The organism is Arthrobacter sp. 24S4-2 (assembly GCF_005280255.1).
Taxonomy (GTDB): domain Bacteria; phylum Actinomycetota; class Actinomycetes; order Actinomycetales; family Micrococcaceae; genus Arthrobacter.
Map to the genome: position 1 here is coordinate 4,405,936 of NZ_CP040018.1, position 113,572 is coordinate 4,519,507.

Below are 113,572 nucleotides of genomic sequence, written 5' to 3' on the forward strand. Positions count from 1 at the left end.
GTAAAGGCATGGTGGACCGGGTGGACGCCCTGACCCGCTTGAACCGCTCCGTCGGCGTCGGGCAGATCATGATTTCCCACACCATGTCCGACCTGCTGGCGCTGCCGGCGGAAGAGGACCGGATGAAGGCCCGCGGATTCGTTGAACGCTCCGGCATGGTGATCTGCGGTGGCCTCCCGGCTTCGGAAATGCCGTTGCTGACCTCGGCCATTCCGTTGTCCCGGCAGGAGCAGCAGAAGCTGATCTCCTGGCAGGACCCGCCCGCCTGGGACTCCCGCGGGCTCGACGTCGAACCTCCCGGACGGGGGAAGTTCCTGATTAAGGTTGGCGGCCGGCCCGGGATCCCGGTTCTGGTGGGACTGACATCTTTGGAGCAAGGCCCGGATGGAGTCAACGACACCGAGGGGAAGTGGCGTGAAAACAGTGGGAAGTTCGCATGAACTTTCACGCTTTCCGCCGGAACGTGAGTGCCCATCGGGCTGGCAACCGCCATCGATGCTCAGGTTCGCGGAACCTGCTCGGCGTCGAGCGCTGTGTTCGGGCGCTCAGTGCTCGCGAGTTGGGACTGAGCGTTCAGGGCGAGGAGCAGACGCTATGTCTCGCCTTCTTCGGGTTGCATTACATAGACGAGCCCTCCGGTGGGGTCGGTGAACATACCGATCCGACCGACGCCTGGGACGTCGTGGGGCTCCTCCAGGACCTTGCCACCAAGTTCCGGGACCTTGGCGGCGGTGGCGGCGGCATCCGCAACGGCGATGTAGCCGATCCATCGTGGCGGAGGCGATCCAGCATAGTCTCGTGCCGTCGGGTTCATCATCCCGGCGACGTCCTTGCCTCCCTGGCGGAACAGTGTGTAGGTGCCGAGCGGTCCGGCGTCGACCTCGTGCCTCTCCCAGCCGAAGAGCGCGCTGTAAAACGGCCCGACAGCTGCTTGGTCGGGCGTCACCAGTTCGTTCCAGATGAATGTGTTCGGTTCGGTCACTCTCGCCTCCTGCTCGAAGTCCTCGACAGCCTGCACACTCCAGACCGTCGGATCCATGGCGCCGCCACCCGGCGAAGCCACCAGCACCATCAGCCACCGACTTCAGAAGGAGCGAGCATGCGTCGACATTACGCCCAAACCGTCACTCTCGTCGACGATTCGTCGATTCGGGCCCCCAGGGGATCCGAACCGACATCACCTGCTCAAACGCGAATCCCAGCCGCAGATCAGGCCAACGAACCTGAGCGAATAGAGATAACCCCGGAAACCCTCCTCGAGCCAATGACCCCTGACCTACCCCTTCAAGGAGGCACGCTGTGAGCGCACCGAACCGTAAAGGAATGGGACTCGGGGATGCCCTGCTGGTCTGGATGGGCATCGGCTTCATCGTCGTCTTCGGCGGCGGGACCTACGCGGCCGCCCACCTGGGATCCTGGATGGCCGGCATCGACTCACCCCCCAAACATCCGATTGATCTGATCGCCGGGCTGGTCAAGGGCCGCGTGCCGTGGCCCGTTCAGTCCACCGTTGCGGCCGCCCTCATGGCCTGCGTGGTCCTGGTTCTGGCCGTCGTCGTGTTCGTGGCCTGGAGGAAGGGCGCATCCAAGCGTGCCCGCGTCGATAAGGCCGCCCGGTACCTGGGCCGTGGGAAGTCCTTGGCCGCGTTCTCCGAGAAGGGCGCGAAAGCGACGGCGGATCGGCTGGGAGTAACAGGCACGCCGGGCATCGTCGTCGGCAAGGTTGTCTCCACGAGCCAGACGTTCATTCAGTCCTGGGAAGACCTCAGCCTCGATATTTGGGGTCCCCGTACCGGTAAGTCGACCTCACGGGTCATGCCCGCGATCCTGGACGCACCGGGTGCCGTCGTCTCGACCTCGAACAAGCGTGACGTGGTGGACGGCACCCGCGGCGTCCGCGAGGCCACCGCCCCGGTGTGGGTGTTCGATCCGCAGAAGATCGCCCAGGAAGAACCGGACTGGTGGTGGAACCCGCTCTCTTACGTCACCGACGAAGAGAAGGCGTACAAGCTCACCCAGCACTTCTCGGTTGGTTCACGGGTCCCGGGGTCCAAGCCCGATGCCTACTTCGACCCCAAAGCCGAAGACATTCTCTCCTCGTACTTCCTCGCGGCCGCGCTGGGGGAGCTTCCCATCACGCAGGTGTATTTGTGGGTGACGGAGCAGGTCAGCCAGGAACCCATCGAAATCCTGAAAGAGCATGACTACGAGCTGCAGTACAAGGGTCTGGAGTCCACGCTGAAGCTTGCCGACAAGCAGCGTGACGGTATCTTCGGCACCGCCGAGAAGATGATTCAGTGCCTCAAGAGCAGGAATACGCTGCGCTGGGTCGCCCCGACCGGTGGCGCGAGTGTGGCCACGGACTCCCGACGGCAGTTCAACCCGCACGCTTTCGCGGCTTCACAAGAGACGATCTACATCCTCTCCAAGGAAGGGGCCGGCTCAGCTGCCCCGCTCACGACAGCGTTGACGGTGGCAATCGCTGAGGCCATGGAAGAACGGGCCGAGCGCAGCGGCGGCCGCCTGCCGAAACCGGCACTGTTCGCCCTGGATGAGTTGGCCAACGTCGTCCGCTGGGCTGGCCTGCCGGATCAGTTCAGCCACTACGGCTCCAAGGGCCTGATCGTCATGGGCATCCTGCAGTCCTGGTCCCAGGGCGTCGAACTGTGGGGAGAAGCGAACATGCGAAAAATCTGGTCCGCCGCCAACGTCAAGGTCTACGGCGGAGGCGTCGCCGAAGAAGGATTCCTCCGCGCACTCTCGGACCTGATCGGGGACTACAGCTACACCAACGTCTCCGTCTCCTCCGGCAAGTCCGGTTCCAGCCGCTCACGCCAAGAGGGCAAGGAACGCATCTTCGATGTCTCCAACCTCGCCGAACTGGATCGCGGCCGCGCCGTCGTCCTCGCCTCGGGCGCGCCGGCCACACTGGTCCGGACAATGCCCTGGTACACCGGCCCGCACAAGGACGCCGTGGAGGCGTCGATCAAGAAGTACAGCCCGCAGCCCGAAGAACCGGCCGTACCGGCTGAACGGGTGGCAGCTGAGCCGGCGGCCAATCCCTGGTCACGACGTTGGAGGTTCTGAGATGACCACTGACATCGGACTATTCAGCACAGCTTCCGCTCCCGCTCCCGGCGACGCAGAGACACCTATCGAAAGACCGGCGGAAGATCAGAAGCCACCTGAACTGGTCTACGGCTCAGCCGAAGAGTTCCTGCACGAGCAACTGCTGCCGACCTACGTCCGCGACGTCGACGGCCGCGCCGCTAAATGGTGCATCGAGTGGTACTTCCACCCCGAAGCAGTCTCCCGCGTAGAAGCGCTGTGGCGGGCCTGGGAACACCTCAGGCTGGACGGAGCCACGGGAATGAGTGTCTGGTGGAGAGATCACGCAGACCCCCACATGAGCGGGCTCCTGGACCCCCGCGGCCCGTTTTACAAATGCGACATGCAAAAGCACCGGGACCCCGAACACCTTGAACCAAAGAAGGCCCCCAAGGGCTGGTTCCCAGACGTTCGGACTCAAACAACGTAGAGAAAGAACCTCACAGAAAAGTAGGAGAAAGCCCGTGGCGGTCTCCAAGCTCGTGAAGTTTCTCTTTGTAGAGAATTTGGAAGCGGATGGAATTCGGCATCTCGCGGAGGGGCTCCAGGCGTATGTGGAGCTCTCGCGGGACTGGAATGGCAGGATCGACACGGCCTACCCGTTGATCGTGGCCTTCTCCCGGGAGGCAGTCGAAGCCCGGACCGTCGAGGGGTACCAAGCTAAGGGTTGGCACATCCTTCACACTGACCCGGAAGAGGCCACCATGGACGGAACCGACGGATTCGGTGCCGGCTGTCACGTAGTTGGGGCAGGGTGCGGGAGGTGAGTCAGGAGTCGAAGCCCAACCCCACGGCGTCGAGCGCTTTGAGGATGAGGTTCCGCTTCCCCTGGTTGTGATCCGCCCGGTCCATGGACCAGCGCGTCAGGTTGATGCCCAGGGACGCCAGTGGTTCGGGTGGGAAGGGCAGCGGCCGTTTCCTGACCATCTCCACCCTCGTGCGCTCGGTATCAAGGCCCGCCAGCAGGTCCAGGAGCACATCGGCCGCAAACGCCGTGGCGCCAACTCCCAGACCCGTGAAACCCCCGCGTACGCCACCCTGCCCTTGCGCGCAGTGCCGAAGAAGGCGCAGAACTGCGTGCTCGAATCGATGGGTCCGGCCCACTTGTGCGTGAACTTCAACCCTTCCAATTGCGGGAATGTGGTGAAGAAGTGGGAAGCGATCTTCTCCCAGGTGCCGGGCTGGTACTCGTGCCGCTCGTCCACGCGCCGGCCCCAAAAGTAGAGGGCATCGTAGCCGCCGAACAGAATCCTGTGGTCCTTAGTGATCCGGTAGTAATGGAACTGGTTGGCAACATCCCCGATCCCCTGCCGTTTGTCCCACCCGATGGATGCCAACTGTTCCGCGCTGAGAGGTTCGGTCATGAGCGCGTAGTCGTACACGGGCACCGTCATCAGCTGGTTCCGCTTCAGCAATGAGGGAAACACGTTGGTGCCGAGGACAACATGGGCGGCTTCCACGTTGCCCCGTTCCGTAACGATGCTGACGCCGTATTCGTGGTCCTTCAGGTCACGCGCGCGCGTGCCCTCATAAATGTGGACACCCAACTCCGTTGCCACCCGTGCGAGCTCAAGGCCGAGTTTGTACGGGTGGATCATGGCCACGGAGTCCTTATGCCAACGGCCAGCCAAGTACGTGGGCGAATTGACCTCGGCGCGGATGGCATCCTGATCCAGATAGACGCTCCCGAGGCTGTCGTCCTCCTGGAGCCAGGCAACCTGATGTGGTTCGACGGCAACGTCGAGCTGACCGGTGCGCTCCCAGTCGCAGTCCATGGCGTACTTCTCCACGGTCTCCTGCATGCGGCCTAGGTTCTCCATGCCCAACCGGTCCAGGGTCGTCAGCTCCTCAGGCCAGCGGTTCTTGCCGTTCTCATGGCCGTGGGTCAGGCTCGCTTCGCAGAAGCCGCCGTTGCGGCCTGACGCCGCCCAAGCCACCTGCTCGGCTTCAAGCAGGATCACTGTCCGGCCGGGGTCGCGTTCCTTGGCGCGGAGTGCCGTCCAGAGCCCGGTGTAGCCCCCGCCGACAATCACGAGGTCGGCGGCAGCGTCGCCGTCGAGTTGTGGGTATCGAGTGGCGGTGTCCGCGAGGTCATCGATCCAGAAGGGCCGGTGGGCGGCACCTTCCAGCGCATTAGCTACGACGGCGGCCTGCGGGACGTTCCGTTCGAAAACGGTGGTATTCACGGGAAATTCTCCTGTTTCTCGGCGCGTTCGTGTGTGCGTTTTGCCTGCGAACGACGCTTGGGTGATGTTCATGGCCGGGACTGCTCAGGCAGTGACCGGTTCGGCGTCCCACAATGGCCGGGGACGTGAGCCGATGAGGTTCTTGGTGTAGTCGTCGCCGGGGTCTTCCAGGACGCGGGCCGTGGGGCCTTGTTCCACGATCCGTCCCTGATGCATCACAATGAGCTCGGAGCACAGGCGCGAGACGACGGCCAGGTCATGGGTGACGAAGAGAATGGTCAGCCCGAACTGGTCCCGCAGTTCCTCCACGAGTTCCAGAACCTGTGCCTGGACCGAGACGTCCAAGGCACTGGTGGCCTCGTCCAAAACCAGGAGCCGGGGGCGGGCGGCGAGCGCCTTGGCCAACGCAACGCGCTGCCGCTGGCCACCCGAGAGGGCGCGGGGCTTTGCGTCGAGCCGTTCAGACCCGATTCCCACCCTGCCCAGGAGTTCGGCGGCACTGGCTTTGGCTTCCTTGCGCCCTTGCCTCTGGTGAAGGCGGAACACATCCGCCACGGCGTTGCCCACCGGAATCCGCGGATCCAGGGATAGGTAAGGATCCTGGAAAACAATCTGCACGTCCTTGGCCAAGACTTTGCGCTCGGAGGCCTTGAGTGACCGGCGCGGCCTGGGGACTCCGTTCAGGCTGAGTTCGCCTTCCGTGGGAGTTTCCAAAGCCACCACTAGCCGGGCAAGCGTGGATTTCCCTGAGCCCGATTCACCCACCACTCCCAAGGAGCCGCCTTCCGGAAGAGTGAAACCGGCGCCGTCCAAGGCGGTGATGATTTCGCCGCGGGGCAGTTGGTACGTTTTGGATACCCCGGATACCTGGAGCAGAGGTGACGCGGCAGCCTTCGGTCCGGGCACCTCGCCCAACTCGATGACGGGGGTCGCCTCCACCAACTGCCGCGTGTAGTCCTCCTGCGGCCTCTGGAACACCATCTGCGTAGGACCGTGCTCCACCACTTGGCCGCGCCTGAGCACGTAGACGCGTTCACACAGGCTGGCTGCCAGGTTCAGGTCATGGGTAATGAACAGCATGCCCATCCCCCGGGACTGCTGTTCCTCGCGCAGGAGCCGCACGATCCCGGCCTCGGTAGTGACATCGAGTGCCGTGGTGGGCTCGTCGCAGAGCAACAGCTCCGGGGAGTTCAGGAGCGCAGCAGCAATCATTACGCGCTGCAGCATGCCGCCCGAGAGCTGGTGTGGGTGTTGATCCATCAGTTCCTTGGCGCGCCGCAGGCCCACTTGCTCAAGCTGTTTCACGGCGCGTTCGGTGGCCTCGGCGCGGGACAGCCCATCAAACCGCAGCAGTGTCTCCGTCAGAAAGTCCCCCACAGTCCGGACGGGGTTGATACCTGCCCTGGGGTCCTGGAAAACCATGGAGGCGTGTGCACGACGCAGCTCCATCAGGCGCTGTCTGCTGGCCTTCAGTGTATCGAGGCCATTCACGGCCACCGTTCCGGAATACTCCGAGCCGCCCGGAAACAACCCCAGCGCCGCACGGGTGGTCAGGGACTTACCCGAGCCTGACTCCCCCACCAAGGCGACCGCTTCCCCGTCGTTCACATGCAGTGAGACGCTGTCCAACAGCGGCGGCCTGTCCGGAAAGCCGAGGGTAAAGTCTTCAATCTGCAGAAGCTGGCTCATGACAGTTTTCCTCCGATGCGGTCTGAAAGTTCCTCGCCGATGACATTCACGGCCACCACCACCAGCACAACTACCAGGGCGGGCCAGAAGGCGGGGAGAAGATAGCCGCCCAGCAGGGCGCCGCGGGACTCCTCGATCATGGCGCCCCAGTCGCTGGTAGGCGGCTGGACCCCCAGCCCGATGAACGAGAGCGCCGCGAGGTCGGCCAGCACGTAGCCGAAATTCAAAGTCGATTGAGCGCCAACTGTGGGAATGAGGTTGGGAAGGACCCTGCCCAGCACCACCCACGGCGTCCGGAATCCGAGCACCCGGTACGCCTGGACGTAGGGCCGTGCACGCTCAGCCACTACCAGCGACTGCACCAGCCGGGCCACATACGGGACGTAGGCGATGGTCATCGCCAGGATGGGAGCGCAAAGCCCCTTACCGAACAGGGCGATGGCGAGCATGGCCATCAGCAGCGCGGGGAAGGCGAACAGCAGGTCAAAGAGCCTGCCAAGTATTTTGCCCAGCCAGCCTTCCGACCAGCCGGCGACCAGACCCAGCAGTAGGCCCAGAACCGTTGACCCGACCACCACGATGGTGGGTCCCAGCAGCGAGGTCCGTCCACCATGCATGAGCCGGCTGAGGAGGTCGCGTCCCAGCGCGTCTGTTCCCAGCAGGTGTTGGCCGCTTGGGCCGGCAAGCACATTGTTTAGGTCCACATAGTCCGGGTCGTAAGGCGCCAGCGCCGGGGCAAGCAGTGAGAGGAGTACGACGGCGGCGGCAACGGCGAGCGCGCCCCACACCAACGGTGACAGGAGGCTGCCGTAACGGCGAAGGCCTGCCTGCGGCAGTTGGATGGCTAAAGTCATCGGGACTCCGTTCCGGCCGCGATACGCGGATCAATGAGGGGCTGGATGAGGTCAACGACGGTGTTCACCAGGACGAAGGCCGCGACCACCACCATGACGATTGCCTGGACGACGGCGAAGTCCAGCCTGTCGATGGATTGCACCAGGAGCTGCCCTATGCCGGACAGGCCGAACGTCCGCTCGATGATGGCGCTTGAGACCAGGAGGCCCGCCACCAGGACAGCGCTCACGGTGAGGATGGGTCCCAAGGCGTTGCGCAGGACATGGCGTGCCACCACAGATCCGCGGGTAAGGCCGCGGCTGGTTGCCACTTCCACGTGGTCGCGGAGCAGTTGCTCGTTCATAGACGAGCGGGTTACCCTCGCCACCATGGCAATGTAGGTGATGCCCAACGCGAGCCCCGGGAGGGTGAGATGCCAGATGCGGTCCCATCCGCCGTCGCCGCTTCCAAAGGAGGGGAACCACCCCAACCCAACCGAGAAGAGAGCTACCAGGGCGATGGCTGCGACGAATGGCGGCACGGCGCCTGCAGCGGTGAGGGTGATCAGGATGAAGCGGTCGCCGAAACCCGCGTTCAGGCTGGCGACAATCCCGGCGAACAAACCCAGGACGGTGATGAAGACCGCGGCCAGGGCCACGAGCTGGAGGGTGGTGGGCAACCGTCCGAGCAGCACGTCCGACACGTCCTGCCGGTAGGTCAGCGAACGGCCCCAGTCCCCCTGCAGGATGCCGCCGAGCCAGTTCAGATACTGTTCCCAGGCGGGCTTGTCCAGGCCGAACTGCCGGGTGATTTCTTCCAAGGCTTCGGGTTTGGGACTGCGACCCCTGAGCAGGAAGCGTGCCGGGTCCCCGGGGACCAGGAATCGTGAAAAGAACACTGCCAGCGACGCGACGAACAACGTGGCCAACAGGGCAAGTACCTTCTTCGCGATGAACACCGCAGGACGGGCAGCGCGGACCTTCACTTGTTTGCCGACGGGCTTGCCCTGCGGCATCGCGGGCGCCTGCATTTGATCTGTTTCGGTCATGCTAGTGACCTCCAATCTTGGCTGCCCACGGGAAGTACATGTAATTTATGGACGGATCCGCGCCTGTGATGCGCTTGCCCAGCCACATGGTGGTCACGGTCTCGTAGAGTGGACCCCACACCACTTCATCGCTGGCCAGTTTGGCGGCCTCACCTGTGAGCTTGCCGCGGGCGTCAGGGTCCTGCACGCCGTAGGCCGTGTTGACCAGTTCGTCGAATTTAGGGTTGCTCCAGCCCCCGTAGTTGCTGAAGTCGCCGGTCCGCAGCACGCTGTACATTTCCAGGGGTTCAGTGCTGGAGAGGTACCAGGAGGTCACCATGAGGTCCACGTTTTTGCGTGCCTCGGGGTCGGAGAAGAGGGTGGTGTATTTGTCGTTGGACATCGTTTGGATCTCCGGATCCAGGCCTATTTCCTGGGCTGCGGACGCGATGGCCCGTGCCGCGATGTCAAAGGCCGCATTCAGCGAGGCCGTGGCGAAGACGAACTTGCTGCCTTCAGCACCGGCTTCCTTGACGAGCTTTTTGGCTTCCTCCACGTCATACGGTGTAGACAGGAGGCCACCGAAAGCCTCATCTGCCGTTTCTGACGAGGCGTCCTTCCACACACTCCGGGTGGTCAGGGCATCGGTCTTGCCCGCATAGCCCTGCTCCGCAGCCTTGATCAAAGCTTCCCGGTTAATGGCCATCATGAGCGCCTTGCGGACTCGAACGTCCTGGAAGGTGCCGCCAAGGTTGGTGAAGACCATGCTTTGCACCGAGGTGTCTTTGCCGAAGTACAGCGAGCCGGCGTCGTCGTTGGCTTTCAAGATGTCGATAGCGTTGGACGGGATGGCGAAGCCGCCGTCTATTTCGCCTGTTTGAAGTGCATTGATTCGTGAGGTGGCGTCGGGGAGCATCTTGAAGGTGACTTGCTGTGACTTGGCTTTGAGGTCAGGATCCCAATAGTCGTCGTAGCGCGTGAGCGTGATGCTTTCGCCGGCCTCCCATTGTTCGAATTGGAAAGGTCCGGTGCAGTTCACGCCTGTGCTGGAGTTTCCGTAGTCTTTGCCGGCAGATTCCAGCGTCTTGGCCGACTCCACCACGCCCGTAGCTCCCACTAAGGAGGCGTTGAAAATGTAATCCGGCCGGGTGGTGGTGACCGTGACCTCGTAGTCGCCGGTCTTTTCGATCGATTCCACGTTCTGATAGGCGGTCGCCCAGAAGGAGCCAACTTCCGGGTCAACATGGCGGCTCAGGGAGGCGACGACGTCGTCCGCCGTCATCTCGCTGCCGTCATGGAATTTCACGCCCTGGCGGATAGTGTAGACCCAGGTCAAGGGATCCGGGTTCTCCACTCCGGTGGCCAAGCCAGGCGACGTGGAAAGGTCTGCATTCCAGCGGAACAGTGACTCGCAGACGTTGGACAGGACAGTATTGTCCGGGTAGTCGAAGGCGTAGGCGTAGTCCAGGGAGAACGGCTCCGCGTACATGGCCCAGTTGAAGTTGCCGATCTCCTTGGTGGGGGCCGGCGTTGAGTCGGACATCGTGAACTTGGCTCCGCCCGCGGCATCAGTCACGCTGGTGGGCCTCACGGCGCAGCCGCCCAGGACCAAGCCGGCCACGACGGCGGCCACGCCAACCGCTGTGATGCGCGACGGCATCGTCCGCTGTTTGAGGCGCCCGACACCTTGCGCATTGTGCCGCTGCGTTCTGAGGAGTTTCGCTCTGTGCAGCTTCATTGCATCACCTCGGCGCTCCGCGCGGACCGGTTGCCTCGTGTTGAGCGGTCATAGACGCACTCCCCGCCGATCCAGGTCTGCGTGACGACTGCACGGTGGAGTTCCTTATTGGGGAGGTCAAAGAGGTTGGTGTCCAGCACGGCCAGGTCCGCAAGCTTCCCGGGTTCCAGGGTTCCTGTCTGCGCGTTGAGATGGTTGATCCACGCCGAACCCTGCGTGTAGGCGTCGAGGATCTGCTTGAGGCTGAGCTTCTGTAATTGACGGCCGAGCGGCGGCAGGTCCTCCTCCGCGGCTCTGCGGTTGACGGCGACATGGATCGCTGCGATCGGATCCGCGGTTGAAACGGGCCAGTCGCTCCCGGCCACAAGGCGCGCGCCCGCAGCAGCAAGTTCGCCGAAGGGGTAGTGCCGGTCCTCGGCGCCCGGCTCCAGGAAAGGCAATGTCAGAGTGTCCAGTTGCTCTTCATGGCAGGCCCACAGAGCTTGGACATTGGCGGCCGCTCCGAGCTCCGCGAAGCGCGGCACGTCCTCGCGGCGGACCATTTGGAGATGCGCCAAGTGGTGACGTTGATCGTTGGTGCCGTTGACATCGCGGGCAGCTTGGAGGGCATCCAAGGCATCGGTGACTGCGCGGTCGCCGAGGGCATGAAAGTGGAGTTGCATTCCAGCTGCGTCGATCGCGGTGACGAACTCCTTCAGCTCGCTGGGCTCAAAGAACTCGATCCCTCGGTTGTCCGTGTGGTGGCCGTGGTGGTCCAGGTACACGTGATGCATGGCCGCCGTGAAGTTCTCCGCGACTCCATCAACCATCACCTTGACCGTGTTGGCGTTGAGTACGAGGGGGTCGAACGATTCGCTGACAGTGTCGCGGCGTTCCAGGATCGTATCCAGCTGCGACATGCCCGCTGTCCGGTCCCACCACTGGCATGCGGTGACCCGCACTTTGAGGTCGCCAACTCGCGCGGCATCCATGTAGACGGTGAGGTTGTCCGCGTGACCACCCTCCGGGATGGGTACCCAGGCGTCCTGCCAGGCCGTGATGCCTTGCGAGAGCAGCAACTCCTGCGAGGCGAGCAGGCCTTGGTAGGCAAGGTTGTAGGGCAATGCCGGCTTGACCTCGTTGAACAGGTCCATGGCACCTTCGTGGACCGTTCCAGCTGGTGTTCCGTCCGGATCACGTTCAAGGCGTCCACTCTCAGGGTCCGGAGTATCCCGGCTGATCCCCGCGGCCGCGAACGCAGCAGTGTTAGCCCAGGCCCCGTGGTGGTCACGGTTCACCAGATAGACCGGCCGGTCCGGCACCACTGCATCCAGCAGCTCCCGTCCCGGAGTTCCGCTAGGGAAGGAATCCATGGACCAGCCAGCGCCGAGGATCCACGCTTCGTCCGGGTTCCTCTCGGCGTATCCGGCCACGATGCTGACGGCTTCTTCTGCTGTGGTGGCTCCCGTCAGGTCGCATTGGAGCAGCTCGACGCCTGCGAAGATCGGGTGGATGTGGGCGTCCTGAAATCCGGGAACCACCAATTGCCCGTCGAGATCCACCCGGCGAGTGTCCGGTGTGACCGAAGCTTCGAGTTCCTGGGGGCTGCCGACGGCGATGATACGTCCGTCCGTTACTGCAAGGTTTGCCTGGACGGGGCCGGCTTCATTGCCGGTATACACCCATCCGTTCTCAAACAATATCTCTGCGAGCACCTTCGAGTCCTTTCGTGGGAATCAACTCTGCGAGACACACTATGAGCCGGATCACAAAAAGTCAACACTGTTGACATCATTGCTGACAGAGATATTGACTTGTCCTCGAAAGGAGGAAACCATGAATCATGTAGGTTGATATCAATCCGGGATCGCAGGAAGGCGGACAAGAGTTGGTGCAGTCAGCACAATCGATGGACCGCCGCACCCGGCTGGACCCAGCCACCATCGTCGATGCCGTCCTGCGGATTTCCAGCCAAGAGCCCACCGAGCGGTTGACTGTCCGCAGGCTGGGGCAGGAGCTCGAGGTTGACGCCACAGCCGTGTATCGGCATTTCCGCAACCGGGACGCGATTGTCAGGGCAGCGCTGGACCAGTTGTTCATGCTGTCCGTGGATCGCATCCACGCCTCGGAACAACACCAGGACTGGCGCTCCCGGCTCGAGGCCTATCTCGACGAACTCCTCAGGGTCTTCATGCAGCACCCGTCTTTGGGCAGCGAGTCCTTCGCCACCGATACATACGGCCCAGGCGAGCTGAAGGCCATCGATTTCGTCCTGCAATGTCTCACGGACGCAGGGCTGGCTGAAGACCGCGTGGTCCACTATTACGCGGCGCTGGAAAGCTACACCCTGGCTCTCGGCGCCGGGATTGCGGTGGAGATTCAGCGGCTCCCGGACTCTGAAGGCCACGACCCTTGGCTCAATCCACGGGTTTTCACGCGCATCACCGGGTACCCGCTCCTTGAAAAACACCAGGCAGCACTGCAAAACCTCGATTCGCTCAAGGCATTCCAGGCCGGTCTCGCGGCAATTTTGGACAGCGCAGAACGCGAAAGCACGGGGCGGCGGGCCTGAGAGCCTGCTTGCCAGTAACGCAACCCAATACTTCATCGCATGGCGTCACGACCCGACGTCGTCCAGTCACCGCTGCCCGGACAGTGACGTCCGGCAGGGAAAGCACGGCACCCAAATGCACCAGTTCATCAACCAAGATTTGCTGTCCCGGCACTTCTGCAGACAGCCACCATGTCATCAATCCGGCCACGTCCGAAGACGGGGTACGCCGCTTCGTGCTCTGGACTCTACGGGCATGGGATTCGACTAGTGACTCCTAATGCCGGACATGAGTCCTCATCCTGGTGCATCGACGCCCTCTCCTTCCAGCTGACCGACACCGGTAATCTCCCCGCCCTTACCGCCTCGTACGCATTAGAGGATTCCTTTGGCATGGAACTGGGTGTATGGGAAATGAACGAAGGTACAACCGATGACATCGAAGAGGATGAAATCTTTATCGTTCTGGCAGGCACGGCCACTGTGCGCATCCATTTACGCGGAGGCTTCCCAGGCACGGAACTACACCTCGCGCCAGGCATCGTATGTCGTCTTTCACAGGGCATGCAGACCACCTGGACCGTTCACAGGAAGCTCCGCAAGGTTTACCTCGCACCCCGTATTCCCGGGTCAAGGAACAACGTAAGTCCTCCTGCCGGGGCCATTATCAGCCCCGACTCCCACCCAATCATTTGAAAGCAGGATCCGTGAGCCAGTACATCAACGGAAAAACCCTCGAAGGCAGCACCGGGGAAACCTTGAACGTCATAGACCCCTCCAATGGCGAGACTGTTGCGACCATGACGTTGGCCGGAAGCGACGACGTCCAACAAGCTGTGCAGGCTGCCCGGGACGCGTTCCCGGCCTGGTCCGCGGCGACCCCGGCTGAGCGTTCAGCAGTGTTGACCAAGTTCGCTGCGCTGATGGAAGAGCGTGCCGAGGAATTCGCGCAGCTCGAATCCCGCCAGGCCGGCAAGCCGATCCGCCTGACCCGTGAGTTCGACGTCCCGGGCACCATCGACACCATCGCCTTCTTCGCCGGAGCTGCCCGGAACCTTGAGGGCAAAGCCACCGGTGAATACTCCGCGGACCACACGTCCTCCATCCGTCGCGAAGCAATCGGCGTCATCGGCTCCATTTCCCCGTGGAACTACCCGCTGCAGATGGCCGCGTGGAAGATCCTGCCCGCCATCGCCGCCGGCAACACCATCGTGCTCAAGCCCGCCGAGATCACCCCGCTGAGTTCCCTGCTGTTCGCCGAAGTCGCCACCGAAGCCGGCGTCCCGGACGGTGTCATCAACGTCCTCACCGGCCGCGGCTCCACCGTTGGCGCGGAGTTGCTGCGCCACCCCGACGTGGACATGCTCTCCTTCACAGGCTCCACCGTTGTGGGCCGCACCGTCCTCGAGGCAGCGGCGACCACCGCCAAGCGCGTCCACCTGGAACTCGGCGGCAAGGCCCCGTTCGTGGTGTTCGAGGACGCCGACCTCGAAGCCGCGATTCACGGCGCCGTGGCCGGATCCCTGATCAACACCGGACAGGACTGCACCGCCGCCACCCGCGCGATCGTGCACCGCTCCCTCTACGAGGACTTCGTCGAAGGCGTCGCGGGCCTCTACGCCAAGGTCAAACTCGGCCCCACCCAGGACCCCACCACCGACCTGGGACCCCTCGTCTCCGAGGTCCACCGGGACAAGGTAGCTGAGATGGTGGAGCGCGCCCGCGGTTACGCCCGGGTCATCGGCGGCGGCATCCCCAACAAGGAGCAAGACGGCAATCTCGCCAACGGCTCCTACTACCGCCCCACCTTGGTTGCCGACGCCACCCCGGACTCCGAGATCTTCCGCGATGAAGTCTTCGGACCGGTCCTGGCCGTCACCCCCTTCGACACCGACGATGAGGCCATCATCCTCGCCAACGACACCCCCTACGGCCTCGCCGCCTCAGCCTGGACCAAGGACGTCTATCGCGCCCTACGCGCCACCCGTGAAATCCGTGCCGGCGCCGTCTGGGTCAACGACCACATCCCGATCATCAGCGAAATGCCCCACGGCGGCTTCAAACAGTCCGGCTTCGGCAAGGACATGTCCACCTACTCCTTCGACGAATACACCGTGGTCAAGCACGTCATGTTCGACCTCACCGCAGACAAGGCCAAGGACTGGCACCGCATCATATTCACGCTGGATAGCTAGAAAATATGGAATGAAAGGAGAACCCATGCACGACCCCTGTATTAGTGACTGGTGCACGCTCGACGGCGCCGAGGTGGCAATCCGCCAGCAGGGAAACGTCGTGTGCGCCGGGATCGTTGATGGCGTCACGACGGACGGGAGAATTCTCTGGGTTCTGTCCCCCATTGACGGTCGTCGACTCTTTGAAAAGTCTGAATTCTATGAGGCCTCGCCCATCGAAGAACGTGCCAAGGGTCTACAACCTGATCCGGCGATCCGTAAGCACCACATCCGCCAGCCCTGAAATCACCCAGAACGAACCCGCGGTGCGAACCTCTTGACCGCAGAAACCGGTGACAACCAACTAGGAGCGCGGGTCAGTAGTCGGCCGGGTTCTTAAAACGCCGTGTGAATTGCCGGGGTGCGGGAGGAGTGGCTGGAAGAATCGGGAGTATGAATTCCGGTTCCCAGGATGGCCTTTTTGATGAAGCTCTCGTGGAGCGGGTGGAGCGTTTTGATGACGGGATCGTTGAGGCCGGCGCTGGTGTGAAGAAGCGGTTCAAATCCTTTGAGCCGGACGCGGTGATGCTGGTCCCGCCGTCGCTGGATGAGTGGTTGCCGGGCAATCATCTGGCCCGGTTCATCGCTGATCTGGTGTCCCGGGAGCTGAATCTGTCCCGGTTCTACGGCTCGTATGGGAAGACGAAGGGCCAGCCGCCGTATGATCCGCGGTTGATGGTCCGGGTCCTGCTTTACGGTTACTGCGTCGGGGTGCGTTCCTCCCGGGAGTTGGAGCGGGCGTGCGTGGACGTGGTCGCGTTCCGTTGGCTGGCCGGGCAGCAGGCACCGGATTTCCGGTCCATCGGCCGGTTCCGCAAACGCCATCTCGCGGCGTTGGGGAACGTGTTCCTGCAGGCGCTGGAACTCTGCCGGGCCGCGGGCATGGTCTCCTTGGGCCGGGTTGCCCTGGACGGGACGAAGGTCCGGGCCAACGCGTCCCGGCGAAAGGCGATGAGCTACGGACGGCTGACCGAAAAACAGAGGATCCTCGCCGCGGAGGTCTCGGACATGCTCGCCGACGCCGAGGCCGTGGACAGGGAGGAGGATGCCCGGTTCGGGGCGGATACGCGCGGCGATGAGCTCCCGCCGGACCTGGCCGACCGGCAATCGCGGCTGGCGAAGATGGCCGCGGCCCGCAAACAGCTCGAAGAGGACGCGGCAGCCAAAGCACGCAAAGAGGCGGAGCAGAAAGCCCGGGACCGCGGCGATGACGACGGGGCGGCTGCGGCCAAGGGCGAGGAAGCCGCGGCCAAAGCGGAGGTCAGACCGAGGGCCCAGCGCAATTTCACGGACCCCGACTCCCGGATCATGAAGACCGCAGACGGCTCGTACCACTATTGCTACAACGCCCAGGCCGTGGTCGACGCGGACCATCAGGTCATCGTCGCCACCGATCTGAACAACACCGCGGTGGACGTGCAGCAACTGGTCCCGATGACCGAACGCACCGCCGAAACCCTGGGCCGGATGCCCGCCCAATGGACCATTGATGCCGGATATTGTTCAGCAGCCAACCTCGAACACGTGAAGGAAATCGAGGCCGCCGGCGGGACCGAGTTCTTCATCGCGACCGGCCGGCTCAAACACGGCGAAAAGGTTCCCGAGACGCCCCGGGGCAGGATCCCGGCCACCGCCACACTCCGGGAACGGATGGCGAGGAAACTCAAAACCAAGAAGGGCCGGTCCGTTTACGCGCGGCGCAAGGCGATCATCGAACCGGTCTTCGGGCAAATCCACACCCGCCAGGGCAAACACGTACTCCTGCGCGGCCTCGAACAGGCCAAACACGAGTGGGAACTGATGGCAGGCTGTCACAACCTGCTGAAATTGTTCACTTTCAAAGCCAAAGCCGGTCTCAACGCGCCGGCCGGAGCCTAACCCACGGGCCAAGGCGGCCACGGCTGCCCGGCCATCAAGATGGCAACGTGTCACCGGTCAGTAGACAGGACCACCCCTGGATGACGGAAACCACTACCGCCCCACGCTCCTAGACGCCACGGCATTTTGGGGCTCCCTTCGAAGTGGCACCCCCAAAACAAAGTCTCCTCCCGCCCATCACCACGGTCAACGGCCTCAGAAGACTCATCAAAGACGCCGACCTGGCGTATTCGACGAATGCTGCGAAAGCTCAATCCCCGCCGAAGTTCGTCCATACACCCGGTCCCCACCGCGACACTTAGGACCCTTCCGCCGCCAACGAAAATCCCATGCATCTGACCGTTCGCGGGGAAGGGACTATCTCATTAACGGTGTATCCGGCGGTTTTCTTTAGTACCTTTCAGCAGCGGGAATCGGTCGCTGAAAGTGATGGCGAAGGCGTTCAACGCGGGCTCACTAGTCCGCTACTTCCCTCGCCGTTAGGCGCGTTCCACCGGCAGCCACAACTCGGAGGTTGCGGTGCTGAAGTCGGCAGCGCGGTCGAGAATGGCCACGACCGACGGGCCGGGCCTCAGCCGCCAGGGGTTGGAGGGGAACCAGTCAGAGGCCGTCGCCGACCACGTGGACTGGAGGGCCGCCGGGTAGGGTCCGGTGGTGCGGAACACCGCCCAGGCACCGGCTGGGACCTCGATCGCGTCGAGGTCCTCGGGCACCGGCGTTCCTTCGCTAACGGCGACGCCGTGCAGGGAAGTCAGCTCGCTGCCCTCGGTGTAGTCGGGGTCAACGTCGGCGCTCACTTGAAGCAGTCCTGCCGGTTCGGTGTTGCTCAGTGCCTTGAGGCGAAGGTGCTCCGCTTCGGGCAGCGAGGCGATATGCGCTTGGATGTGCGGGTTGGGGCCGTGGTGAATGAGCGGCACGCGAGCCGTGTGGCCCACGAGCCGGAAGGCCGGTTGATCTGCGATACGAGTATCCATCGGGGTATGCCCTTGTATAGTCAGGCGGAACCTGAGCTGTGGTTGTGTGCGAAGGGGGCCACCGTCTCGGCGCGCATCGCCGGGGCTGACGCCATGCACCGCCCGGAAGGCCCGGTTGAATGCTTCGGTGGAGCCATAGCCAAAGCGCACAGCAGTCCCCAACAGGTCGCGATCTCCTATGACATCGGCCGCGGCGACGGTCATGCGCCGTCGCCTGATGTACTCGGACAACGGCATGCCAGCCAGTGACGAGAACATCCGGCGAACGTGATACTCCGTCATGCCGAGGTCGCTCGTCAGGCCTGCGACGTCGATCTCCTCGGTGAGGTGCTCCTCGATGAAACCGACGACTCGGTTCAGAACTGCGATCACGGTTTCCTCCTTCCGCATCAAGTCTGCTCATCGAGACAAACTCACACCCAACTATTGCGGTTCGATTCGATCGCGTTCCGCTTCGCCGCGGAGGACAGCGACCACGACCTTCACGACGTCGACTCTCAGAAGCGCTTCCAGGCTGCGCCCGTTTTCCTCGGTCAGCCGTTCTTGCCTTTGCCTTTACCCCCGCCGCTTTTTCCCTCGTTGCTTTTCCCTTGCCCCGGCGCAGGAACTTGCTCCGGCACAGGTGCCGGCGCAGCCCTTACTTGGGCGGCTTTGGCCGCCGCTTCGGCGTCTGCTTTGGCCTTCTCCGCCGCCGCCGCCGCTTCCGCATCTGCTTTGACCTTCTCGGCCGCCGCCGCTTCCGCCGCGGCTGCGGTTTCGGCGGCTTCAACGGCGGCTTTCAGATCGGCCCGGACTGCGGTAACCATGGCCATGATGCCACGGCGCCGCTCCTCAGAAACGTGTCCACTGTTGGCGGCGGACGCCAGGTCCGCTTCCAGGCCCTCCAGTGCCCGGAGTGCCGCGGCGTGATCGTTGGTGGCCGCCGCCTGGCTCACGCCCAGTACCCGTTCCTGAAGCTGGCGGGCAGCATCGCGCTGCAGGCCGGTCCCGGCCGGACCACAGCCAGCCAGCGACACCGCCAGCGCCAGTACGGTGGCAACCTGGAACAATCCCAGCGCCCGGGAGCGCTTGCCCTTGGATCGAATAGATGTCATGGTTCCACACTCTTCTGAAGCTCCTGGAGGTGCTCGCCCAGCGTGCCGGTGACCGTGGGGTAAGGGACGACGTCGGGGGTGACGTGTGCGGACAGACTCACCGTTAGTGCCGCAGCCCAGCCTGCCAGGGCAAGAAGGATCAGGATGGCCACCAGCCCGAGACGCCGGCGGCGTCGTCTGGCGCCGGATTGACGCGGCGCCCTTCGCGTTTCCGGGGGCCTGCCGGGCGGAGGACCGTCAGGGCTTATCAGCGGAGGACCGTCAGTGCTTATCGGCCGTGACTGGACGGCGTTGTTCCCGGATTCCTTGCCGCCGGGATCTTCGTTGGCGCGCATTGCTGGGGACTGCCCCAGGACCGGCGTCTCTGATGTGGGGGAAGGCAGCCTCAAGGGCATGGCCGGGAGCACTCGCGTGGCTTCCGGTGCGAGTTCGCCCGGAGTGGATGCCGGTGAGACAAGGGCCTGCCGCAGCGCTATCTCAATGTCCGCCGATGCCGGGCGTTCCAGTGGGTCGATGGCCGTCATCGACCGGATCAGGTCCGCCCACTCCGCCGGAAGGTCCTCCGGAATTTCGGGCACGCGGTGCAGCCTGGCCACAGCGGATTCCACCGCACTGCCGGGGTACTCCATGGCCTGCTTGATGCATTCGAGCAGGACCAGCCCCAGTGAATAGACGTCTGTGGCCGGGGTGAGCGGCGAGCCCAAGGCCTGTTCCGGGCTGAGGTACGCTGCGGTGCCCACCATGGCTCCAGTGGCTGTCAGGCGTGTGCCGTCCGCGAGTCTGGCAATTCCGAAGTCTGTGAGCTTGGCCCTTAGCGGCTCCCCGGGGCGCACCTGCACCAGCAGGATATTGGCAGGTTTGACGTCGCGGTGGATGATGCCGAGGCTGTGGACATAGGCCAACGCGTCGGCGATCCCGGCTCCGATCACCGCCAGTTCGTCCAACGGGACTGGGCTGTGCCTGATGCGGCTCCGCAGATCCTGTCCCTCCACCAGTTCCATGGTCAGGAAGGGTCGGGGTTCCTCGCGAATGCGGGTATCGATGCCGGCATCGAAAAGCGTCACGAGGCAGGGATGGTTCAGTGTGGCCAGCAGCTTAATCTCAGCTTCCTGGCGTTTGAGCTCGTCTGCATCGGGAGCCTGGGGTGCCAACAGCTTCAGGGCCACGTCCCGACCCAGATTCCCGTCCCGCGCACAGTAGACGGACGACGTGCCGCCACGACCGATCACCTCACCGAGCCGATAACGTCCGCCAACCACTTCATTCCTGATGATGCTCGGCGATTCCGCCACCATGACCGTTCCTCCCGGTGCGCTGCAGCACTGTAAACACGAAATCAACCAGTCGACGCCCTGGAGCGAAGCAACCGCCCCACCCGACGGTCCTAAGTTCCCGCGTCGTCTGCCGTCGTTAATCATAAGCCTACTTAGCAATAGTATCGACCGGCCGAGACCATTGGAGGTGGTGCACCGTTCCGCGGAACTTGCGTACAGCCTGAACGTCAAGCTGATCTGCGCGTACATGGACATGACCGGCTACCTCGTCGAAGAGCCGGACTACGGGCAGGGGTGTCTCACCTCCTTGGAACCGGGACATCCGCGGTGGGACACGGTGGGCCCTCCACGGAATGGGACGTCACCTACCGTGTCGGGCAACGGGGCCTCGGAGGGTAGGGCCCTCGGGTGCGAGTGTGCCCGGAGCCGGATCCCGAAGATGTGCCGTTCCCGGGTCATCAGTCAGGTGTCTAAAGGGCGGAAAGCTTAACCTCGTGTCAGCGCACCTCGGTGGAAGTATGCCTCAGAAGGCGCGGAGCAGCCAGGCAACCAGCACGCCGCCGATGGACAAGATGCCCACCGCAATGCCGAATAGTAGAGGTGCCTTGACCACCAACGGCATGCGCTCTTTCAATCCCACCTCACGCGCGGCCGATTTGATCAGGCCCCGGCCCTCCTCGGAGCTGAACGTGTAGTCCACCACCTTGGCCGGTTCGCCCGTGCCGTTCAGCGCCCACGTCTTCTGGGCCGAGAACTGGTACTTGCGTCCAACGAACGCCTCGGCCTGCAGCTTCAACCGCGGTACGCCGGCTGACCAGGACACCGAGTAGGTGCGATCGGTGACCGTGTACTGCTTCCCATCGACCTTCACACGGTGCACGAACACGCGTTTGAGACCCTGAGCGGAATAGATCCCGAACCAGCGGGCATTGACGACGTCGGGGCCGACGTCGAAGCCGTCATCGCGGGCCGTCACGGTATATGGCATGCCCTCGGTGTGGCGCATTACCGCGTCGCGGAAAGGCTCCAGTTGATCTATCACGCCCGCGAGTCTACAAGGCGAACGGGGCAGATTCTGGTGGCGCACCCTCGTGCCGCGCTCGGAGTCGAAACCACTTGGCGCCGGTGCGCCGGAAAGCTGGATCGCGGCACATATTAGCTTGCAGCCGGCGCGATCCCGTTGATCCGGACAATCTCCGCATCCAGCATCAGCAGCAGATCGCCGTCGACAATCACAGCATCCCTTGGTTCAACCCCCCGAAGCCATCCGTCCGGGATGGCTCCGGACTCGGCATCAAGTGGGGCCGCTGCCCAACCCGGCCTCGTGCGGCGGCGCTTCCGGAAGAGCGGTTCCAGGACCCGCGGCAGGTCCTCAGCCTCCGAATAGGTGACCTGCCATACTCCCCCAACGAAATCAATCAGCCGGCACAGCGACTGCAACGGCTGGTCCATTTCGGCCTGCGAAGGGGAGTCCGGGACCAGCGCCACAAGCGCATCCGCCATCGGCATCTGGCGGAGGATGGGGCCCGGCCGTCCATGCCCCAAGTCACTAGGCTGTGCCGCGTCCACCCTGTCCAAAAGCACGATGGATCGCAGGAACGGCCTGGGCGGTGCCGGCCGAAGCCCAAGCTGGTCCGGACCCACCTGGCGTTCGGGCGCCCCGGTCCCCTTGTCAAGGGACAGCGGCCCGGGGTAGGGAACCACCGAGCCGTCAGGCTGAATGGCTACGATGCTGTCCGTGATATAGCCAAATGTCCTGGCCAGTACAGATGCTGCGGCGGTTCTGCCAGTTGGCGATTGGGCCACCAGCGCAACGACAGCTCCCGTCTCCGGAGCCGCCACTCCACAGGCGTGAAGCATCATCAGCTCCCCCGCATTCTCCGCGAGGGCCGCACCCGTGAGACGGGAGGCGAGGCTCTCTGCCAGCTCCTGAAAGGAGGCGGCCTGCAGCGGGAACGTCCCGCCGTCGTACCCGTGCGACTGATACGCCACGGAAGCCGAGAACGGCAGGGCAACGGTGGGCACCTTGGGAAGTGGCGGGATCACAGGCGCCCCGCTGCTGGCACATCTCGCCCACGCGGAGCGCATGCTCTGCCCCTGCTCCGCCGTGACCGCCCGCCCCCAGCGGACCGCGAACTGCGTCCCCAGGACATCAATGCACAGCAAATCCCCGGCGTTCAGCAGTTCCTCAAAATGCAGCGATTCCCATCCGCCCTGCGCACCCCCACCGCTCATGGTCCCCCTTTGGTCCGAGTCGGTTGCTCGATTCGGCCCATCTGGACCGCAAGTATGCTTGCCGTTTCATCGGCTTCGCCCACTCTCCCGAACCAGCCCCAAGGTTCCCGCAGGCGGTCTGCAGGATTGGGTCAAGATCTTCACGTTTCGGCGCCGGGCGATTCGACCCCGGGCGGGCGGGGCTCTGCATGTTAAGTTGAATATCCGGGATCGCACCGATCTGCCAGCAACTCCGGAAAGAGCCCTCGCCGTGGAATCGCCAACGCCCGTACGGATCCTGACAGTCTGCACGGGGAACATCTGCCGCTCCCCCGTGGCCGAACGCCTGCTACAGGCCGGCCTGGAGCAGGTGCTGCCCGGCGGCTTCGAAGTGCGCAGCGCCGGGACGCGCGCCATGGTGGGCGAGCCCATCCAGCCGCTCTCCGCCGACATTGTCCGCATGTATGGCGGGACCGGAAACGGATTCGCCGCCCGGCAGCTGACCCCCAAAATCCTCCGCGACACGGACATCGTGCTGACCATGACCTCCAAGCACCGCGGCGAGGTGCTGCAGCTGGACGCCTCCCTGCTCAAGCGCACGTTCACCATCCGGGAGTTCGCCCGCATGCTTGAGGCCCTCGAGGAACGCGACGCCGCCGCCGACCCCGCCGAAAAAGCTTCCGACGCCGGCACCCTGTGGCGCGGGCTGCCCGCCCGCCTCGCCTCCGTCCGGCACCTCGCCCTCGCCGCCGACAGCGCCGACAACGAAGTGATCGACCCCTACAAGCGCGGCCCCGAGGTGTACCGGCAGATGGAGGACGAACTGGCACCGGCCATCCTCACCATCCTCCGCTACGCCCGCCTCAACACGCCCAAATAACCCCGGCAGCCGCCGTCGTTCTTTTCCGTCTCAGCGGTGGTAGCGTCCGGTTATGGACAACCAGTCTGATCCCAAAGGGGCGGCTGCGGACCAACCGCCGCAGGGGAACTTCGCATGGATTCCCGCCTGGCTGCGCAGGCAGCCCACCTGGCTCAAAGCGGTCCTGGCCATGGTCCTGGTGATCGCCCTGGGCAGCACCGCCTACGCGTTCTCGCAGGTGGGACGCGGCGGCTCGCCCTCCCCCACCGCCAGCGGCGTCCCGACGACGGAAGGCGCCACCGCGGCGCCGACGACTGCCGCAGCGGCACCGGCCCCGACACCGACGCCCACGCCCACGCCGGAGCCGCCGCCTGTGGCCATGAACGTCCTCATCATGGGCAGCGACAGCCGCGGGGATCCCCGCGCAGAAGAGGCGCAGGCAGCCGCCGGAACGCCGGCCGACCAACGTTCCGACGTCCTCATGCTGATCCACATCCCCGCTGACCGGCAAAAGATCTACGGCATCTCCATCCTGCGCGACACGTGGGTGGACATCCCCGGCTATGGCGCGTCCAAGATAAACGCCGGCTTGGAACTGGGCGGCATCCCGCTAATGGTCAGGACCGTGGAAACACTGTTCAACACGCACATCGACGAAACCGTGATGCTGGGCTTTGGCGGGCTCTGGGCTGCCACCGACGCCCTGGGCGGGGTGGATGTGAACGTCGCTGTGCCCTTCACCTCAAGCATCGACTCCCGCCACTACTTCCCGGCCGGCATCAACCACCTCACCGGCGGACAGGCCCTGGAATTCGTCCGCGAGCGCTACGCCTTTGCCGACGGCGACTACCAGCGCGTCCGCAACCAGCAGACGTTCCTCAAAGCGGTGATCAGCAAGTTCATGAGCGCCGGCACGCTCACCAACCCGGCCACTGTCATGAACGTGGTCAATGCGGTGCGGCCGCACTGGACAATGAGCGCGGGCCTCACCCCCGAAGCCATGATGCGGCTGGGCTTCAGCCTGCGCGACGTGGGGCCTGAGGACGCCATCTTTTTCCGGCTGCCCGACGGCGGCTTCGGCACCAGCGCCGACGGTCAGTCGATCGTGCTCCAGAACCCCGCCGCGATAGGCGCCGTCTCCGCAGCCCTGGCCAACGGCACCCTTGCGGACTACGTGGCGGCCAACGGATTTGAGGGCGGTAACTGAGCGTTCACAATTGGGTCGCGGTGTTCCGCCCGGGCGTAAGCTAGGGGCAAATTACATGGGGGACTGATGGGGACGCAAGGGCGCTGCGTGGTGATCGAGGAGGACCCGGACATCCGGGGCCTCCTTTGTCTCGCCCTTTCCCGGGCCGGTTTCAATGTGAAAACCGAGTCGACCGGCGCTGCCGGCGTCCACGCCGTGGCTGAAGACGAGCACGTTGAGCTGGTGACCGTGGACGTGGCACTGCCGGACCTCCGCGGCAGCACGGTCCTGCACGCGTTGCGCGAAGTCTCCCGTGTGCCGATCCTGGTCATTTCCGCCCGCGCCGAACCGGTGGACCGGCTCACGGCCCTGGAATCGGGCGCAACCGCCTACCTGACCAAACCCTTCCGGCTGCGGGAACTGCAGGATTTGGTCCACACGCTGGCGCCGGCGAAGTAGGGCGTCTCTCGTAATTCTTCCTGGACCACTTCAGGCTCAAACCGTGGTGCGAACTCTCTAGCGCCAAGGTGTCCACGCGCTGCTGGCTTCCGGCCTTGAACGCCAGGTGATTCAGACCTGCTGAGGTGCGCTGGTGCTCGCGGCTACTCAGGTGGCTCGGAATCAACGTCCACGTCGCGAGTCTCCCACACACGCGCTTCGGCGGAATGGTAGGTCATGGCGCTTTGACTCGAAGCGGGGACCGCTCCGCTTCCTCAGCCGGCGTCCGATCTGTGGAGCGCGGAGAGCGCACGCCCACGATGAGCAGGTACAGGACCATCCAGATCTCTGCGATGGCGGGCACTATACCCAGGTAGCCGTGAATCTGCGCAGCGAGTCCGGGGAGCAGGAATGCCACGACCACGTCAACCAGGTAGCTGACCGTGGCGAGTACCAGCATGACGCCCAGTGTCTTGGGAAACAGCCGCGACCTGTACGCGAGATATCCCAACGGGGCCAGCCACAGGCCGAAGAAGACCTGCGCGGCAAGAACAGCGAAGTGCTGGATTTCCAGCAGGAGCAGCACGAGCGCGCTGGACCCCAAGGGCCCGAAAGCACCCGCATAGGAACTGTCCGTTGCGACCTGCATCGCCACGAACGTGAAGACGGCACTCATGGAGATGATGCCGGCGGCGACTATCACTGCCACCACCATGAGGCGGGCCGCGTGCTTGCCAACGTGCTTCAGCAACAGGTAGAGCGTCACCGCGGTAAGCAGGAAGAACACGGCATCCGTGAGGTGGGCGACGACGCCAAAGCGCATGAGCCCCTCGTTGGCCACCACGTTCGCGGACGTGGTGGCCGCGTCACCGGCGACATACAGGGAGGGATCGACGAAGCCCTCAGAAAAGCCTCCTGTGATGCCCACGACAAGGTAGAAGACACCCGCGATCGCTGCCAGTCGCTTGGGCGAGGCCGGCGCGGCCCCCGGGGGCTGCTCAGTAAATATTCCGTCTGGAGATTGCATGACGTTCCTTTCATGTGGAGAACGTGGACGTCGCCACGCCATGCGTACAATGTATATGCTGGCGCGTACAAAGTACACAGACGCAGTCAAAGGTATCTTTGACTCTCGACAGAACAGAGGAGTGCCAATGTCCACGACGGCGATGAAGCATGAGGATCCCCGCCCGGCCCTTAGCAGGCAGCGTGTGGTGCATGCGGCAATTCAGCATGCAGATTCAGCCGGGCTAGATGCACTGACCATGCGGCAGGTCGCCGGGATGCTGCAGGTCGCTCCCATGGCCTTGTACCGCCACATCTCAAATAGGGACGACCTCATCGATGCGATGATCGATGTTCTGTTCAGCGAAATCCCCCTTCCCCTAGGCAGTGCGCACTGGAAAACAGCAATGCGGGACCGGGCACTGTCGCTTCGCGATGTCCTCGCGCGCCACCGCTGGGCCATCGGCCTGATGGAATCCCGGAGACGTCCCGGGCCGAGCAACCTGCGCCATCACGACGCGGTCATCGGCAAGCTACGCTCAGCAGGCTTCGACATCGCGATGGTGGCCCACGCCTACTCACTCCTCGACGGTTACATCTACGGATACGCCCTGACGAAGATGAACATCCCATTCGAAACCACAGACGAAATGGCTGCGATGGCCCAGGACATGTTCGAGCCGTTCCCCGCCAACGACTATCCGAACCTGGCAGAGTTCGTCACGGACCACGTCATGAAGCCCGGCTACGACTACGGAGAGGAATTCGAGTACGGACTCGACCTGATCCTGAGCGGACTGGAAGAGGCACTCGCCGGCCAGTGACAAGGCCTGCACTCTTGCGGATGGCCCCCTCCGGCGTGGGCCGAGGACACGATATGTCGTTGACTCTGCGCCACCCGGCTGGGTATGCAGAAAGGCTCCTCTGGTCCGACGCGATGAACGTCGCTCACAAGAGGCCTTTGATGCCTACGTTTCCTGGAGGCAGTCACCAGAAGGCGCCACACGACTCGGGCCATCCGCCAGCTGATGGCGGACTAGGGACCCTCGTGCCGCCAGGCGTCAGACGGCACCGCCGATCCCCGGCCCGCCGCCGGAGTACGCTGAGCCCTGAATCGTCGGATCAAGCGCGGAGGCCGGCTACACCATGGATCAAGGCACCAAAGAGAACCCCTGGACCCTGGTGACGGCACCGGGCACCTCCGAGTACTCCATGTGCCGCGACGAAGCCGCGGACCCGCCGGCCCTGGTCTGGCAGGTGGGATCCACCACGCTCAAGTACCACCTGCAGGCGATTGAGGACCTACACAGGTGGCTGATGGAGCAGGGTGACTGGGTGCCGCTTGGCGCCGCTGACGAAGGCAAGCCCGCCGCCGAGGGGACAGTGGAAGCCTGGGGCCGGGATCCGGGGAACCCGGTGGGCGGATGGTACGGACTGCGCAAGGGCTACCGCGGCCGCTTCGGCATGTACCTGCCTCCGCTGCTCGAAGCGCCGGGACTGGCCGAACTGACCCACGGGAAGCGGAACAACAGCGTCCGCGCAGTGTCCGGGCCCGCGGCTTAGGCGGGGCGGGCCTTAGGCGAGCCGGGCCTTGGGCGAGCAGGGCCTTTAGGCGGTCCGACCGCCTAAGCGGGATGGCCGCCGTCGTCCGTCTTGCCCTCTGCCCTGCCGTTAGCCGCCGCCTATGCGGCGAGGCTCATGGCCCGGCTCCTCGCCCCGGTTCCCAGCTCCGCACCGGCCGGTGCGGGCGCCAGGACGCTGATGTTGCATTCCGACTGCAGCGGGTCAATCGACGCCGGGAGGTGGTGCGATTCCGAACATGCCTGCAGCTGCTCCATTGCAGCTGGTTCAACACGTGCGTGGCTGACATCCACCACGAGGTGGAGTCCTTCTTTCAGATGATTGGCCCTCTTCACAACCACATACAGCGCCTGGAGGCTTTGAGCCGTCACATGGCCCTGGGCTGCTACTTCTGCCTGTCCACAATCGAGGTCGAGCCGGACTAATACCTTGAGCTTGTCGTTCAAGTGGTTCCCCTATTCCTGCATGGCCGCGACGCTGCGACCTCGTTCAGCTTATGGAGCGAATGTGACCTACGCAACACTTTGCGTCACATGCGGGCCGGGTGGCGTTATGAACGGCGCGGACTGTTGAACCGGGCTGCGCCGTGGGGTAATGGGCTCGCGGCTCCGGCACTGAGCCGTGGGCCGAGCCGTGGGCTGTGGCAATTCACGTGAGCTAAGGGCCGGCGGCGCCTGGGGAAGCCTCGGTCTCAGAAGGCTTGTCACCGCCGGCCCAGCTCAACGTGATCCGGAACATTGTCCGGGCCAAGTATCGATCTGGCGGGACTTCCCGGGGGACCGGGCCGTCCGCCGACCGACTCCTAAAGACTATTTTGAGGCTGCAGTCTGTGCGTGAGTGGCGGCTACTCGTCTTTAAGTTGCTGAAGTGAGGCCGTGTGCAGGGCGCTACGCAGGTCAAAAGCGGACCACTCTATACCCCGGTAGCGAACGCGTGTGCCCGCGGCGGAATAGCTTTATATATTGAGTCCATGACCCAGACTCCAGCGCAGCACCCAGCCGACAACGCCCCTGCGGCCGCCGCCCCCGTAGCCAGGAAGGTTCCCTTCGGACGGACCCACCACGGCGACACGTTCGTGGACAACTACGAATGGCTGCGCGCCAAGGAATCCGCGGAAGTGGTGGAGCACCTCAGGGCCGAAAACGCCTACCAGGAAGCGGTCACGGCCCACCAGGAACCGCTCCGCGAAGCGATCTTCCAGGAAATCAAGGGGCGCACCCAGGAGACAGATTTGTCTGTCCCGAACCGCAAGGACGGCTGGTGGTACTACACCCGCTCCGTCGAGGGCAAGGAATACGGCATCCAGTGCCGCGTCGAGGCACAGGACACCGGAGACCCGGTGGCGGACTGGACGCCCCCGGCGGTGGAGGCCGGCGTCGAACTTTCCGGTGAAGAAGTCCTGCTGGACTGCAACGTGGAAGCCGAAGGCCAGCCGTTCTTCTCCATCGGCGGCACCGCCGTGACCGTGGACGGCAACCTCTACGCCTACGCCGTGGACAACGCCGGCGACGAGCGCTTCACCCTGCGCTTCAAGGACCTGCGCACCGGGCAGATGCTGCCGGACGTCATCGAGAACATCTTCTACGGCGTCTCCTTCTCCCCCGACGGCACGCGCCTGTTCTACACCGTGGTGGACGACGCCTGGCGCCCCTACCAGGTGAAGTCCCACGTGCTGGGCACGCCGGTCACCGAGGACGAGGTGATTTACCAGGAGGACGACGTCGCCATGTGGCTGGGCTTTGAGCTCGCCTCCGACCGTCGCCACCTGGTGCTGAGCATCGGCTGCTCGGAGTACAGCGAGACGCGGCTGCTCCGCTTTGACGATTACGACGCCGGGCTCTCCACCGTGGTTTCCCGCGACGAACGGGTCCTCTACGAGGCGGAACCGTTCCTGCTGGCTGGTCCGGACGGACAAAAAACAGAGAAGATCCTGGTGACGCACAACCGGAACGCCATCAACTCCATGGTGTCGCTGGTGGACCCGGCCGAGCTCGCCAAGCCGCTGGCCGAGCAGGACTGGACCACCGTCGTCGGACATTCCGACGACGTGCGCGTCAACGGCGCGGGGGTCACCTCCACGCACCTGATTGTGTCCGTCCGCAAGGACACGATCGAGCGCGTCCAGGTGCTGCCGCTGGCCGGCCTGGGCACCCCCGCGCAGGGCGAGCCCGTGGAGCCGGCGTTCGACGAGGAGCTGTACACGGCAGGCGTGGCCGGGTCCGACTACGAGGCGCCCGTGATCCGGATGGGCTACACGTCCTACTTCACGCCGTCGCGCGTGTACGACTTTGTGCTGCCCACTGCTTCGCAGCCGGCCGGTGAGCTGCTGCTCCGCAAGGAAAGCCCGGTGCTGGGCGGCTACTCCCCCGCCGATTACGTGGCCACCCGCGAATGGGCGACGGCGGCCGACGGCACCAAGATCCCGCTCTCCGTGCTGCGGCACGCGTCGGTTTCCCGCGATTCCTCTGCGGCCGGACTTGTGTACGGGTACGGCTCCTACGAGCTGAGCATGGACCCGGGCTTCGGCATCCCGCGGCTGTCGCTGCTGGACCGCGGGATCGTGTTTGTGATTGCGCACATCCGCGGTGGCGGCGAGCTGGGCCGGCACTGGTACGAGGAAGGCAAGAAGCTCCAGAAGAAGAACACCTTCACGGACTTCATCGCGGCCACCGACTGGCTGGCCGGCTCCGGCTGGGTTGATCCGGCGAGGATCGCCGCCATGGGCGGCTCCGCCGGCGGTCTGCTCATGGGCGCCGTGGCCAACCTGGCGCCGGAAAAGTACGCGGCGATCGTGGCAGCCGTGCCGTTCGTGGACGCGCTCACCACCATCCTGGACCCGGAGCTGCCCCTGTCCGCCCTGGAATGGGAGGAATGGGGCAACCCGATCACGGATCCCGAGGTGTATGCATACATGAAGTCCTACACCCCGTACGAGAACGTGCACTCAGTGGCGTACCCGAAGATCGCCGCTGTGACCTCGTTCAACGACACCCGTGTGCTCTACGTGGAGCCGGCCAAGTGGGTGCAGGCGCTGCGTTCGGTGTCCATGGGTGCGGAGCCGATCGTGATGAAGATCGAGATGGACGGCGGCCACGGCGGAGCGTCCGGCCGGTACGTCCAGTGGCGCGAACGTGCCTGGGACTACGCGTTCGTGGCCGATTCCGTGGGCGCGGTGGAGCTGCTTCCGGGGGCGGGGCTGCAGTAGCTTCTTGGCCGCTCCAACCGCGTCGATTGCTCCGCGCCGCGGTTGGTCCGTGCCGCGGTTGGTCCGTGCCGCGGTGGAGCTGCTTCCGGGGGCGGGGCTGAAGTAGGTTCTTGGCCGCTCCAACCGCGTCGATTGCTCCGCGCCGCGATTGCTCCGCGCCGCGGTTGGTCCGTGCCGCGGTTGGTCCGTGCCGCGGGCCGAGTTCCTGGGCTAGTCCGCGGATCCTGTCCCTGAAGGTTCGGATCCGCGGACAAGCTTAGGAATCCAGCCAGACGGCATCGTCGTGGCCTGATCCGGATTCCGCGCGGCGGCTAAATTGTCGGTGCCTGCTGTCATGCTGAGAGTGTGGAAAACAGAGCAGCTGTGGAAGTGTTGGAGGCCATTAGTGCTTCCGCTGCCGCGCTGGCTGCTGTTCTCCGCCGCGGGACCCGAAACCCGGAGACGGCCGGCGCGGGCCTGGCCGGTTCCTACCCGGCGCCGGACGCGGCAGATCCTCCGTTAAGGGACGATGTGGATCCTTGGCGGGATGGGGCGGATCCTTTGCGGGAGCGGGCGGACGCATACCTGGACGGCCTAGTTCAGGCCGCGGAGATGGAGGCCCGGTTCTCTGCCGTGAAAGTGCACCTCGCGGCCGGATATGCCACCACCGCCGAAGCTTTGGCACCGCCGGCCTCGTCGCCCCAGGAACACACCGCACAGGAAATGTCGGTGACCGCCGAGGTCGCGTGTGCCCTGGCCGTCAGCGAACGCAGCGCCGGTGCCTTGATCTCCGAAGCCCTGGCCCTGACCACCGGGCTGCCGCTGACGCTGGCCGCGCTGCAGTCCGGGACGGTGTCCTGGCAGCACGCACGCATTCTGTGTGATGAAACCACGGGACTGGAACCCTCGGCGGCGGCGGCGCTGGAAGCACATTTCCTGGACCCGGATGCCCAGAACCCGGCGCGGGGCTGCCCGGTCGGGAACCTGACATCGGCGAGGTTCCGGGCAAAGGCCCGCTCCTGGCGGGAACGCCACCACCCGGTCAGCATGGAAACCCGCCACCACCGCAGCGCCGCCGACCGGCGGGTGGAGTACGTCCCGGACCGGGACGGCATGGCCTGGCTCTCCGCTTACCTCCCCGCAGACACAGCGGCCGGGATCTGGGACCGCACCACCACAGCGGCACGCATCCTGCAGGGCCCATCCGAACCCCGTACCCTCACCCAGCTCCGCGCTGACGTCGCCGCTGCCTGGCTGCTCACTGCAGGAAGCCGGGTCCACGGGGCTGACGGCGTGCCTGCGGGTTCCTGGCGGGCCGGTGATGTCCCGTCGCCGGCGGCGCAGGTCCTGGTTACTGTTCCGGTGTTCTCGCTGCTCGGCCTGACCGGGGAACCGGCTGTCCTGGACGGGTACGGGCCGATCCCGCCGTCCATGGCCCGGCGGCTCGTCGCGGACGGCGCATCCTCGTTCCTGCGCGTCCTGACCGACCCACGCAGTGGCGCGCCACTGGAGATCGGACGCTCCAGCTACCGGATCCCGAAAGCAATGCGGCAATGGCTGCGGCTCCGCGACGGACGCTGCCCCTTCCCCGGCTGCAATAACCACTCCCTGGACACCGACGCCGATCACCTCCTCGCCTGGTCCGACGGCGGCGGAACCGGAATCAGCAACCTCGGCCAACCCTGTCGCAGGCACCACCGCCTGAAACACACCACCGCATGGAGGCCCGAAGGCGCCACCGCCCACGAACCACCCGGTTGGACCTCACCGACCGGACGCCACTACCCCAGCGAACAACCCGACTGGGAACTGCCACAGTGGCCGTCTTTGGACCTGCAGGAGAGAGCGAACCGGCAGGACTGGGAGGACTGGGAGACGGCGGACTCGCTCCGGTCACCGGACTTTCTGGACGCGCCGGAGCAGCCGGCCGGGGAGGACTGGCAGGACCGGGAGACGCCGGACTGGCACGAGCCGCCTGATTGGCCAGTCGCACCGGAGCCGCCTTGCAGCCTCGACCGCCTCGGTATCCACGATGTCGACGGCATCGAAGGCCTGGGGCCGCCACGTCCCGCGGATCCCTTCCCTGACTGGGCACATTTCATGGCCGCCTAGGATATTCTGCCCCAGGGCCGATGCTGCTGCTATGAATGCCCGCTGTTGGGGTGCCTGACGGCGCCACAGTTTCCGCGCGTCCCAGGAGCCTGCTGAATTCAAGTAGCTGTTGGCTGAATCGTGCCGAAGCTCATGCCGCTCCCTAGGTGCACCCCAGCCCAAGAGGTGCCGGAGAGCCCCAGCCTTGTTATAACAGTGGCGCTTTGAGCAGAAACCGGTGACGACCAAGAATCGTAGCTGTCGCGGCGCCGTCGTGGGTGTTCCCGTTCGACAAGCCGGCCGCCCCTGAGGAGGACGGCAACCAGGCCCTCGCCGTGAACACCGAAGACGGCTCCGTGGTGTACGACGTCGCGTTCGCGCTGGTGTGGGCCGAGGACGGCGAACCCGTGGACACCACCAACGGGGCCTACGCCTTCGCGAACTGCGCCGACTGCGCCGCGGTGGCCGTCGGTTTCCAGGTGGTGCTGATCGTGGGGCAGGCGGACGTGATTGTGCCGGAGAACGTGTCCGCCGCCGCGAACTACAACTGCATCCGCTGCCTCACGTATGCGCTGGCCAGCCAACTGGTGGTCACGCTGGACGGGCCACTGAGTGATGAAAACATGGCCAGGCTGAACGTACTGTGGGCCGAGATCGCAGAGTACGGACGGAACCTGCAGGACGTTCCGCTGTCCGAAATCAAGGGGCGCCTGAACTCGTTCAAGGAGCAGATTATGGAGATCGTCCGGAGCGACCCCAGCGCCACCAAGGGCGCCGGCACGCCTGCGTCCTCCTCGGCAACAACCACGCCGGCGGGCGGATCGGCACCCGCTTCAACCCCGCCCCCTTCGCCCGGAGCCGCCGGGACCACCGGCCCGTCAGCACTGGCGTCCGGAAGCACGACGGCGGAACCGGCTCCCGCGGCCCCCGTCACCGGCGGCGCGGCAACGGACAGCCCCGCTGAACCTCCAGGGTCCACTACGGAGCCGACGCTTGCTCCCACTGAACCAGTCCCGGTCACCCCGAGGCCCACCACGACCGGCGGCTGAGTCGGCCCCGGTGGCCGACTATTGCGAAACCGGAGTCGGCCGGCGGGTTTACCGATCGGCCTAGACTGTGACCGGGGCGTCTTTCTGGCGTTTTTCGGATTTTCCCGCGATCGCTGCCGCGACGCTTCGGCCGGCGATGACCAGGACGAAGGCTGTTGCCAGGGCAAGGACGGTCCAGGAATAGATTTCCCGGCCCGGAAAGTTCGACGCGGCGAACCAGCGGACGGCGTAGTTTGCCGTGGTGGCGACGGGGAAGGTGAAGACCCAAAACAGGGGGCTGAAGGCCAGCTTGCGGTATTCCCCGATGAGCAGAAGCTGCATCAGCAGCATGATGATCAGCACGCCGGTGAGGCCAAGCTGCAGCGCTCCGATGGGCCCGGGGTGGGAAACCAGCCAGGCGACACTCGCTGTGGCCGGCGCGGCAAGATAGGCCGACAGTCCGGTGCGGGCTGCCGGGGGCAGCTCGCCGGCCGTCATCAGCCGCACGGTGACGACGGTTCCCACGACCAACCAGAAGAACGCGCCGATGCCGAACGCGGCCAGCGCCGCATCGTGGGCGTGCACGCTGGAGAACCCGATGCTGGCGACGAAGGACCCGGCCACGACGGGCAGGAAGTAGCCCGGATGAATGGACTGCATTGATACTCCGCCGGTGAGCCAGTGAGCCAAGAGTTGGGTGGCGACGACGGTGAGGGCGGCGATGAAGCCTATGCACACCCACGTGCCTAACACGGGAAGGTATTCGCTGTAGTGGGCTGAGAGCAGGATCCCACGAGCGGAATGAATGACGCAAAAGGGCCGGCAAACTGGTGCGTGAGATCGGCCCGGAAGGCTCCCTTTTGTCGCAGGCCCCGCAGCAGATAGATGGTGGTCAGGACGAGCCAGATGGCACTGGCCGCCCCGTAGAGGACTTCCTCCGGCCAGGACGGCGCCCCGAGCGTGGCCCGTGCAGCGGACCATCCGGCGCCCAGTCCGGCCAGGCCCAGCGGAACACCGAACAGGCTCAATGGCAGCATGCCCGAAGGGGCAGCGGGAGGGGTGGCGGTGGGCGATGGGACGCGCGCTCCGGCCATTGCCGGCTCAGTCCTGAAGTCAATAACAGTCATTCCGTACTCCTCGAAGTTCGCTGTGCGGCGAGCTGCAGTGGTTGATTCGTTCCGGTGTCGGCGCGTAGTATCAAAGTACAAGCTTTCTTAAAGAAAGTAAATAAGCTTGCTTTAAGCAAGTCAAACCGTCCTTTGAAGGGAACCCTGATGCCGCTCCGTACCAGCTGGTCAGAAGACAATTGCCCCATTGCCCGGGCCGCTGACGTCCTGGGTGATCCCTGGTCTCTGCTGGTCCTGCGGGAGGTCTTCATGGGCAACAACCGGTTCGACGGCATGAAGAAGGAGCTCCGGGTCGCTGACAACGTCCTCAGCGAACGCCTCCGGCGTCTGGTTGGGGCGGGGCTTCTGATCGCCGAGCCCTACAGCGCGGGAAAGCGCCCCCGGAACGAGTACCTCCTCACCGCAGCCGGAACCGACGCACTGCCCGTGCTGCACGCATTAACGGTGTGGGCGCAGAAACACACAGGGTCTCCGAGCGGAAAATCCTTGCGCATTATTTGCACGACCTGCGGGACGGAGTCCGCCTCCGGTGCCTGGTGCCAAACATGCGGGGCTGAACTCACGGCGGCAACCACCGCATGGGATCACCCGAAATCCAGCGAAAATCTCATCGAGCTCGCCAAAGCCGGCACCAGCCATAGTCCCGCGACTGACGCCTGACTGCATGATCTGACGCGCGCGGGAGAATCCTAAAGGTCCGCGCGTTGGTGTCCGGCCATGGAACTGTCGCCCTAGCGTTGCTCATTCGCTAAAGCTGTGAAAACCCAAGTACGAGCGAGATCCAGAAGCCTGGCGAGAACCAGCTCCGCTCTAACCTGTGCTCCGCCGGGAAGAACGCGGCTGTCAGCGCCGGTCACGGCTTCCTCAACAAACATGGCCTGTCGGAGCTCACGTTCGGGGACAAGGGCTCGCCAAGCTGGGTTGCATCCGGCTGTCACGAGCCCTCCGCCGAAGACGCGCGCAGGCGCATCCTCGCCTTCTTCCGGGAACACCTGAACCCGGAGCCCGAGGGGGAAGCGCGATGACACACCGTACACCGAGGGGAGCGCTGCTGGCAGCGGGTGAAGTGCAGGGACCCTACCCGGGCGCCGAGCTGGATCCGGACAGCACCCGAAGCGCGACCACGGCCGTGACGATGCGCCCTCTTCCCGGGTGTGGCCCTGGCTGGTGCAGATGGGAACCGATCGCGCCGGCTGGTACAGCTGGGACCGTCTCGATAACTTCCGGCGCCGCAGCGCTGAAAGCGTCCCTTCCGAGTGTCAGGAAATCGCCGTTGGGGGCCATCTGGCGGCGAACCCCGATAGCAGCGAGTGGTGGGAGGTCGAGGCGCTTGCGGCGGCCCCGGTCCAGCTCAGACCCAGTCGCCGCCTTGCGGCCGGCATCTGGGTCTGGGTCCGCTTAGCGAGTAGATTGTTCACATCCGCCGACCTTTGAAAGCCCCGCGGATCAGCGAAACGAGCACGAGGACAAGGATCCGGATGAGCCGGCCGTACCGCATCGACACTCATCAGCACATCGTTCCGCCGGGCTATGCGGGCTGGATGCACGAAAAGGGCATCCGCCCCGGCGGCGTGGGCCTGCCCTCGTGGTCGGAGCGCGCAGCGTTGAAGTTCATGGACAGGCACGACGTGCAGACCGGCATCCTTTCCCTGTCCACTCCCGGTGTGTACTTCGGGGACGCGGTGGAGGCGCGCCGCCGGGCCCGGGAGGTCAACGAGTACAGTGCGGAAGTGGTGGCCGCTCGGCCAGAGCGGTTCGGGTTCTTCGCGACCCTCACGCTGCCGGACGTGGAAGGTGCCCTGGCGGAGGCCCAATACGCCCTGGACACCCTGCTCGCGGACGGGATCGTGCTACTGGCTAATAACGACGGCCGCTACCTCGGAGACCCGGGCTTTGGGCCTCTGCTGGAGTTCCTGCACCACCGCCGGGCCGTCGTGTTCATCCACCCCGGTGAACTGCCCGCTCCGGGGGTGCCGGGCATACCCGCCTTCGCCGCAGATTTCTTGCTCGACACCACCCGCACAGCTCTCAGCCTGATCCTGTCCGGTGCGATGGAGAAGTACTCGGGAATTAAGTTCATCCTGGCCCACGCGGGCGGCTTCGTGCCCTACATCGCCTTCAGGATCCTGCTGACTATGCTCAACGAAAAGGACCTGGCCCTCAGCGCGCTCGCGGCGCTGACAGACAAGAACCAGTCCGTCCTGCGGAGGTTTTACTACGACGTAGCACTGTCCGCCAGCCCGGCGGCGCTGCCCAGCCTGCTCGAGGTAGCTGACCCTGGCCGCATCACATACGGCACTGACTTCCCGTTCGCCCCATCGGCGGCAATCGATTTCCTGAACATGCAGTACGAGAATTACCCTCTGGACCCCTTCCTGCGCGCGGCGATAGACCGCGGCAATTCCGAGGCGCTGTTTCCCCGCCTGAGGCCTGATCAAGGCTAAATCGAGCTCAGCAATAGGCGGTGTATAAATCCCGTCCCGATTCCCAGTACTCAACACGTCGTGGGCCGAGTACACCTGATATGCCGGGAGGGGACCGGAGCCGGATAGGCGCCGAGGGTGCTGCCGGTGAATCGGGTCCCGTCACCGACCTCCACGGCTGGGCAAAGCGGCGTGAGCCTCCGCACCCTGTCCCTGCGATGGGCGCTCATATAGCCACGACAGGCCCGATCACCGGGACCGGGCAGTCCATTCGTCGCGGAGCATGGCGTAGACGACTTCGGTGGCCCATTCGCCCTTGTACCGCCACTTGTCCACGTGCTTCGCCTCGAGCCGCATGCCAAGCCGCTCACAGATGGCCGCCGATGCCGTGTTCAGCGCATCGAGCTTGGCGTCGATCCGGTGATAGTCCAGGCCCTCGAACCCGAGCTTCAGCACAGCTTCCGCAGCCTCGGTGGCGTAGCCGTGGCCCCGTGCACCCGGAGCTAGGCTCCAGCCCACTTCGCCCTGCCCGTGGCCGGGAAGCCACTTGAGCACCACCTCGCCGATCACGCCTGGCGAGTCCGCTGCTTCGATCGCCAGCGCCACCCAGTCGCCTTCGCTCTCGAACACGAAGTTGGCGTATTTGCCTACCCGTTCCATGCACTGCGTGTAGCTCTTGGCATCGCCGGGCAGGAACCGGGCGGTCTCCGGCAGCGAGTGGTAGGCATGGAAGGCATCGAGGTCTGCGGCTTCAAAGCGCCGTAGGATGAGCCGCTCGGTGCGGATGGGCAGGGTGATGTTCGGCATGGTTTGAGGGTACCTCCTGCGATTCGCCGGGCTGGCCGGCTGGATCTCTCCCAGGGCGCAGGGCCGGCCACGCCTTAGTGCATTACTTCTTCACAACGTGGAACCCATTGACGGGCTTAAGGAGCGCCATCATGACGGCCGTCGCTTCCATTGCACTGAACACCGGCAATAGGACAACCTGGACTGCGGTCCACGCGCTTCGAGCGAGCCAGCCCGTGATCCCGTGCTCGTCGAGATTCGCCTTCAACCCCGTGAGGTACAGGGTCACAAAGGAAGCGAAGGAGAAGTTGGCCAGGGCCCGCACCCATGGCTGAATCTCGAAGCCGTAGAAGAAGTGACAGATGGTGTACAACACTGCGAACGGAGCGAGCGTCCAGAGCAAGGTGTTGGCGCCGATGGCCAGGCGCCACCTCAGCTTCACGGGTGCGTGGATCGCAACCTTCATCAGGCCCTGGTACCAGCGCCGCCGCTGCCTGAGGAAGTCACCGACGCTTTGTGTTGACTGCTCTTCAAGGTACCCGTCAACCCACCTCGCCCGCCCGCCTGCTTCCATGAGTTTGAGGGCCCAGAAGGCATCCTCGGTGATGGAACCGTGGGGTCCAAAATCGAATCCGACGGACTTCTCAACATCGTTGCGGACCACTATGTAGCTGCCGTGCAGGCCAAAGACCGTCCGGCCCAGCTTGTGCTGGAAGTGGAAGCGGGCAAAGTCGTCGCCGGTGCGCACATTGTCCGCCAGGGTCAGGAACGGGTGCTTCTTCCAGTCCCGGTGGTAGAGGAGGGCTCCTTGGCCCGCGCGCAGCCGGCCGCTTTCCTCTTCTTCCCGGATCATCTGGGCTATGCCCTTAATGCCGGAGGACGTGGGTTGCGTTTCCTCGTCGAGGTGAACCAGCCAGGCGTCGTCCGGGATGCGGGAATTCTCGAGGGCGAACTGCAGTGCGCGGGCTTTGTAGAGCGAAGTATTTGCTGTTGCGTAGTTTCGGGGGATGACCAGGTACCTGATGTCATCGCCCCGTGGAAGATCACCAACCCCGGGGTTATCCTCGATGACGATTTCAACGAGGTAGCGGAAGAGCGGGGTTCTTTCCATTTCGGTAACGCATCTCCGGATGGTACTGGCCACCGCCTCCCGGTTGGTGCCGCGGGTGACTATGCGGAACACCACCAGCTGACTGATTGGCGCCACCGCATCCAGGTGGGTCGGGTGGCGGAACGACAGTGCCCCCAACAGTCCCAGCAACCCGGGGATGACGGCGCCGAGCCATACAACACTGGCGGAGCCCCACAGGCTGTCTGCGAAGGACACAGGTTTCACCGCCACCGGCCACAGGAAATCCTGGAGCAAGTAGAGGCCAACCATCGCCAGGGTCATGCACAGGACAATCCTGGTGCGGTGCCCGGTGATGAATCCCAGGCTCCAGTCGCGGACAGGCTCAAGGACCTTCCCCGGACGGTCAAAATGGAACTTCGTTCGGAATCCAGGCCCTCCCGCGATCCGCGGGGCTGAAATCCCCTCTTCGAGTGTTGACATGGTTCTTCCTTCAGCTGGCTGGTTTTGGACCGGCGGGGCGCCGGCGGAGTTCTGGTGTTTTGCGCCTGCCAGCCCGTTTTTGGGCAGGACAAATCAGCACGGCGTGATGCCGGGGCATGGCGGTATCACGCCGGGGTAATCGGGAGGTGGCTAATCAGGCCTTGAAGGCGTTTAGCCGCGGAGTATCGGCACGGCCGTCCACCATGGGCGGTACCTGTAGAGGCTTAGCCAGCGCTGCGCCCACGTTGAAGTGAGCCAGGCTCCCGGATGCCTGCCCGGCGGTGCGGGGCGGGGCGGGGACATTCTGATACGCAAAGAGCAAGACACGGTGAGACCCCCTATGGTTCCGCGTCGCCGACCAGCATTGACGGTTAAGAAACGACGGCGGGCCCCCTCAGTTGGGACCGCCGTCGCGTGAACGAAACCGCTTGCTTCGAGCGTAGGGACAGAGGCGGGGCAGGGGCCAGCGTGAGCGCTACCCGACATTTCTTGGCAGGAACACTGTTAAATGGGGCGGGAATACTCGCTTAGATGGGGCGGACTACTTGCTTCGGCCCAGGCTCAACCACCGACGACGGCGGCAGTCGCCTCCGCGATGGCGCGCTCCTCATCGGTGGGCACCACCAGCACAGGGATCAGCGACTCCGGCGTCGAGATCACGCGCGGTTCCTTTGACCGCTGACTGTTCAGCCCGGCGTCGAGCACTATGCCCAGCGCTCCCAGCTTCTCCCCCACCAGCGTGCGGAACTGGTGCGAGTTCTCGCCGATGCCGGCGGTGAACACCAGGGCCTTCGCCCCGCCGACTGCCACGTGGTAGCCGCCGATGTACTTGGCCAGCCGGTAGGACGCGACGGCGAGCGCCGTGGCCGCGCGGGCGTCGCCGGCTTCCGCGGCTTCCACCACGGACCGCATATCGTTGTTGCCGGCCAGGCCTTTGAGCCCGGATTCGCGGTTGAGCAGGGAGTCGATGTCCTCGGTGGACCAGCCGGCCCGGCCCAGGAACACCAGGATGGACGGGTCCAGGTCGCCCGATCGCGTGCCCATCACCAGGCCTTCCAGCGGCGTGAAGCCCATGGATGTGTCCACCGACTTTCCGCCGCGGATGGCCGTGACAGAGGCGCCGTTCCCGAGGTGGGCGATCACGCCGTCGAACTCTTCGAGCGGAAGGTCCAGCAGCGCGGCAGCCTGGTGCGCCACGTACTCGTGCGAGGTGCCGTGGAAACCGTAGCGGCGGATGCCGTGGTTGGTGTAAAGGGAGTCCGGCACCGCATAGCGCCAGGCGTGTTCGGGCAGCGTGCGGTGGAAGGCGGTATCGAACACGGCAACCTGCGGCATGTCCGGCCACTTTTTGGCGATGGCGCGGATGCCCAGCACGTTGGCCGGGTTGTGCAGCGGCGCCAGGGGGTTGAGCCGTTCGATGGCCCGGGTGATCTCGTTATCGATCAGCACGGGCTCGCCGAAGCGTTCGCCGCCGTGCACCACGCGGTGCCCCACGGCGTCCAGCTTCCGGTCCCCCAGCACCTCGTGGATTGCCGCGTCCACCTGCTCCAGCGCCGCCGCGTGGTCACGCGGGCCTTCGATCTCGCCGTCGCCTTCCCCGCCGTTGCCCATGCCGATCTTCTCGATCAGCCCCTCGGTGAGGACACTGTGGGACTCAACGTCGCGCACCTGGAACTTGAGCGAGGATGAACCGGAGTTGATGACGAGCACGAGCATGCGGGGACTCCTAAGCCTTGGCTTCTGCGGTGTTCGGTGGAAGTTCGATCGTAGCGTCATTGCGAAAGGCGGGGCGGGAGCCTAGAGTCGGCGGACCAGTCGGACAACGCACGGAGGATCCATCAATGACGAACGACGCCACCGAACCGGACAGCACCAGCTCCGGCACCAAGGACCCTACAGGGATTGAAGGGGCAAACCCGGCCCTGGACGACACAGGAAAGCCCAAGACCGCCGAGGTAGGCGAACCTGCCGAGCAGCCCGAGGATCCGCAGAACCTGGACCTCACCCCGGAGGGGCTGGCCGACGAGCCCGCCAAGCAGGAGGATGCCGACAGCCCTGCCGAGCCGGAAAACAGCTGACGGGCCATCAGCTGACAAGCTCCGCGCGCCACCGGCTCCGCCAGCGCGCGGGCTGACGGGCCATCACGCTCCGGACTGGGCCTGGACGGCGGTGATGGCCACCGTGTTCACGATGTCCTCCACCGTGCACCCGCGGGAGAGGTCATTGACCGGCTTGCGCAGGCCCTGCAGGACAGGCCCGACGGCTACGGCCCCGGAGGTCTGCTGCACCGCCTTGTAGGTGTTGTTGCCGGTGTTCAGGTCCGGGAAGATGAACACCGTGGCCTGCCCGGCGACGGATGAGCCCGGCATCTTGGAGGCTGCGATCGAGGCGTCCACGGCGGCGTCGTACTGGATGGGGCCTTCCACAGGCAGGTCCGGACGGCGACTCTTGACCAGTTCGGTGGCCTGCCGCACCTTCTCCACCGCCTCGCCCGAACCGGAACCGCCGCTGGAGTAGGACAGCATGGCCACCCGCGGCTCGACGCCGAACTGGACCGATGTGTCCGCCGAGGCCAGTGCGATGTCCGCCAGCTGTTCGGCATTCGGGTCCGGGTTCACGGCGCAGTCGCCATAGACCAGGACCCGGTCCGGCATGAGCATCAGGAACACCGAGGAGACGATCTTCACGCCGTCCCGGGTTTTCACGAACTCCAGCGCCGGCCGGATGGTGTGTGCCGTGGTGTGGGCGGCGCCGGACACCATGCCGTCCACCACGCCCAGCTGCACCATCATGGTGCCGAAGTAGCTGCCGTCCAGCATCAGCTCCAACGCCTTGGGCAGGTCCACGCCCTTGTGCGCGCGGAGTTCAGCGTACTTTTCGGCGAACTGCTGGCGCAGCTCCGAAGTGGCGGGATCCACGATGTTGATGCCGGCCAGGTCGATGCCGCGGCTGGCCGCGAGCTCCCTGACATCCGATTCGCGCCCCAGCAGGGTGAGGTCGCAGACGTCGCGCCGGTGCAGGATCTCGGCCGCCCGGAGAATGCGGACGTCGTTTCCCTCCGGCAGGACGATGTGCCGCCGCTGGGCGCGCGCCCGCTCGATGAGGTCGTGCAGGAAGCGCAGGGGCGTCATGCGTTCGGCACGGGGCAGGTGCAGGCGTTCCAGCATCTCCGCCTCATCCACCCGCCTGGCCCACAGGCCGAGGGCCGATGCCACCTTCCTGCGGTGCCCGCTCCAGATCTCGCTGCGGACCTCGGAAACCCGGCGGGCCGTGGTGTACGTGTCGTCGGTCGTGGCGAACACCGGGAACGGGGCGGACGCCAGCAGCGGGTAGATGTTCGCGTCCGGGGCCAGGCCGCCGGTGAGGATCAGCGCGGACGGCACCGGGAACTCGGGCGAGAACGACGACGCCAGGCAGGCCACCATCACGTCCGCCCGGTCACCCGGCACGATCACCAGCGCGCCGTCGTCGAGCACGTTCAGGAAGTTGCCCACATTCATGGCGGCGACCTTGACGTCCCGGACGTCCCGCTCCATGTCCGCGCGGCCGGCGATCTGGCGGATGCCCAGCGCGGTGGCCACCTCGCCGGTGGTGGGGCGGGCGATGTCCTCCAGCTCCGGGAAAATGTACACCGGCCGGCCGGACGCGCCAAGCTTCACGGCGGCGGCGATCGCGTCCAAATCCTCCGGATCGGCGCGGTTCACCATGATGGCCAGCAGGGAACAATTCTCCGCGGCCAGCTCCTTGCGGGCGACGTCGACGGCGGCGGCCACCTCCGCGACGCTGCGCCCCTTCGCGCCCACCACCGCGACCATGGGGGCGGCCAGGTTGTTGGCGAGGCGGGCGTTGAGGTCGAATTCGACGGCGGCGTCATGGCCGGTGAGGTCCGTGCCCTCAACGATGATCACGTCGCAGTGCCGGCCCATTTCGGCGAAGATCTCCACGCACTGGGAGTAGATTTCCTCGCGCTTTCCTTCAGCGAGCAGGCCGCGGACCTCCGCGAACGTCAGGCCGCCGCGGCAGCGCTGGTCGGCCAGGTCGAAGCGGGACTTCATGAGCGCCACCATCGGGTCAGCCCCGGCGTCGTCCCCGTGGACCACGGGCTTGAAGAAGCCGATCCGGTCCGCGTGCCGGTGCAGCGTGTCCGCCAGGCCCAGCGCTATGAGCGACTTACCGGATCCCGGCGTAGTCGCACTGACGTATATCCCTTTGGCCATGATCCGCCCTTAGGTTGAAACGTGTGGTGCTCCGTTCGACCATCCTTTCACTTGTTGCCCGGCATTCTTCACGCGGGAGGGCGCGATTCCCGGTCGGCGGTGGATGAACAGGGCGGCAGCATCTCCGGTGTGGCCCGAGACCGCGACTTGTCATGAAGCATGCGTTCGTCGTGCCGCCTCTGCGGGCGTGGGTGACGGTCCACGGCTTGGGATTCACTCCTTGGGCGAGCTCCTGGTGCTCACGGGAAGGCCGGCCTTCCTGGTCCTGCTCCACCAGCCGGACCAGTTGGCCGCAATGGCTCCTGCTGGCGCCTCACCAGTGGCGAGCACAATGTGTTGCGCCGCGAAGCCCGTCAGTAAAGCCACAGTGACAGCCATAAGCATCCCTGCCACTACGTAGGAGCCCAACAGCACCGGAAATACCGTCTTCTCATCAATGAACGGCGACGGCGCCAATGTCCAGAGGATGGCGACTGCCCACGCACAAGCGTTGATGGGAATCCACCAAAAGGCACGCCGGATCACACGGCGCAGGACAAGCCATTGCAAGGTCGGAATGGAAGCCAGAAGCAGCACTCCACCGATGAGAATCCACGGAAGGGCGGAGGGAGAGCCGAAATCGAAGCCGACGACCGTGCTGGGCAGCATACCGATGGACCACGCGGCAGCGGCACCGGCGGCGGTAGCCGTGACCCACCAGGAACGCCGCACCGCCGAGGATCCGAAGCCGATCGACTGCCCGACCCCGAGCAGGATCCCTTCGCACGCGCCGGCGGCAATCATCATGGGGTAGACGACGGAGCCGGGCGCGGCGGACAGTGCCAATACCCCACCAACAGCAGCCGGGATCATGAATCCGATAGTCTCGCCGGCGGTAACCGCCAGCACCCACCGACACATGAATGAGCCTCTCATGTGGGTAGCTCTGTCCCGCGCATGGTCCCGATACTACGCATTACCGGGTCAGCAGCAAACGTGCCCGTATTTCCGCCTCATCCGAGCTCGCCGGATAAGCAAGATTTTCGACGCCGCACTGATGAACGCCAGAGTCCTGGGACCGGCGGCGGGGCGTTGTCCACATGAATAGGGGGAACCCGGTGGATCTTTCGCCCCTATGAATCACTTGTGCCCGGGTCTACCGTCAACTCATGAGGATCGTAGGGTTCCTTGTTGCACGGTGGTCATTCTCAGCAGGGCGCCGTACCGGATCGGCTATCGGAAGGTCCTAATCATGACTCGCCTGCTTCCGCGCAGAATGGTTTCAGGCGCACTCGTCTCCCTCCTGTTCTTTGGGGCGGTGTCATCCTTTGGCGGAGCCGTATTGGCCATCGTATTCAACGGAGCGGGAGTGCCGCTGGACCATCTGGCAGGTACATGGTTCTCGTCCGTCCCGGTGCTGGGGCTCGTCCTCGGCGTCATCGTCGGCGGAACGCAGTTGGTCGCCGCCTTTGCGTTGCTGAAGCGACGTCATTGGGCGCTGCTGGCGGCCGCGGTTGCCGGCTTCGGAATGCTCATCTGGATTTTCACCGAGCTTGCAGTCCTCGGATACTCCTGGCTGCAGAGCGTCTACTTCGGGCTGGGCATGTTGGAACTGATCCTCGTCCTTGCTCTGCTGGGGATTGCCCCCGGAGTCGTTTCTCCCGCGCACATGGACCAGGCCAGAAAAGTTGCCGGCCGGGTGAAGACAGCCCCGTTACCCCCCCACCCCCCGAATGAACCCACACCCCCTGCTGCCCGGCAGGCCTAACCGGAACGCTCACTGGTTCAGGCTGCCCCTTGGCGGCTTGAATACCTGGAGGAAAAATGGAACAGCTGATTCCCTGGCTTGTATTCTGCACGGCATTCCTTGCTCTGAGTCTGTGGAAGCCGGGGGCTGCCCGGATCTTCCTTGGCCTCTTCTTTATCCTCATGGCAGTGGCTGTAAACCTTGTGCTGAGCTTTGTGGCTCCGGAGCTGTTCGTGTCGCTCGGCACGGATGATCCGCTGGTGCCCTTCTACATGTGGGTGTTCCAAAATGTCGTGGCCCTTTTGCCGCAGGGTGTCGGTGTGCTGGCAGCGGCGGGGGAGCTTGCCGTGGGCCTGCTCATTCTTAGTCGCGGACGAAGAGTCAACATCGGCCTCGCCTCGGCAATCGCGTTCCTGTTGCTCATCACCCCCGTGGGGCTCTGGACCCTGCCCAACCCGGTGATGGCCGTTGGTGCGGCCTGGCTGATGACCAGGAACTTCCCTCGAAGCCTGGCCCAAATGCTCCGTGCGAGGCGCGGACGTACCATAGGGCGCACCGCGCTAGAACAGTGAAGAACCGCCATTCTCAACGAACAGCCACCGGCAGGATGGCCGCGAGAAGGTGCCGGACGGCCCCACCTAGATGGGTCTTTAGTGCGACCGACAGGCTAGTACGCGTCAGAGCGGAAATGTCACAAAGCCCTACCCAGGCGGGGCGCCGCGGCGCGGGCGATCCGGGCCGCATCACGCCCGCAGCCGGGCCAGCGGCGCGGGCGATCCGGGCCGCATCACGCCCGCAGCCGGGCCAGCGGCGCGGGCGATCCGGGCCGCGGCTCTTGACAGCATGCCCCAAAATGGGATTACCTAATGAACATTCGGTAAATAAAGCTGGAGGCAATGACGCATGGCTGAACTAACCATTCCCGGGGCGACCCACCAGATCCTGAAAGACGACTATGCCTCCGAGTGGATGGGCATCGAAGTCCTCAAGCTGGACGACGGGCACGCCACCATCCGCATGACGCTCCGGCAGGAAATGCTCAACGGCTTTGGCATGGCCCACGGCGGAATGATCTTCGCCTTCGGTGACACCGCCTTCGCCCTCGCCTGCAACCCCGCCAGCCCGCCACCCGGCGCAGCAGGGGCCGGGGCCGACAGCATCACCGTGGCCGCCGGCGTCGACATCAACTTCCTCAAGCCCGCCTACAGCGGCCAGGTGATCACCGCCGTCGCCAACCGCCGAGCCCATTCGGGCCGCAGCGGCCTGTACGACATCCAGATCTACGCCGCAGACCCGAATACTGCTGGCCCGCACGCAGCAGCCGGCTCGCCCGCGGATTCCTCCGCCGGCGCTGCCGAAACCGACACCCCGGGCGAACTCATCGCCGAGTTCCGCGGCCGCAGCCGCACCATCTCCAAGAAATAGAAACAGGGAACCCCAGATGACCCTCCACGCCACTGAACCAGCCGCCGCCACCGACGCCGTGCTGGACCCCGAAGAAACCATGTCCCGCGACGAACTGGAGGTTCTCCAGCTCAGCAGGCTTCAGCACACCGTCGCCTACGCCTACGACCGCGTCCCGCTGTACAAGCGCAAATTCGACGCGGCCGGCATCCACCCCACGGACCTCCGGGAACTGGCGGACCTGGGCAACTTCCCCTTCACCACCAAGGAGGACCTGCGCCAGGAATACCCGTTCGGCATGTTCGCGGTGCCGCAGAACGAGGTGGCCCGGATCCACGCCAGCTCCGGCACCACCGGACGCCCCACCGTGGTGGGCTACACCAAGAAGGACCTCGCCGACTGGGCCAAGCTCGTGGCCCGATGCCTCCGCGCCTCCGGCGTCCGGCCCGGCATGAAGGTCCACAACGCCTACGGCTATGGCCTCTTCACCGGCGGGCTTGGCGCCCACGCCGGTGCCGAAGCGCTGGGCTGCACCGTGATCCCCATGTCCGGCGGCCAGACGGAACGCCAGATCCAGATGATCCAGGACTTCGAGCCGGACGTCATCCTGGCCACCCCCACCTACCTGCTCACCATCGCCGACGCGATGGCACACATGGGCATCGACCCCACGTCCACCTCGCTCAAGTACGCCGTGCTCGGCGCCGAGCCATGGACGCAGGAGATGCGCCACGAGCTTGAGGTCACCATGAACATCAAGGCGTGCGACATCTACGGCCTGTCCGAGGTCATGGGGCCCGGCGTGGCCGGCGAAGCCGTGGAGACCCAGGACGGCAGCCACATCTGGGAGGACCACTTCCGCCCGGAGATCATCGACCCCTTCAACCCTGCGCCCGGCAAGGAGAACGTCCTGGGCGATGGCGAGCACGGCGAACTGGTCTTCACCTCGCTCACCAAGGAAGCCCTGCCGATCATCCGCTACCGCACCAAGGACCTCACGCGCCTGCTCCCGGGCACCGCGCGGCCGGCACACCGCCGGATGGGCCGCATCACCGGCCGCAGCGACGACATGATCATCCTCCGCGGTGTGAACCTGTTCCCCTCGCAGATCGAGGAGATCGCCCTCCGCATCCCCGAGCTCAGCCCGCACTTCCAGCTGGAACTCACGCGCCCGGAGGGCCAGCGGATGGATCAGCTCACGGTGAAGATCGAGCGCCGTGACACCGTCACCTACGAGGCAAGCACGACGGCGGCCCGCACCCTGCGCGAGCAGATCAAGATCCACGTGGGTTCTTCGTGCACGGTTGACGTGGTTGCTCCGGGCTCGCTGGAGCGTTCAAACGGCAAGCTGCGCCGGATCTACGACCTGCGCCCCAAGGGCTAACGCGCTGCTTTGGACATTGGGATGGTCCCCGGCCGTTGCCGCCGGGGACCATCTTTGCGGGAAGGCATTCAGTGCACTGCTGCCAATGCGCGACAGCGCTGTGACGTGCCGATGGCTAACCGTCTACCGGGCAACCCAATGTGCCTGATCCCGTCCCGGTCTTTGGAGCTGTTCCATTGTGTGAGCCGGTCCCCGAGCCGACAGTTCCCAATACAATTTTTCTAGCACCGGAGCCCTTCACAGGCAAGGGGTTTTGGGCGTTTCCTCCGGCTTATGCGTGTTGACCGAACGTTCGTGAGAAAATAGCCGTTATGTCCACAACTGATGCACCCACCAAACGCGGCCGCCCCGGATACGACCAGCAGTCGGTGCTGCAGATCGCCGTCGAGGTCTTCAACCGCCACGGCTACGACGCCACGTCCATGGGTATCCTTGCCGAAAACCTGGGCATCTCCAAGTCCGCCATCTACCACCATGTGCCGTCCAAGGGGGATCTCCTCAAGCTGGCCCTCGACCACGCCCTTGGCGGCCTCGAGGCCATACTGGACCAGCCGGAGGCCCAGTCCGGAAGCGCCGACGCGCGCCTGGAGTTCGTCCTCCGCCAGACCATCTCCGTGCTGGTGGAACGGCTCCCGTTCGTAACGCTGCTGCTCCGCCTGCGCGGCAACACGGATATCGAGCGCAACGCCATGGAACGCCGCCGCACCTTCGACCACAAGGTGGCTGCACTGATCTCCGCGGCCCGCGACGAAGGCTCCCTCCGCGAGGACATTGACCCCCGCACGGTCACCCGGCTCCTGTTCGGCACCATCAACTCGATTGTTGAGTGGTACAAGCCGAGCGGTTCGCTGTCGCCCGAAAAACTGGCCGACGACGTCATCACTATGGCATTCAAAGGTCTCAACGCGCCACGCTGATCCTGTTCTCCCCCACGTCCTCCCCATGTTCTCCAACCGGTGGCCGGGGCCATCATTGACGGCGCGATAACCGGCGCCCACCCTGTAGTCATGGCAACGAAGTTATCCGAAGTTATCTTCGGTACATTCCCCCAGCTGCGCTACCAGCCCACGGCGAAAAGGGTCCGCGCCATGGTAGGCGGGAACGCCGTCGTCGACACCGTTTATGCCTTGCTGGTCTGGGAGCCCAAACGGGTAACCCCCATTTTCGCCGTGCCCGAAGTGGACCTGCAGGCCGAGCTGACGCTGCCGGCCCTGCAGGCCGGTGATGTCGCGGAACACGGATTCAGGATGGGCCAGGACGGACCGCCGGCGCTGGATCCGCGGACTGGCTTCGGGCGGCACACCACCTCCGGCGAGGAGCTCGACGTCGTAACCTCCGAGGTGAGGTTGCCCCGCGCGGCCTTCCGGCCGACCGATCCGGACCTTGCCGGATACGTGGCGCTGGATTTCAAAGCCTTCGACTGGTTGGAGGACGACGAGGAGATCATCGGCCATCCCCGTGATCCGTTCCACCGGGTGGACATCCGCGCGTCGTCGCTCGCGGTTGATGTGAGGCTCGACGACGTGACGCTGGCAACCACGAACGGCGCGCAGCTGCTCTACGAAACCATGCTTCCGGTGCGTTATTACATTCCCCCGGCCGACGTCCGCCTGGACCTCATGGAAGCCAGCCCCAAGAAGACGGTGTGCCCCTACAAGGGGACGGCGAGCTATTGGACCTACCCGCAGTCCGAAAACGGGAAGAACATCGCCTGGATGTACGACCCCCGTTTCCGTGACGCCGCGCAGATCCACGGGCTGGTCAGTTTCTTCAATGAGCGGGTGGACATCACGGTGGACGGCGTCCGGCAGGAACGGCCAGTCACGCCGTGGTCCGTGGCGTTGTCGGAATCGCCGTGAACGGCTGCGCGGGCTGGCGCGGGCCGGCGCGGGCAAAAGATAAGGCGCCCCGCTGAGCCGGAACGCCCGTCCTCTTCGCCCTGGGCCAGTTAGAGCTGGTACTCCGCCTGCTGCCCAAAGGTCTCATGGATGCACAGAATGTTGTTCTCGGTGTCCATGAACCATGCGCACTTCTCATGTTCGGTGGAACAGATGTGGTTCTCCGTCTTCAGGTCAGGGAGATCGTAATCCTGGAACCTGATGCCCCTGGCTTCCATATCCTGGACAGTACGCTCGATGTCGCGGACCTCAAAGCTAAGGGTTGTGTGATCGGAGTGCTTGCCATCCTTCACGGGCATCAGCTGCAGCATGGGGCCGTCGCCGCTGCCAAACAATTCGCTTCCGTCGTCTGCCACGCCACGATGGGGAAGTCCAAGAGTTTCCGCGTAGAAACGGCGGGCGCGCTCTTTGTCATCCACGGGCAGGACGGTTGTGGCTGTGTTCAATACTAGGGTCATTTCGCCACCTCCTACGCTGAAAATCTTACGCCGGAGCCGGGCAGAAAGATCTTACGAAAAGGTGCACAACCGCCCAAACAAAGGCCAGGACGCTCTCTCACTTCCCGTCGCCCAAACGCCGACGCTCTCCCACTTCCCGTCGTTTAAACGGCAACGCTCTCTCACTTCCTGAACCGAAATCCCCAACGCTCTCTCACCGGGCTGACCGGGTGAGAGAACGTTGGGCGAAAGGGCGCAACTGGTGAGAGAGCGTCTGGAAAAAACCCACCAGAAGTGAGAGAGCGCCGGTAGAAAAGCGACAGGAAGTGAGAGAGCGTCCTGATTGTGGGGCGGCTACTTTTCGATCGGTTACTTTTCGACCAGGGTGAGGACGTCGTAATTGGCTACGATTTCGTCGTTCTGGTTGGTGATGACGGCGTCCCAGGCCACCTCGCCGTATTCGTCGGTCTCGCGAGGGGTGATCTTCTTCGCGGTCAGGGTGACGCGGATGGAATCCCCTGCGGCAACAGGAGTGATGAAGCGCAGGTTCTCGAGGCCTGAGTTCGCCAGCACGGGGCCCGGAGCGGGCTCGACGAACAGCCCGGCAGCCCAGCTGAGCAGCAGGTAGCCGTGCGCCACGATGCCGGGAAAGAACGGGTTGGCCTCCGCGGCTTCCTGGTTGGTGTGCGCGTAGAAGGTGTCGCCCGTGGAGTTGGCGAACGCGGTGATGTCCTCCAGCGTGACCTGCCGCAGCCCGGAACGGACGGCGTCGCCGATCCGCAGCGTCTCCAGGGACTTCCGGAACGGGTGCGTGCCCTCGGTCTCCACGGTGAAGTTGCGGTCCGCGCCCGTGTGCCAGACGCCTGTGACGGCGGTGAGCATGTTGGGCGAGCCCTGGATGGCGGTGCGCTGCATGTGGTGCATCACGGAGCGGATGCCGCCCAGTTCTTCGCCGCCGCCGGCACGTCCCGGCCCGCCGTGCACCAGGTGCGGGACCGGTGAGCCGTGGCCGGTGGAGCTGCGGGCGTCCTCGCGGTTGAGCATGAGCACGCGGCCGTGGTGCGCGGCGATCCCGGTGACCAGCTCCCGTGCCACGGCCGGATCGTTGGTACACACCGAGGCAACCAGCGAGCCGCCACCGCGGGCGGCGAGACGGACGGCGTCGGCAAGGTCCGTGTAGCCGATCACCGAGGAAACCGGCCCGAAGGCCTCCAGCGAGTGGACTTCCTCGGCCTCGGCGTCCGCCCAGCTGAGCAGAACCGGGGACATAAAGGCACCGCTCTCGACGACGCCCACTCCCCCGTCTGCCTTGGTCACCTTGGGCGAATCGAGCGTGCCGTACGCGAGCTCGCCGCCGGCATCGAGCATGGACTGCACAGCAGCGCGGACATCGGCCAGCTGCTCGAGCGAAGCCAGGGCACCCATGGTGACGCCCTCGGCGCGGGGGTCACCCAGCACCACGCGTTCCTCGATGCGCGCACCCACGGCGGCAACGACGTCGGACACCAACTCCTGCGGCACGATGGTGCGCCGAATGGAGGTGCACTTCTGGCCGGCCTTGACTGTCATTTCGGTGACCACGGACTTGATGAAAGCGTCGAATTCCGGGGTGCCCTTCACCGCGTCCGGGCCGAGGATGGCGGCGTTGAGCGAGTCCGTCTCCGAGGTGAACCGGACCCCGCCCTTCACGACGTTCGGGTGTGACTTCAGCGAGTTGGCCGTGGACGCCGAGCCGGTGAAGGCCACGAGGTCGCGGTAATCGAGGTGGTCCAGGATTGTGCGGGCCGAGCCGGAGATGAGCTGGAGGGATCCCTTGGGCAGGATGTTGGACTCGATCATGGCCTTGACGACGGCCGCAGCCACGTACCCGGTGGGTGTGGCCGGCTTGACGATGGTGGGAACGCCGGCGATGAACGCGGGCGCAAACTTCTCCAGCATGCCCCAGACCGGGAAGTTGAAGGCGTTGATCTGCACGGCCACCCCGGGGATGCGCGTGTAGATGTGCTCACCGGCGAAGGAGCCGTCCCGGGACAGCACCTCCATGGGGCCATCGACCACCACCTGGGAGTTGGGCAGCTCGCGGCGGCCCTTGGACCCGAACGTGAACAGCACGCCGATGCCGCCGTCGATGTCCACCATGGAGTCGATCTTGGTGGCGCCGGTCTGCGCGGACAGCTCGTAGAAGTGTTCGCGGCGCGCGTTCAGGTACTGCGCCAGTTCCTTCAGCTTGAGGGCGCGCTGGTGGAAGGTCAGCGTGCCAAGCTCCTTCTGGCCGGTAGTGCGGCCGTAATCCACGACGTCGGCAAGGTCCAGTCCTTCGGTGCTCACCTTGGCGAGGAGCTCGCCGGTGCTGGCATCCAGGACGGGGACGGCGGAGGCCGCCGCTCCGGCGTCGGGCGTCCACCAGGCGTCCCGGACGAAACTGGGGACGGTCTCCACGGTGTCCAGTGAGGATTTCGGAGCAGTTGCAGTGGTGGTCATCGTTGACGGGTCCTTCCAACGCGGGGCAAGATCATCACGGCCAGAGCATTACTGACCGTCCGTTCGGTAATATGTCTACAGTACATGAATGTGCCTTGCTGCACACTAGAGGAACCCCAACGAAAGCGAAGTGGCCATGCAGCCTGAAACCGGCAGCCCGGAACTGTGGAAGATCACCCTCGGCGAACTCGACGAGAAGATGGGCGTGAAAATCGTCGAGGAATCCGTAGAGCGCGTGGTCGCCACGATGCCGGTGGAGGGCAACCGGCAGTCGTTCGGGCTGCTCCACGGCGGTGCATCCCTGGCCGTGGGCGAGGCCGTGGGGTCCTGGGCAGCCGTGATCCACGCCAGCACGCTGGGCAAGACCGCCGTGGGCGTGGACGTCTCCGCCACCCACCATAAATCCGCGCGCGAAGGCCACATCACCATCACGGCCACGCCCATCCACCTGGGCGGAACGCTGACCACGCACGAGGTCCTGCTCACCAACGACGCCGGCCAGCGGCTGTGCACCCTGCGGATCACCAACCTGCTCCTGGACAGGAAAGGCTGACGCAGCCCACCGGGCGACCTCGCGCAAAAGCCTCGCCAAAATTTCGTTCCTTTGCACCCAAGGACGGCACACCTGGCCGGCAGTAAGGGCGTAAGCACAAACACCGCCCCACCACCCCGGGCATCCCCCTGAGGAGTTTGAAATGCGCAAAACAACTTACGCCGCCGGAGCACTGACACTCGGTTGAGCCGGCACGCCTCCGTGCAGGGGTTTCCGCGGTGGCGTCCGCCACCGCTGTCCGCGGGGAAAGGCACGACGGCGGTGACGCGCCCGACGGCGGGACTGACCGTCCGACGTCGGCGGCCCGGCTGCCGGCCGCCTACACTCTTTTGGCCGTGCGATGAAGTGCCACTAGGCCCAGAACCGGACGGGCCCAGCCTGCTAGGTTTGCTGTGCTGAGCAACCAAACACCACCTGCGCTAACCGGTAAAACCGGAAGGGACCAACCATGCTCTCAGACACCTCTGCTCCTGTCATCAAGGCAACGCTGCCTGTAGTAGGCGAACACATCGAGGAGATTGCCAAGCGGTTCTACGAGCACATGTTCGAGGCGCGCCCGGATCTCCTGGACGGTCTCTTCAACCGGGGTAACCAGGCGGACGGGCGGCAGCAGCAGGCACTGGCGGGGTCCATCGCCTCGTTCGCCGGGCTCCTCGTCGACAAGCCCGACCAGCTGCCGGACCACCTGCTCTCCCGGATAGCCCACAAGCACGTCTCACTGGGCCTGAGCGCGGACCAGTACCAGGTGGTCCATGACCATCTGATGTGGTCGATAGTGGACGTCCTGGGAGATGCCGTGACGCCCGAAGTTGCAGCTGCCTGGGACGAGGTCTACTGGCTCATGGCCAACATGCTCATCAACAAGGAGCGGGGACTCTACAACGCCGTGCACCTCTCACCCGAGACGATCTGGCGGACCTGGCGAGTTGCCCGGCGGATCCAGGAAACCGACGACGTGGTCACGTTCATCGTGGAACGAACCGACGAGCGCGACGTCAAACCGTCCCTGCCCGGCCAGTACGTCACCATCAAGATGCCCATGCATGACGGCGTGCACCAGCCCAGGCAATACAGCCTCACCAGGGCCGACGACGGGCATCACCGGCAGTTCGCGGTGAAGCGCGTTCATGGCCTCCCGACACCCGACGGCGAGATGTCCAACCTGCTCCACAACGAGGTCCAGGAGGGCGACGAAGTGGTGCTTTCGGCACCTTTCGGTGATGTGGTCCTGGAATACACGGACAGGCCTGTGGTCCTGGCCAGCGCGGGCATCGGGATCACGCCCATGGCCGGAATGCTTTCCCACCTGGTGAAGTCCGGTTCCCGGCGCCAAGTCATGCTCCTCCACGCGGATGACACGGCTGAATCCTTCCCGCTGCGGGCCCAGGTCACCGAGGATCTCGCGCAATTGCCAGACTCGTCGTTGTGCACGTGGTTCCTTGAGCCGGCGGTCCCAGGGACGGGCGGGACGGGCGGGACGGGCGGGACGGGCGGGGCCGGAGGTGCGCCCGAGTTCGAAGGTTTCATGGACGTCAACGCGGTCGATCTGCCTGACGACGCCGAATACTATCTGTGCGGCCCCCTGCCCTTCCTCAAGTCAGTCCGGAGCGCGCTCGTTGCAAAGGGCGTACCGGCCAAGGACATCCAGTACGAAGTGTTCGGCCCGGACCTCTGGCTGGCCGATTTCCAGTAGCGGCGCCGCACCAAGGGGCTCAGCGGCGCGAGCGGCGCCGCGCTAAGCGCCGGCTCAGCGGCGCAAGCGCCGCCTGGCCAGGAGCAGCGCGACCCCGCCGAGCAGCAGCACTGCAGCCCCGACTCCGGCGGCCGCAAGCAGGCCGTCGGCTCCGGTGGCGGGCAACTGTCCGGATCCCGACGGCGTGACGCCGGCAGGCACGATCACCGGGGCCGGGTCAACGATGAACGCGACGTTGGCCGCCGCCGATGTGACGCCGTCGACCGTCTGGCTCACAGCCACGGTGTGGGTGCCTGCTGCCAGTCCGTCCGGCAATGCTGCGCTCCAGGTACCGTTCGAGGCGGTCTGTCCGGCCGCGGCGCCGTCGATCACCACGCTCACCACGGCACCGTTCAGCGCCGAACCGGTGATCCGCTGCGGAACGGCATCGTGGGCAAAATGCTGAACGTTCTGGATGTTGGTAATGGCGGGTGCCGGCGGCACCAGGGTGAAGGTCCGGCTCGTAACGGGGCCGTCCGCAACGCCCCGGGCGGTCTGAGCTGCCTTGACGGTGAAGGAGCCGAACCTGGCGTTGCCGCTGAAGGGGACAGCCCATTTGCCGTCGAGGCCAACCACGGCCTGGCCCGAGGCGTCACCGGAGAGTTTCACCGTGGCACCGGGCGTGCCTGTTCCTTCGATGCTTTCGACGGCGGTGCGGGACTCGCTGTCCCCCGGGCTGGTGATCTCCGGTGCAGGCAGGTCTGACGGCAGCACGGTGACCTCGAACGAGGCTGCGCCGGAGTGGCTGAAGCCGTTGATGGTTTCGGCCGTAAAACCCAACCTGCCGGCCGGAGAAGGCGCTGGGAACTGCCATTGCCCCGAGTTATCCACCGGTATTTCCAGGGGCGCCTGCCCCGGCACCGTGACGCGCACTTTCGAGCCTGCCGCGACGGCGGAGGCCGGGGCTGCCGGAACGTGGCCCGTGATGGTCTGGCCAACCGCAACCCCGGCGCCACCGGCCGGTTCCGTCAGCACGGGTTTGTTGAGGAACAGCTGAAGCTGAACGCCGGGCAGCCGGGTCATGGCGTCCTCCAGCGTGGTGGCAACGGCGAAGTTCGCCACCGAGCCCGGTGCGTCTCCCGCGGAATGCGTGCCAACGGCGAAGTTACCGCTGATCCACGGACCGCCCGAGTCGCCGCCGCTGGACTGGACGGAGTTGGACAGGAAACCGTGGAATGCCCGGAGGTCGGCGGGGTCGGTGGTGATTCCACCCACCACGTAGATCCCCACCTCATCCACGGTGCCGCAGGACCAGTGCTCGGTGCGGCCCGACCGGCAGACGGGTTGCCCCGGAGACGGCGACGCTGTTCCGATGATCTTCACGGACGTGGACGCGGGATCGGCGGGGGCATCCCACCGCGTGGCGGCCGGCTGAACATCCAGGCCGGACCGGATGCCCTCGATCACGGCGATATCTGTGCCGATGTTTCCGGGGTTGGACTCGTCTCCGGTGATCCAGGAGTTGCCGGGCCCTCCGAACTGGCTGAAGCCCATTGTCCCGAGCAGTTTGTTGGCAGGCGATTCCGGGAGCTCCACGTCCGCCGTTGAAAGGGTGCCGTCTTCAGTGCAGTGGCCGGCGGTGAGCACCAGGGGGTCGCCGGCCGGGCTGTACGCGCCGTACCCGGCGGAGCACCTGATGCCGCCGTTTAGGACATAGCCCTGGCCGCCGAAGAAGTCCTCTTCCGGGGCCAGCGGTTCGCCCTGCTCCAGCCGGACATTTGAATAGCGTGCAACGAATTCCGCCGGCGAGGCCGCGGGTGTAGCTGCAGGAGCCGTGGATTCCGTAGCGCCGCCGGCCGGAGTTGCCGGTTCCGCCAACGCCGCCGGGGCCGCGGGGGAAACCTGGGCGCGGCCGGCCGGAGTTGCCGGTTCCGCCAACGCCGCCGGGGCCGCGGGGGAAACCTGGGCGCGGCCGGCCTCCGCCTGGTTGGTTCCGCCGGTGCGGATCACAAAGCTGCCGTTCGTGTAGGCCACGGCCTGAAGGCCTGCGGCACCAACCTCACGGACGTAGTCCTTGAACAGCTGTTCCGTGCTTGCCGCGACGCGTTCCGGGGCTGCCGGCGCGGTCGGCGCGGACGTCGGGGCGGCGGCGGCGGCAGCGGGGACTGTCGGTGCAGGGGCGGTAGCTTTAGCGGCGGGTGCAACAAGGACGAATTCACCGGGCGCACCCGCAGCATCTCCGGCTACAGCCTGCCCCGCACCACTTTGCCCCGCAGCATTGAGTTCCGCGACCCGGGCCTCAAGCCGAGGTCCGCTCCCCTCCACCACGATCCTTCCGTCCTTCAAGCTGATTCCCACATAGCCGGGCAGCGCTCGCAAGGAGGCAACGGCGTCGGCCGCGCGTTTGCCCTGCCCACCCGCGGCGTTGAACTGTTCCAGCGTCATATCCAGGTCGCGGAGGACTGCCTCCGTCAGCCCGGCGTCGCTGATGCCAGGCGCTGAAACACCGGCGGCCGGCGGCGACGCCGCCGAAGAGCCCGCCGCCGAAGCAGCAGCGGGAGCCGAAGCAGCAGCCGGCGCAGGAACCGGCGCTCCGGACTCCGCCGAAGCCGGAACGGCCAGGAAGGTGGAGCCGAGGGCCAGGGCGGCGGCGGCAGCCAGCCCCAGGGCGCGGTTGAACCGTTTCCGTGCGGAATGGAGCGTCAAAGTGTCCCCCAAATGTCGTTCATGTCGTCACCCTGGTTGCCAGCCTGGACCGGATGGCAGCCAACTCGGCAGCGGTGATCCCGTGCCGCAAGAGGTAGTTTTCGGTATCCAGCCGCCGGACGAATTCCAGTGCCCCGCCGCCGCGCTTCTCCAGCAGGGGAACCAACGCGGCTTCGTCAAGATAGCGCTCATGTTTGTGGGGCGGACTGGCCGTGCGGTGGCGTTCGTTGATGGCCCGCATGGCCGCCTGGTAAGCGGAAACGATCCGATGGTCACCTGCGCCGGAGAGGTCCTGCAGCATGGCAGCGACCATTCCACTGCGGTCCCGCCCGGCCGAGCAGTGAATCACCACGCCGGCAGGGGCGGCGGCCACAGCCCTGAAAACGGCCACGAGCTTGTCCGGAAACAGACGCGTATTGGCCGCGTAGCAGGCCGGATCGTTCAGGTACGGGGAACACAGCTCCTTGAACTCCGGGTGATCGGGGTCCTCGGTGGGAGCGTGCACGACGTGGAACGCCGCCAGCACGTCCGGACCCACTTCCGGGTCGGTATCCCGGTGGCCGTGCTCCGCGGCGTTGCGCAGGTCGATCACGGTGCGGACGCCGTCGTCGTACGCCTGGGACCAGCCCGCCTCGGTGACCCATTCCCGGCGCCCCATCCTGAAGACGCTGCCCGAAATGCGCCACGCATTCACGGCTCCGTCCCAGTGCACGGGCTGTCCAGGCTGTTCCATCCAGACAGCTAACCACAGAGCCCCGACATCCGGCACCGCTTCCTGGCGAAAAATGGAGTGGCGGCCGGCCGGTCTTTGGGTGGTCGGAACCGTATGCCTCCAGCCCGCCCGGGAGTACTCTTAGGCGTAATTGCGGCTCTGCCGCCTGCCCCGGCCGCACAGCCCGGTGCACAATTCAGATCAAAGGGGAGACTGATGGGTGACCGGATATTACGACGGCGGCGCGCGGCGTTCGGGGCCGGCCTGGCTACGCTGGCACTGGCTTTGGGGACCGCGGCGGGTCCGGCGGGAGCGGCACCGGCTCCGCAGGTCAGCTACGTCGCCATCGGTGACTCCTACACCGCGGGAACAGGTGCGGGGGCAGCCATCAAACCGGACAACACCACCTGCTGGCAAAGCAGCCCGGGGTACGTTGCCGACGTCGACAACACAGGCCGGGTGTCCCTGGTGGTCAACGCCGCCTGCCACGGGGCACTCCTTACCGGTGGCACTGAAACGAGCGTTGAAACCCAGATCAGCACGCTGGCCTTTACCAGGGCCCTGAATGCGTCCACCAGCATGGTCACCGTCACTGCCGGAGCCAATGACGCCGGCGTGACCCAGGTGCTGCTGGCCTGCGCCACCTATGGCGTGGAACAGTGCGCCGCCGCGGTGGCAGCCTCCGAAGGCGCCCTGGCGCCGGTTGGTGCCGGGCTGGAGACTGCCTACAACACGATCCATGCGTTTGCCCCTCCGCGAAGATCGCGGTTATGGGCTATCCGAGGCTGTTCGAGCCCGCCGCGGGGGATCCCTACTTCTCCTTGGACGAGCAGCGACTAATCAACCAGGCCACGGACAGGCTCAACGCCGCCATCGCCACGGCAGTCGACCATGCCAACGCCTCCGGCGCGAACGCACAGTTCGTCGACGTCACAGCGAAGTTTGCCGGGCACGCCGTGAATTCAGCCGATCCCTGGATCGTCTTTGACCTTGAGAATCTTCGGGCGGATTCCAACTTCCACCCGAATGCGGCGGGTCACCTGGCCTACGCCGGAGCGGTAATGGGCGAGGTCAAACCGGCCCAGCTGGCGAAGAAATAGCTGACGCCCCAGCGCTGTTTCCTAGCGCTGCTTCGCGAGCCTGAACTCCAGGCCGGCACGGACCATGGGCCATTCGTGCTCCAGGATCGAGAACACCACGGTATCCCGGAGCGCCCCGTCCGCGGTCCGCGTGTGGTTCCTGAGCACCCCGTCCTGTTTGGCTCCCAGCCGCGCGATGGCTTCCCGGGACTGGTGGTTCATCCAGTGCGTCCGGAACTCAACGGCCGGGCAGCCCAGCGTTTCGAAGGCATGCCGCAACAGCAGCAGCTTCGAATCCGGGTTGCTGCCGCTGCCGTGGGAGGACGCCGCATTCCAGGTGGACCCGATCTCCACGCGCGGAGTGGCGGCGTCGATGTTCATGTAGGTGGTCATCCCGATCACGCGCCCGGGTCCCCGGTGGCAGGGTCAATGAGGCGCGTGGTGAACGGCAGCATGGAGCCCTGTTCCTGGAGCCCGAGGCGGCGGTCGATCTCGGCTGCCATGCCCTCCGGTGCGGGCACACTGGTGTACCAGAGCTTCCAGAGCTCGCCGTCGCGGGCTGCTTCAACCAGGCCGTGGTGGTGCGCGTGGCCCAGCGGCTCAAGGACGACGTGCCGGCCGGTCAGAGTGATGGGTTTGATGGAAGTCACCGCACCATCCTAGGACGGCCGCGTTGGAGTACACCCACGGGTAGACCTAGGCGGACGCCCCCAACAGGTGTCCGCCTAGGAGATTAGCTGGCCCAGTCGAAGAAGCCCTTCCCGGACTTCCGGCCCAGTTCCCCGCGGGCCACCTTGTCGCGCAGGATCTGCGGCGGGGCGAAGCGCTCCCCCAGCGTGGACTGGAGGTACTCCGCGATGCCCAGCCGGACGTCCAGGCCCACGATGTCCGTGGTCCGCAGCGGACCGGTGGGGTGCTTGTAGCCCAGCACCATGGCGTTGTCGATGTCCTCGGCGGACGCGACGCCCTCCTCCACCATTCGCATGGCTTCCAGCGCAATTGCCACGCCCAGCCGTGACGAGGCAAAGCCGGGGGCGTCGTTGACGACGACGGCGGTCTTGCCGAGTGCCTCGACCCACCTTTTCGCCGCGGCAGCCAGCTCCTGTGAAGTCTGCTCGCCGAGCACCACCTCGATCAACGTGGACGCCGGTACCGGGTTGAAGAAGTGCAGGCCCAGGAAGTTCTGCGGGCGCTTCAGTTCGCGGGCCAGGCCGTTGACGGACAGCGAGGACGTGTTCGAGGCGAGGTAGGCGTCGTCGGAAAGCCGCTCCTCGATCCCCCGAAGTGAGGTGACCTTCAGGTCCCAGTCCTCCGGAACGGCCTCGACCACCAGCTGGCGGTCCTTGAAGTCGTCGTAGTCCACAGTCACCGAAAGCCGGGAGACCATCTCGTCCAAGTTGCCGTCCGTGGCGCCCCGCTCGATGCTCTTGGCGGCCGCGGACTCCACGCGCTCCCGGGCGGCTTCGGCGGCGGCTTCGTCCCGCTCTACTACCAGCACGTTGGCGCCGTTGATCAGGAAGGCGTGGGCGATACCGGCCCCCATGCGGCCGCCGCCGAGGACGCCGACAGTGGCGGGAAGGTTCTCCGGAAGTACGGAATTGCTCATGGTTACTTCGTCCCGTCTGGGTCTGAATTCTTGTCTGCTGTTTTGGCCGTTTTTTTATCTAAGAAAGCTTGCATGCGGTCAAACTTCGCCTGGGATTCAAAGAGGATCCCCTGCGCCAGCTGGTCGATCAGCGGGTGCGCCTCGGCCGGTGCGTGGAACACCGACTTGGTGATCCGCACGGCCAGCGGGTCCTGCCGGGCAATACGGTCCGCGAGGCTGTGGGCGCCCTCCATCAGGAGCGGTGCCTCGTGGATCTCCGTGATGAGGTTGACTGCGAGGGCCTGTTCGGCGCGAAGCACCAGCCCCGCCAGCAAAATCTGTTTGGCCACCGGCTCCCCCACCAGCTCCTTCAAACGCCAGCTGGCGCCCGCCGCAGCGAGGATGCCCAGGCCGGTCTCGGGGTTGCCGATCCGGACGCTGGGCGTGCCGATCCTGAAGTCCGCCGCGTAGGCGAGCTCGGCGCCGCCGCCCAGGCAATAACCGTCCAACGCCGCGATGACGGGCATGGGCAGCTTGGCGATCCGGACGAAGATCGTGGAGTTGATGCCCTGCAGGGCGTCGTCCCGGCGGCGCTCGCGCAGCTGGGCGATGTCCGCCCCCGAGGCGAACACACCGTCCACCCCCGCGATGATGAGCACCTTGGGATTCTGCTCCAGCGCGGCGCAGACGACGTGGAGTTCGTCCACCATCTGCTGGTCGATGGCGTTGCGCACCTCGGGACGGTTGAGCAGCACCACCACGCGGTCCTCGCGCTCCTCGACCAGGAGGGTGCGGAAGTCGTGGGTGCCCAAGTGTCCGTTCGCGCTACTCGTGGCCGCCATTACACGCGCTCCAGCAGCATGGCAGTGCCCTGGCCGACGCCGATGCACATGGTGGCGAGGCCCATCTTGGCGTCCTCGCGTTCCATCCGGCCCAGCAGCGTGATGGCGATCCGTGAGCCGCTGGAACCCAGCGGGTGCCCCAGGCTGATGGCGCCGCCGTCGCGGTTCACAATCTCCGGGTCCAGCCCGAGCCGGCGCATGCTGGCAAGCGACTGGGTGGCAAACGCTTCGTTGAGTTCGACGGCGCCAAGGTCACCCACGCCGTAGCCGCTTCGGGCCAGCACTTTCTGGGTGGCGGGGACGGGGCCGATGCCCATGATCTCGGGTTCGCAGCCGGCTGAGGCGCCGTCGATGATGCGGGCCCGCGGGGTGAGGCCCAGCTTCTGGATGGCCGCTTCGGACGCCACGATGATGGCGGAGGCTCCGTCGTTCAGGGTGGAGGAGTTGCCGGCGGTGACGATCGAGCCGCCCTTGACCACGGGTCGGAGCCCCGCGAGGACGTCCATGGTGGTGCCCGCCCGGGGGCCCTCGTCGGTGTCCACCACGGTTTCGCCCTTGCGGGTCCTGACTGTCACCGGCACGATTTCCCCGGCGAAGCGGCCTGCCGCGATGGCTGCGAGGGACCGTTCGTGGGAGCGGACGGCGAAAGCGTCGGCGTCTTCGCGGGAAATGCCGTCAACGCGGCCCACTTCCTCGGCCGTTTCCGGCATGGAGTAGGTCATCTTGCCGTCCCGGGACAGCTCGCCCTTCTGGAACAGCGGGTTGGCGAACCGCCAGCCGATGGAGGTGTCAAAGATGGCGCCGGGCTTGGCGAAGGCTGTCTGCGGCTTCTCCTGCACCCAGGGCGCCCGGCTCATCGATTCCACGCCGCCGGCAATCACGATATCCGCGGCTCCGGACTTGATCATGTGGCTGGCCATGATGATGGCACTCAGCCCGGATGCGCACAGCCGGTTCACCGTGATTCCGGGGATGTGCAGGGGAAGCCCGGCCAGCAGGGTGGCCATGCGGGCCACGTTGCGGTTCTCCTCGCCGGCGCCGTTGGCGTTGCCCAGGATGACTTCGTCGATGGAGTCGGGGTCCAGGCCTGCGCGGGAGACGGCCTCGCGGACCACCAGGGCGGCAAGGTCGTCGGGGCGGACCGAAGAGAGTGCGCCACCATACCGGCCCACGGGGGTCCGGGCACCACCCACCAAAAACGCCTGTGGTCCTGCAACTGCTGAGGCCATGGAAACACCCTTCACGCGATAAACGGCACTGTCATCTGCGGCGGTAAAGCTTGCGACTAATTTACCGACCGTTCGTTCTATAAAGATTACACGGCGGCCGCAAGGGGTCAACCGGGTTCCCAGTACTTAGAGAACAGTGACGCCGAGATGGGCGGCCAGGAGCGGGGCGAGCAGGGTCAGCTGGTAGTCGTCGATTACAACCCCCGCCAGGCTTTCGAGCCCGCTGATGGAGCGGAAGTCGGTGCCGCGGAGGTCGAAATCCTTGAACTTGGCGCCGGCCAGGTCCAGGGTGCCGATGGTGCAGTTCTTGAGTGCCACCCGCGTCCCCGTCACCGAACCGAGATCCAGTTCGTTGATGATGCAGTCGCTGATCTGCACGTCCGTCAGCCTCGAGCCACGGAGGTTCACGTAGTCCAGTTTGCCGCCGTCAATCCGGACGGACGTCCAGCCGCTCTCATACAGCTCCGCCGAACCCCACCGGGGGTTGCTGATCTCCACTTCTCGAAGCGTTGCCCGGGCCGCCGTAAACACCGGGGCATACACCTCGGCCAGGATGCAGTCCCGGAACGTGGCGCCGCGCAGCTGGGTTTCGTTGAAGGAAACACCCGCGAACTCGCACTCGGCGAAGTCGGTGCCACTCAGTTCCAGGCCGTCGGCATCGGCGCGGCTGAACCTGACGCCGTCATACCGTTCGCCGCGCTGGAAATCTGGCGAGGGCTCATCGCGCAGTTCGTCGAGCCGGACCGGGGAGAGCCGGGGCGCCGTGACTTTCGCACCCTTTCCGGACGCACCCTTTCCGCTGGTAGCCCTGCCGTTCATACTCCCGCCTGCGGCGGACCGGCCGGCCATCAGAGGGACTCGGCCTTCGCCGCGATGTCGGCGAGGTCCTTCACCAGTGCCTTGCGCGTGATGCTCATGCCGATCTTGCCGAAGAGGGCCATCATGATTTTGCTCATGAGGGTGGGCTTGAGCACCTGGGCACCGAAGGTCAGGGTGAGGTCGGTCCCGCCGCCGTCGCCGGCAAGCATGAAACGCGTGGTGTAGTCCGCGCCGCCCTGGAGGGCTTTCACCGTGGTGCTGCCGGCCCGCGTCGGTGACGGCGGCTCAGCCTGGGACACCCACATTTCCACGGTTTCGGCCCGGCCCATCATGGTGCGGGTTTCCTTCCACCGCGTGCCTTCGCCGTAGGCGCCCTCGCTGAGCATTTGGATGGAGTCCACCCCGGACAGGGTGGCGGCCGAGCCGGGAATGTCCGAGATCACGGCCCACACCTCGTCCGGACTGGCGTTGACGTGCTGGGAAAGGGTGGTCTTGTGGTCCATACCTTCGAGCCTAGCCGGGAGGGCCGGCAACCGTCACGGACCTGCCCCGCGCCTCCTGGGAATTCCCCTGGAGCCGAAGAAAAACTTCACTTGAATTAGTAAGCATGCTTTGTGTTATGGTGAAAGCGCTTAGTTTTTACCGGCAACGAGAGGTGGAATACACCATGGGTATCGGCGACAAAATCCAGAACGAAGCAGAGCACCTCGGCGGCAAGGCCAAGGAAGCGGCCGGCAACGCCACGGACAATGACCGTCTGCGCGCAGAGGGTCAGAAGGACCAGGTTGTTGCTGACGCCAAGAAAATTGGCGAAAACGTGAAGGACGAGTTTAAAAAAGACTAGAGCATCACTTGCGGGAGCTACGCTCCTGCCAGCGGAACCGGCGGCGGGCAATTCCCTTGGGGGATGCCCGCCGCCTTTTTGTGAGATTCTCAGGTGACAGCCACGGCCGACGGAAGGTCCAAACGATGACGATCATCGACCTCAGCGGGGCCGGCATTGCCTCCCGGAACCTGCGCGGCTACCTCTCGGAGCCGACGGGCGCCGGTCCGTTTCCTGCCGTCCTGATGATCCACGAGGCATTCGGCCTCAACGACATCGCCCGGCGCCACGCGGACAGGCTGGCAGCTGCCGGCTACCTCACCCTGGCGGTGGACCTCTTCAGCGACGGCGGCCCGCGGAGCTGCCTCGTCTCCACCATGAGATCGATGCTTTCCGGTTCCGGGAAGGCGTTCACCGATCTGGCCGCCGCGCAGGCCTGGCTGGAAGAGTCGGGCCGTACCACCGGCAAAATGGGCGTGATCGGCTTTTGCATGGGCGGCGGGTTCGCCCTGCTGATCGCCCGGAACGGCTTCGATGCCGCGGCGGTCAATTATGGCCGGCTGCCGAAGAACCCGGAGGAGGCCCTGATGGGCGCGTGCCCGCTGGTGGGCAACTTCGGCAAGAAGGACCGCACCCTGCCCGGCGCGGCCGCGAAACTCGAGGCCGCCCTGGACACCCTCGGGATTGAGCACGACATCAAGGAATTCGAAGGTGCCGGCCACGCCTTTATGAACGACGCCGAGGAGGGTCCACGTCCGTTGCGGCCGCTCTTCCGCGTGATGGGCATCAGGCCGGACCCGGAGGCTGCCGCTGAGGCCTGGCAGCGGATCGAAGACCACTTCGCGAAGCATCTGAAGAACTAAACCCCGTCGATTGCTCCGTAAGCGCCGTTTTGGGGCCTCAAAAGGGCCGTCACGGAGCAACCGATGAGGGAAAGGGGAACGACGACGGCGGCGGCCACCTCGGGGAGGTGACCGCCGCCGTCGTCGTACTACTGCGAAAGTGCTAGCTGAAGAGTTCGCTCTTGGGCTGGTTGTTCTTGACCTTCTGCCAGCCGAGCCACAGCACCAGGGCGAAGAACGGGACGGTCGCGAGGGTCCACAAGCCCAGGAAGAACACCTCGCCGGTGGCCTTGTCGGTCATGGTGTCGAAGCCGATCAGCACGGTGATGGCCAGCAGGGCGATGAGTCCGGCCCAGCTGGTCCACGGCGAACCCGGCATGGGCAGCTCGGAGACGCGGCCCTTCTTGTGGCGCAGCGCAATCTGGCTGGCGAAGATGGCGCCCCACGTGAAGATCACGCCGATGGATGCGGTGTTGAGTGCGAGGTCGAAGGCGTGCGAGCCGCCCAGCCAGATGTTCAGCAGGATGCCCACGAGGTAGAACGCGGCGATCGCGAGGATGGCTGCATACGGAACGTGGCGCGAGGACATCCTGGTGAGCCACTTCGGGGCGTGGCCGTTGTTGGCCATGGTGCGGAAGACGCGGCCGATCGAGTACAGGCCGGAGTTGCACGAGGACAGTGCGGCGGTAATAACGATCATGTTCATCACGTCGCCCACCCAGCCCAGGCCCATCTGGCCGAAGACGGTGACGAACGGTGAAACGCCGGCCTTGTACTGGTCGGACGGCAGCAGCATGGCCAGGAGAAGCACGGAACCGACGTAGAACACCACAATGCGGAGTACGACGGCGCGGATCGCCTTGGGCACTTCGCGCTTGGGGTTCTGCATTTCACCCGCAGTGATGCCGACGAGTTCGATGCCGTTGTAGGCGAAGATGACGGCGTTCAGGACCAGGACCATCACCAGGGCGCCCTTGGGGAACATGCCGCCTTCCTCGTGGAACAGGTTCGCCACGGAGGCGTGGCCGTTGCCCACCTGGGCGTTGGTGACCACCATGAAGGTGCCCACGGCCAGGAAGATCAGGATGGCGCCGACCTTGAGGCAGGAAGCCCAGAATTCAAACTCCCCGAACGCCTTGACGCTCAGGAGGTTCACGGCGACCAGCAGCGCGAGCGCGGCAATGGCGGACGCTTCGACCGGCACGTTGGGGAAGAAGAACTGGAAGTACAGGCCGATGGCGATGAGCTCCGCGATCCCGGTCATGCCCCAGTTGATGAAGTACATCCAGCCGGAGACAAACGCGCCCTTCTTGCCGAACATCTCGCCCGCGTAGCTGACAAAGGAGCCCGACGTCTGGCGGTACATGATCAGTTCGCCGAGGGCGCGCATCAGCAGGTACGCGATGACGCCGGCGATGGCGTAGGAGAAGATCAGCGCGGGGCCGGTGGAGGCCAGCCGGCCTCCGGCACCCATAAAGAGGCCGACGCCGATGGCGCCGCCCATCGAAATCATGGTCACATGGCGGCCGCTCAGGGTCTTTTTGTAGCCCTCGGCGCTGAGAGTTGAGTCAACGACGGCGGATTGCGCCGGCGCGCTCTGAAGTTCTGACGTACTTTGTGGCACAACTGTTCCTTGTTGGTTGAGGTATGGCCGGCACCGGAACGCAAGGTCTTGTCCACATAATTCGGGTTTATCCCGCGTTTGGGGAATTATGTGGACGAAAACTCTCAGGGCGTCGAGGGCTCGCGCGGCTTAACCAGCTTACAAGGCCCGCGGAACCGCCAGTGACGCAGACAACAGCATGGAGGAGATATGCCGAATGAATTCCTTATCTGGCGGAAGTTCTCAGAATAATATTCTGATGGTTATCGGTTTGGACGTCATAGCTGGTCAGAGGTTCGGCGCCGGTGGTAGAGCAGCCGGTGTCCAGCCGGAAGGCGTTCTGATGCAGCGGGCACAGCACCAGGTCCTGGTCGATGGTGCCGTCTGCGATCGGTCCGCCCTTGTGCGGGCAGACGGCGGACAGCGCCCGCAGGCTGCCGTCGCGCAGCCGGAAGACCGCCACCTGTTCGCCGTCCACGCCGAAGGCCCGCCCCTCCCCGAACGGGATCTGATCCACAGGGCCAAGATTGCGGCCGGCATTCATCGGACCGGCACCTGGGGAAGGACAGCGAGCGGCAGCGAGGTGCGGAACTGCCCGGGCGTTTGCGGATCGTCGCGTTCCGTCCAGGGGTCCACGTAGCTGTCCACGGAGGCCTGCATTGCGGCGTCGAGTTCGCCGGCGATGCCTTCCGCGTCGTCCACCACCACGGCGCGGATGTGCTCGATCCCCACCCGCGGCACAAAGGCGTAGGTCCGCTCCAGCCAGTTGGCGTTCTGCCGGTAGTACTCCATGAAGCGTCCGGTGAGCACTTTGACCTCCTCGGGATGGTCCACCGTGGCCAGCAGGTCACCCTTGCGGATGTGGGCGCCGGCCGCTCCCCCGACATAGATTTCCCAGCGGCCGCCTTCCACCGCCACCACGCCGACGTCCTTGACGAGCGATTCGGCGCAGTTCCGCGGGCAGCCCGAAACGGCCAGCTTCAGTTTGGCCGGCGACTCGATCCCCTGGAACCGTGACTCGATTTCGATGCCCAGCTTGGTGGAATCGCCCGTGCCGTAGCGGCAAAAATCCTTGCCCACGCAGGTCTTCACCGTGCGGAAGCTCTTCCCGTAGGCATAGCCCGAGGGCATGTCCAGGTCCGCCCAGACCTGCGGCAGGTCCTCCTTGGGCACACCCAGCAGGTCGATGCGCTGCCCGCCGGTCAGCTTGATCAGGGGAATGTTGTGCTTTTCGGCGACGTCGGCAATCCGGCGCAGCTGCTGCACGGACGTCACGCCGCCTTTCATCTGCGGCACCACGGAGAACGTGCCGTCCCGCTGGATGTTGGCATGCACGCGGTCGTTGATGAACCGGGCATCCCGCTCGTCGATGTACTGGTCCGCCAGCATCATCTTCATCAGCGACGCGAGGCCCATCTTCGATTTCGCGTCCTCCACGCTGCCCGGCGCGAGGGCGGCGAACACCGAGGACACCGAGCGCAGGCCCTGTTTCCGGATCGCGGCCATCAGGGCCGGCTTGTCCAGTGGAATGCCTGGCACGTAATAGCTGGCCGCCGGGTCCTCCTCCACGGCGCCGTCGGAGGCCCACTCCACCACCTGCTTCACCAGCAGCTTGCAGGAACCGCAGCCCTTGCCCGCCCGGGTGGCGTCCATGGCCCCCGCCACGGTGTTGCAGCCGCCCTTCACCGCATCCACGAGGGACTTCTTGCTGACGCCGTTGCAGTTGCAGACCTGCGCGCCGTCATCGAGCTCCGCCACGCCCTGCTCCTCGGCCGGGGCGCCCAGGTCGAACATCAGCGAGATCCGTTCCTCCGGCAGGGGCAGCCCCTTGTCGAAGGCCTGGGTCAGGTAGGCCACTTTGCGGCTGTCGCCGAGGAGCGTGGCGCCCACCATCTTGTTGTCCCGGATGACGATGGACTTGAACACCCCGCGGCTGGGCTCGGAGAAGACGATGTGTTCGTCCGTCTCCCGCTCCGGGCCCTGCAGGCCCATGGATGCGACTTCGACGCCGGCCACCTTGAGTTTGGTGGCGATCCGGGAGCCGAGGTAGGCCGAGGAAGTATCCGTGCCCGTGACGTGGTCGGCCAGCACCACGGCCTGCTCCCACAGCGGTGCCACGAGCCCATACACCTCGCCGCGGTGCTGGACGCATTCGCCCACCGCGTAGATGTCGTCCTCATCCACCACCCGCAGCTGGTCGTCCACCACGATGGCGCGTTCCACGTGCAGGCCGCTCAGCACCGCCAGGTCCACGTTGGGGCGGATTCCGGCGGCCACCACCACCATGTCGCAGCCGATGTCCGGCCGGTCCCGCAGCCGCACGCCGGTCACCCTGTCCGTGCCGAGGACTGCCGTGGTGCGGCTCCCGGTGTGCACCCGGATGCCCAGGGCCTCCACGCTGCGGCGGAGGATGGCTCCGCCGTCGGGCCCCATCTGGGCGTTCATCAGGTGCCCGCCGGAATGCACCACGTCGACGCCGACGCCATGGCTTTGCAGTCCGCGCGCTGCTTCCAACCCCAACAGGCCGCCCCCGATGACAACGGCGCTGCGTTGTCCATCCGAGGGATGGTTTTCGTATTGCGCGTGCTGCACCATGTTGCGGGTGTCGTCGATGGTGCGGAAGGTGAACACCCCGGGCTTGATGGAACCGCTGGGGGTGTAGAGGCCGTCCATCGGCGGCATGAAGGACTGGCTGCCGGTGGCGATGATCAGCACGTCATACGGGACCACATGGCCGTTGTTGGCGAAGACGTACTTGGTGAACCGGTCGATCCGTTCCACCCGGACCCCGGCATGCAGCGTGATGTTGTTGTCCCGGTACCAGTGCAGGGAATTCAGGAAGATGTCCGCATCGCTTTCCTCGCCGGAGAGGACGTGGCTGAGCATGATGCGGTTGTAGTTACCGTAGGGCTCGTCACCGAACATGGTGATGCTGAACTGCCCGGCGCCGCCGCGGGCCAGGATTTCCTCCACGGCCCGGGCGCCGGCCATGCCGTTGCCGATCACCACCAGCCGGCGGCGGGTTGGGGTTTTGCCCGCCCGCGCCTGGTGCCGGGGCCGGAGCTTGCCCTTCCCGAGGGGACTGGGCGGCGTGTTGGGCGGCGTCTTGTTTGCGACAGTTGTCATCAGTGTTCCACCATGCCCAGGTCGATGACCACGAAGCCCGCAACACCCTCGGCCGCCAGGAGGAACACTTCAATGACCGAGCCGCCCTCGATGTCCTCCACGACGCGGAGCGGCACGTGCACGTCGCTCTTGGCGCCGATGGGGAAATACCGCATGGGCACGCCGTCGCGCATTAGGACCACCGTGATCAGCTCGGAACTGGAGTTGCCGCCGCGGAAGTAGAGGGTCTGGTTGATGATCCCGTCCGGAACGAAGTGCGCGAGCTCCCGGTGGATGGGGGCCGGCTTTACGAGTCCGGCTCCCTCGAAGGGGAAGACGCCCTGTAGGAAAAGGTTCTTGGTGATCACGGGACGGATCCTTTCGGCCGGCTGAGTGCACCCCCGCGGAGAGCCGCACGGGCGCTACTTGAGCGTGGGAATCACTGACTCCCCTCCATCCTGCTCCGCGGTTGTTTCGGCCCGGCGCGCGCGGCGTAACGATCCCTTAACGCAAATCTCACCGCAAACCTCACCGCCTTCCAGGCTGCCGGCCGCACCGCTCCCCCATGCCTGGACCTAGGCCAGCGCGCCCTCCAGCATCGCGTAGCGCAACCAGCCCGGGCCGGCAGTGTTCCCGGCGGTGCTGCCGGCGGTGGCCCGCGCGGCGCACCTGCTGAACCACTCCCCCAGCGCGCGGTCGTGGCTCACCATGATCAGCGTCCCGCCGAAGTCCGAAAGTGCCGCTTCCAGCTGTTCCACCAGCACGGGGGCCAGGTGGTTGGTGGGCTCGTCCACCAGCATCGTCCCGTAGCCACCGAGCAGGAGGCGTGCAAGGGCCAGCCGGCGCTGCTGCCCGGCGGAAAGGCTCCCGACGGGGACGTGGAATTCGGTGGTCCGGAAGAGCCCCAGCCGCAGCAGCGCCTCGGCGTGCTCATCGATGTTTCCGCCCAGGCCGGCGGCGAAGGCCGGCAGCAGGCGCAGCCCGGGACGTGCCGGCGGTTCCAGCTCCTGCTGCAAATAGCCGATCCGGCCGCGCCGCACCACCGTGCCTCCAGCCGGTTCCAAAGTCCCCGCAAGCACGGACAGCAGCGTGGACTTTCCTGCCCCGTTGGGCCCGGTGATCAGGATCTTCTGGCCTGCCTCCACCCGGAAATCGGTGGGAGCCAGGCGCCCGGGCACGTACACGCCGCGGGCTTCCAGCGCTGGTCCTGCGGCATCGGCGCCGGCACCGGCACCGTCCTCCGCAGTCTCCGCCTGGAGATCCGCTGCCAGCTTCAGCGGAACCGGCGGCCGGTCGATGGGGTTGGCTTCGAGCCGGCGCAGCCGCTCCTGGGCATTGCGGACCTTGCTGGTGACGGCCTGTTGCCAGGTGCCGGCCTTGAAGTCGAAGCCCATTTTGTCGCCGTCGCGCCGGCGGGCGTATCCCATCTTCCCGGCCACGGTGTCCGCCTGAAGGCGTTCGGCTGCCATGGCATCCAGCCAGCCGCGGTACTGCTGCACCCAGCGTTCACGCTCGGCGGCTTTCTCCCGCAGGTACCCGTCATAGCCGTTCCCATAGCGGTTGACGGTGCACCGCTCCGCGTCCACTTCGACGACGGAAGCGGCCACTTTGCGCAGCAGCGCCCGGTCATGGGAGACCACGACGACGGTTCCCCGGTGTGCTGCCAGCCGCGCCTCGAGCCAGGCCGTGCCGCTGGTGTCCAAATGATTCGTGGGTTCGTCCAGCAGGAGGACGTCCGCAGGATCAGCGAGCACGCAGGCCAGCGCCACCCGGTGCTGCTCCCCGCCGGAGAGCGAACCCAGTGTCCGCTGCCGGTCCAGGCCGCCCAGGCCCAGGCGGTCCAGTGCCGCTTCCACGCGGGATTCTGCTGCGTAGCCTTCCCGGAGCTGGTATTGCGTCTGCAGGTTGCCGTAGCGCTCCAGCTGCTCCTCGTCCGCGTCGGCCAGGCCGGACTCCAGTCGGTCCAGCTCGGCCTCGATGGCGCGGAGTGACGCCAGGGCGTCGTCGATGGCGTTGCCCACGGTGAACGACGCCGGAAGGCCGGTGGTCTGGGCCAGGTAGCCGACGCGGCCGTGGCTCGCGGTGGTGCCCTCGTCAGGCGATTCGAGCCCGGCAAGGATCCGCAGCAGCGTTGATTTGCCGGCCCCGTTTTCGCCGACGACGGCCACATGTTCACCGGCACCAATGGAGAGGTCGACGGCGGTGAAGAGCTGGCGGTCACCGTAGCCATGGGTGACGCCGGTCAGGGAAAGATGTTCAGTCAAGGGGAGTCCTCGCAGGTCCGCAGTGTATGGCGATAGCCGATGTGGGTACTGGGAATGCAGCCGAAATGTACGGGCTGCGCTTAGGACTTCATCGGTCCAGACTGCCCGGCGGCGGCGGGTGAGTCAAGCTGCGACACCACGATGACGCCACAAATCACCAAGATGTATTGACCTGACACCATAATGACGTCAAGATGGTGTCATGCAACTCAACCAATACGTCACCGCCGTTCAGCACCAGTTGGACGTGGCCGCCGAAGCCGGCGGACCCGACGCCCGGGAACTCAGCGAACGCCTCACTGCCGCGCTCGAGTCCACCGTCCGGCTGGTCCTCCTGGAGGCTCTTTCCGATGCCGCCAGCGAAATCACCCTGGAGCTGGCACCGGCTTCGGTGGAGGTCCGGCTGCGGGGCCGCGACCCCGAGTTCGTGGTGACCAACCCGCCCGCTTCCGACTTCGAAGCGGTCACCGAGCGGTCGGGCCAGCCGTCCCGTAGCATCGCAGCCGAGGATCTCGACGGCGCCAGTACGTCCCGCACGACGCTCCGGCTTCCTGATCACCTCAAGCAGCAGGTTGAACAGGCCGCAGGCCTCGATGGCCTGTCCGTGAACTCCTGGCTGATCCGGGCTGTGGCCGATGCCCTCAGCGGCAGCCAATCACCGCAACGCACGGCACGTCGGGACCCCGGCGAGCAGAACTTCACAGGATGGGCACGCTAATGACTACCTTCGAGACACCCCAGCCAATCGCCGTCGTCGTTGACGTTGCCGTCCGTGCCGACATCTGGATCGTCGCCGGCAACCGCACCGAAACCGTGGTCAACGTGCAGCCGCGCACGGCAACCCGTGCCCTGGACACCCGTGTGGCGGAGCAGACCACCGTGGACTATTCGGAAGGGCGCCTGCAGGTCCGGCTGCGGCCGCTGCGCCGCTACAGCTGGTTCAGTGACGGCGGAGCGGTTGACATCACCATTGAAGTACCCATCGGCTGCAGCCTGGACTTGAAGTCCGGGATGGGCGACCTCCGCTGCGAGGGCGAATTCACGTCGGCCGAGCTGAAGACGGACATGGGCCACGTCAGCATCGACCATTGCACGGACCTCCGGGTCCACACCGGCATGGGCGATGTGACTGTGGAACGCGTCGCGGGACGCGCCGAGATCAAGACCGGCTCGGGCAAGGTCCGCATCCGGGAAATCGATGGGACGGCAAGCGTCAAGAACGGCAACGGCAGCACACACATCGTGGACGCCGCCGGCGAACTCCGCGTCAGTGCCGCCAACGGAGACGTGGCCCTTGAACGGGCCGGTGCGGCCACAACCATCAAGGCCTCCAACGGAGACATCAGCATCGGCGAGGTGGCCCGCGGGACCCTCACGCTCCAGTCTGCTGCAGGCTCACTGGCCATCGGTGTCCGCGAAGGCAGCGCCGCCTGGCTGGACCTCAGCACCAAATACGGCCGCGTCCGCAACGGACTCGACGCTTCCTCCGGGCCCGGCGAAACGGACGCGAAAGTGGAGATCCGTGCCCGCAGCGCCTACGGCGACATCACCGTGCGGCGCTCCCCTGTTCCAACCGCTTAGGGCTCCAACCGCTTAGGGCTCCAACCGCTTAGGGCCCCAACTTGGGGCCACCACCACCAAAGGCAGGAAAGATCATGGCAAGTACCACTCCTGCGGCCATCGCTGTGGCCGGGTTGCGTAAGGCGTACGGCAGCAAGCAAGTCCTCGACGGCGTTGACCTCACCGTCCCGGCCGGCACCATCTTTGCCCTCCTTGGCCCCAACGGCGCCGGGAAGACCACCATCGTGCACATCCTCTCCACACTGATCTCAGCCGATGGCGGGGAGGCCGCGGTAGGAGGGTTCGACGTCGTACGCCAGGCCGATGAGGTGCGCGGCAAGATCGGCCTGACGGGTCAGTTCTCGGCCGTGGACGGCCTGCTCACCGGCGTGGAAAACCTGGCCCTGATGGGCAGGCTACGGCACCTTCCTGCGGCTGAGGTCAAGCGCCGCACGGCAGCGCTCCTTGAAAAGTTCGACCTCGTCGAGGCGGCCAGGCAGCCCCTTGCCACGTACTCCGGCGGCATGCGGCGGCGGCTCGACCTCGCCATGACCCTCATGGGCGATCCGGAGATCATCTTCCTGGATGAGCCAACCACTGGCCTGGATCCGCGCAGCCGCCGCACCATGTGGGAGATCATTCAGGGCCTTGTGGCCCGCGGCGTCACCATTTTCCTCACTACGCAATACCTGGACGAAGCCGATCAGCTTGCGGACAGGATCGCGGTGCTGGACCAAGGCCGGATCGTGGCCGAGGGAACCCCTGCCGAGCTCAAGCGGCTGGTGCCCGGCGGGCACCTCCGCCTCACGTTCGGTGACCTGGCCGCTTTGGAGCGGGCCGCCGTCGTGCTCGATCCAAACAACCGCGACGACGATTCCCTCACCTTGGAAGTGGCCGGCGACGACGGCGTCCGGTCCTTGAAGGAGGTGCTGGACCGCCTGGAGCGCGCCGCCGTCGAGGTGGTCGACCTGTCCGTCCAGACACCCAACCTGGACGATGTGTTCCTCGCCCTCACCAGCCAGAAGGAGAACGCACGATGAGCACCATCAGCCATGCAGCCTCCGACGCGTCAACCATGCTGCGCCGGAACCTCAAACACGTGCAGCGCTACCCCTCTATCCCGCTGTTCGTCGCGGGAACCCCGATCATCTTCCTGCTGCTCTTTGTGTATGTTCTCGGCGGGACGCTGGGTTCAGGACTGGGCGGCGGCAGGGATGACTACCTTGCGTACATCGTGCCGGGCGTCCTGATGCTGGCCCTCACCGGGGGTGCGACGGGCACCGCAATCTCGGTGGCCACGGACATGACGGAGGGCATCGTGGCACGCTTCCGCACCATGGCGATCTCCAGGGGCGCCGTGCTCACAGGCCACGTCCTGGGCAGCCTCATCCAAACCATGGCCGCCGTCCTGCTGGTGGCCGCCGTGGCCGTGCTGATCGGCTTCCGGCCCACCGGTTCCCCGGCGGGCTGGCTCGGAGCCCTGGGCGTGCTGACGCTCATCGCGTTCTCCGTGACGTGGTTGTCCGTGGCCATGGGCATCAACGCCAAGAGCGTCGAAACGGCCAGCAACCAGCCCATGATCTTCCTGCTGATGCCGTTCCTTGGCAGTGGGTTCGTGCCCACGGACTCCATGCCGGACGTCCTGCGCTGGTTCGCCGACGTGCAGCCCTTCACGCCCTTCATCGAAGCCGTCCGGGGACTCCTGATGGGCACACCCGTGCAGGCCGGCACCATGCTCGCGACACTTATCTGGTGCGCAGCCATGAGCGTGGGCGGGTATGTATGGGCGCTGTGGCTCTACAACCGCAAGTCCGTCCGGGCCTAACTAGCCAAGTGCGCGCCAGGGGCGTAACGCCCCGGGCGCGCACCGCCGCCGGACCATCCCCAAAGTTTCCTTACCGAAACTCTACTTTTCGGTATGCCTAAATTGCGCTATCCTCGTTCTATCTGCACCCCGATGACGAGGAACAACGATGGCTATCTCCACCCTCCCGGTACGACCGGCCACAGGCCGTAAGTGGTCGCGCCTGCTGCTAATGGGGCCGGCGTTCGTCGCCGCCATCGCGTATGTGGATCCGGGAAACGTCGCTGCGAACCTGACAGCCGGTGCGAACTACGGATATCTGCTCGTCTGGGTCCTTGTTGCTGCGAACGCGATGGCCGTCCTCGTCCAGTACCAGTCCGCCAAGCTTGGACTGGCCACCGGCATGAGCCTTCCGGAAATTCTTGGCAAACGCCTGGGCACCGGCCGCCGGAGGCTGTACTGGGTTCAGGCCGAGGTGGTTGCCGGGGCCACGGACATGGCGGAGGTTATCGGCGGAGCCGTGGCGCTGAACCTGCTTTTCGGACTCCCGCTGCTGGCCGGCGGCGTCATCATCGGCCTGGCGTCCATGCTGCTGCTGGCTTTGCAGTCATCCAGGGGGCAGAAGTCCTTCGAGTACGCCATCCTGATCCTTTTGGGGATCATCGCGGTGGGATTTGTTTCCGGGCTCTTCGTTAATCCCCCGGATGCCGGAAGCGCGCTGACCGGACTCGTGCCGCGCTTTGAAGGAACGGACACCGTCCTGCTTGCCGCCAGCATGCTCGGGGCCACGGTGATGCCACACGCGATCTACCTGCACTCCGCCCTTGCCAGGGACAGGCATGGCTTTTCCGAGGATCCGGCCGAGAGGACGCGCCTGATCCGGGCCACCCGGGTTGATGTTGTGGGTGCGCTCATGCTTGCCGGCGTCGTGAACATCGCCATGCTCCTGCTGGCGGCTTCCAGCCTGCGGGGCATCGAGGGAACGGACACCATCGCCGGAGCGCATGCCGCCGTAACGTCAGCACTGGGCCCGGTCATCGGCGTTGTCTTCGCGATCGGGCTGCTGGCATCGGGCCTGGCCTCCACCTCCGTCGGCTGCTATGCCGGCGCCACCATCATGGGCGGACTGCTCAAAGTCAAGGTGCCGCTGCTCACCCGCCGCGTGATCACGCTGATTCCTGCGCTGGTCATTCTCAGCGCGGGCATCGAACCGACCCTCGCCCTGGTCCTCAGCCAGGTCCTACTCAGCTTTGGCATACCGTTCGCCCTGATCCCGCTCATCCGGCTGACCGGCAAACGCGATGTCATGGGCGTCCACACGGACTCAACGGCACTCAAGATCGCCGGATGGACCAGCGCGACACTGATCGTCGGGCTCAACTGCGTCCTCATCGTCCTGACAATCACCGGGCAATCCTGAGCACTGCTGTCCGGGATGCACCACTAGGCTGGTCGCATGGGCACAGCTCTCCGCAAGTCACCCGCTCCGCAGCCGGAGCTCTACCGTTTCTCCGCGCTGGATTACACGACGGTGGGGCTCTACGCGGCCGTCGCCGTCCTCTTTGCAGTGGCGGGATCGCTGCTGCAGCCCCTGCTGCTGCGGCTCTCTCCGGATCCCACCATCGCCGTGTACTCGGTCAACCTGCTGTTCTACGGCGGCGTGGGGATCTTGGCCGTGGCCGCCGCCCGCCGGGTCGCTTCCCGCGACCTCAGCGTCCTTGCCACCAGGCCCTGGTTCACGCTGCTGATGGTGCCGCTCGCCGTCGTGGCCATGCTGATCCTGACGGCCATCCTGGTGACCCTGACCGGGCCCGTGCAGAACTCGGCCAACCAGGCCAACGTGCAGGCACTCGTGCAGCACGTGCCGCCGTGGCTGATTGTGCCCCTCCTGGTGATCGTGGGCCCGTTCGTGGAGGAGTACATCTTCCGCCACCTGCTGATCGGCAAGCTGAGCCGGCGCGTCAACATCTGGGTATGTTGCGTGGTGTCCGCCGTGCTTTTCGCGGTGCTGCACATTGTGGGCCAGGAGTCCCTGACGCTGCCGGTGCTGATGCCGTACCTGGTCATGGGTGCCACGCTGGTGTTCGTGTATGTGTGGACCGGAAAGAACCTGATGTTCTCCTACTTCGTCCACGCTGCCAAGAACCTGCTGGCCGTGGTGTTCATCTACGCCATCCCGCCCGAACTGCTGGAACAGATGCAGCACGTCCAGCCCTAGGGGGTTGAGGTGGAACCCGGACCGGAACTGTCCGCAAACCACTTCCGGCGGGGACGCAGCCGTCGTAGTTTTGACCCCATGGGACTGAACATTCAGATAGCAATCGACTGCAGGAATCCGCACGAACTGGCCGACTGGTGGGCAGAAACGCTGGACTGGGCGGTGGAGCCGCAGGACGGGGAATTCATCCGGTCCATGGTTGAAAAGGGCTTTGCCACGGATGACGAAACCACCAGACACAACGGCAAACTCGTCTGGCGGACGGGCGCGGCCATCCGTCCGGTGGAGGAACTCGACGCCAAGGCACCGCAGCGGCGGCTGCTGTTCCAAACCGTGCCGGAAGCGAAAACCATAAAGAACCGGGTGCACTGGGATGTCCGCCTTGACGGCCGGGACAAGGATGAGGTGCGCGCGGAACTTGAGGCACGCGGCGCAAAGTTCTTGTGGACGGCCAGCCAGGGGCCGCACGAGTGGCACACAATGGCCGACCCCGAAGGCAACGAGTTCTGCATCAGCTGAGGCGATTACTAGACTCAGTCTGTGAGCAACGAATTCCCAGCCAAGGTATCCGACGTCTTTGACCCCTCCCGGTGGCGCACCGTGGCCGGCTTCGACGACTTCCAGGACATGACCTACCACCGGCAGGTGGAGCGGGATTCTGACGGCGCCGTGCTGCGGGACCTTCCCACGGTCCGCATCGCCTTCAACCGCCCGGAGGTCCGCAACGCGTTCCGCCCGGGCACCGTGGACGAGCTCTACCGCGCCATGGACCACGCCCGCATGACCCCCAACGTGGCCACCGTGCTGCTCACCGGCAACGGCCCCTCGCCGAAGGACGGCGGGCATTCGTTCTGCTCCGGCGGGGACCAGCGGATCCGCGGGCGCGACGGCTACCGCTATGCCGAAGGTGAAACCAAGGAGACCATCGACCCCGCCCGCGCGGGCCGGCTGCACATCCTGGAAGTCCAGCGGCTCATGCGGACCATGCCCAAGGTAGTCATCGCCGTCGTCAACGGCTGGGCCGCCGGCGGCGGGCACTCGCTGCACGTCGTGGCTGACCTGACCATCGCCTCCCGCCAGTACGGCAAGTTCAAGCAGACGGACGCCACCGTGGGAAGTTTCGACGCGGGGTACGGGTCCGCGCTGCTGGCCCGCCAGATCGGCCAGAAGGCTGCGCGTGAAATCTTCTTCCTGGCCCGCGAGTACTCGGCCGAGGACATGGTGCGGATGGGCGCCGTGAACGAGGCCGTGGACCACGAACGGCTCGAGGAAGTCGCCCTGGAGTACGCCGCGGACATCGCCCGGCAGTCGCCGCAGGCCATCCGCATGCTCAAGTTCGCCTTCAACCTGGCCGACGACGGCCTGGCCGGGCAGCAGGTGTTCGCCGGCGAAGCCACCCGGCTGGCGTACATGACGGACGAGGCCGTGGAGGGCAAGGAAGCCTTCCTCGAGAAGCGCGACCCCGACTGGTCCCAGTTCCCGTACTACTTCTAAGCCCGCCCAACTCCGAAGGCAGCCCCGTGACTTCCCAGCCCCCGAACATCGAACCCGCGAGCATCGAACCCGCCAACCTCGACTCTGCCAACCTCGACTCTGCCCTTCGGGCCTTGGCGGACGCCCTCCACGGTGAGGGACCCGCCGTCGAACTTACCGCCGACGCCGACGGGAACCTGGTGGTTTCCGCCGTGGAGACGCCGGGCTTCGAGGATGCCGCCGTGGTGGTGCGCACCTCCGGCTCCACCGGTGTGCCCAAGGCGACCGTGCTTACCGTGGAGGCCCTGGCGGCGTCGTCCGTGGCGACGGCCTTTGCGCTCAAGGGCGAGGGCCAGTGGCTGCTGGCGCTCCCGCTGCAGTACGTTGCCGGCGTGCAGGTGCTGGTCCGTTCCCTTTTCGCGGGGACCCGCCCGTGGGCCATGGACCTTTCCGAAGGGTTCACCCCGGAGGCGTTCACCGCGGCCGCGCAGGAGCTCACGGACAAGATCCGCTTCACCTCGCTGGTGCCCACCCAGTTGCAGCGGCTGCTGGATTCGCCGTCGGACGAAACACTGGCCGTCCTCCGCCGGTTCAACGGCATCCTGCTCGGCGGCGGCCCCTCCTCGCCCGAACTGCTTGCCGCGGCCCGCGCCGCCGGCGTCCGGGTGATCACCACCTACGGTTCCGCGGAAACGTGCGGTGGCTGCGTGTACGACGGCTTCCCGCTCGAGGACATGCTGGCCCGGGTGGACCACGACGGCAGGATCCTGCTGGGCGGCGCCACCCTGGCCGCCGGCTACCTCGGCGAGCCCGGGCTGAGCGCCGATTCCTTCTTCGAGGAAGACGGCGTGCGCTGGTACCGCACCAGCGACCTCGGCTCCATCGACCCCGACGGAAAGCTCACCGTGCTGGGCCGCGCCGACGACGTGATCATCACCGGAGGCGTCAAGGTGTCCGCCACGCACGTGCAGGCTGAACTGGAAAAGCTCGACGGCGTGCTGGCGGCCTTCGTGGCCGGCGTCCCCTCCGAGGAATGGGGCCAGGCCGTGGCCGCCTATGTTGCCGTGGAGGACAGTTCCCCGGCCGGCATCCACGGCTTCACCGGCCGGCGGCACGACGCCCTCGGCCGGATGGCGCCGAAGACAGTGCTGGCCGCCGGCGAGCTGATGATGCTGCCCAACGGCAAACCGGACCGGCTGGGCATGACTGTTCTGCTGGACGCCCTGCATCAGGGAAAATAGAAAAGCCCTACCAGGCTGAAAGACCGGCGCGGCACGATTTCGGCGGACTACACGTCCGTGATGCTGCACCGAACCGACTACGAACCAATCGGAGTACTCACCGTGGCTACAGCCGCTCAATGGATCCAAGGCGCCCGACCGCGCACCCTGCCGGCTGCGATCGCACCGGTCCTGATCGGCACCGCGGCGGCCTTCGAGATGGACGCCTTCAAGCCCCTGAACGCCCTCCTGGCGGCACTAGTGGCGCTGCTGCTCCAGATCGGCGTGAACTACGCCAACGACTACTCCGACGGGATCCGCGGCACCGACGAGGACCGCGTGGGACCGCTGCGGCTGGTGGGCTCCGGCGCAGCGACGCCGGAGCTGGTCAAGCGGGCGGCGTTCGCCGCGTTCGGGCTGGCCATGCTGTTCGGCCTGGTGCTGGTAATCATTACGCAGACGTGGTGGCTGATCCTGGTGGGCCTTGGCTGCGTGCTGGCCGCCTGGGGCTACACCGGGGGCAAGAACCCCTACGGCTACATGGGCCTGGGGGACGTCTTCGTGTTTGTGTTCTTCGGCCTGGTTGCCACCCTGGGCACCACGTACACGCAGGCCGGGCAGCTCAGCCTGGCCGCCATCATCGGGGCAATCGGCACCGGGCTGATCGCGTGCGCGCTGCTCATGGCCAACAACGTCCGGGACATCCCCACCGACATCCAGGCGGGCAAGAAGACGCTGGCCGTGCGGCTGGGCGACAAGCACGCCCGTGAGAGCTACGTCCTGATGCTGGCCATCGCCATCCTGCTGGTGGTGGTGCTGGCACCCGGACGCCCGTGGATGCTCATTGTGCTGCTGCTGATCCCGGCCAGCCTGATGCCCTCATGGCTGATGATCAACGGCCGGAAGCGCAAGAGCCTCATCCCGGTCCTGAAGCAGACGGGCCTCATCAACCTGGGCTACAGCCTGCTGTTCTCCCTGGGCCTGGTCCTGGGCCACGGGTTCTGAGCTCAAGGAGCCCTGAACCAGGAGTCCTGGCTTAGGGGCCTTGCTTAGGGGGCCTTGCTTAGGGGTCCTTGCGCGGGGTTTCCGTAGGGGGAGTTTCTTTGCGCGGGGCTTCCGTGCGGGGAACCTCCGAACGGACCGTGATGTCCGGGTTGGCGTCCACCAGGCTGTCCTCGGCATTGGCGTCCTCAACCTCTCCGGCGGAGCGGATGGGCTTGGCGCGGCCGGAGAACCGCTCGTGCAGGGTGGCCGTGGCAGCGTCGCGCTGCTTCTGGAAGAACAGGTAGCTGATGGCGAAGGCGATCAGGCCGGCGCAGAGTGCGGCCAGCAGTGTTCCCAGCTGGAGGAAGCTGAACAGCACGAAGAGCGGCACAAACAAGGCCAGCCGGATCAGGGAGTATTTCATAAAAGCCACAGGTCAAGTTTAGCCGTCCGGCGCCGGCGTCTCCGCCAGCAGGCTGCCTTGCAGGAGGGCAGTGCTGCAGGCGTCTGGACGCTAGACTGGTGGTATGCCCCGTGTATTGGTCGCCGTTGCCGTTCTTGCCATATACGTCTATGGCATCGTGGACGTGATCCGGACTGACAAGCGCCTCACCAGGGGTATCTCCAAGACTGCCTGGATCGTAGTCATAGTTGTCCTCCCCGTGGTGGGAGCGGCACTCTGGTTCATCATCGGCCGTCCCCGTGGAAGCCGCCCGGCCGCGCAGTCCTACAGCCACACCACCGCGCCGGATGACGACCCCGATTTCCTCCGCAACCTCGAAATCCGCCGCCGCAACCAGGCTGAGGCCGACCATCTCAGGAAGCTCAAGGACGAACTGCAGGCCAAGGAGCGCAAGCTCGACGGCGGAACCCCCGGCACGGGCGGCGCAGAAGGCAAGGGGAAGGCCAACGGCAGCCACCGCGGGGACAAGCACCCCGAAGAGACACACCATCCCGAGACCGATTCCCACGGCACGGACGAGGTCAAGTAGGCCCGCGTCCTCAGCAGCAGACGTGACAGTTGACTCCCGCCATCGACTTTTCGCGCCCCGGCACTCCGGACCCGCAGTTGGAACAGGCCTGCGTTAAGAATCCATCAAGAATGCGGCCGCATTGCTCCACGGCATCACTCGCGGATGTTTGATGGATCTAAGGGATTCTCCTGGCACGGAGCGCCCTGAGCGACGCGTAAGGAGCCCTGCCATGACCAACGACACTGCCGAGGCGGTCCTGTTCTTCGTGGGCATGGCCGTGCTGCTGGTTTGCCTTGTGGTCACCCTCATCCGGTCCACAAAGTAGAGCCGGCCAGTGATGTTCCAGCGCGGCAGCGAAGGCGGCGGAGCCCGGTTCGCGGCGTTGCCCGAATCAGTTTCCGGCTACGGCGGACGCGGCATCAACGGCTCCGCCTACAGTTCCCGGCATGGGCACCTCTTCAAGGACGGCGACGGCGGCGACTGGTGGATCATCTTCCAGCCAGCAGCGGAATCCGGCCATGCGGCTGATTCCGCCTACGGTGACGTCCTTGCCTGCAGTGAATCCCTCGGCGATGTGGTCCACGTCCGGGTCCTGGCCGCAATGGTTCGCCGCAAGGACGCGGATGCCGCCTTCCGGGCCGAGGCTCCCTCCACGTACGACGAAGCCGCGGCGGCTGCCGCAGCCCTTGGCCGACGCAGGCCTTAGCCGACGTGGACCCACGGCCGCCGGGTGACGTCCGGCTCGGCTTCCCGCAGCACCTCTCGCGTCACAGGCGCGATTTCGCCCTCGCCCAGGAAGAGGAACCGCAGCAGGTTGGTGACCGGATTCCCTTCAGTCCAGCGAAAGTAGATGTGGGGCATCAGGCCGGTCACGTCCCGGATGTGCAGGAGCACGGAGGCAATGGTGTTGGGGACTACCGGCCCGTGCACCTCAAGGACCGGGTAGCCGTGCCTGGTCACGCCGCGGACCTCCAGCTCCGTTTCGAAGTCGGAGGAATCGTCCACGATCACCTCCAGGAACAGCGCCTGATAGTCCACAGGCAGGTGGCTCACCTCGATCGCGGAGGTGAGCTTGTCCCGGTACGCCTCGGCTGTCAGCCGGAGCGGCTCGTGCGCGATTATGCCGATGGGTCCGGTCAGGTTGTTGGACATGAACTCCAGTGCCTGCCGGTCCAGGTGCACGTGGGTGGCGTGGAGTTCAAAGGACCTCCGGACGCGCGAAAGCAATGAAATCACGATGATGCCCGCGATGAAGACTGCCGCGATTCGGATGCCTTCGGGGCGTTCAAAGATGTTGGCGACCGTGGTGTAGCTGAACACCACCGCGATGGCGCCGAAACCCAAGGTGCGTTTGCCTTGTTTCTTGCGGCGTGCGGAGAGTGTCACCGCCACCGCGGCTGAGGTCATCAGCACCAGCACGCCGGTGGCGTAGGCACCGCCCTGGGCGTCGACGTCGGCGTTGAACAGGAAGGTGATCAGGAAACCGATGAGGGTGAATACCAGCACCAGAGGTCGGACCGCCTTGGCCCATTCCGGGGCCATGCCGTAGCGGGGCAGGTACCTGGGAACAAGGTTCAGCAGTCCCGCCATCGCGGAGGCACCGGCGAACCAGAGAATCGCGATGGTGCTGATGTCATAGATGGTACCGAATCCGACGCCCAGGTACTCATGGGCCAGCAGGGCCAGGGCGCGGCCGTTGGCCTGGCCTCCTGGCTGGAACTCCTGCTCCGGGATGAGCACCACGGTGATGAAGCTGGTAGTGACCAGGAAGCAGCTCATGATCACCGCGGCAGCGGTCAGCATGTTGCGGGTGCCCCGAATCCTGCCCACCGGGTTTTCTTCCGTATCCTCCTCGGATCCGCGCACCTGGGGCATGACGGCGACGCCGGTTTCGAAGCCGGAAAGCCCCAGGGCCAGCTTGGGGAAGACCAGCAGGGCGATCCCGACGACCATCAGCGGGTCGCCGTGGGCGGTCCACAGGGCGCTCCACCAGTCGCCGACGGCAACGGGGTGGGTAAACACCTCGAAGAGTGTCGCGACGACCACCACGACGTTCAGGCCCAGATACAGGACCACCAGGACGACGGCGACGCCGATCGCCTCCTTGAAACCGCGGAGGAACACCGCGGCCAGCAGGGCGAGCAGGACAAGGGTCACGGCAACGTTTTGTCCCTGCAGCCAGCCGGGGACAATCGGGTTCTGGATCACGTGTGCGGTGGCGTCCGCGGCCGACAGGGTCATGGTGATCATGAAGTCCGTAGCGGCGAACCCGAGGAGAACCAGGACCAGCAGCTTCCCGCCCCAGCGGGGCATGAGGCGCTCCAGCATGGCGATGGAGCCCTCGCCGCGGTGACTCTCGCCCGCAACCCGGCGGTAGACGGGCAGGGCGCCCAGGAGGGTAACGGCCACCAGGACGATGGTGGCGAGCGGGGAGATGACACCGGCGGCCAGCGCGGCGATGGCCGGCTGGTATCCGAGCGTGGAGAAGTAGTCCACACCCGTCAGGCACATCACCTGCCACCAGGAGTGTTTCTTCAGGTGGGCATCGCTCACGGCGCCGGGGCCCTGATGGATGCCTTTGCTGTCCTGCAGTCCGAAAAGCAGCCACGTCCGCAGGGACGCCATGCCTCCCGGCCGCGGGGCCGATGGGTCCGCCGGTGGCCTGCTTAACGTAGTCATGTGCGCCTCTCCAAGCTGCGGCCAGCACCGCATCACTGCCGAAGATAGCACCGGCCGACAGCACAGCATCGCCGTCGGCCCGGATCTTAGCGAATCCTTAACGCTCCGGGGCGAACCTTAGGCTCCGGGACCTCCCTTGATGCTCCGAAGGGTCCGCTGCCTAGAGTCCGGAGTAGGAGTGCAGCCCGTTGAAGAACTGGTTCACGATTGTGAAGTTGAAGACCACGCACAGGTAGCCCACGATCGACAGCCAGGCGGCACGGGTTCCGGTCCAGCCACGGGTGGCGCGGGCGTGCAGGTAGCCTGCGTAGACAACCCAGATCACGAACGTCCAGACTTCCTTGGTGTCCCAGCCCCAGAAGCGGCCCCAGGCCTTCTCGGCCCAGATGGCGCCGAACATGAGGGTGAAGGTCCAGCCCACGAAGGCGATGGCGTTGATGCGGTAGGACAGGTTTTCCAGGCTCAGGGCGTTCGGCACCAGGCGCATGAACCCGAGCTTGTCGGCGCCGCCGGCGGCGATGGTCTTCTGCCGGTGGGCCTGCACCAGCTGCAGGGCGGACATGGCGAACGTCAGGGTGAACAGCGCCGAGGACATCACGGCGATGGAAACGTGGATGATCAGCCAGTAGCTCTGCAGCGCCGGCACCAGGTGGCCCACGGGCGTCCAGAAGGCGATGGAGGCCGCCACCAGCATGATGATTGCCAGGCCGATCACGAACGTGCCCAGGAAGCGCAGGTCGCGGCGGATCAGGACCAGCAGGAAGACGGCCACGGCCACGAAGGCACCGGTGGTGAGGAATTCGTACATGTTGCCCCACGGCACGCGGCCCGAGCCAATGGCTCGGGTGACGACGCCGGCGGCGTGGATCGCCGCACCAAGGATGGTCAGGGCCACCGCAACACGGGCGGGAACGCGGCGTTCCGCGGCGTAGCGCATGTCGCCGTCGGCCGTCTGCCCCGCGCCGCCGCCCTTGGAAGCCGCACCCGTGGACGACGACGGCCGCTCGGCGCGGCCGGCGGGCCCGCTGACGTCCGAATCGGTGCGGTCGACGGAAGCGCGGCCGTCGGAGCTGCCATCAATGGCACCGCCGGCGCCTACTCCGGCGCCCACCGGAACCTCGGCCGTTGCCGGAGCCGGGACGCCAGCCGCGGCGGCGGCCTTGAGGTCCACTGCCCGGAGCGCCTTGCTGCTCTTGGCCAGATCCCACGCAAAAGCGATGAAGGCGACCGTGTACGTGCCGGCGGCCAGCAGCATAAAGAGCTCGCTGTACTGGCCCATGGTTTCGTTGATGGGGAACATTACTGGTCCTTCTTCGACTCGTGGGAGCCTGCTGTTGACTGGATGAAGTCTTCTGTGGGCGTTGCCGTGGAGGCTTGGTGGCCGCTGCCTGCCGGGCTGTTGTCCGCCGGGCCATTATCCATCTGCCCGCTGGGAGCAGCCTGTGAAGCCAGGCCCCATTCCTCGGTCAGGAGCCCGCGGATTGCCTCTGCTTCTGCGGCCAGGCGGTGGTCCTCGCCGCGGGCCAGGAGCCCGTATTCCACCATGGTCCGGCCATCCTCGTGGGTCCCGGTCCGGACCCAGACGCGGCGCCGGTTCACGTAGAGGGACGTCACCAGGCCGCCCACGGCCAGGAGCGCGAAGACCAGGGCGTACAGCTGCCCCGGGTTGTGGTGGATGTCCACGCCGATGTAGCGCTTCACGCCGTCGAAGCTGATGGATCCCTTGCCGTTGGGGAGCGTGTAGGTGCTGCCGGGAGCCAGCGTGATGCCCTTGGTGGCAAGGTTCCGGGCGTTGAGCGGCGTGAGTTTCTTGACGTCGAGCTCGAACACATTCTGCGGGGAGCCGCTGTTCAGGCCAAGGTCGCCGAAGTACGAGTTCAGGGTGAGCTGCGGGTTGATGAGCTCCGGGTCTCCGCTGAAGGAGACGCCTTGATCGGTGACGAACGCGGTGGGCAGGAAGAACCCCGCAAAGCCCAGCTGGTCCGGCTTGGCGTCCGGAACCTTGATCACCACGGAGGAGTAGTAGTTATCCCCCTGCAGCTTGGCCACCACGGGCCCTGCATGGCGACGTTCCCGGCGCCGTCCCGGATGGTCACCACGGGGGCGTAGCCGTTGCCGGTGAGGTAGATGCTGGTGCCGCCCAGGCTGACGGGGTCGTTGACCTTCAACACCTGCTTCTCGGCCGGCGCGTCCGGAGTTTCCTTGGTGGTCACGTCCGCTTTGAAGTCGATGGGCTGGCCGAACTTACCCTTCGATTCCCGGTCGAACGTGATCTGGAACTTGTCCAGCTGGATCGAATAGGGCTGGAGCTGGCTGCTCTGGAAGTTGGTGCCCGGGGTGAACTGGTCGTAGCCCACCAGGGTGTTCACGAACGTGTCACCCTCCACGAGGATCCGCTGGCCGCTGTACCCGAACAGGCCGCCCGCAGCCACCGAAACGAGCACGCCGATCAGCGAGGTGTGGAAGACCAGGTTGCCCACTTCCCTGAGGAAGCCGCGCTCGGCCCCAGCGACGGCCGCGCACCGTCGTCGTCCCTCACATCAACGCGGTAACCGCGTTTCTTGAGCTTTGCGGCAGCGTCCGTAATGGCGCGCGACGCCGGGATCCCGGCGTCCGCGGGGATCACCAGTGTGCCGTATTCAGGCAGGCGGGAAAGCCGCGCGGGCGTGCGCGGGGGCTGCGACCGCATGGCTTTGTAATGGGCAATCGCGCGGGGAACAACGCAGCCGATCAGCGAGATGAACAGCAGGATGTAGATGGCGGAGAACCACGCCGAAGAGTACACATCGTAGAGCTGCAGGGAGTCCAGGATCTTGCCGTAGTCCGGGTGGTCCGCGATGTACTGCGTGACGATCGAGGGGTTTGCCGGGCGTTGCGGGAACAGGGATCCGGGCACGGCGGCAACGGCCAGCAGCAGGAGCAGGAACAGCGCGGTACGCATGCTGGTGAGCTGGGTCCAGGCCCAGCGCAGCATGCCCTTGAGCCCGAGGGCCGGGAAGGCGGCTTCCGCCTTGGCATTGGCCAGGGCGTTCGCGGACCCGGGGCTGCCCTCCGGAGAGGCGTTCTCCGTTGTGGGGTTCTCCGTTGTGGGGTTCTCCGTTGTGGGGTTCTCCGGGGCGGGGGACTTCTTGTTTTCGTTCACTCGCTCGCTCATCAGATCGGCAATTTCACATCGGTTTGGAACCAGTACTGCAGCCCGGATACCCAGGCGCCCCACACTCCGCTGGCCATCAGCAGGCCGAGCACAACCAGGATTCCCCCGCCGATCCGCTGGATGGCCAGGCGGTGCTTGCGGAAGAAGGACATAACGCCGACGCCGCGGCGCACGGCCAGGGCGATCAGCAGGAACGGGATCCCCAGCCCGAGGCTATAGACGAAAGCCAGGAACGCGCCCTTGGCAGCGGAGGACCCTCCGGACATGCTCAGGAGCTGCACGGCGGAGTAGGTCGGCCCGATGCACGGGGCCCAGCCCAGGCCGAAGGTGATGCCCAGCAGCGGTGCGCCCCACAGCCCGGCCGGTGGCTTGGCGTGGATCTTGGCGTCCCGCTGCAGCCAGCCGAAACCGCCCATGAACACCACGCCCATGATGATCACCAGGACCCCCAGGACCTGGGTGATCCACGAATTCTGGCCACCGCTGATCATGGATCCAAGCTGCCCGAATGCCCCTCCCAGCAGGACGAAGATCACCGAGAAGCCGAGCACGAACAGGCCGATGCCGGCGAGCATGCGGCCGCGCTTCTGCTTTTCCAGGTCCACCCCGGTGAGTCCGGTGACGTAGCCCAGGTAGCCCGGCACCAGCGGCAGGACGCACGGCGAGAGGAAGGATACGAGTCCGGCCAGCAGTGCCACCGGGATGGCAAGCAGCAGCGAACCGTTCAGGATGGCTTCGGCGAAGGGGCTGTTCACGGTGCGGGTGCCGCCGTTACTCTGCCACGGCGGCGGTAATCAGGGCCTTGAGCGTGCCCTTTTGGATTTCGCCCAGGACGCGGGAGGCAACCCGGCCCTGCTTGTCCAGCACCAACGTAGTGGGCACGGCGCCGGGCGGGACCAGCCCGGAGACAGCCAGGAGGACAGCGCCGTCCTTGTCATGGAAGCTGGGGTAGGTCAGGTTGAAGGTCTTGTCGAACGCCTCGGCCGCGGCCTTCTCATCCCGAAGGTTCACGCCGTAAAACTGGACGCCCTGCTCCTTGAACTCCTGGTGGAGTTCTTCCAGCAACGGGGCTTCCACCCGGCACGGCGCGCAGGCGGCGAACCAGAAGTTGAGCACGGTGACTTTTCCGACGAAGTTCGAGGGCTCCACGGTGGTGCCGTCGAAGAGAGCGCCCTTGATGCTGACAGCGGCCTTGCGGTCCGCGGCGGCAAACTCGGTCACGGACCCGTCACCGGCCACGTAGTTTTTGTTGTCGCCGGCCTTTGCCTGTTTGGCCAGGGCATCCTCCTGCGCACACGCGGACAGGCCCAGCGTCAGCGCTGCCAGCCCGAGTCCGCCGGCGGCAAGGACGCTGCGCCGGGAGGCTTTCCGCGTCCCGTTCCTGGCTGCATCGTGCACGTTGGCTCCGGTCATTCTCAGGCCCCCGGGGTGCTGGAGGCGCCAGGCAGCAGGGCGGCGGCAGGCTCGCTGTAGTCCACGCGCACCAGGGCGCCGGCGTCGTCGAACACCAGGGACGTCAAGGACGTGAGCGTGCATTCGCGTTTGCGCGGATCATGCCAGAGGGGCTTGCCCTCAGCGCTCAGCCGGGTGGACCAGATGGGAAGCTGGTGGCTCACCAGGATGGCCTCGGCGCCGTCCCCGCCCAGCTCGATGGCACGCAGGCGCGCGTCCTGGACCGCGGCGATGACGCGTGCGGCCTGGTCCTTGTAGGGCTCACCCCAGGACGGGACGAACGGGTTGCGCAGGTGCGGCCAATGTTTGGGCTTGAGGAGCTCGCCCCTGTTGACCCGAAGGCCTTCGAAGTGATTGCCGGCTTCGATGATGCGGGCCTCGGTGTTGATCTCCAGGTTCAGGGCCTCGGAGATAGGGAGCGCCGTCTCCTGGGCGCGCGTCAGCGGCGACGCCACCAGATGCACGATGTTCGCGCCCCCGGCCACGCGGTCGCTGAAGTGCACGGCGAGCGTCTTGGCCATCTGCTGTCCGAGTTCGGAGAGGTGGAATTCCGGCAGCCGTCCGTACAGGATGCCGTCCGGATTGTGGACCTCGCCGTGGCGAAGAAGATGAACAGTGGCTTGGGGCATGTGTATCAGTTTCTCAAAGATGTCGGGTGATCTGAAATCTTCTACGCAGAGTAGAACTCGAGGGTTTGAAGAAATGTTCCCTGGAGTTGGAATAAAAGATGCAAATGCATGTTTATACTGGGTGAAGCAGTTAGTTGAGACTTCAACCAAGGAAGTTTCGGCCGGCGATCAGATGTCCTTCCGCAAGAGACTTTCCGCAACAGATCACAAGGAGCAACACCATGTCACTTCCCGCCAACGTCACCACCGGCACCTGGACCCTCGACAACTCGCACAGCGAAATCGCCTTCACCGTTCGCCACGCAGGCATCAGCAAGGTTCGCGGCCAGTTCAAGGACGCCGCAGCCACGCTGGACCTCTCCGAGAACGTTGCCGATTCCAAGATCAACGCCACCATCAAGACCGCCAGCTTTGACTCCGGCGACGTCAACCGCGACGGCCACGTCCGCGGCGAGGACTTCTTCGACGTCGAGCAGTTCCCGGAGATCTCCTTCGTTTCCAACAACATCGTTGCCACCGCCGACGGCTACGAGCTCCAGGGCGACCTCACCATCAAGGGTGTCACCCGTCCCGTTGCCCTCGAGACCGAATTCAACGGCGTGGCCGTGGACCCGTTCGGCAACACCCGCGCTGGCGTTTCCGCCGAAACCACCATCAGCCGCAAGGACTTCGGCCTGACCTGGAACGCCGTGCTCGAAGCCGGCGGCGTGCTGGTCAGCGACAAGGTTGCCATCAACCTCGAACTCGCGTTCATCGCTCCCGCGGCCTAGCGACTGCAGGTCTTGTAGGACTGCGGCTTTTCACGTCCGCTGCCGGGCCCGCTCCACACCGCGGGTGCGGCTCAGCATTCCGTATCATCACAGCACCCCGCTCCGTCACACGATGGAGCGGGGTGCTTTGTATACGGGGGCTATGTATAGGGGGTGCCTTGTATACGGGGGCTGTGTTTACGGGGTGCTGTGTTTACGGGCGGGGAATACCTCCACAGAATGATCCATCCAGCGGGCGGGCCGCGGTACGGTGGAACCAAACCATGCTGGGGGCAGGGCACCGACACTGATCCCGGTACCTGTTTAGTAGTCATTAGTCGACCGCAAAGGACCAACTATGAGCACTCCTCCAGCCCAACCGTCCGATCCGAACGAACCCGAGGCCGCCAAGCCGACCCCGGATGCGCCCAAGTCCCCCGCCGCCCCGCAGTACGGGCAGCAGTCCCCGGCGGCGCCTCAGTCCCCCGCCGCACCGCAGTACGGGCAGCAGTCCCCTGCCGCACCGCAGTACGGGCAGAACACTCCCCAATCTCCCGCCGCACCGCAGTACGGGCAGCAGTCCCCTGCCGCACCGCAGTACGGGCAGCAGTCCCCTGCCGCACCGCAGTATGGGCAGCAGTCCCCTGCCGCACCGCAGTATGGCGAGAACACTCCCCAATCGCCCGCCGCACCGCAGTACGGGCAGCCCCAGTATGGGCAGCAGTACGGCCAGGGCGGCCAGCAGTTTGGCCAGCAGGGCCAGACGCCGCAGTACGGTCAGCCACAGCAGGGTCAGCCGCAGTACGGGCAGCCTCCGCAGCAGCCTTACGGCCAGGCTCCGCAGCAGTATGGCCAATCCCCGTACGCCCAGTACCCGTCAGAGCAGCCCCTGGGAACTCCGGCCGGCGGCGTTCCCAAAATGGTCAACAACGCGTTCTGGATGATTATCGCCGCCGGCGCGCTCTCGCTCATTTCCCTCCTCGTCGCCATCCCGACGCTCGACGATCCCGCCATGCGGAGCACGTTCGAGCAGCAGATGCAGGCTGGCGGCGCCAACATCGACTTTGAGTCCATCAAGGGCTTTGTGATCGGAACCATAGTTGTGATGGGTCTGATCAGTGCAGGGCTGTACGCGTTGGTTGCGTTCAACGTTCGTAAGGGCAAGAACTGGGCGCGCATCCTTGGCACCGTATTTGCGGCCCTTTCGATCTTCACCATTCTCCCGCTCGGCGTTGGAACGGTGGCTGTCCTGCTCGGCATCGCCGCCATCGTGATGCTTTACCTGCCGGCATCGGCACCGTACTTCCAGAAGCAGCAGCCGTTTGGCAGCCCCTACTCACAGCCGGGCAACCCCTACGGCCGCTGACCGCACTTCCGAAGCCTGACGGCTCGGCACCAGCGGGACAGCAACCGGCACTACAGCGGACTATCACCTTCACGGCCAGCGGGCGTGGACTTTGGAAGGCACGGGCGAATCAGGTCGCCAGCCTCCCGGGTCCGCGCCCGTTGTGCGTTGTCCGCTTGCTCCTTGCCCCTGCCCTCTTGCGTCCAGCCTCTTGCCCGCTTGTCTCTTGAGGCGAAATTGAGGTGCAGGACTATCCCCAGATTGCCCCGCTCACGGTACGGTGTAACCAAAATCCCGCTGGGGGCAGGAAGACGTGGCTGATCCCGGCAACCGATTCATCAGTAGCCGACGTGAAAAGGATCAAGAATGAGCACTCCGCCCGTCCCGCCGCCCTATCCCAACGATCCCCCATCGGGTGGCCAGTTCGGGCAGGCACCTTACCAAGCGCAGGCACCCCAGTACGGGCAGAGTCCGTCCCCTTTCCCGCAGGCTCCGCAATACGGCCAGGCACCGCAGTCCGGCCAGCCCCAGCAGTTCGGCCAGGCACCGCAGTCCGGCCAGCCCCAGCAGTTCGGCCAGCCCCAGCCTCTTGTGTACCCGTCAGAGCTGCCGCAGCCGCGGAAGGGCGGGCCGGCCGTAGTGCCGCCGCCACTGGTTAACATCGCCTTCTGGCTCCTGACGGGCGCGTGCATCCTGTGGGTTGGTTCGGTATTCCTGTCGATAGGCTCGATCGACGACCCCGCGATGCGCCGTCAGTTCAATGCCAGGCTTGCTGCCAGCGGCGCTGACGTGGACTTTGAGGCCCTTAAAGGCCTGGTGGTGGGCATGGTGGTACTGATAGCCGCGGTCGGTGTCCTGATGTACGCGCTGGTGGCGGCCAATATGCGGAAAGGCAGGAACTGGGCCCGGATCCTCGGCACCATCTTCGCGGCCTTCTCACTGCTGGGCGTTCTTGAGATGGGGCTGGGCACGCTGTCCATCCTGGCGGGCGTGGCCTCCATGGTGCTCCTGTACCTCCCCACCTCCGCGCCGTATTTCAGGAGGTACCAGCCGTTCGCCGGACCGTACGGTCCGCCGGGCTACCCCTACGGACGCTAGCCGGCAGTTACCCGCCCTGGGCGGCTACTCGCCGTCGTCCGGTATTTCAGTCCTTTGTGCGTGATAGGCAAGGATCTGCAGCTCTGTGGCCATGTCCACCTTTCGAAGGTTCACGCCCGGCGGCACCTGCAGCATGACGGGCGCGAAGCTGAGGATGCTCCGCACTCCGGCTGCGATGACACGGTCGCACACGCCCTGCGCCACGGCAGCGGGCAGGGCCAGCACCACCATGTTGGCCCCGGTGCGGTGCAGAACGGGTTCGAGGTCCGCGACGTCGCTGACGCGCAGCCAGCCCACTTCGTTGCCCACCACCATCTGGTCCGCGTCAAAAATGGCCACGACGTCGAACCCCCGGGACTCGAAGCCGCCGTACCGGGCCAGGGCCTTGCCCAGGTTACCGGCACCCACGATCGCAACTTTCCAGTCCCGGGTGAGGCCGAGGGCTGCGGAGATATGCCGGCTCAGGTACTGCACTTCGTAGCCCACACCGCGGGTGCCGTACGACCCGACGTGCGAGAGATCCTTGCGGAGCGTCGACGAGCTCACCCCGGAGGCTTCGGCCAGGGATTCGGAGGACACGCGTTCAACGCCCTCGGCCAGCATGGTGGTGAGGGCGCGCAAATAAATGGTCAGCCGTGCCACGGCCGCGGGCGGAATCTGCTTGGCGGCAGTTCCGCTATCCCCATGGACAGCCTCGGGGGATGAATCCAGCGAAGTCACTATCTGCTCCATTGCGTCGCGTTGTGACTCCACTCTAGAGCCCCGTCTCGGTTGCCAACAAAGCGTGCGTCATGGCCCGACGCCCTCGGCTATTGGGCCATGGCCTGGCGCAGCACCCGGGCCAGGCGGGTTTCGTCAATCTTCCAGAAGTCGCGCTGGATCCCGTTCACCAGCACCACGGGGATTTCCTCCGCGTACTGTTCGCGTAGCTCCGGCTGGTTGTCAACCAGCTGTTCCCTCCACTCGAGTCCCAGTTCGGCAGTGACCCGTCCGACGGCGTCGCGAGCGGCCCCACAGAGGTGACAGTCAGCTTTGGTGATGAGGACGACGTCGGGTTTTTCCATGACTCAACCGTAGCCCGGGCCGGCGGCACCGTCGACGCTGTCGCATCGAACTCCGCCGCCGCCGGGATCCCTGAACGCCGCTGGAGCCGGGCATTGACTAGACTCATGGCATGCCCGAGGAGAAGTACGTCGCCGTAGTCCGCCAGCCGGCCGGCGCGTCACAGCACGGCGAAGCCGCCTTCTTCGACGTCGACAACACCCTCATGAAGGGTGCCAGCCTCTTCCATGTGGCCCGGAAAATGCATCAGCGCGGGGCGTTCACCCTTCCGCAGGCGGCCGGTATGGCATGGAAGCAGTTCAAGTTCATCCTCCGCGGCGAGAACATGGATGACGTTCACGCCGTCCGCGATTCGGCACTGACGCTCGCCGCCGGCATCACGGTCGAGGACATCAAGGCGCTGGGCGAAGAAGTCTTTGACGAAATGATCGAATCCAGGATCTGGCCCGGTGCCAAGGCGCTGGCCCAGCAGCACCTCCGGGTGGGCCGCATGGTGTGGCTGGTGACGGCAACGCCCATCGAGGTGGCCACCGTGATCTCCACCCGCCTCGGCCTGACCGGCGCCCTGGGAACCGTGGGCGAGATAAAGGACGGCGCGTATACCGGCCGGCTGGTGGGCGACATCCTGCACGGGCAGGCCAAGGCCGTTGCCGTCCAGGGCATCGCGGACGCCGAGGGCCTGGACCTCAAACGATGCTGGGCCTACAGCGACTCCCACAACGACATTCCACTGCTGAGCATGGTGGGGCATCCGGTGGCCATCAACCCCGATGCCCGGCTGCGCCGGCATGCCCGCGAAAACAACTGGCCCGTCTACGACTTCCGCTCGGGACGCCGTGCCGCCACGCTGGGCTTGAAGGCCGCCACAGTCGGAGGCGCAATCTACGGCCTCTGGCGGGGCTTCACCCGCTTCCGCGGCCCCACGGTTTAAGCCACAGGGGGACGGCGTGCGTGCCGGCGTAGTGGCTGTTAGCCGGCAGCAGTGCTTCGCGTAGGAGCGCATCGCGACCGAACGCGCGACAGAGGTCGCCCAGCGACCGCCGGAGCGCCTTTCGGGTGTGTCTAAGCGACGGCGAAGCACTGTTGCCGCCCCACCAGGCGCAAAGAAAAATGCCCGCTGCCAGAAGGCAACGGGCATCTCACGCTGTGTGAAGTATCTCTACTTCTTGTTACGGCGCTGGTGGCGGGTCTTACGAAGCAACTTGCGGTGCTTCTTCTTGGCCATACGCTTGCGACGCTTCTTAATAACTGAACCCACGAAAGTTCCTTACAAACTAGATGGAGTACCTGTCTGATGGAAGAGGTCCGTGGACTAAGCAACAGACTAAACAAACAACTGACAGATTCTTACAATAACGAAAAACGTTCCCTAACAGGGTACCGCTTATCCGGCGCACTCACTGACCGCCCGCCCGAAGGCACATCGCAGCGCGGTCATGGAGCAACTTCAGGCGGAGTCTGACTGGCCTTCCACAACAGCACCCTTGACGTACTGTTCGACGGCGCTCTCCGGCACCCGGAAGGAGCGGCCGAAGCGGACGGCCGGCATCTCTCCGGAGTGGACAAGGCGATACACGGTCATTTTAGAAACGCGCATGAGCTCGGCCACTTCGGCCACAGTCAAGAACTGTGCGTTCGAGAAGTTCGACTCTGCGGACATTTCCCTTATTCCTTTGTTAACAGCTGATAAAGGCAACCCCATTGAAACCCCATTGCGGTGTGCCGATGCTGAGCCATCAACCTACCCTGTGCTAGTTACTCTAGTGGCTGATGGTGCCATAGTGAAAGTCATCCGGGGTAACCAGTTTCCGGCGAATTCTCAGGAAAAAGTCAGCTCTGGCGGGCTCCCCGGCGCTTCCGGGCGGAGGCGGCGAGCTGGCTCAGTACCGAGGCGGTGACATCCCACTCCATGCAGGCATCCGTGACGCTCTGGCCGTAAACGAGTTCGTCGGTGCCGGCGGCGTGATCGGCGACATCCAGGTTCTGCGCGCCGCCCACCAGGAAGCTCTCCAGCATGACGCCGGCAATTACGCCGGCCGCCGCCCCGCCGTCTTCAAGCTGCGCCCCGATTTCCAGCGCAACTTCAGCCTGGCGGTGGTGGCTCTTGCCGCTGTTGGCGTGGCTGGCATCCACGATGAGCCTCGGGTTGAGCTGCTTTGCGGCCAGCTTGGCGGAGGCGGCTTCGACGTCGGCCGAGGAGTAGTTGGGGCCCTTGCGTCCGCCGCGGAGGATCACGTGCGTGTCCGGGTTGCCTGCCGTTGCCACGAGCGCAGCCCTGCCGTCGCCGTCGATTCCGAGGAATGCCTGGGACGCAGCGGCGGCGCTGCAGGCATCAACGGCAACCTGCAGGTCGCCGTCGGTCCCGTTCTTGAAGCCGATGGGCATGGACAGGCCCGACGCCAACTGGCGGTGGATCTGGCTTTCGGTGGTGCGTGCCCCGATGGCGCCCCAGGAAACGAGGTCCGCCATGTACTGCGGGCTGATGGGTTCGAGGAACTCCGTGGCCGTGGGGAGGCCCAGCGAAGTGACCTGCTTCAGGAACTGGCGGGCGGCCCGCAGCCCGGTGGCGATGTCATGGCTGCCGTCCAGATGGGGATCGTTGATCAGGCCCTTCCAGCCCACGGTGGTGCGCGGCTTCTCGAAGTAGGTCCGCATGACCACGAGGAGGTCTTCCTTGTGCTTCTCCGCCTGGCTCACCAGCCGGCGGGCGTATTCCAGGCCGGCCTTGGGGTCATGGATGGAGCAGGGTCCCACAATCACCAGAAGGCGGTCGTCCACGCCGTCCATGATGGCCCGCACTTCGTCCCTGCCGCGTTCGACGACGTCTGCCACCCGGGCGTCCAGCGGCAGCTCCGCGATCATCTCCTGCGGGGACGGCAGCGCCTGGAATTCACTGACGCGCAAATTGGAGGTGGATTTCTGGGGGACGCAGTGTTTCCCACTGAATTGGAAGGATGCGTTTCGGTGGCTGCTGCGATGCTCATGTTTGCGGGTCCTGTTCCGGATGGTGCGGAGCGGGCCCAAATCAGAACCCGCCGGAGAAATGGCGAAGGGCAGAGAATGATCTCTGCCCTGTTGGCTCTGAAGGAAAGTTGGATGCGTGTCAGTTAGACGCGGGCCCCTCCAGAGCCAACGAAAAATACGCATACCAACGGTTAGTCATAGCAAAGACCATAACGGCCGAACGCGCCGTCCGCAAATTCGCGCTTAACATTGCGGCCCATGCAGCATTGCCCCAACGCCCCGCCCTGCCGCCCTTCCTGACCCAACTAGGTAGCAGCAGGTGTCGTTTTGAGCCGCCAAAACGACACCTGCTGCTACCTAGTTGGGCGGCGGGGAAAGCGGAATCCTAGCCGAGCAGCTTGCGCAGGTACTCCAGCTGGCGGTTCCACTGGTGTTCCTGGCCGCCCTCGTGGTTGTTGAACCGGTACACCTCGATGTCCTTGGCCGGAACGTCTCCGCTTCCTGTCTGGCCGGCCGTTCCGGATTCGCTTCCTGCTGCCGTTCCGTAGGCGTTGAAGCTGGCAAAGACCGTGGAGGGCGGGCAGATATCGTCCATCTGCGCAGCCGAGAACAACGCTGGCGCGGTCGCCGCCCGGCCCAGGTTGACGCCGTCGAAATAGTTCAGCACGGCGAGGATGGGTCCGTACCGCTCCCGGTGGCGGGCCAGGAAGGCGGCGATTTCGGGATACGGTCCGCGCGGCGCGATGTCGATGGAGCGGGGGAAGTCCTGCAGGAAGGGAACGTCCGGCAGGGCGGCGATCACGCCCTCGAGCCTTCCCGCCGCCAGCCCGGCCACAGCGACGGTGATGCCGCCGCCCTGGCTGACGCCCGCCACCACCACGCGGGAGGAATCGACGGCAGGGTGTGCCTGGGCCGCCTCGACCGCCCGGAAGGCATCCACGTAGACCCGCCGGTAGTAGTAATCTTCACGGCTTCCGATGCCGCGGGTCATCAACCCCGCATGGGCGACGTCGCCCGCCGAGGGGTGCGGATCGGCGGTGTGCCCCAGAATTCCGCCGTAACCCTGCCCGCGGGTGTCCATGATGAAGTGCGCGTAGCCGGCCTGCGCCCACTTGGTGTCCTGGTTGGACAGCCCGCGCCCGCCGGAATAGCCCACATACTGCACGACGACGGGCAGCGGCTGGTCCGCCGGCCTGTTCGCCGGCAGGTGCAGCCAGCCTTTCACCGGGGACCCGCCGAAGCCGGCAAACGTGACGTCGAAGGTGTCGACCACCGTCAGGTAGTTGTCCACGGGCTCGAAGACGGCATCCAGCGGGTACTCACGGGCCTCGCTGATGGTGCGGTCCCAAAAGGCGTCAAGATCCGCTGGTGCGGTGACGCCGGACGCGTAGTTTCGGAGCTGGTCAAGCGGTAGGTCGAAGAGGGGCATGGGATTCCGGTTCTATGAAGCGGGCCGATAGGTAGGATGTTGTATCTTGTCAGGCGCAGAAGGCAGATTCAACCCGTCACGACGCCACGTTGAGGACTTTGTACCAGCGCGACTGGAGATGCCGTTTGCCGGACGCGGTATCGCCGCCATCAGACCAGCGCCGCCTGGTAGCTTTCCAACGGCTGCGATCCGCGAACCAGTGCCCGCAGCTCGGCGAGGCCACCGGAGACCACTCCTACGGCGCGGGCCTGGACCAGCACGTTGCCGAGCGCCGTGGCCTCGACGGGTCCGGCGATGACGCGTTTGCCGGTGGCGTCGGCGGTGAGCTGGCAGAGGAGCCGGTTCTGCGAGCCGCCACCCACGATGTGCACCACGTCCACGGACACGTCCGCGAGTCGTTCGGCGTCGGCGATGGTCCGGGCGTAGCCGGCGGCGAGGCTGTCCAGGATGCAGCGGGTGATGGTCGCCGGGTCGTCGGTGAGGACGGCTCCGGTGTTGCGGACGGCGGCGCGGATCCGTTCGGGCATGTTGTCCGGGGCGATGAAGTAGGAATCGTTGGCGTTGATCTGGGGTCCGCCGAACGGTAGCGCAGCGGCGGCGGCCAGCAGTTCCTCCAGCGTCGCCGTGTAGCCCTGGTCCGCCCAGCTGCGCTGGCATTCGCTGAGCAGCCAGAGCCCGCCGACGTTGCGGAGGTACCGGATGGTGCCGTCCACGCCGCGTTCGTTGGTGAAGTTCGCCTGCCGGCTGGCCTCGGTGAGCACCGGTTTCGGGAGTTCGACTCCGACGAGAGACCAGGTCCCTGACGAGATGTAGGCGAAGTTCTCACAACCGGCGCCAGTTGCCCCGGCGGGGACGGCGGCGACGGCGGAGGCGGTGTCGTGCGAGCCGACGGCCACCACCTTAGTTGCCTGGGCCAGTCCGGTACGCGCGGCGATGCCGGGCAGCAGGGTCCCGACGGTTTCGCCGGGCTGGATCAGCGGCGGGAACAGCTTTTTGGACAGGTCCAGGGCCGCCAGGAATTCGGTGGCCCACTCCCCCGCCACGGCGTCGAACAGCCCGGTGGTGGAGGCGTTGGTGGCTTCGGCGCGGCGGACCCCGGTGAGCAGGAACGCGATCAGGTCCGGGATGAGCAGGGCCTGCAGCCCGTCCAGATACTGCTCGGTGGCCAGCTGGTAGATCGTGTTGAACTGCAGGAACTGCAGCCCGGTGGTGGCGTAGAGCCGGGCCGGGTCGAGTTTCTGGTGCACGGGCGCGACGGCGGCACGGCTGCGGTCATCGCGGTAGCTGAACGGCTGCGCCGTGAGGTCCCCGGCGGCGTTCACCAGGCCATAGTCCACCGCCCAGGTGTCGATGCCGATGCTGCTGATCTTTTCACCGTGCTCCGCGGCGGCGCGGGCCGCGGCAGCGAGGCCGGAGAGGACCTCGGCGAACAGGGCGTCGATATCCCAGCGCAGCCCGCCGTCGAACTCCACTACCCCGTTCGCGAACCGGTGCACCGTCTCCAGCGACACCGCACTTTCCGAACCGGCACTGCCGGCCGTGACGCGGCCCAGGATGACCCGGCCGGAGGAAGCACCGATATCGACGGCGGCGAACACGCTGTCCCTGAACACGCTGCCGGCGGACACCGCCCCGGCCGTGTCCGGGGCGGTGTCCACAGATGCACCGTCCGGCGCGGTTGGCACGGCGTTCATCGCAGGAAGGCGGCGGCGACGCCGGCGTCCACGGGGATGTGGAGGCCGGTGGTGTGGGACAGTTCGGCGCTGGTGAGCACCGCGGCGGCGTTGGCCACGTGCTCGGGCAGGACCTCGCGCTTGAGCAGGGTGCGCTGGGCGTAGTACTTGCCCAGTTCCTGCTCGTCCACGCCGTAGACCGCGGCACGCTTGGCGCCCCAGCCGCCGGCGAAGATCCCCGAGCCGCGGACCACGCCGTCGGGGTTGATGCCGTTGACCCGGATGCCGTACTCGCCCAGTTCCGCCGCGAGGAGCCGTACCTGGTGGGCCTGGTCGGCCTTGGTGGCGGAGTAGGCGATGTTGTTCGGGCCGGCGAACACGGAGTTCTTCGAGGAGATGTAGATGATGTCCCCGCCCATGTCCTGGACGATCATGACCTTCGCCGCGGCTTTGGCAACGAGGAAGGAGCCCTTGGCCATGACGTTGTGCTGGAGGTCCCAGTCCTTTTCGGTGGTTTCCAGCAGCGGCTTGGAGATGGACAGCCCGGCATTGTTGACCACCAGGTCCAGGCCGCCGAACGCCAGCACCGCTTCCTGGATCGCCGCAGAAACCTGTGCCTCGTCGGTCACGTCGGCCTGGACGCCGAGGGCGACGTCGGGTCCGCCGAGCTCGGCCGCGACTGCCTGCGCGTTCTCCAGGTTCAGGTCCGCGATCACCACGCAGGCGCCTTCCGCGGCGAGGCGGGTGGCGATGGCCTTGCCGATGCCCGACGCCGCACCCGTGACCAGGGCGATGCGGGTGGCGTGGGACTTCGGTTTGGGCAGGCGGGCCAGCTTGGCTTCCTCAAGGGACCAGTACTCGATCCGGAACTTCTCGGATTCCCCGATCGGGGCGTACGTGGAGATCGCCTCGGCGCCGCGCATCACGTTGATCGCGTTGACGTAGAACTCGCCGGCCACGCGGGCGGTCTGCTTGTTCGCGCCGAAGGAGAACATGCCCACGCCCGGCACCAGCACAATGGCCGGGTCCGCGCCGCGCAATGCGGGACTGGCCTCGGTGGTTGAGCCTGCCGAAACCGCGTGGCGGTCGTAGTAGGCCTGGTAGTCCTCACGGTAGTCGGCGTGGAGTTCCTGCAGCCGGGCGATCGAGTCATCGATGGACGCGTCCGCCGGCAGGTCCAGGATCAGCGGCTTGACCTTGGTGCGGAGGAAGTGGTCCGGGCAGGACGTGCCCAGCGCGCCGAGCCTGGGGTGCTCGGCGGCTTCCAGGAAGTCCAGGACGACGGCGTCATCGCTGAAGTGCCCCAGCTGCGGTTTGTCCGTGGATGCCAGCCCGCGGATGACCGGCGCCAGCGCGGCGGCCTTGGCACGGCGCTCGGCTTCCGGCAGCGCGCCGTAGGCGGGCAGCTTCGGCCCGAAGGGCTCGGCGCGGCCGTTCTCCGCAATGAATTTTTCGGCCTCGTCAATGATCCACAACGAGTTGGCTTCGGCCTCTTCGCTGGTGGCGCCCCAGGCGGTGATGCCGTGCCCGCCCAGGATGGTGCCGACGGCCTGCGGGTTGGCGTCCTTGATCGCGGCGATGTCCAGGCCCAGCTGGAACCCGGGGCGGCGCCAGGGAACCCAGACCACCTTGTCGCCGAAGATCTTGGTGGTCAGGGCCTCCCCGTCCACGGCCGTGGCAATCGCGATGCCCGAATCCGGGTGCAGGTGGTCCACGTGCGCGGCATCCACCAGCCCGTGCATCGCGGTGTCGATCGACGGTGCAGCGCCGCCCTTGCCGTGCAGGCAGTAATCAAAAGCGGCCACCATTTCATCTTCACGGTCCACCCCGGGGTAGACGTTCTTCAAAGCGTTCAGCCGGTCCAGGCGGAGCACGGCGAGGTTTTCCGCCTTCAGCGTGCCGAGGTCCCCGCCGGAGCCCTTGACCCACAGGAGCTCGACGTCCTCGCCGGTCACGGGGTCCTTCTCGGTGCCCTTGGCCGAGGTGTTGCCGCCGGCGAAGTTGGTGTTCCGCTTGTCCGCGCCGAGGCGGTTGGAGCGGGAGATCAGCGCCTCGACGGCCTTGTTCGCGTTTGTCTTGTTCATCTCTATGCGCCCCATCCGGCCTGGTGACCGCCCACGCGGTCTTCGTTGATCTGTTTCTGGTAGCCGCTGGCCTTGAACGCGGCCATCGGGTCCGCGGGCAGGTCACGGGATTCACGCCATTCGGCCAGGACCGGACGGACGTCGGTGTAGAAGGCATCGTTGAAGACGGCGTTGGCGCCCAGCACATCCCCGGCACGCTGGGCTTCGCCCAGGGCGGCGGTGTCCACCAGCAGCGCCCGGGCGGTCATTTCCTGCACGTTAAGGACTGATCGGATCTGGCCGGGGATCTTTTCTTCCAGGTTGTGGCACTGGTCCAGCATGAGGGCCACGCGTGAATTCTCTCCTGCGGACTTGCCGAAGCCGCCGCCACGGATTACCTCGTGCATGATGCGGAACAGCTGGAACGGGTCCGCCGCGCCCACAATCAGGTCATCATCGGCGTAGAAGCGCGAGTTGAAGTCGAAAGAGCCCAGCTTGCCCAGGCGCAGCAGCTGCATCACGATGAACTCGATGTTCGTCCCAGGAGCATGGTGCCCGGTGTCCAGGCAGACGAACGCCTTCTCCCCCAGCGCCAGGGTCTGCGCGTAGGAGGTGCCCCAGTCCGGAACGTCCGTGTGGTAGAACGCGGGTTCGAAGAACTTGTACTCCAGCACCAGGCGCTGGTCCTCGCCCAACCGGGCGTAGATCTCCTGCAGCGACTCCGCCAGGCGGTCCTGCCGGCCGCGGATGTCATCCTGGCCCGGGTAGTTGGTGCCGTCCGCCAGCCAGATCTTCAGGTCGCGGGAGCCGGTGGCGTGCATGATGTCGATGCACTCGAAGTGGTGGTCGATCGCACGGCGGCGCACGGCCCCGTTCGAGGACGTCAGCGAGCCGAACTTGTACCCGTCATCCTGGAAGGTGTTCGAGTTGATCGTGCCCAGTCCCACGCCCAGGCCGGCCGCGTACTCGCGCAGGGCCGCGTAGTCATCCACCTTGTCCCACGGAATGTGCAGCGCAACGGTGGGAGCCAGGCCTGTTAGTTCGTGCACCTTCGCGGCGTCCGCCAGCTTCTCCTGCACGGTCCGCGGAGTGCCCGGCGTTCCGAACACCTTGAAACGGGTACCTGAGTTGCCATAGGCCCAGGAGGGTACTTCGATGGCAAGCTCCTCGAGCCTGCCCAGCGCCGTTGCTACGTCATTCATGATGGTTCTTTCCGGTCTGTTGTAGTGCGATTGTCTGTTGTTGCCGACTTCCGTGTCGGCCATGCGGTCGGTACGTCCCGCTGTTATTGACGCTTGCTTGTCAGTGGACGCTGGCTAGCCCGGGGCGTCGGCCGTGGCCAGCTGGTCCTCCAGGTTGAAGATCTCCTGGAGCGCCACAAATCCTGTGTCAGGGGGCTGCTCCGTGTCTTCGAAAAGCGTGGCCATCTCCGCCTGCCAGCGGGCGTTGACGTCGGTCAGTGCCATCCTTGCCCGCACGGCGTCGAAGTCGTCGCACTCCACATAGCCCACCAGCAGCCCGTCCTCGCCCAGGAAGAGCGAGTAGTTGTGCCAGCCCGCGTCCTTGAGCGCACGGAGCATCTCCGGCCAGACGGCGGCGTGCCGGCGCCTGTACTCATCGATCAGTCCAGGTTGGACCGAGGAGCGAAAACACACCCTCATCTGCGACTCTCCTGAATTTCCGGTTCGTTGAATCGTTTCATTGTTACGATTCAAAGTACTCTTGAAGTCGAGTAAGTGTCAAGCAATTGTCAGTGGTTGAAACCTTTGTCTGGCCGCACGCCGTTTCGGTCGCCGGGCAACGGGGACCGACCGAGGACAATTGGCCAAAGGGTTCGGTCCTGGCGCTGCACGCCGTCCCGCAATAGAAAGCTTGGAGAAACATGTCACGGTCAGCCAGCATCAAGGATGTTGCGAACCATGCCCGCGTGGCGGTGGGAACGGTTTCCAACGTCCTGAACTACCCGGACCGGGTTTCCCAGCGGACCAAGGACCGGGTGCTGCAGGCCATCGACGAGCTCGGCTTTGTCCGCAACGATGCGGCCCGCCAGCTCCGCGCCGGGCACAGCCGCACCATCGGACTGATCGTGCTCGACGTCGGCAACCCCTTCTTCACCTCGGTTGTCCGCGCCGCCGAGGACGCCGCGGCCCTGCAGGGAAGCGCCGTCCTGCTTGGGGACAGCGGGCACGACGCCGGCCGCGAGTCGAACTACATCGACCTCTTCCAGGAGCAAAGGGTCCAGGGCCTGCTGATCTCGCCGGTGGGCGACGTCACGGACCGGCTCGACCTGCTGCGGGAACGCGGCGTGCCCACAGTCCTGGTGGACCGGCTGGCCGACGAGGCGAAGTACAGTTCCGTCTCGGTTGACGACGACGCCGGAGGGTACCTCGCGGCGCGGCACCTGCTGGACACCGGCCGCCGTCGGCTTGCCTTTGTGGGAGGCCCGACGTCGATACGCCAGGTGGCGGACCGCCTCCTGGGGGCGCAACGCGCCGTCGCCGAGGTTCCGGACGCATCACTGGAAGTGCTGGATTCCGCCGGGCAGACCGTCCTCGCCGGCCGCGGCGTGGGCGACCAGCTGGTCCGCCGCAGCGCCGACGAACTTCCGGACGGCGTGTTCTGCGCCAATGATCTGCTGGCACTCGGTGTGATGCAGTCCCTGGCCATGATGCACACGCTCAGGATTCCCGAGGACATCGCGCTCATCGGTTACGACGACATCGATTTCGCGGTGTCCGCCGTGGTGCCGCTGTCCTCGATCCGGCAGCCAACGGAAGCCCTGGGGCGGACCGCCATCGAGCTGCTTGCGGAGGAACTGGAATCCGACAACCCCAAGCACCGTGCCGTGATCTTCACTCCTGAGCTCGTGGTTCGGCAGAGCACCGCAGGGGCCGAGGGATCTTCGCTCGGCTAGATTTCCGACATGCAGGCCTGTGCCCCGGCTGGCCTCGTCGACCTCTCCGATGCCTACCGGGACCGCAACGACGGCATAATCAGCGTTTCCGGTAGTAGTCTCTCCAGATCAGACGGTGCAGAGGTACCTTCCGCGGCAGCGACCTCAGACCGGGGATGAACGGCAGCAGGGTCAGCAACGCGGTCAGCACGAACATTGTGACTACGACGAGGGCATCAGCATTCGGCGACGACTTGAACGGTTCTATCTGGTAGAAGAACGAGAAGAGCCACAGCCAGGACTGCCCGGGCGTGTCCCCGGTCTCGTTCATCACGCCCCATTGGTCCCCGGTGAGGTGTTGGCTTGTCGCAAGATCCGGGAAATAGCTGCCGTCTCCCAGAAACAGGAGGCTGCGGGTGTAGTCCATGTTGTAGAAAATTCCGCCACCCTGCAGCGCTCCGTCCAGATTGCCTTGCCGTGCCATGTCGAGCAAAGCGCCGGTCAGCGCAGGGACAGGGCCATAATCGCCGTCGGCCACCTTTGCCGGATCGTTGTCGGGCGCTGCGGCGAGGGCATCAGAATAGGCGGCTGACCAGTCAGCCCGTTGCTGATCCGTGGCGGCCATCCAATCGGCAACGGCGGCTGGCGGCGACGGCAGCGTCTCAAGGGGGGCAATCACCAAATCATTGGCCGTATCGACCGGAAGACGCACGCCCGAGAGACTTTGGAGGTCGACAGGACCGATCTTTTGCGACGCGTCCGGAGTCGAATTGTACGGCGGCCCATACCCTGCTGTGTCGCTGGTCCCGCCAAGTTCCTTTGCAGCGGTGGCGACGAAATCCGCCGGGGCGGCACTTGCCCACCCTTTGAGACTGACGCTGGGCTCGTCTGGTGACCCGAAGATGGCGGACACCCCGAGCACAAGCAGGCCCACCACGACAACGCCTATGGCCAGTTCCTTGACCAGGTCGTACTCACGAACGCTGCCTGTCCAGGGCCGACTGGCAATGTTGTCCGCCTTGCGCCAGGAGGTCCTGCTGCTTTCCCGGGTCATCGCACTGCGTCCTTGGCTGAGGTGGACTCCGGAGGTTCGGCCTGCTCCGGGTGGTTGTGCAACAGCTGGGCGTCGCTATCTGCCGCTTCCAGCGGCGGAGTGACACCGTGAACCCGGACCAGGAGGACGTGCAGGACGACAATGGCGCCCACCGCCAGGGGAAGCAGGGTGATGTGCCAAACGAAGATCTGTCCGAGGTTGGCCACGTTGAACCAGGCGCCCACGCCGACGGCGTTCAACGCGTCCTTGGCTTCGAAGGCGATCCACTGGGAATCGAAGTTCGTCTGAAGCAGATACCCGGTGAAGGCAGCGACGATGGAAACGACGAAGGAGAGCATCCCGGTGATCCAGGTCAGGACGCGGCCCCCGCGCCAGGCTGCCATCCAGAACTTAAGCCACAGGTGCACCACCATGAACATGAAGAAGAGTTCCACGCTCCACAAGTGGGTGCTGTTGACGAAGCTGCCCCACGAGGACACGTGATACCACTGTGGTCCGTTCAATCCCAGCACGACCCCGGAAATGATAATCCACAGCAGCGAAGCGATGGCCCCCATGCCGAACACATAGGCCCACGACATCACATAGCTTGGCTGGTCCACCGGCAACAGCTTGTCCGGAGGAAGCTTCCCAAGCAGCCACCGGCGGGCTTTGCCGGTCCAGGTGCGGGCATCGGCTTCCTCGGCCGGCTCATGGGCGGTCCTCCCGGTTGTCACTTCCGCCGCTTCCCGCCGGGAAAAGGAAGGACCAGGGCAAGGATGAACAGAATGATCATCACTACGATCACAATCAGGTTTCCCGACTGGATGGTGAAGCCATCCCAGCCAAAATATGTTCCGGCCCCTACCGTGCCAACGCCTGCGACTAGCCATCCGGTCATGGGAATGCTCGATTCTCTATAAGATCCCGGTACAACCGGACCACAGCCAAGAATCCGAAGCTAGAGTCTTTGGCCCCAGTGCTCCCGAATGCTCGCAGGACCTGGGGCTTGATGGGTCCGCCTTTCCTGGCTGCTCGTCACAACGACGAATGTTGCAGGCAACATTGGCAGGGCGGCGCGGCGCTACGGCAGGCTCCTCAGGCTCGACTGCCGGGGCTGGATTTTCTCCACCATGAGGTTCCGGTAAGCGGCCCTCAACGGTGCCATCTGACGGAAGCCGAGATAGCCTCCGCCGAGCACGCTGCCGCTCTCATCCAGCCACTCGAAAAGGGGCAGCCCGTTGATGGAGAACGCCACGCGCGGGCCGTCCTTCACCAGCTCCATCCGGTAGAAATCCCGGGCATCCTCTGCGGGCGGCAGCGGATCGGCCCCCTGCGCCACCAGTTCAAACCCGGCACTTTTCCGCAGGTTGCAGGTCCGGAATGCCCGCTCGGATTCGTACTTGTGCCGGAAGTAGGAGACGTGGAGGGCATCGATATCGCCGGAGTGGTACTGCGGGTAGTAACCGCTGCGCGGAGCAAGACCGGCCGAAAACAGGTCTCGTCCGCCATGCCCTGCAGCCGAAAAGAAGACCATGGCCAGGCCGGGCTCCTGGACCGGCAGGAACTCCCAGCTGACCCTGACATGGTCCGGGAACTCAACCGGGCACCAGAAGGTCCAGTGCGCGTGCTCCCCGAACTCTTCGTCGTCCAGTGCCCCGGAAAGCTCCAGCGCACCTCCGTAGCCGCCCAGGCTCAGAGGCCCTTCGGCCACCCAGTCGGTCACGTCCGCCGGGCCGGCAAGGGGGTTGGCATACAGCAGGTCCGTACCCACCGGCGACGCTCCCACTTAGCCCCGCCCCGCCGTCGCAGGTCCCGCCGTCGCCCGCCCCGCCGTGGTGATTCCCGCCGTCGTGCCCTCACGGCCAGGCCGGACATCCGGACCGAAGCCGAGCAGCCCAAGCTGGCCGGCTACTTCCCGGGCGATCAGCAACGCACCGCGCCGGGAAAAGTGCGTGTTGTCCGCCAGTCCCTCCGGCCAATGGGCGTGCTCCCCGGGCCCAAAGTGGCAGAACAAGGGCCTGGATCCCTCCTCGCCGAGCCGGGTGTAGAGCCCGCGCGTCCACGTGTTGAGGTCGATGACCGGGACGTGCAGTTCCGCGGCGAGCTCCCGGACTACGTCGGGATAATCCTCCAGGCTCTGTTCCAGCCGGGCACCGGTGGGATCCGCGCCCACGGAACCGCCGCCCGCGGACCTGCTCCACGCCGACCTGCTCGCCGCCGAGGGAAGGAAGTGCCGGCGCTCCACCGAAGTGCAGAGCAACGGCACCGCACGGCGGCCCCGGATCTCGGCCGCCATGCGGCGCAGGTTGGCTGCGTATCCCGTCCTGGCCGCGAGGTGCTGGCGTTTCTGGTCGTTGTGGCCGAACTGGATGAGCACAAGGTCACCTTCCCCGGCCAGTTCCAGCAGTGCGTCCCACAAGCCTTCGGCCCGGAAGGACTCCGTGCTGGCCCCGCCCTTGGCAAAGTTGTGGACAGCAGCCCAGGTGTACACGTGCGGGGCAAGGTGGGCGCCCCAGCCACTCATCGGATACTCAAACGTGGGGCAATTAGCGACCGTCGAGTCGCCGGCCAGGAGGATCTTCATTTCAGTCTTTCGGTCAGGTGGACGATGTCGGTGTATCCCGCAGCAGGCCGCTCAGCCCTTGACCGATCCGATCAGCATGCCCTTGGCGAAGTGCTTCTGCAGGAAGGGGTAGAACACCAGGATGGGCAGGGTGGCCACCACGATCACTGCGAACTTGATGCCCTGCTCCGGCGGAATGTACGCCGGGTCCACGTTGCCGGCGCCCAGCAGGTCGCTGGCCGCCGTGACCTGGCGCAGGTACATCTGCAGGGTCCACTTGGAGTTGTCGCTCAGGTACAGCAGCGGCGACATGAAGTCGTTCCAGATGCCCACGGCGTAGAACAGGGCAAACGTGGCCAGCACCGGTTTGGAGAGCGGCAGCAGGATCCGCCACAGGATTCCGATTTCCGTGGCGCCGTCCATCTTGGCGGATTCCTCCAGCTCGGCCGGGAGCTCCTGGAAGAAGTTCTTGATGATGATCAGGCTGAACGGGTTGATGGCCGCCGGCAGGATCAGCGCCCAATAACTGTTCAGCAGGCCCAGGTCCTTGACCACCAGGAACGTGGGGATCATGCCGCCGGAGAACACCATGGCGAAGATGACCAGGCTCAGGATCAGCTGCCGGCCGCGGAGGTTCCGCTTGGCCAGCGGGTACGCCATGGTGACCGTCAGGATGAGCTGCACCACCGTGCCGACGGCGGTCACCAGCACCGTGGTGACCAGCGCCTTGGTGAAGGCCTGCGTGGAGAAGATGTATTCGTACGAGCCCAGGGAGAACTGCTCCGGCCAGATGAAGAACGGCCGCCGGGTGATTTCCGCTTCGGTGGCAAACGAACCGGCGAACACGTAGATGAAGGGCAGCAGCGTCAGGATGCCGATAACAGCCAGGAAGACGTAGTTTGCGGCATCGAAGATCCTGCCGCCGCGTGTGTTGTGGATTTTCATGGCTTAGAACAGTCCGCTCTGGTTGAATCGCTTGGCCAGCCAGTTGGTGCCGAAGATCAGCACGATGCCCACCAAGGACTTGAAGAGCCCGACGGCGGTGCTGTAGCTGTAGGCCCCCTGCGTGATGCCGACGAAGTAGACGTAGGTGTCGAAGACGTCCGCCACGCTGCGGTTGAGCGCATTGGTCATCAGGTAGATCTGTTCGAATCCGGTGTTGAGCACCTGGCCGATCGCCAGGATCAGCATCACGATGATGGTGCTGCGGATGCCCGGCAGCGTGATGTGCCAGACCCTCCTGAACCGGCCGGCGCCGTCGATGATGGCGGCCTCGTACTGGTCCTGGTCCACGGTGGACAGGGCGGCCAGGAAGATGATGGTCCCCCAGCCGGTGTTCTTCCAGATTTCCTGCAGCACAATCAGCGGCCGGAACCATGCGGGATCGGACAGGAAATCGATGTCGGTGCCCAGGACGCCGTTGATGAACTGGAACAGCGGCCCGATATCCAGCGCGAAGAGCAGGAAGCTCAAGGACGCCACGATGGTCCAGGACAGGAAGTGCGGAATGTAAACCAGGGTCTGCACAGTCCGTTTGAGGACACTCAGCCGCACCTCGTTCAGGAGCAGGGCCAGGATGATGGTCAGCGGGAACGCCACCAGGAGGTTCAGCGCCGCCAGGATGAGTGTGTTGCCCAGCAGCCGGCCGAAGTCCGGGTTGCTGAAGAAATCCTCGAAGTGCGCGAAGCCCACCCAGGGGCTGGCGTTGACGCCCAGGAACGGGACGTAGTCCTTGAAGGCAATGGAGACGCCGTACATCGGGGCGTAGCGGAAGACGGCGAAGTAGATCACACCCGGCAGAAGGAGCAGGTAGAGCCATTTGTAGTGGGCGAAGTGCACGGCAGAACGGCGTCGCCGCCCCGGTGCAGGCACGGGTGGCGGCGCCTGCTCCGGGGCTTTGACGTCAACGGTTGACGCTGTCACTTGCGGTTATCCTGCCAGAGCTTGTTGATCTCTTCCTTGACCTTGTTGCCGCCGCTGGTGTCCCACAGCTTGATGGCGTCCTTCAGGCCCTGCTCGTCGATCTGGCCGGCGAGGTACTTGATCCGGGCATCGGCCACGATGTTGTCCAGCTGCGCGCCCTTGGATACGTATGTGGGTGAAACGAACGCTGCGGCGGGGTTGTAGACGGCGCTCTTGAGGTCCCCGGCCATGACCTCCACGCGCTTGTCGAACACCTTCTGTTCGTAATCGCTGGCCTGCTTGACCGGGTAGAAGTTGTTGCCCGCCACGTTCATGCCCAGCTGGGCGTAGCTCTTGATGTCGGTGCTGACGGCCTTGCCCTCAGCCGTTTCGGGCTTAATGGTGGCAGCCTTGCCGTCCTCGACGGCGAAGTTCACGCCTTCGATCCCGTTGTTGAACAGGGTGGCAACGTCCTTGGAGTTCATCTTGTCCAGGAACTGCAGGATGTTGTTCAGCTCGGCTTCAGTGCGGACGCTGGACTTGGGCACGGCGAGGAAACCCGAGTAGCCGTCGGTGGGGTGGGCGTGCAGCTCGCCATCGGGGCCCTTGAGGTTGCCCACGAAACCCACCTTGTTCTGGAAGTCGTTCGGGTTGGCCTGCTTGAACAGGTTGATCAGCACGCTGACACGGGAGTCGACGTCGACAATCATGCCGCCCTTGCCGTTGAAGAACGGTTCGTTCCACTTGGTGCCGTCGAAGGTGGCGAAATCAGGGTTGATGAGCTTCTCGTCCACCATTTTCTTGACGAAGCGGTTGGCTTCGAGGAATTCCTCGGTTTCAAAGCTTGGGACGAGCTTGCCGTCCTTCTCGGTCCAGCGGTTTCCCGCGCCGTACCACTCTTCGATGATGTCGTACGGGCTGTTCGAGCCCAGGGCGCCCCACTTGGGGATGGTGATGCCCCAGGTGTCGTTTTTGCCGTTACCGTCCGGATCCTTTTCGGTGAAGGCCTTGGCCACGTTGTAGAGGTCCTCGGTGGTTTCGGGGGCCTTCAGTCCGAGCTTGTCCAGCCAGTCCTGGCGGAACATGACGGCGGCACGCATGGGCCCGCGGGCGCGGAAGACGCCGTACACCTTGCCGTTGACGCTGGCGTTCTGCTGGATGTCCGGGAAGGTGGTCTTGAGGTTCGGATAGTCCTTGAGCTTGTCCGTGAGGTCCCAGAACGCACCG

The 113,572-nt window shown here is 65.3% G+C and carries 107 protein-coding genes and 3 pseudogenes (2 of these 110 running past the window's edge); 49 read left to right on the forward strand and 61 right to left on the reverse strand.

The window, feature by feature from the left end; genetic code table 11:
- Positions 1–440 carry the 3' end of an ATP/GTP-binding protein gene (locus tag FCN77_RS20460; RefSeq protein ID WP_137323734.1) on the forward strand. It extends 1,117 nt beyond the left edge of the window, so 440 of the gene's 1,557 nt are visible here — the last part of the coding sequence; its start codon lies beyond the left edge, outside the window; it ends in the stop codon at positions 438–440.
- A 152-nt stretch (positions 441–592) separates the two neighbouring features.
- Here FCN77_RS20460 and FCN77_RS20465 read toward each other — a convergent pair whose 3' ends face one another.
- The gene (locus tag FCN77_RS20465) at positions 593–1,063 is read right to left on the reverse strand and encodes a VOC family protein (protein ID WP_217496170.1); all 471 of its coding nucleotides are present in this window, start codon (positions 1,061–1,063) and stop codon (positions 593–595) included.
- Between the two features lie 236 nt (positions 1,064–1,299).
- Between FCN77_RS20465 and FCN77_RS20475 the strand changes: the two genes are divergently transcribed.
- Genes FCN77_RS20475 through FCN77_RS20485 form a run of 3 tightly spaced genes read left to right on the forward strand, consistent with a single transcriptional unit; the run spans position 1,300 to position 3,875 of the window.
- The gene (locus FCN77_RS20475; protein ID WP_137323737.1) at positions 1,300–3,087 is read left to right on the forward strand and encodes a type IV secretory system conjugative DNA transfer family protein; all 1,788 of its coding nucleotides are present in this window, start codon (positions 1,300–1,302) and stop codon (positions 3,085–3,087) included.
- Position 3,088: 1 nt separating this feature from the next.
- Positions 3,089–3,538, forward strand: coding sequence for a DUF4913 domain-containing protein (locus FCN77_RS20480; protein WP_137323738.1), 450 nt, complete (start codon positions 3,089–3,091; stop codon positions 3,536–3,538).
- 34 nt (positions 3,539–3,572) lie between these two features.
- The gene (locus tag FCN77_RS20485) at positions 3,573–3,875 is read left to right on the forward strand and encodes a YqcI/YcgG family protein (protein ID WP_217496171.1); all 303 of its coding nucleotides are present in this window, start codon (positions 3,573–3,575) and stop codon (positions 3,873–3,875) included.
- A gap of 1 nt (position 3,876) precedes the next feature.
- On the opposite strand, the pseudogene FCN77_RS20490 reads toward FCN77_RS20485, so the two are convergent.
- The 6 genes and pseudogenes from FCN77_RS20490 to FCN77_RS20515 form a co-directional block, all read right to left on the reverse strand.
- Positions 3,877–5,294, reverse strand: a pseudogene (locus FCN77_RS20490) (NAD(P)/FAD-dependent oxidoreductase).
- 84 nt (positions 5,295–5,378) lie between these two features.
- Positions 5,379–6,983, reverse strand: a complete 1,605-nt coding sequence (locus tag FCN77_RS20495; RefSeq protein WP_137323740.1) for an ABC transporter ATP-binding protein — start codon at positions 6,981–6,983, stop codon at positions 5,379–5,381.
- Positions 6,980–7,837, reverse strand: coding sequence for an ABC transporter permease (locus tag FCN77_RS20500; protein WP_137323741.1), 858 nt, complete (start codon positions 7,835–7,837; stop codon positions 6,980–6,982). Before FCN77_RS20500 ends, FCN77_RS20495 begins: the two co-directional genes overlap by 4 nt.
- Complete coding sequence (locus tag FCN77_RS20505; RefSeq protein ID WP_137323742.1) at positions 7,834–8,865, reverse strand: ABC transporter permease; 1,032 nt, start codon at positions 8,863–8,865, stop codon at positions 7,834–7,836. The genes FCN77_RS20500 and FCN77_RS20505 overlap by 4 nt, the downstream gene beginning before the upstream one ends.
- A 1-nt stretch (position 8,866) precedes the next feature.
- The gene (locus tag FCN77_RS20510) at positions 8,867–10,582 is read right to left on the reverse strand and encodes an ABC transporter substrate-binding protein (RefSeq protein WP_137323743.1); all 1,716 of its coding nucleotides are present in this window, start codon (positions 10,580–10,582) and stop codon (positions 8,867–8,869) included.
- Positions 10,579–12,276, reverse strand: a complete 1,698-nt coding sequence (locus FCN77_RS20515) for an amidohydrolase (RefSeq protein WP_137323744.1) — start codon at positions 12,274–12,276, stop codon at positions 10,579–10,581. The genes FCN77_RS20510 and FCN77_RS20515 overlap by 4 nt, the downstream gene beginning before the upstream one ends.
- A gap of 176 nt (positions 12,277–12,452) precedes the next feature.
- Between FCN77_RS20515 and FCN77_RS20520 the strand changes: the two genes are divergently transcribed.
- The 5 genes from FCN77_RS20520 (at position 12,453) to FCN77_RS20540 (ending at position 17,224) form a co-directional block, all read left to right on the forward strand.
- Positions 12,453–13,133, forward strand: a complete 681-nt coding sequence (locus tag FCN77_RS20520; protein ID WP_254678659.1) for a TetR/AcrR family transcriptional regulator — start codon at positions 12,453–12,455, stop codon at positions 13,131–13,133.
- Between the two features lie 249 nt (positions 13,134–13,382).
- Positions 13,383–13,808 carry a cupin domain-containing protein gene (locus FCN77_RS26415; protein WP_217496172.1) on the forward strand — a complete coding sequence of 142 codons (426 nt, stop codon included), beginning with the start codon at positions 13,383–13,385 and terminating at the stop codon, positions 13,806–13,808.
- An 11-nt stretch (positions 13,809–13,819) separates the two neighbouring features.
- A complete protein-coding gene (locus FCN77_RS20530) occupies positions 13,820–15,307 on the forward strand; it encodes a gamma-aminobutyraldehyde dehydrogenase (protein WP_217496173.1) in 1,488 nt (495 codons plus the stop codon).
- A 25-nt stretch (positions 15,308–15,332) separates the two neighbouring features.
- A complete protein-coding gene (locus FCN77_RS20535) occupies positions 15,333–15,590 on the forward strand; it encodes a hypothetical protein (protein ID WP_137323747.1) in 258 nt (85 codons plus the stop codon).
- Between the two features lie 149 nt (positions 15,591–15,739).
- Complete coding sequence (locus FCN77_RS20540; RefSeq protein ID WP_137323748.1) at positions 15,740–17,224, forward strand: IS1182 family transposase; 1,485 nt, start codon at positions 15,740–15,742, stop codon at positions 17,222–17,224.
- 479 nt (positions 17,225–17,703) lie between these two features.
- Here FCN77_RS20540 and FCN77_RS20545 read toward each other — a convergent pair whose 3' ends face one another.
- From FCN77_RS20545 to FCN77_RS20570, 5 genes are all read right to left on the reverse strand, one after another.
- On the reverse strand, positions 17,704–18,570 hold the full coding sequence (locus FCN77_RS20545) for an AraC family transcriptional regulator (protein ID WP_137323749.1): 867 nt from the start codon (positions 18,568–18,570) through the stop codon (positions 17,704–17,706).
- A 161-nt stretch (positions 18,571–18,731) separates the two neighbouring features.
- The gene (locus FCN77_RS20550) at positions 18,732–19,292 is read right to left on the reverse strand and encodes a hypothetical protein (RefSeq protein ID WP_254678660.1); all 561 of its coding nucleotides are present in this window, start codon (positions 19,290–19,292) and stop codon (positions 18,732–18,734) included.
- Entirely contained in the window at positions 19,289–20,587 is a 1,299-nt protein-coding gene (locus FCN77_RS20555; protein WP_137323750.1) for a serine/threonine-protein kinase, read from the reverse strand. Before FCN77_RS20555 ends, FCN77_RS20550 begins: the two co-directional genes overlap by 4 nt.
- Before the next feature lie 502 nt (positions 20,588–21,089).
- Positions 21,090–21,608, reverse strand: a complete 519-nt coding sequence (locus FCN77_RS20565) for a hypothetical protein (RefSeq protein WP_137323751.1) — start codon at positions 21,606–21,608, stop codon at positions 21,090–21,092.
- Between the two features lie 113 nt (positions 21,609–21,721).
- Complete coding sequence (locus FCN77_RS20570) at positions 21,722–22,801, reverse strand: hypothetical protein (RefSeq protein ID WP_137323752.1); 1,080 nt, start codon at positions 22,799–22,801, stop codon at positions 21,722–21,724.
- 250 nt (positions 22,802–23,051) lie between these two features.
- Between FCN77_RS20570 and FCN77_RS20575 the strand changes: the two genes are divergently transcribed.
- The 3 genes from FCN77_RS20575 (at position 23,052) to FCN77_RS20585 (ending at position 25,284) form a co-directional block, all read left to right on the forward strand.
- Positions 23,052–23,660, forward strand: coding sequence for a low molecular weight phosphatase family protein (locus tag FCN77_RS20575; protein WP_137323753.1), 609 nt, complete (start codon positions 23,052–23,054; stop codon positions 23,658–23,660).
- Between the two features lie 52 nt (positions 23,661–23,712).
- The gene (locus FCN77_RS20580; RefSeq protein ID WP_137323754.1) at positions 23,713–24,846 is read left to right on the forward strand and encodes an LCP family protein; all 1,134 of its coding nucleotides are present in this window, start codon (positions 23,713–23,715) and stop codon (positions 24,844–24,846) included.
- Between the two features lie 66 nt (positions 24,847–24,912).
- The gene (locus FCN77_RS20585) at positions 24,913–25,284 is read left to right on the forward strand and encodes a response regulator transcription factor (protein WP_137323755.1); all 372 of its coding nucleotides are present in this window, start codon (positions 24,913–24,915) and stop codon (positions 25,282–25,284) included.
- A gap of 214 nt (positions 25,285–25,498) precedes the next feature.
- Here FCN77_RS20585 and FCN77_RS20590 read toward each other — a convergent pair whose 3' ends face one another.
- On the reverse strand, positions 25,499–26,290 hold the full coding sequence (locus FCN77_RS20590) for a DUF4386 domain-containing protein (RefSeq protein ID WP_175417341.1): 792 nt from the start codon (positions 26,288–26,290) through the stop codon (positions 25,499–25,501).
- Between the two features lie 127 nt (positions 26,291–26,417).
- Here FCN77_RS20590 and FCN77_RS20595 point away from each other — a divergent pair, with 127 nt between their 5' ends.
- Complete coding sequence (locus FCN77_RS20595; protein ID WP_137323757.1) at positions 26,418–27,092, forward strand: TetR/AcrR family transcriptional regulator; 675 nt, start codon at positions 26,418–26,420, stop codon at positions 27,090–27,092.
- Positions 27,093–27,414: 322 nt separating this feature from the next.
- A complete protein-coding gene (locus FCN77_RS20600) occupies positions 27,415–27,831 on the forward strand; it encodes a DUF6855 family protein (RefSeq protein ID WP_137323758.1) in 417 nt (138 codons plus the stop codon).
- Positions 27,832–27,950: 119 nt separating this feature from the next.
- On the opposite strand, the gene FCN77_RS20605 is transcribed toward FCN77_RS20600, so the two are convergent.
- Positions 27,951–28,295, reverse strand: a complete 345-nt coding sequence (locus FCN77_RS20605) for a hypothetical protein (RefSeq protein WP_254678661.1) — start codon at positions 28,293–28,295, stop codon at positions 27,951–27,953.
- A gap of 524 nt (positions 28,296–28,819) precedes the next feature.
- On the opposite strand from FCN77_RS20605, the gene FCN77_RS20610 reads away from it, so the two are divergent.
- The 3 genes from FCN77_RS20610 to FCN77_RS20620 all read left to right on the forward strand — a co-directional run bounded on the left by FCN77_RS20610 (position 28,820) and on the right by FCN77_RS20620 (position 34,173).
- A complete protein-coding gene (locus FCN77_RS20610; RefSeq protein WP_137323759.1) occupies positions 28,820–31,054 on the forward strand; it encodes a S9 family peptidase in 2,235 nt (744 codons plus the stop codon).
- A gap of 363 nt (positions 31,055–31,417) precedes the next feature.
- Positions 31,418–33,145: an HNH endonuclease signature motif containing protein gene (locus tag FCN77_RS20615; protein WP_254678662.1), complete on the forward strand. Its 1,728-nt coding sequence runs from the start codon at positions 31,418–31,420 to the stop codon at positions 33,143–33,145.
- 257 nt (positions 33,146–33,402) lie between these two features.
- The gene (locus FCN77_RS20620) at positions 33,403–34,173 is read left to right on the forward strand and encodes a hypothetical protein (RefSeq protein WP_254678663.1); all 771 of its coding nucleotides are present in this window, start codon (positions 33,403–33,405) and stop codon (positions 34,171–34,173) included.
- A gap of 60 nt (positions 34,174–34,233) precedes the next feature.
- Here FCN77_RS20620 and FCN77_RS20625 read toward each other — a convergent pair whose 3' ends face one another.
- Together FCN77_RS20625 and FCN77_RS26085 are read right to left on the reverse strand one after the other, a co-directional pair.
- Positions 34,234–34,890: a hypothetical protein gene (locus FCN77_RS20625; RefSeq protein WP_175417342.1), complete on the reverse strand. Its 657-nt coding sequence runs from the start codon at positions 34,888–34,890 to the stop codon at positions 34,234–34,236.
- Positions 34,891–34,898: 8 nt separating this feature from the next.
- On the reverse strand, positions 34,899–35,279 hold the full coding sequence (locus FCN77_RS26085; RefSeq protein WP_175417343.1) for a hypothetical protein: 381 nt from the start codon (positions 35,277–35,279) through the stop codon (positions 34,899–34,901).
- 147 nt (positions 35,280–35,426) lie between these two features.
- On the opposite strand from FCN77_RS26085, the gene FCN77_RS20630 reads away from it, so the two are divergent.
- Both FCN77_RS20630 and FCN77_RS20645 read left to right on the forward strand, forming a co-directional pair.
- Positions 35,427–35,939: a helix-turn-helix domain-containing protein gene (locus tag FCN77_RS20630; RefSeq protein ID WP_137323762.1), complete on the forward strand. Its 513-nt coding sequence runs from the start codon at positions 35,427–35,429 to the stop codon at positions 35,937–35,939.
- 818 nt (positions 35,940–36,757) lie between these two features.
- The gene (locus FCN77_RS20645) at positions 36,758–37,723 is read left to right on the forward strand and encodes an amidohydrolase family protein (protein ID WP_137323764.1); all 966 of its coding nucleotides are present in this window, start codon (positions 36,758–36,760) and stop codon (positions 37,721–37,723) included.
- A gap of 228 nt (positions 37,724–37,951) precedes the next feature.
- On the opposite strand, the gene FCN77_RS20650 is transcribed toward FCN77_RS20645, so the two are convergent.
- The 3 genes from FCN77_RS20650 to FCN77_RS20660 form a co-directional block, all read right to left on the reverse strand.
- Positions 37,952–38,509, reverse strand: coding sequence for a GNAT family N-acetyltransferase (locus tag FCN77_RS20650; RefSeq protein WP_137323765.1), 558 nt, complete (start codon positions 38,507–38,509; stop codon positions 37,952–37,954).
- 82 nt (positions 38,510–38,591) lie between these two features.
- Positions 38,592–40,040 (reverse strand): glycosyltransferase family 2 protein, encoded by a 1,449-nt coding sequence (locus FCN77_RS20655; RefSeq protein WP_137323766.1) that lies wholly within the window; start codon positions 40,038–40,040, stop codon positions 38,592–38,594.
- A gap of 561 nt (positions 40,041–40,601) precedes the next feature.
- Complete coding sequence (locus tag FCN77_RS20660; protein WP_137323767.1) at positions 40,602–41,756, reverse strand: acetate kinase; 1,155 nt, start codon at positions 41,754–41,756, stop codon at positions 40,602–40,604.
- 125 nt (positions 41,757–41,881) lie between these two features.
- Here FCN77_RS20660 and FCN77_RS20665 point away from each other — a divergent pair, with 125 nt between their 5' ends.
- Positions 41,882–42,118: a hypothetical protein gene (locus tag FCN77_RS20665; RefSeq protein ID WP_137323768.1), complete on the forward strand. Its 237-nt coding sequence runs from the start codon at positions 41,882–41,884 to the stop codon at positions 42,116–42,118.
- 63 nt (positions 42,119–42,181) lie between these two features.
- Here FCN77_RS20665 and pta read toward each other — a convergent pair whose 3' ends face one another.
- Both pta and FCN77_RS20675 read right to left on the reverse strand, forming a co-directional pair.
- The gene (pta, locus tag FCN77_RS20670) at positions 42,182–44,257 is read right to left on the reverse strand and encodes a phosphate acetyltransferase (protein WP_137323769.1); all 2,076 of its coding nucleotides are present in this window, start codon (positions 44,255–44,257) and stop codon (positions 42,182–42,184) included.
- Between the two features lie 213 nt (positions 44,258–44,470).
- On the reverse strand, positions 44,471–45,172 hold the full coding sequence (locus FCN77_RS20675) for a hypothetical protein (protein ID WP_137323770.1): 702 nt from the start codon (positions 45,170–45,172) through the stop codon (positions 44,471–44,473).
- Between the two features lie 316 nt (positions 45,173–45,488).
- Here FCN77_RS20675 and FCN77_RS20680 point away from each other — a divergent pair, with 316 nt between their 5' ends.
- The 6 genes from FCN77_RS20680 to FCN77_RS20705 all read left to right on the forward strand — a co-directional run bounded on the left by FCN77_RS20680 (position 45,489) and on the right by FCN77_RS20705 (position 50,630).
- Positions 45,489–46,004: a hypothetical protein gene (locus FCN77_RS20680; protein ID WP_137323771.1), complete on the forward strand. Its 516-nt coding sequence runs from the start codon at positions 45,489–45,491 to the stop codon at positions 46,002–46,004.
- 56 nt (positions 46,005–46,060) lie between these two features.
- Positions 46,061–46,555 (forward strand): hypothetical protein, encoded by a 495-nt coding sequence (locus FCN77_RS20685; protein WP_137323772.1) that lies wholly within the window; start codon positions 46,061–46,063, stop codon positions 46,553–46,555.
- A gap of 331 nt (positions 46,556–46,886) precedes the next feature.
- Positions 46,887–47,408, forward strand: a complete 522-nt coding sequence (locus FCN77_RS20690) for a hotdog fold thioesterase (protein ID WP_137323773.1) — start codon at positions 46,887–46,889, stop codon at positions 47,406–47,408.
- 16 nt (positions 47,409–47,424) lie between these two features.
- Complete coding sequence (gene paaK, locus FCN77_RS20695) at positions 47,425–48,771, forward strand: phenylacetate--CoA ligase PaaK (RefSeq protein ID WP_137323774.1); 1,347 nt, start codon at positions 47,425–47,427, stop codon at positions 48,769–48,771.
- Positions 48,772–49,082: 311 nt separating this feature from the next.
- Entirely contained in the window at positions 49,083–49,688 is a 606-nt protein-coding gene (locus FCN77_RS20700; protein ID WP_137323775.1) for a TetR/AcrR family transcriptional regulator, read from the forward strand.
- A gap of 90 nt (positions 49,689–49,778) precedes the next feature.
- Entirely contained in the window at positions 49,779–50,630 is an 852-nt protein-coding gene (locus FCN77_RS20705) for a DUF427 domain-containing protein (RefSeq protein WP_137323776.1), read from the forward strand.
- 89 nt (positions 50,631–50,719) lie between these two features.
- Here the strand turns inward: FCN77_RS20705 and FCN77_RS20710 are convergent, their stop codons facing one another.
- Together FCN77_RS20710 and paaZ are read right to left on the reverse strand one after the other, a co-directional pair.
- The gene (locus FCN77_RS20710) at positions 50,720–51,127 is read right to left on the reverse strand and encodes a VOC family protein (protein ID WP_137323777.1); all 408 of its coding nucleotides are present in this window, start codon (positions 51,125–51,127) and stop codon (positions 50,720–50,722) included.
- 348 nt (positions 51,128–51,475) lie between these two features.
- Positions 51,476–53,587 (reverse strand): phenylacetic acid degradation bifunctional protein PaaZ, encoded by a 2,112-nt coding sequence (gene paaZ, locus FCN77_RS20715; protein WP_137323778.1) that lies wholly within the window; start codon positions 53,585–53,587, stop codon positions 51,476–51,478.
- Between the two features lie 136 nt (positions 53,588–53,723).
- Here paaZ and FCN77_RS20720 point away from each other — a divergent pair, with 136 nt between their 5' ends.
- On the forward strand, positions 53,724–54,140 hold the full coding sequence (locus FCN77_RS20720; protein WP_137323779.1) for a PaaI family thioesterase: 417 nt from the start codon (positions 53,724–53,726) through the stop codon (positions 54,138–54,140).
- A 448-nt stretch (positions 54,141–54,588) separates the two neighbouring features.
- Positions 54,589–55,833: a globin domain-containing protein gene (locus tag FCN77_RS20725; RefSeq protein WP_137323780.1), complete on the forward strand. Its 1,245-nt coding sequence runs from the start codon at positions 54,589–54,591 to the stop codon at positions 55,831–55,833.
- A gap of 54 nt (positions 55,834–55,887) precedes the next feature.
- Here the strand turns inward: FCN77_RS20725 and FCN77_RS20730 are convergent, their stop codons facing one another.
- Together FCN77_RS20730 and FCN77_RS20735 are read right to left on the reverse strand one after the other, a co-directional pair.
- The gene (locus FCN77_RS20730; RefSeq protein ID WP_137323781.1) at positions 55,888–58,518 is read right to left on the reverse strand and encodes a trypsin-like serine protease; all 2,631 of its coding nucleotides are present in this window, start codon (positions 58,516–58,518) and stop codon (positions 55,888–55,890) included.
- A 19-nt stretch (positions 58,519–58,537) separates the two neighbouring features.
- Positions 58,538–59,251 carry a tyrosine-protein phosphatase gene (locus FCN77_RS20735; protein ID WP_137323782.1) on the reverse strand — a complete coding sequence of 238 codons (714 nt, stop codon included), beginning with the start codon at positions 59,249–59,251 and terminating at the stop codon, positions 58,538–58,540.
- A 195-nt stretch (positions 59,252–59,446) separates the two neighbouring features.
- Between FCN77_RS20735 and FCN77_RS20740 the strand changes: the two genes are divergently transcribed.
- Both FCN77_RS20740 and FCN77_RS27110 read left to right on the forward strand, forming a co-directional pair.
- A complete protein-coding gene (locus FCN77_RS20740; protein ID WP_254678664.1) occupies positions 59,447–60,070 on the forward strand; it encodes a GDSL-type esterase/lipase family protein in 624 nt (207 codons plus the stop codon).
- Positions 60,052–60,330, forward strand: coding sequence for a hypothetical protein (locus FCN77_RS27110; protein WP_254678665.1), 279 nt, complete (start codon positions 60,052–60,054; stop codon positions 60,328–60,330). Before FCN77_RS20740 ends, FCN77_RS27110 begins: the two co-directional genes overlap by 19 nt.
- 21 nt (positions 60,331–60,351) lie before the next feature.
- Here FCN77_RS27110 and FCN77_RS20745 read toward each other — a convergent pair.
- From FCN77_RS20745 to FCN77_RS20770, 6 genes and pseudogenes are all read right to left on the reverse strand, one after another.
- Positions 60,352–60,959 (reverse strand): annotated as a pseudogene (locus FCN77_RS20745) (GNAT family N-acetyltransferase).
- 83 nt (positions 60,960–61,042) lie between these two features.
- Positions 61,043–61,915: a 3-hydroxyacyl-CoA dehydrogenase family protein gene (locus tag FCN77_RS20750; RefSeq protein ID WP_137323783.1), complete on the reverse strand. Its 873-nt coding sequence runs from the start codon at positions 61,913–61,915 to the stop codon at positions 61,043–61,045.
- Positions 61,916–61,917: 2 nt separating this feature from the next.
- Positions 61,918–62,736 (reverse strand): enoyl-CoA hydratase/isomerase family protein, encoded by an 819-nt coding sequence (locus FCN77_RS20755; RefSeq protein ID WP_137323784.1) that lies wholly within the window; start codon positions 62,734–62,736, stop codon positions 61,918–61,920.
- Positions 62,736–63,965: an acetyl-CoA C-acyltransferase gene (locus FCN77_RS20760; protein ID WP_137323785.1), complete on the reverse strand. Its 1,230-nt coding sequence runs from the start codon at positions 63,963–63,965 to the stop codon at positions 62,736–62,738. The genes FCN77_RS20755 and FCN77_RS20760 overlap by 1 nt, the downstream gene beginning before the upstream one ends.
- A 126-nt stretch (positions 63,966–64,091) precedes the next feature.
- Positions 64,092–64,784: a pentapeptide repeat-containing protein gene (locus FCN77_RS20765; RefSeq protein WP_137323786.1), complete on the reverse strand. Its 693-nt coding sequence runs from the start codon at positions 64,782–64,784 to the stop codon at positions 64,092–64,094.
- Between the two features lie 29 nt (positions 64,785–64,813).
- Complete coding sequence (locus FCN77_RS20770; RefSeq protein WP_137323787.1) at positions 64,814–65,287, reverse strand: SRPBCC family protein; 474 nt, start codon at positions 65,285–65,287, stop codon at positions 64,814–64,816.
- 164 nt (positions 65,288–65,451) lie between these two features.
- Between FCN77_RS20770 and FCN77_RS20775 the strand changes: the two genes are divergently transcribed.
- Positions 65,452–65,628: a CsbD family protein gene (locus FCN77_RS20775; protein WP_137324892.1), complete on the forward strand. Its 177-nt coding sequence runs from the start codon at positions 65,452–65,454 to the stop codon at positions 65,626–65,628.
- A gap of 125 nt (positions 65,629–65,753) precedes the next feature.
- The gene (locus tag FCN77_RS20780) at positions 65,754–66,470 is read left to right on the forward strand and encodes a dienelactone hydrolase family protein (RefSeq protein WP_137323788.1); all 717 of its coding nucleotides are present in this window, start codon (positions 65,754–65,756) and stop codon (positions 66,468–66,470) included.
- Between the two features lie 142 nt (positions 66,471–66,612).
- On the opposite strand, the gene FCN77_RS20785 is transcribed toward FCN77_RS20780, so the two are convergent.
- The 5 genes from FCN77_RS20785 to FCN77_RS20805 form a co-directional block, all read right to left on the reverse strand.
- On the reverse strand, positions 66,613–68,073 hold the full coding sequence (locus FCN77_RS20785) for an amino acid permease (protein ID WP_137323789.1): 1,461 nt from the start codon (positions 68,071–68,073) through the stop codon (positions 66,613–66,615).
- Between the two features lie 205 nt (positions 68,074–68,278).
- A complete protein-coding gene (locus tag FCN77_RS20790) occupies positions 68,279–68,596 on the reverse strand; it encodes a Rieske (2Fe-2S) protein (protein ID WP_137323790.1) in 318 nt (105 codons plus the stop codon).
- Entirely contained in the window at positions 68,593–71,043 is a 2,451-nt protein-coding gene (gene nirB / locus FCN77_RS20795; RefSeq protein WP_254679047.1) for a nitrite reductase large subunit NirB, read from the reverse strand. The genes FCN77_RS20790 and nirB overlap by 4 nt, the downstream gene beginning before the upstream one ends.
- A 134-nt stretch (positions 71,044–71,177) precedes the next feature.
- On the reverse strand, positions 71,178–71,525 hold the full coding sequence (locus FCN77_RS20800) for a molybdopterin oxidoreductase (RefSeq protein ID WP_137323791.1): 348 nt from the start codon (positions 71,523–71,525) through the stop codon (positions 71,178–71,180).
- 207 nt (positions 71,526–71,732) lie between these two features.
- Positions 71,733–73,421 carry an ABC-F family ATP-binding cassette domain-containing protein gene (locus tag FCN77_RS20805; RefSeq protein ID WP_137323792.1) on the reverse strand — a complete coding sequence of 563 codons (1,689 nt, stop codon included), beginning with the start codon at positions 73,419–73,421 and terminating at the stop codon, positions 71,733–71,735.
- A 202-nt stretch (positions 73,422–73,623) separates the two neighbouring features.
- On the opposite strand from FCN77_RS20805, the gene FCN77_RS20810 reads away from it, so the two are divergent.
- From FCN77_RS20810 to FCN77_RS20855, 10 genes are all read left to right on the forward strand, one after another.
- The gene (locus FCN77_RS20810; protein ID WP_137323793.1) at positions 73,624–74,139 is read left to right on the forward strand and encodes a histidine kinase; all 516 of its coding nucleotides are present in this window, start codon (positions 73,624–73,626) and stop codon (positions 74,137–74,139) included.
- Entirely contained in the window at positions 74,139–75,002 is an 864-nt protein-coding gene (locus FCN77_RS20815) for a DUF4097 family beta strand repeat-containing protein (RefSeq protein WP_137323794.1), read from the forward strand. Before FCN77_RS20810 ends, FCN77_RS20815 begins: the two co-directional genes overlap by 1 nt.
- A 74-nt stretch (positions 75,003–75,076) precedes the next feature.
- Entirely contained in the window at positions 75,077–76,021 is a 945-nt protein-coding gene (locus tag FCN77_RS20820; RefSeq protein WP_137323795.1) for an ATP-binding cassette domain-containing protein, read from the forward strand.
- The gene (locus FCN77_RS20825; protein WP_137323796.1) at positions 76,018–76,806 is read left to right on the forward strand and encodes an ABC transporter permease; all 789 of its coding nucleotides are present in this window, start codon (positions 76,018–76,020) and stop codon (positions 76,804–76,806) included. Before FCN77_RS20820 ends, FCN77_RS20825 begins: the two co-directional genes overlap by 4 nt.
- A 148-nt stretch (positions 76,807–76,954) precedes the next feature.
- The gene (locus FCN77_RS20830; protein ID WP_137323797.1) at positions 76,955–78,205 is read left to right on the forward strand and encodes an Nramp family divalent metal transporter; all 1,251 of its coding nucleotides are present in this window, start codon (positions 76,955–76,957) and stop codon (positions 78,203–78,205) included.
- Positions 78,206–78,241: 36 nt separating this feature from the next.
- Positions 78,242–79,003, forward strand: a complete 762-nt coding sequence (locus tag FCN77_RS20835; RefSeq protein ID WP_137323798.1) for a CPBP family intramembrane glutamic endopeptidase — start codon at positions 78,242–78,244, stop codon at positions 79,001–79,003.
- 78 nt (positions 79,004–79,081) lie between these two features.
- On the forward strand, positions 79,082–79,522 hold the full coding sequence (locus FCN77_RS20840; RefSeq protein WP_137323799.1) for a VOC family protein: 441 nt from the start codon (positions 79,082–79,084) through the stop codon (positions 79,520–79,522).
- Positions 79,523–79,543: 21 nt separating this feature from the next.
- Positions 79,544–80,497, forward strand: a complete 954-nt coding sequence (locus FCN77_RS20845) for a 1,4-dihydroxy-2-naphthoyl-CoA synthase (protein WP_137323800.1) — start codon at positions 79,544–79,546, stop codon at positions 80,495–80,497.
- Positions 80,498–80,559: 62 nt separating this feature from the next.
- Complete coding sequence (locus tag FCN77_RS20850) at positions 80,560–81,717, forward strand: AMP-binding protein (RefSeq protein ID WP_137324894.1); 1,158 nt, start codon at positions 80,560–80,562, stop codon at positions 81,715–81,717.
- A gap of 102 nt (positions 81,718–81,819) precedes the next feature.
- Positions 81,820–82,701, forward strand: coding sequence for a 1,4-dihydroxy-2-naphthoate polyprenyltransferase (locus FCN77_RS20855; RefSeq protein ID WP_137323801.1), 882 nt, complete (start codon positions 81,820–81,822; stop codon positions 82,699–82,701).
- A gap of 58 nt (positions 82,702–82,759) precedes the next feature.
- Here FCN77_RS20855 and FCN77_RS20860 read toward each other — a convergent pair whose 3' ends face one another.
- Positions 82,760–83,104: a DUF4229 domain-containing protein gene (locus FCN77_RS20860; RefSeq protein WP_137324895.1), complete on the reverse strand. Its 345-nt coding sequence runs from the start codon at positions 83,102–83,104 to the stop codon at positions 82,760–82,762.
- A gap of 103 nt (positions 83,105–83,207) precedes the next feature.
- On the opposite strand from FCN77_RS20860, the gene FCN77_RS20865 reads away from it, so the two are divergent.
- Both FCN77_RS20865 and FCN77_RS20870 read left to right on the forward strand, forming a co-directional pair.
- Positions 83,208–83,672: a PLDc N-terminal domain-containing protein gene (locus tag FCN77_RS20865; protein WP_137323802.1), complete on the forward strand. Its 465-nt coding sequence runs from the start codon at positions 83,208–83,210 to the stop codon at positions 83,670–83,672.
- A gap of 316 nt (positions 83,673–83,988) precedes the next feature.
- A complete protein-coding gene (locus FCN77_RS20870; RefSeq protein ID WP_137323803.1) occupies positions 83,989–84,360 on the forward strand; it encodes a hypothetical protein in 372 nt (123 codons plus the stop codon).
- Here the strand turns inward: FCN77_RS20870 and FCN77_RS20875 are convergent.
- The 6 genes and pseudogenes from FCN77_RS20875 to FCN77_RS20900 form a co-directional block, all read right to left on the reverse strand.
- Positions 84,357–86,333 carry an amino acid transporter gene (locus tag FCN77_RS20875; RefSeq protein WP_137323804.1) on the reverse strand — a complete coding sequence of 659 codons (1,977 nt, stop codon included), beginning with the start codon at positions 86,331–86,333 and terminating at the stop codon, positions 84,357–84,359. The genes FCN77_RS20870 and FCN77_RS20875 overlap by 4 nt on opposite strands.
- A gap of 160 nt (positions 86,334–86,493) precedes the next feature.
- A complete protein-coding gene (ccsB, locus tag FCN77_RS20880; RefSeq protein WP_137323805.1) occupies positions 86,494–87,633 on the reverse strand; it encodes a c-type cytochrome biogenesis protein CcsB in 1,140 nt (379 codons plus the stop codon).
- Positions 87,633–89,487 (reverse strand): annotated as a pseudogene (locus FCN77_RS20885) (cytochrome c biogenesis protein ResB). The gene ccsB and the pseudogene FCN77_RS20885 overlap by 1 nt, the downstream one beginning before the upstream one ends.
- Positions 89,487–90,242 carry a cytochrome c biogenesis CcdA family protein gene (locus FCN77_RS20890; RefSeq protein WP_137323806.1) on the reverse strand — a complete coding sequence of 252 codons (756 nt, stop codon included), beginning with the start codon at positions 90,240–90,242 and terminating at the stop codon, positions 89,487–89,489. The pseudogene FCN77_RS20885 and the gene FCN77_RS20890 overlap by 1 nt, the downstream one beginning before the upstream one ends.
- Positions 90,243–90,258: 16 nt before the next feature.
- Positions 90,259–90,900: a TlpA disulfide reductase family protein gene (locus tag FCN77_RS20895; RefSeq protein ID WP_175417345.1), complete on the reverse strand. Its 642-nt coding sequence runs from the start codon at positions 90,898–90,900 to the stop codon at positions 90,259–90,261.
- A gap of 2 nt (positions 90,901–90,902) precedes the next feature.
- Complete coding sequence (locus FCN77_RS20900; protein ID WP_137323807.1) at positions 90,903–91,568, reverse strand: histidine phosphatase family protein; 666 nt, start codon at positions 91,566–91,568, stop codon at positions 90,903–90,905.
- 221 nt (positions 91,569–91,789) lie between these two features.
- Between FCN77_RS20900 and FCN77_RS20905 the strand changes: the two genes are divergently transcribed.
- The 3 genes from FCN77_RS20905 (at position 91,790) to FCN77_RS26090 (ending at position 94,760) form a co-directional block, all read left to right on the forward strand.
- Positions 91,790–92,338: a YceI family protein gene (locus FCN77_RS20905; RefSeq protein WP_137323808.1), complete on the forward strand. Its 549-nt coding sequence runs from the start codon at positions 91,790–91,792 to the stop codon at positions 92,336–92,338.
- Positions 92,339–92,675: 337 nt separating this feature from the next.
- Complete coding sequence (locus FCN77_RS20910) at positions 92,676–93,683, forward strand: hypothetical protein (RefSeq protein ID WP_137323809.1); 1,008 nt, start codon at positions 92,676–92,678, stop codon at positions 93,681–93,683.
- Between the two features lie 345 nt (positions 93,684–94,028).
- Positions 94,029–94,760, forward strand: coding sequence for a hypothetical protein (locus tag FCN77_RS26090; protein WP_175417346.1), 732 nt, complete (start codon positions 94,029–94,031; stop codon positions 94,758–94,760).
- Positions 94,761–94,784: 24 nt separating this feature from the next.
- Here FCN77_RS26090 and FCN77_RS20925 read toward each other — a convergent pair whose 3' ends face one another.
- Positions 94,785–95,480, reverse strand: a complete 696-nt coding sequence (locus FCN77_RS20925; RefSeq protein ID WP_137323811.1) for a redox-sensing transcriptional repressor Rex — start codon at positions 95,478–95,480, stop codon at positions 94,785–94,787.
- Between the two features lie 89 nt (positions 95,481–95,569).
- Positions 95,570–95,824, reverse strand: a complete 255-nt coding sequence (locus FCN77_RS20930) for a glutaredoxin family protein (protein ID WP_137323812.1) — start codon at positions 95,822–95,824, stop codon at positions 95,570–95,572.
- 110 nt (positions 95,825–95,934) lie between these two features.
- Between FCN77_RS20930 and FCN77_RS20935 the strand changes: the two genes are divergently transcribed.
- On the forward strand, positions 95,935–96,753 hold the full coding sequence (locus FCN77_RS20935) for an HAD family phosphatase (protein WP_137323813.1): 819 nt from the start codon (positions 95,935–95,937) through the stop codon (positions 96,751–96,753).
- Between the two features lie 228 nt (positions 96,754–96,981).
- Here FCN77_RS20935 and FCN77_RS20940 read toward each other — a convergent pair whose 3' ends face one another.
- From FCN77_RS20940 to FCN77_RS20975, 8 genes are all read right to left on the reverse strand, one after another.
- Complete coding sequence (locus FCN77_RS20940) at positions 96,982–97,080, reverse strand: AURKAIP1/COX24 domain-containing protein (RefSeq protein WP_003792170.1); 99 nt, start codon at positions 97,078–97,080, stop codon at positions 96,982–96,984.
- A gap of 189 nt (positions 97,081–97,269) precedes the next feature.
- Positions 97,270–97,482, reverse strand: coding sequence for a helix-turn-helix domain-containing protein (locus FCN77_RS20945; RefSeq protein ID WP_137323814.1), 213 nt, complete (start codon positions 97,480–97,482; stop codon positions 97,270–97,272).
- A gap of 170 nt (positions 97,483–97,652) precedes the next feature.
- On the reverse strand, positions 97,653–98,726 hold the full coding sequence (locus FCN77_RS20950; RefSeq protein ID WP_137323815.1) for a 3-deoxy-7-phosphoheptulonate synthase: 1,074 nt from the start codon (positions 98,724–98,726) through the stop codon (positions 97,653–97,655).
- A gap of 445 nt (positions 98,727–99,171) precedes the next feature.
- A complete protein-coding gene (locus tag FCN77_RS20955; protein WP_137323816.1) occupies positions 99,172–100,215 on the reverse strand; it encodes an acetylxylan esterase in 1,044 nt (347 codons plus the stop codon).
- 149 nt (positions 100,216–100,364) lie between these two features.
- A complete protein-coding gene (locus tag FCN77_RS20960) occupies positions 100,365–101,843 on the reverse strand; it encodes a rhamnulokinase family protein (protein ID WP_254679049.1) in 1,479 nt (492 codons plus the stop codon).
- A 62-nt stretch (positions 101,844–101,905) separates the two neighbouring features.
- The gene (locus FCN77_RS20965) at positions 101,906–103,972 is read right to left on the reverse strand and encodes a bifunctional aldolase/short-chain dehydrogenase (RefSeq protein ID WP_217496175.1); all 2,067 of its coding nucleotides are present in this window, start codon (positions 103,970–103,972) and stop codon (positions 101,906–101,908) included.
- A 2-nt stretch (positions 103,973–103,974) separates the two neighbouring features.
- Positions 103,975–105,153, reverse strand: coding sequence for an L-rhamnose isomerase (rhaI, locus tag FCN77_RS20970; protein ID WP_137323819.1), 1,179 nt, complete (start codon positions 105,151–105,153; stop codon positions 103,975–103,977).
- Between the two features lie 114 nt (positions 105,154–105,267).
- The gene (locus tag FCN77_RS20975; protein WP_137323820.1) at positions 105,268–105,612 is read right to left on the reverse strand and encodes an L-rhamnose mutarotase; all 345 of its coding nucleotides are present in this window, start codon (positions 105,610–105,612) and stop codon (positions 105,268–105,270) included.
- A 221-nt stretch (positions 105,613–105,833) separates the two neighbouring features.
- Between FCN77_RS20975 and FCN77_RS20980 the strand changes: the two genes are divergently transcribed.
- A complete protein-coding gene (locus FCN77_RS20980; RefSeq protein ID WP_137323821.1) occupies positions 105,834–106,865 on the forward strand; it encodes a LacI family DNA-binding transcriptional regulator in 1,032 nt (343 codons plus the stop codon).
- 79 nt (positions 106,866–106,944) lie between these two features.
- Here the strand turns inward: FCN77_RS20980 and FCN77_RS20985 are convergent, their stop codons facing one another.
- The 8 genes from FCN77_RS20985 to FCN77_RS21015 form a co-directional block, all read right to left on the reverse strand.
- Positions 106,945–107,898 carry a hypothetical protein gene (locus tag FCN77_RS20985; RefSeq protein WP_254678666.1) on the reverse strand — a complete coding sequence of 318 codons (954 nt, stop codon included), beginning with the start codon at positions 107,896–107,898 and terminating at the stop codon, positions 106,945–106,947.
- Positions 107,895–108,614 (reverse strand): cytochrome b N-terminal domain-containing protein, encoded by a 720-nt coding sequence (locus FCN77_RS20990; protein ID WP_254678667.1) that lies wholly within the window; start codon positions 108,612–108,614, stop codon positions 107,895–107,897. The genes FCN77_RS20985 and FCN77_RS20990 overlap by 4 nt, the downstream gene beginning before the upstream one ends.
- Positions 108,611–108,778, reverse strand: a complete 168-nt coding sequence (locus FCN77_RS27115) for a hypothetical protein (protein ID WP_254678668.1) — start codon at positions 108,776–108,778, stop codon at positions 108,611–108,613. The genes FCN77_RS20990 and FCN77_RS27115 overlap by 4 nt, the downstream gene beginning before the upstream one ends.
- Before the next feature lie 183 nt (positions 108,779–108,961).
- Entirely contained in the window at positions 108,962–109,651 is a 690-nt protein-coding gene (locus tag FCN77_RS20995; RefSeq protein ID WP_254678669.1) for a DUF1961 family protein, read from the reverse strand.
- A 15-nt stretch (positions 109,652–109,666) separates the two neighbouring features.
- Positions 109,667–110,464, reverse strand: coding sequence for a rhamnogalacturonan acetylesterase (locus tag FCN77_RS21000; RefSeq protein ID WP_137323824.1), 798 nt, complete (start codon positions 110,462–110,464; stop codon positions 109,667–109,669).
- A gap of 51 nt (positions 110,465–110,515) precedes the next feature.
- On the reverse strand, positions 110,516–111,388 hold the full coding sequence (locus tag FCN77_RS21005) for a carbohydrate ABC transporter permease (RefSeq protein ID WP_137323825.1): 873 nt from the start codon (positions 111,386–111,388) through the stop codon (positions 110,516–110,518).
- 3 nt (positions 111,389–111,391) lie between these two features.
- Positions 111,392–112,366: a sugar ABC transporter permease gene (locus tag FCN77_RS21010; protein WP_137323826.1), complete on the reverse strand. Its 975-nt coding sequence runs from the start codon at positions 112,364–112,366 to the stop codon at positions 111,392–111,394.
- On the reverse strand, positions 112,363–113,572 hold the 3' portion of the coding sequence (locus FCN77_RS21015) for an extracellular solute-binding protein (protein WP_137323827.1). Its footprint extends 323 nt past the window's final position; only the last 1,210 of its 1,533 coding nucleotides appear in the window; its start codon lies off the right edge, out of view; the stop codon is at positions 112,363–112,365. The genes FCN77_RS21010 and FCN77_RS21015 overlap by 4 nt, the downstream gene beginning before the upstream one ends.

Excerpts from the sequence above, each read along its gene's own strand:
- FCN77_RS20480 (WP_137323738.1), top strand. The coding sequence starts at position 3,089 with ATGACCACTGACATCGGACTATTCAGCACAGCTTCCGCTCCCGCTCCC.
- FCN77_RS20495 (WP_137323740.1), bottom strand. The coding sequence starts at position 6,983 with ATGAGCCAGCTTCTGCAGATTGAAGACTTTACCCTCGGCTTTCCGGAC.
- FCN77_RS20500 (WP_137323741.1), bottom strand. The coding sequence starts at position 7,837 with ATGACTTTAGCCATCCAACTGCCGCAGGCAGGCCTTCGCCGTTACGGC.
- FCN77_RS20505 (WP_137323742.1), bottom strand. The coding sequence starts at position 8,865 with ATGACCGAAACAGATCAAATGCAGGCGCCCGCGATGCCGCAGGGCAAG.
- FCN77_RS20510 (WP_137323743.1), bottom strand. The coding sequence starts at position 10,582 with ATGAAGCTGCACAGAGCGAAACTCCTCAGAACGCAGCGGCACAATGCG.
- FCN77_RS20535 (WP_137323747.1), top strand. The coding sequence starts at position 15,333 with ATGCACGACCCCTGTATTAGTGACTGGTGCACGCTCGACGGCGCCGAG.
- FCN77_RS20540 (WP_137323748.1), top strand. The coding sequence starts at position 15,740 with ATGAATTCCGGTTCCCAGGATGGCCTTTTTGATGAAGCTCTCGTGGAG.
- FCN77_RS20550 (WP_254678660.1), bottom strand. The coding sequence starts at position 19,292 with ATGACATCTATTCGATCCAAGGGCAAGCGCTCCCGGGCGCTGGGATTG.
- FCN77_RS20555 (WP_137323750.1), bottom strand. The coding sequence starts at position 20,587 with ATGGTGGCGGAATCGCCGAGCATCATCAGGAATGAAGTGGTTGGCGGA.
- FCN77_RS20570 (WP_137323752.1), bottom strand. The coding sequence starts at position 22,801 with ATGAGCGGTGGGGGTGCGCAGGGCGGATGGGAATCGCTGCATTTTGAG.
- FCN77_RS20580 (WP_137323754.1), top strand. The coding sequence starts at position 23,713 with ATGGACAACCAGTCTGATCCCAAAGGGGCGGCTGCGGACCAACCGCCG.
- FCN77_RS20585 (WP_137323755.1), top strand. The coding sequence starts at position 24,913 with ATGGGGACGCAAGGGCGCTGCGTGGTGATCGAGGAGGACCCGGACATC.
- FCN77_RS20590 (WP_175417341.1), bottom strand. The coding sequence starts at position 26,290 with ATGCAATCTCCAGACGGAATATTTACTGAGCAGCCCCCGGGGGCCGCG.
- FCN77_RS20595 (WP_137323757.1), top strand. The coding sequence starts at position 26,418 with ATGTCCACGACGGCGATGAAGCATGAGGATCCCCGCCCGGCCCTTAGC.
- FCN77_RS20600 (WP_137323758.1), top strand. The coding sequence starts at position 27,415 with ATGGATCAAGGCACCAAAGAGAACCCCTGGACCCTGGTGACGGCACCG.
- FCN77_RS20610 (WP_137323759.1), top strand. The coding sequence starts at position 28,820 with ATGACCCAGACTCCAGCGCAGCACCCAGCCGACAACGCCCCTGCGGCC.
- FCN77_RS26085 (WP_175417343.1), bottom strand. The coding sequence starts at position 35,279 with ATGACTGTTATTGACTTCAGGACTGAGCCGGCAATGGCCGGAGCGCGC.
- FCN77_RS20630 (WP_137323762.1), top strand. The coding sequence starts at position 35,427 with ATGCCGCTCCGTACCAGCTGGTCAGAAGACAATTGCCCCATTGCCCGG.
- FCN77_RS20645 (WP_137323764.1), top strand. The coding sequence starts at position 36,758 with ATGAGCCGGCCGTACCGCATCGACACTCATCAGCACATCGTTCCGCCG.
- FCN77_RS20650 (WP_137323765.1), bottom strand. The coding sequence starts at position 38,509 with ATGCCGAACATCACCCTGCCCATCCGCACCGAGCGGCTCATCCTACGG.
- FCN77_RS20655 (WP_137323766.1), bottom strand. The coding sequence starts at position 40,040 with ATGTCAACACTCGAAGAGGGGATTTCAGCCCCGCGGATCGCGGGAGGG.
- FCN77_RS20660 (WP_137323767.1), bottom strand. The coding sequence starts at position 41,756 with ATGCTCGTGCTCGTCATCAACTCCGGTTCATCCTCGCTCAAGTTCCAG.
- FCN77_RS20665 (WP_137323768.1), top strand. The coding sequence starts at position 41,882 with ATGACGAACGACGCCACCGAACCGGACAGCACCAGCTCCGGCACCAAG.
- pta (WP_137323769.1), bottom strand. The coding sequence starts at position 44,257 with ATGGCCAAAGGGATATACGTCAGTGCGACTACGCCGGGATCCGGTAAG.
- FCN77_RS20675 (WP_137323770.1), bottom strand. The coding sequence starts at position 45,172 with ATGAGAGGCTCATTCATGTGTCGGTGGGTGCTGGCGGTTACCGCCGGC.
- FCN77_RS20680 (WP_137323771.1), top strand. The coding sequence starts at position 45,489 with ATGACTCGCCTGCTTCCGCGCAGAATGGTTTCAGGCGCACTCGTCTCC.
- FCN77_RS20685 (WP_137323772.1), top strand. The coding sequence starts at position 46,061 with ATGGAACAGCTGATTCCCTGGCTTGTATTCTGCACGGCATTCCTTGCT.
- FCN77_RS20690 (WP_137323773.1), top strand. The coding sequence starts at position 46,887 with ATGGCTGAACTAACCATTCCCGGGGCGACCCACCAGATCCTGAAAGAC.
- paaK (WP_137323774.1), top strand. The coding sequence starts at position 47,425 with ATGACCCTCCACGCCACTGAACCAGCCGCCGCCACCGACGCCGTGCTG.
- FCN77_RS20700 (WP_137323775.1), top strand. The coding sequence starts at position 49,083 with ATGTCCACAACTGATGCACCCACCAAACGCGGCCGCCCCGGATACGAC.
- FCN77_RS20705 (WP_137323776.1), top strand. The coding sequence starts at position 49,779 with ATGGCAACGAAGTTATCCGAAGTTATCTTCGGTACATTCCCCCAGCTG.
- FCN77_RS20710 (WP_137323777.1), bottom strand. The coding sequence starts at position 51,127 with ATGACCCTAGTATTGAACACAGCCACAACCGTCCTGCCCGTGGATGAC.
- paaZ (WP_137323778.1), bottom strand. The coding sequence starts at position 53,587 with ATGACCACCACTGCAACTGCTCCGAAATCCTCACTGGACACCGTGGAG.
- FCN77_RS20720 (WP_137323779.1), top strand. The coding sequence starts at position 53,724 with ATGCAGCCTGAAACCGGCAGCCCGGAACTGTGGAAGATCACCCTCGGC.
- FCN77_RS20725 (WP_137323780.1), top strand. The coding sequence starts at position 54,589 with ATGCTCTCAGACACCTCTGCTCCTGTCATCAAGGCAACGCTGCCTGTA.
- FCN77_RS20735 (WP_137323782.1), bottom strand. The coding sequence starts at position 59,251 with ATGGAACAGCCTGGACAGCCCGTGCACTGGGACGGAGCCGTGAATGCG.
- FCN77_RS20740 (WP_254678664.1), top strand. The coding sequence starts at position 59,447 with ATGGGTGACCGGATATTACGACGGCGGCGCGCGGCGTTCGGGGCCGGC.
- FCN77_RS20750 (WP_137323783.1), bottom strand. The coding sequence starts at position 61,915 with ATGAGCAATTCCGTACTTCCGGAGAACCTTCCCGCCACTGTCGGCGTC.
- FCN77_RS20755 (WP_137323784.1), bottom strand. The coding sequence starts at position 62,736 with ATGGCGGCCACGAGTAGCGCGAACGGACACTTGGGCACCCACGACTTC.
- FCN77_RS20760 (WP_137323785.1), bottom strand. The coding sequence starts at position 63,965 with ATGGCCTCAGCAGTTGCAGGACCACAGGCGTTTTTGGTGGGTGGTGCC.
- FCN77_RS20765 (WP_137323786.1), bottom strand. The coding sequence starts at position 64,784 with ATGAACGGCAGGGCTACCAGCGGAAAGGGTGCGTCCGGAAAGGGTGCG.
- FCN77_RS20770 (WP_137323787.1), bottom strand. The coding sequence starts at position 65,287 with ATGGACCACAAGACCACCCTTTCCCAGCACGTCAACGCCAGTCCGGAC.
- FCN77_RS20775 (WP_137324892.1), top strand. The coding sequence starts at position 65,452 with ATGGGTATCGGCGACAAAATCCAGAACGAAGCAGAGCACCTCGGCGGC.
- FCN77_RS20780 (WP_137323788.1), top strand. The coding sequence starts at position 65,754 with ATGACGATCATCGACCTCAGCGGGGCCGGCATTGCCTCCCGGAACCTG.
- FCN77_RS20790 (WP_137323790.1), bottom strand. The coding sequence starts at position 68,596 with ATGAATGCCGGCCGCAATCTTGGCCCTGTGGATCAGATCCCGTTCGGG.
- nirB (WP_254679047.1), bottom strand. The coding sequence starts at position 71,043 with ATGGCCGGCGCCCGGGCCGTGGAGGAAATCCTGGCCCGCGGCGGCGCC.
- FCN77_RS20810 (WP_137323793.1), top strand. The coding sequence starts at position 73,624 with ATGCAACTCAACCAATACGTCACCGCCGTTCAGCACCAGTTGGACGTG.
- FCN77_RS20815 (WP_137323794.1), top strand. The coding sequence starts at position 74,139 with ATGACTACCTTCGAGACACCCCAGCCAATCGCCGTCGTCGTTGACGTT.
- FCN77_RS20820 (WP_137323795.1), top strand. The coding sequence starts at position 75,077 with ATGGCAAGTACCACTCCTGCGGCCATCGCTGTGGCCGGGTTGCGTAAG.
- FCN77_RS20825 (WP_137323796.1), top strand. The coding sequence starts at position 76,018 with ATGAGCACCATCAGCCATGCAGCCTCCGACGCGTCAACCATGCTGCGC.
- FCN77_RS20830 (WP_137323797.1), top strand. The coding sequence starts at position 76,955 with ATGGCTATCTCCACCCTCCCGGTACGACCGGCCACAGGCCGTAAGTGG.
- FCN77_RS20835 (WP_137323798.1), top strand. The coding sequence starts at position 78,242 with ATGGGCACAGCTCTCCGCAAGTCACCCGCTCCGCAGCCGGAGCTCTAC.
- FCN77_RS20840 (WP_137323799.1), top strand. The coding sequence starts at position 79,082 with ATGGGACTGAACATTCAGATAGCAATCGACTGCAGGAATCCGCACGAA.
- FCN77_RS20860 (WP_137324895.1), bottom strand. The coding sequence starts at position 83,104 with ATGAAATACTCCCTGATCCGGCTGGCCTTGTTTGTGCCGCTCTTCGTG.
- FCN77_RS20865 (WP_137323802.1), top strand. The coding sequence starts at position 83,208 with ATGCCCCGTGTATTGGTCGCCGTTGCCGTTCTTGCCATATACGTCTAT.
- FCN77_RS20875 (WP_137323804.1), bottom strand. The coding sequence starts at position 86,333 with ATGACTACGTTAAGCAGGCCACCGGCGGACCCATCGGCCCCGCGGCCG.
- ccsB (WP_137323805.1), bottom strand. The coding sequence starts at position 87,633 with ATGTTCCCCATCAACGAAACCATGGGCCAGTACAGCGAGCTCTTTATG.
- FCN77_RS20895 (WP_175417345.1), bottom strand. The coding sequence starts at position 90,900 with ATGACCGGAGCCAACGTGCACGATGCAGCCAGGAACGGGACGCGGAAA.
- FCN77_RS20900 (WP_137323807.1), bottom strand. The coding sequence starts at position 91,568 with ATGCCCCAAGCCACTGTTCATCTTCTTCGCCACGGCGAGGTCCACAAT.
- FCN77_RS20905 (WP_137323808.1), top strand. The coding sequence starts at position 91,790 with ATGTCACTTCCCGCCAACGTCACCACCGGCACCTGGACCCTCGACAAC.
- FCN77_RS20910 (WP_137323809.1), top strand. The coding sequence starts at position 92,676 with ATGAGCACTCCTCCAGCCCAACCGTCCGATCCGAACGAACCCGAGGCC.
- FCN77_RS26090 (WP_175417346.1), top strand. The coding sequence starts at position 94,029 with ATGAGCACTCCGCCCGTCCCGCCGCCCTATCCCAACGATCCCCCATCG.
- FCN77_RS20930 (WP_137323812.1), bottom strand. The coding sequence starts at position 95,824 with ATGGAAAAACCCGACGTCGTCCTCATCACCAAAGCTGACTGTCACCTC.
- FCN77_RS20935 (WP_137323813.1), top strand. The coding sequence starts at position 95,935 with ATGCCCGAGGAGAAGTACGTCGCCGTAGTCCGCCAGCCGGCCGGCGCG.
- FCN77_RS20945 (WP_137323814.1), bottom strand. The coding sequence starts at position 97,482 with ATGTCCGCAGAGTCGAACTTCTCGAACGCACAGTTCTTGACTGTGGCC.
- FCN77_RS20955 (WP_137323816.1), bottom strand. The coding sequence starts at position 100,215 with ATGCCCCTCTTCGACCTACCGCTTGACCAGCTCCGAAACTACGCGTCC.
- FCN77_RS20965 (WP_217496175.1), bottom strand. The coding sequence starts at position 103,972 with ATGAACAAGACAAACGCGAACAAGGCCGTCGAGGCGCTGATCTCCCGC.
- rhaI (WP_137323819.1), bottom strand. The coding sequence starts at position 105,153 with ATGAATGACGTAGCAACGGCGCTGGGCAGGCTCGAGGAGCTTGCCATC.
- FCN77_RS20975 (WP_137323820.1), bottom strand. The coding sequence starts at position 105,612 with ATGAGGGTGTGTTTTCGCTCCTCGGTCCAACCTGGACTGATCGATGAG.
- FCN77_RS20980 (WP_137323821.1), top strand. The coding sequence starts at position 105,834 with ATGTCACGGTCAGCCAGCATCAAGGATGTTGCGAACCATGCCCGCGTG.
- FCN77_RS20985 (WP_254678666.1), bottom strand. The coding sequence starts at position 107,898 with ATGACCCGGGAAAGCAGCAGGACCTCCTGGCGCAAGGCGGACAACATT.
- FCN77_RS27115 (WP_254678668.1), bottom strand. The coding sequence starts at position 108,778 with ATGACCGGATGGCTAGTCGCAGGCGTTGGCACGGTAGGGGCCGGAACA.
- FCN77_RS21000 (WP_137323824.1), bottom strand. The coding sequence starts at position 110,464 with ATGAAGATCCTCCTGGCCGGCGACTCGACGGTCGCTAATTGCCCCACG.
- FCN77_RS21005 (WP_137323825.1), bottom strand. The coding sequence starts at position 111,388 with ATGAAAATCCACAACACACGCGGCGGCAGGATCTTCGATGCCGCAAAC.